The 115,343-nt window shown below is 50.7% G+C and carries 93 protein-coding genes, 1 pseudogene and 3 riboswitches (2 of these 97 running past the window's edge); of the genes and pseudogenes, 34 read left to right on the top strand and 60 right to left on the bottom strand.

What is annotated here, in order from left to right:
• A protein-coding gene (locus ACTJJJ_RS17525; RefSeq protein ID WP_440702518.1) for a beta-galactosidase crosses the window boundary here: on the bottom strand, window positions 1-716 show its beginning. The gene continues 1,588 nt to the left of window position 1, outside the view; only the first 716 of its 2,304 coding nucleotides appear in the window; its start codon is at window positions 714-716; its stop codon lies off the left edge, out of view.
• 215 nt (window positions 717-931) lie between these two features.
• Here ACTJJJ_RS17525 and ACTJJJ_RS17520 point away from each other — a divergent pair, with 215 nt between their 5' ends.
• The 5 genes from ACTJJJ_RS17520 (at window position 932) to ACTJJJ_RS17500 (ending at window position 10,416) form a co-directional block, all read left to right on the top strand.
• The gene (locus ACTJJJ_RS17520) at window positions 932-1,600 is read left to right on the top strand and encodes an RNA polymerase sigma-70 factor (protein WP_440702517.1); all 669 of its coding nucleotides are present in this window, start codon (window positions 932-934) and stop codon (window positions 1,598-1,600) included.
• A 45-nt stretch (window positions 1,601-1,645) separates the two neighbouring features.
• Window positions 1,646-2,644 carry a FecR family protein gene (locus ACTJJJ_RS17515; protein WP_440702516.1) on the top strand — a complete coding sequence of 333 codons (999 nt, stop codon included), beginning with the start codon at window positions 1,646-1,648 and terminating at the stop codon, window positions 2,642-2,644.
• Between the two features lie 47 nt (window positions 2,645-2,691).
• Window positions 2,692-6,207 carry a SusC/RagA family TonB-linked outer membrane protein gene (locus tag ACTJJJ_RS17510; RefSeq protein WP_440702515.1) on the top strand — a complete coding sequence of 1,172 codons (3,516 nt, stop codon included), beginning with the start codon at window positions 2,692-2,694 and terminating at the stop codon, window positions 6,205-6,207.
• Between the two features lie 21 nt (window positions 6,208-6,228).
• On the top strand, window positions 6,229-8,034 hold the full coding sequence (locus ACTJJJ_RS17505; RefSeq protein ID WP_440702514.1) for a RagB/SusD family nutrient uptake outer membrane protein: 1,806 nt from the start codon (window positions 6,229-6,231) through the stop codon (window positions 8,032-8,034).
• A 105-nt stretch (window positions 8,035-8,139) separates the two neighbouring features.
• Window positions 8,140-10,416, top strand: a complete 2,277-nt coding sequence (locus ACTJJJ_RS17500; RefSeq protein WP_440702513.1) for a hypothetical protein — start codon at window positions 8,140-8,142, stop codon at window positions 10,414-10,416.
• A gap of 120 nt (window positions 10,417-10,536) precedes the next feature.
• Here the strand turns inward: ACTJJJ_RS17500 and ACTJJJ_RS17495 are convergent, their stop codons facing one another.
• Complete coding sequence (locus ACTJJJ_RS17495; RefSeq protein WP_426293485.1) at window positions 10,537-11,268, bottom strand: GntR family transcriptional regulator; 732 nt, start codon at window positions 11,266-11,268, stop codon at window positions 10,537-10,539.
• A 288-nt stretch (window positions 11,269-11,556) separates the two neighbouring features.
• On the opposite strand from ACTJJJ_RS17495, the gene ACTJJJ_RS17490 reads away from it, so the two are divergent.
• Complete coding sequence (locus tag ACTJJJ_RS17490; protein ID WP_440702512.1) at window positions 11,557-13,911, top strand: ABC transporter permease; 2,355 nt, start codon at window positions 11,557-11,559, stop codon at window positions 13,909-13,911.
• A gap of 28 nt (window positions 13,912-13,939) precedes the next feature.
• Here ACTJJJ_RS17490 and ACTJJJ_RS17485 read toward each other — a convergent pair whose 3' ends face one another.
• Window positions 13,940-14,269, bottom strand: coding sequence for a helix-turn-helix domain-containing protein (locus ACTJJJ_RS17485; RefSeq protein WP_440702511.1), 330 nt, complete (start codon window positions 14,267-14,269; stop codon window positions 13,940-13,942).
• Between the two features lie 232 nt (window positions 14,270-14,501).
• Here ACTJJJ_RS17485 and ACTJJJ_RS17480 point away from each other — a divergent pair, with 232 nt between their 5' ends.
• The 5 genes from ACTJJJ_RS17480 to ACTJJJ_RS17460 all read left to right on the top strand — a co-directional run bounded on the left by ACTJJJ_RS17480 (window position 14,502) and on the right by ACTJJJ_RS17460 (window position 20,148).
• Window positions 14,502-17,714 carry a M4 family metallopeptidase gene (locus tag ACTJJJ_RS17480; RefSeq protein ID WP_440702510.1) on the top strand — a complete coding sequence of 1,071 codons (3,213 nt, stop codon included), beginning with the start codon at window positions 14,502-14,504 and terminating at the stop codon, window positions 17,712-17,714.
• 19 nt (window positions 17,715-17,733) lie between these two features.
• The gene (locus ACTJJJ_RS17475) at window positions 17,734-17,865 is read left to right on the top strand and encodes a hypothetical protein (RefSeq protein ID WP_440702509.1); all 132 of its coding nucleotides are present in this window, start codon (window positions 17,734-17,736) and stop codon (window positions 17,863-17,865) included.
• Window positions 17,862-19,031, top strand: a complete 1,170-nt coding sequence (locus tag ACTJJJ_RS17470) for a hypothetical protein (protein WP_440702508.1) — start codon at window positions 17,862-17,864, stop codon at window positions 19,029-19,031. The genes ACTJJJ_RS17475 and ACTJJJ_RS17470 overlap by 4 nt, the downstream gene beginning before the upstream one ends.
• A 26-nt stretch (window positions 19,032-19,057) precedes the next feature.
• Window positions 19,058-19,534, top strand: coding sequence for a T9SS type A sorting domain-containing protein (locus ACTJJJ_RS17465; protein ID WP_440702507.1), 477 nt, complete (start codon window positions 19,058-19,060; stop codon window positions 19,532-19,534).
• Between the two features lie 113 nt (window positions 19,535-19,647).
• The gene (locus ACTJJJ_RS17460) at window positions 19,648-20,148 is read left to right on the top strand and encodes a PH domain-containing protein (RefSeq protein WP_188932934.1); all 501 of its coding nucleotides are present in this window, start codon (window positions 19,648-19,650) and stop codon (window positions 20,146-20,148) included.
• Between the two features lie 18 nt (window positions 20,149-20,166).
• On the opposite strand, the gene ACTJJJ_RS17455 is transcribed toward ACTJJJ_RS17460, so the two are convergent.
• Together ACTJJJ_RS17455 and ACTJJJ_RS17450 are read right to left on the bottom strand one after the other, a co-directional pair.
• A complete protein-coding gene (locus ACTJJJ_RS17455; RefSeq protein ID WP_440702506.1) occupies window positions 20,167-21,207 on the bottom strand; it encodes an alpha/beta hydrolase in 1,041 nt (346 codons plus the stop codon).
• A gap of 70 nt (window positions 21,208-21,277) precedes the next feature.
• Window positions 21,278-22,159 carry a pirin family protein gene (locus ACTJJJ_RS17450; protein WP_440702505.1) on the bottom strand — a complete coding sequence of 294 codons (882 nt, stop codon included), beginning with the start codon at window positions 22,157-22,159 and terminating at the stop codon, window positions 21,278-21,280.
• A 298-nt stretch (window positions 22,160-22,457) separates the two neighbouring features.
• On the opposite strand from ACTJJJ_RS17450, the gene ACTJJJ_RS17445 reads away from it, so the two are divergent.
• Complete coding sequence (locus tag ACTJJJ_RS17445) at window positions 22,458-22,952, top strand: GNAT family N-acetyltransferase (protein WP_440702504.1); 495 nt, start codon at window positions 22,458-22,460, stop codon at window positions 22,950-22,952.
• 303 nt (window positions 22,953-23,255) lie between these two features.
• Window positions 23,256-24,161 carry an NmrA family NAD(P)-binding protein gene (locus ACTJJJ_RS17440; protein WP_440702503.1) on the top strand — a complete coding sequence of 302 codons (906 nt, stop codon included), beginning with the start codon at window positions 23,256-23,258 and terminating at the stop codon, window positions 24,159-24,161.
• Here the strand turns inward: ACTJJJ_RS17440 and ACTJJJ_RS17435 are convergent, their stop codons facing one another.
• The 3 genes from ACTJJJ_RS17435 to ACTJJJ_RS17425 form a co-directional block, all read right to left on the bottom strand.
• The gene (locus tag ACTJJJ_RS17435; RefSeq protein WP_440702502.1) at window positions 24,162-24,947 is read right to left on the bottom strand and encodes an alpha/beta fold hydrolase; all 786 of its coding nucleotides are present in this window, start codon (window positions 24,945-24,947) and stop codon (window positions 24,162-24,164) included.
• Between the two features lie 65 nt (window positions 24,948-25,012).
• Window positions 25,013-25,483: an SRPBCC domain-containing protein gene (locus ACTJJJ_RS17430; RefSeq protein ID WP_188932952.1), complete on the bottom strand. Its 471-nt coding sequence runs from the start codon at window positions 25,481-25,483 to the stop codon at window positions 25,013-25,015.
• The gene (locus tag ACTJJJ_RS17425) at window positions 25,473-25,805 is read right to left on the bottom strand and encodes an ArsR/SmtB family transcription factor (protein ID WP_188932954.1); all 333 of its coding nucleotides are present in this window, start codon (window positions 25,803-25,805) and stop codon (window positions 25,473-25,475) included. The genes ACTJJJ_RS17430 and ACTJJJ_RS17425 overlap by 11 nt, the downstream gene beginning before the upstream one ends.
• A 218-nt stretch (window positions 25,806-26,023) precedes the next feature.
• On the opposite strand from ACTJJJ_RS17425, the gene ACTJJJ_RS17420 reads away from it, so the two are divergent.
• Window positions 26,024-26,452 carry a VOC family protein gene (locus ACTJJJ_RS17420; RefSeq protein WP_426293475.1) on the top strand — a complete coding sequence of 143 codons (429 nt, stop codon included), beginning with the start codon at window positions 26,024-26,026 and terminating at the stop codon, window positions 26,450-26,452.
• 71 nt (window positions 26,453-26,523) lie between these two features.
• Here the strand turns inward: ACTJJJ_RS17420 and ACTJJJ_RS17415 are convergent, their stop codons facing one another.
• Complete coding sequence (locus ACTJJJ_RS17415; protein WP_440702501.1) at window positions 26,524-27,627, bottom strand: S41 family peptidase; 1,104 nt, start codon at window positions 27,625-27,627, stop codon at window positions 26,524-26,526.
• A 109-nt stretch (window positions 27,628-27,736) separates the two neighbouring features.
• On the opposite strand from ACTJJJ_RS17415, the gene ACTJJJ_RS17410 reads away from it, so the two are divergent.
• A complete protein-coding gene (locus tag ACTJJJ_RS17410) occupies window positions 27,737-28,501 on the top strand; it encodes a LytR/AlgR family response regulator transcription factor (protein ID WP_440702500.1) in 765 nt (254 codons plus the stop codon).
• A gap of 208 nt (window positions 28,502-28,709) precedes the next feature.
• Window positions 28,710-29,867 (top strand): sensor histidine kinase, encoded by a 1,158-nt coding sequence (locus ACTJJJ_RS17405; RefSeq protein WP_188932958.1) that lies wholly within the window; start codon window positions 28,710-28,712, stop codon window positions 29,865-29,867.
• Between the two features lie 5 nt (window positions 29,868-29,872).
• Here ACTJJJ_RS17405 and ACTJJJ_RS17400 read toward each other — a convergent pair whose 3' ends face one another.
• Entirely contained in the window at window positions 29,873-31,285 is a 1,413-nt protein-coding gene (locus tag ACTJJJ_RS17400; RefSeq protein WP_440702499.1) for a dienelactone hydrolase family protein, read from the bottom strand.
• 231 nt (window positions 31,286-31,516) lie between these two features.
• Here ACTJJJ_RS17400 and ACTJJJ_RS17395 point away from each other — a divergent pair, with 231 nt between their 5' ends.
• Window positions 31,517-32,944: a TlpA family protein disulfide reductase gene (locus tag ACTJJJ_RS17395; RefSeq protein WP_440702498.1), complete on the top strand. Its 1,428-nt coding sequence runs from the start codon at window positions 31,517-31,519 to the stop codon at window positions 32,942-32,944.
• A gap of 13 nt (window positions 32,945-32,957) precedes the next feature.
• Here the strand turns inward: ACTJJJ_RS17395 and ACTJJJ_RS17390 are convergent, their stop codons facing one another.
• The 4 genes from ACTJJJ_RS17390 to ACTJJJ_RS17375 form a co-directional block, all read right to left on the bottom strand.
• Window positions 32,958-35,786, bottom strand: a complete 2,829-nt coding sequence (locus ACTJJJ_RS17390) for a vWA domain-containing protein (RefSeq protein WP_440702497.1) — start codon at window positions 35,784-35,786, stop codon at window positions 32,958-32,960.
• Between the two features lie 110 nt (window positions 35,787-35,896).
• Entirely contained in the window at window positions 35,897-36,637 is a 741-nt protein-coding gene (locus tag ACTJJJ_RS17385) for a hypothetical protein (RefSeq protein ID WP_426293468.1), read from the bottom strand.
• A 164-nt stretch (window positions 36,638-36,801) separates the two neighbouring features.
• Window positions 36,802-37,551, bottom strand: coding sequence for a LytR/AlgR family response regulator transcription factor (locus ACTJJJ_RS17380; RefSeq protein ID WP_426293467.1), 750 nt, complete (start codon window positions 37,549-37,551; stop codon window positions 36,802-36,804).
• Window positions 37,548-38,636 carry a sensor histidine kinase gene (locus tag ACTJJJ_RS17375; protein ID WP_188932968.1) on the bottom strand — a complete coding sequence of 363 codons (1,089 nt, stop codon included), beginning with the start codon at window positions 38,634-38,636 and terminating at the stop codon, window positions 37,548-37,550. The genes ACTJJJ_RS17380 and ACTJJJ_RS17375 overlap by 4 nt, the downstream gene beginning before the upstream one ends.
• 103 nt (window positions 38,637-38,739) lie before the next feature.
• Here ACTJJJ_RS17375 and ACTJJJ_RS17370 point away from each other — a divergent pair, with 103 nt between their 5' ends.
• Entirely contained in the window at window positions 38,740-39,462 is a 723-nt protein-coding gene (locus tag ACTJJJ_RS17370) for a 3-keto-disaccharide hydrolase (RefSeq protein ID WP_440702496.1), read from the top strand.
• 121 nt (window positions 39,463-39,583) lie between these two features.
• Entirely contained in the window at window positions 39,584-39,991 is a 408-nt protein-coding gene (locus tag ACTJJJ_RS17365; RefSeq protein WP_440702495.1) for a VOC family protein, read from the top strand.
• Window positions 39,992-40,036: 45 nt separating this feature from the next.
• Here ACTJJJ_RS17365 and ACTJJJ_RS17360 read toward each other — a convergent pair whose 3' ends face one another.
• Window positions 40,037-40,450 carry a hypothetical protein gene (locus tag ACTJJJ_RS17360; protein ID WP_188932974.1) on the bottom strand — a complete coding sequence of 138 codons (414 nt, stop codon included), beginning with the start codon at window positions 40,448-40,450 and terminating at the stop codon, window positions 40,037-40,039.
• A 77-nt stretch (window positions 40,451-40,527) separates the two neighbouring features.
• Window positions 40,528-41,031: a DinB family protein gene (locus ACTJJJ_RS17355; RefSeq protein ID WP_188932976.1), complete on the bottom strand. Its 504-nt coding sequence runs from the start codon at window positions 41,029-41,031 to the stop codon at window positions 40,528-40,530.
• 217 nt (window positions 41,032-41,248) lie between these two features.
• Between ACTJJJ_RS17355 and ACTJJJ_RS17350 the strand changes: the two genes are divergently transcribed.
• A complete protein-coding gene (locus tag ACTJJJ_RS17350) occupies window positions 41,249-42,010 on the top strand; it encodes an ImuA family protein (RefSeq protein ID WP_188932978.1) in 762 nt (253 codons plus the stop codon).
• A 7-nt stretch (window positions 42,011-42,017) separates the two neighbouring features.
• Window positions 42,018-43,856: pseudogene (locus ACTJJJ_RS17345) on the top strand (serine hydrolase domain-containing protein).
• A gap of 14 nt (window positions 43,857-43,870) precedes the next feature.
• Here ACTJJJ_RS17345 and ACTJJJ_RS17340 read toward each other — a convergent pair.
• The 6 genes from ACTJJJ_RS17340 to dinD form a co-directional block, all read right to left on the bottom strand.
• On the bottom strand, window positions 43,871-44,743 hold the full coding sequence (locus tag ACTJJJ_RS17340; RefSeq protein ID WP_440702494.1) for an alpha/beta hydrolase family esterase: 873 nt from the start codon (window positions 44,741-44,743) through the stop codon (window positions 43,871-43,873).
• Between the two features lie 97 nt (window positions 44,744-44,840).
• Window positions 44,841-45,233: a VOC family protein gene (locus ACTJJJ_RS17335; protein ID WP_440702493.1), complete on the bottom strand. Its 393-nt coding sequence runs from the start codon at window positions 45,231-45,233 to the stop codon at window positions 44,841-44,843.
• Window positions 45,234-45,424: 191 nt separating this feature from the next.
• Complete coding sequence (locus ACTJJJ_RS17330; RefSeq protein ID WP_440702492.1) at window positions 45,425-46,033, bottom strand: hypothetical protein; 609 nt, start codon at window positions 46,031-46,033, stop codon at window positions 45,425-45,427.
• A gap of 170 nt (window positions 46,034-46,203) precedes the next feature.
• The gene (locus tag ACTJJJ_RS17325) at window positions 46,204-46,713 is read right to left on the bottom strand and encodes an SRPBCC family protein (protein ID WP_440702491.1); all 510 of its coding nucleotides are present in this window, start codon (window positions 46,711-46,713) and stop codon (window positions 46,204-46,206) included.
• Between the two features lie 2 nt (window positions 46,714-46,715).
• Entirely contained in the window at window positions 46,716-47,057 is a 342-nt protein-coding gene (locus ACTJJJ_RS17320) for an ArsR/SmtB family transcription factor (protein WP_188932992.1), read from the bottom strand.
• A 102-nt stretch (window positions 47,058-47,159) separates the two neighbouring features.
• The gene (gene dinD / locus ACTJJJ_RS17315; protein ID WP_426293460.1) at window positions 47,160-47,984 is read right to left on the bottom strand and encodes a DNA damage-inducible protein D; all 825 of its coding nucleotides are present in this window, start codon (window positions 47,982-47,984) and stop codon (window positions 47,160-47,162) included.
• A gap of 147 nt (window positions 47,985-48,131) precedes the next feature.
• Between dinD and ACTJJJ_RS17310 the strand changes: the two genes are divergently transcribed.
• Window positions 48,132-49,643: a Y-family DNA polymerase gene (locus tag ACTJJJ_RS17310; protein WP_440702490.1), complete on the top strand. Its 1,512-nt coding sequence runs from the start codon at window positions 48,132-48,134 to the stop codon at window positions 49,641-49,643.
• A 29-nt stretch (window positions 49,644-49,672) separates the two neighbouring features.
• Entirely contained in the window at window positions 49,673-52,897 is a 3,225-nt protein-coding gene (locus tag ACTJJJ_RS17305) for an error-prone DNA polymerase (RefSeq protein WP_440702489.1), read from the top strand.
• Here ACTJJJ_RS17305 and ACTJJJ_RS17300 read toward each other — a convergent pair whose 3' ends face one another.
• The 4 genes from ACTJJJ_RS17300 to ACTJJJ_RS17285 all read right to left on the bottom strand — a co-directional run bounded on the left by ACTJJJ_RS17300 (window position 52,898) and on the right by ACTJJJ_RS17285 (window position 56,295).
• Window positions 52,898-53,662: an oxygenase MpaB family protein gene (locus ACTJJJ_RS17300; RefSeq protein WP_440702488.1), complete on the bottom strand. Its 765-nt coding sequence runs from the start codon at window positions 53,660-53,662 to the stop codon at window positions 52,898-52,900.
• Window positions 53,659-54,024, bottom strand: a complete 366-nt coding sequence (locus ACTJJJ_RS17295; protein ID WP_426293456.1) for a DUF2809 domain-containing protein — start codon at window positions 54,022-54,024, stop codon at window positions 53,659-53,661. Before ACTJJJ_RS17295 ends, ACTJJJ_RS17300 begins: the two co-directional genes overlap by 4 nt.
• A gap of 10 nt (window positions 54,025-54,034) precedes the next feature.
• Window positions 54,035-55,462, bottom strand: coding sequence for a B12-binding domain-containing radical SAM protein (locus ACTJJJ_RS17290; RefSeq protein ID WP_440702487.1), 1,428 nt, complete (start codon window positions 55,460-55,462; stop codon window positions 54,035-54,037).
• Between the two features lie 122 nt (window positions 55,463-55,584).
• Window positions 55,585-56,295: a hypothetical protein gene (locus ACTJJJ_RS17285; protein WP_440702486.1), complete on the bottom strand. Its 711-nt coding sequence runs from the start codon at window positions 56,293-56,295 to the stop codon at window positions 55,585-55,587.
• Window positions 56,296-56,471: 176 nt separating this feature from the next.
• Between ACTJJJ_RS17285 and ACTJJJ_RS17280 the strand changes: the two genes are divergently transcribed.
• Entirely contained in the window at window positions 56,472-56,765 is a 294-nt protein-coding gene (locus tag ACTJJJ_RS17280; protein WP_440702485.1) for a DUF1330 domain-containing protein, read from the top strand.
• A 9-nt stretch (window positions 56,766-56,774) separates the two neighbouring features.
• Here the strand turns inward: ACTJJJ_RS17280 and ACTJJJ_RS17275 are convergent, their stop codons facing one another.
• The 4 genes from ACTJJJ_RS17275 to ACTJJJ_RS17260 form a co-directional block, all read right to left on the bottom strand.
• The gene (locus ACTJJJ_RS17275; protein ID WP_426293452.1) at window positions 56,775-57,389 is read right to left on the bottom strand and encodes a c-type cytochrome; all 615 of its coding nucleotides are present in this window, start codon (window positions 57,387-57,389) and stop codon (window positions 56,775-56,777) included.
• A gap of 29 nt (window positions 57,390-57,418) precedes the next feature.
• Window positions 57,419-58,258 (bottom strand): DUF6597 domain-containing transcriptional factor, encoded by an 840-nt coding sequence (locus tag ACTJJJ_RS17270; RefSeq protein WP_440702484.1) that lies wholly within the window; start codon window positions 58,256-58,258, stop codon window positions 57,419-57,421.
• Window positions 58,259-58,502: 244 nt separating this feature from the next.
• The gene (locus ACTJJJ_RS17265) at window positions 58,503-59,237 is read right to left on the bottom strand and encodes a metallophosphoesterase family protein (protein ID WP_440702483.1); all 735 of its coding nucleotides are present in this window, start codon (window positions 59,235-59,237) and stop codon (window positions 58,503-58,505) included.
• Window positions 59,238-59,332: 95 nt separating this feature from the next.
• The gene (locus tag ACTJJJ_RS17260) at window positions 59,333-59,701 is read right to left on the bottom strand and encodes a hypothetical protein (protein WP_440702482.1); all 369 of its coding nucleotides are present in this window, start codon (window positions 59,699-59,701) and stop codon (window positions 59,333-59,335) included.
• Window positions 59,702-59,759: 58 nt separating this feature from the next.
• Between ACTJJJ_RS17260 and ACTJJJ_RS17255 the strand changes: the two genes are divergently transcribed.
• Window positions 59,760-60,728 carry a 3-keto-disaccharide hydrolase gene (locus tag ACTJJJ_RS17255; RefSeq protein ID WP_440702481.1) on the top strand — a complete coding sequence of 323 codons (969 nt, stop codon included), beginning with the start codon at window positions 59,760-59,762 and terminating at the stop codon, window positions 60,726-60,728.
• A 26-nt stretch (window positions 60,729-60,754) separates the two neighbouring features.
• Here ACTJJJ_RS17255 and ACTJJJ_RS17250 read toward each other — a convergent pair whose 3' ends face one another.
• Window positions 60,755-61,516 (bottom strand): DNA alkylation repair protein, encoded by a 762-nt coding sequence (locus ACTJJJ_RS17250; RefSeq protein WP_188933017.1) that lies wholly within the window; start codon window positions 61,514-61,516, stop codon window positions 60,755-60,757.
• Between the two features lie 124 nt (window positions 61,517-61,640).
• On the opposite strand from ACTJJJ_RS17250, the gene ACTJJJ_RS17245 reads away from it, so the two are divergent.
• Window positions 61,641-64,148 (top strand): phosphocholine-specific phospholipase C, encoded by a 2,508-nt coding sequence (locus ACTJJJ_RS17245; protein WP_440702480.1) that lies wholly within the window; start codon window positions 61,641-61,643, stop codon window positions 64,146-64,148.
• Between the two features lie 59 nt (window positions 64,149-64,207).
• Here ACTJJJ_RS17245 and ACTJJJ_RS17240 read toward each other — a convergent pair whose 3' ends face one another.
• The gene (locus tag ACTJJJ_RS17240; protein ID WP_188933020.1) at window positions 64,208-64,612 is read right to left on the bottom strand and encodes a DoxX family protein; all 405 of its coding nucleotides are present in this window, start codon (window positions 64,610-64,612) and stop codon (window positions 64,208-64,210) included.
• A 242-nt stretch (window positions 64,613-64,854) separates the two neighbouring features.
• Here ACTJJJ_RS17240 and ACTJJJ_RS17235 point away from each other — a divergent pair, with 242 nt between their 5' ends.
• Both ACTJJJ_RS17235 and ACTJJJ_RS17230 read left to right on the top strand, forming a co-directional pair.
• Window positions 64,855-65,157, top strand: coding sequence for an RNA polymerase sigma factor (locus ACTJJJ_RS17235; protein ID WP_188933022.1), 303 nt, complete (start codon window positions 64,855-64,857; stop codon window positions 65,155-65,157).
• 23 nt (window positions 65,158-65,180) lie between these two features.
• Window positions 65,181-65,525, top strand: coding sequence for a hypothetical protein (locus ACTJJJ_RS17230; RefSeq protein ID WP_440702479.1), 345 nt, complete (start codon window positions 65,181-65,183; stop codon window positions 65,523-65,525).
• A 12-nt stretch (window positions 65,526-65,537) separates the two neighbouring features.
• On the opposite strand, the gene ACTJJJ_RS17225 is transcribed toward ACTJJJ_RS17230, so the two are convergent.
• The 13 genes from ACTJJJ_RS17225 to ACTJJJ_RS17165 form a co-directional block, all read right to left on the bottom strand.
• Window positions 65,538-66,101: a DUF1572 domain-containing protein gene (locus tag ACTJJJ_RS17225; RefSeq protein WP_440702478.1), complete on the bottom strand. Its 564-nt coding sequence runs from the start codon at window positions 66,099-66,101 to the stop codon at window positions 65,538-65,540.
• A 38-nt stretch (window positions 66,102-66,139) separates the two neighbouring features.
• Window positions 66,140-66,676: a histidine phosphatase family protein gene (locus ACTJJJ_RS17220; protein ID WP_440702477.1), complete on the bottom strand. Its 537-nt coding sequence runs from the start codon at window positions 66,674-66,676 to the stop codon at window positions 66,140-66,142.
• Complete coding sequence (locus ACTJJJ_RS17215; RefSeq protein WP_440702476.1) at window positions 66,661-67,446, bottom strand: adenosylcobinamide-GDP ribazoletransferase; 786 nt, start codon at window positions 67,444-67,446, stop codon at window positions 66,661-66,663. The genes ACTJJJ_RS17220 and ACTJJJ_RS17215 overlap by 16 nt, the downstream gene beginning before the upstream one ends.
• 11 nt (window positions 67,447-67,457) lie before the next feature.
• Window positions 67,458-68,486, bottom strand: coding sequence for a nicotinate-nucleotide--dimethylbenzimidazole phosphoribosyltransferase (cobT, locus tag ACTJJJ_RS17210; RefSeq protein WP_440702475.1), 1,029 nt, complete (start codon window positions 68,484-68,486; stop codon window positions 67,458-67,460).
• A gap of 4 nt (window positions 68,487-68,490) precedes the next feature.
• A complete protein-coding gene (locus ACTJJJ_RS17205) occupies window positions 68,491-69,003 on the bottom strand; it encodes a bifunctional adenosylcobinamide kinase/adenosylcobinamide-phosphate guanylyltransferase (protein WP_440702474.1) in 513 nt (170 codons plus the stop codon).
• A complete protein-coding gene (locus ACTJJJ_RS17200; protein ID WP_188933036.1) occupies window positions 69,000-69,584 on the bottom strand; it encodes a cob(I)yrinic acid a,c-diamide adenosyltransferase in 585 nt (194 codons plus the stop codon). Before ACTJJJ_RS17200 ends, ACTJJJ_RS17205 begins: the two co-directional genes overlap by 4 nt.
• Complete coding sequence (locus tag ACTJJJ_RS17195) at window positions 69,585-70,757, bottom strand: ABC transporter substrate-binding protein (RefSeq protein ID WP_440702473.1); 1,173 nt, start codon at window positions 70,755-70,757, stop codon at window positions 69,585-69,587.
• A gap of 28 nt (window positions 70,758-70,785) precedes the next feature.
• Window positions 70,786-70,967: riboswitch (cobalamin riboswitch) on the bottom strand.
• 137 nt (window positions 70,968-71,104) lie between these two features.
• Entirely contained in the window at window positions 71,105-72,049 is a 945-nt protein-coding gene (gene cbiB / locus ACTJJJ_RS17190; protein WP_440702472.1) for an adenosylcobinamide-phosphate synthase CbiB, read from the bottom strand.
• A complete protein-coding gene (locus tag ACTJJJ_RS17185) occupies window positions 72,028-73,050 on the bottom strand; it encodes a pyridoxal phosphate-dependent aminotransferase (protein ID WP_440702471.1) in 1,023 nt (340 codons plus the stop codon). The genes cbiB and ACTJJJ_RS17185 overlap by 22 nt, the downstream gene beginning before the upstream one ends.
• Window positions 73,051-73,053: 3 nt before the next feature.
• The gene (locus tag ACTJJJ_RS17180) at window positions 73,054-74,529 is read right to left on the bottom strand and encodes a cobyric acid synthase (protein WP_440702470.1); all 1,476 of its coding nucleotides are present in this window, start codon (window positions 74,527-74,529) and stop codon (window positions 73,054-73,056) included.
• A 5-nt stretch (window positions 74,530-74,534) separates the two neighbouring features.
• Window positions 74,535-76,379: a magnesium chelatase subunit D family protein gene (locus ACTJJJ_RS17175; protein WP_440702469.1), complete on the bottom strand. Its 1,845-nt coding sequence runs from the start codon at window positions 76,377-76,379 to the stop codon at window positions 74,535-74,537.
• A 23-nt stretch (window positions 76,380-76,402) separates the two neighbouring features.
• Window positions 76,403-80,683 carry a cobaltochelatase subunit CobN gene (gene cobN / locus ACTJJJ_RS17170; RefSeq protein WP_440702468.1) on the bottom strand — a complete coding sequence of 1,427 codons (4,281 nt, stop codon included), beginning with the start codon at window positions 80,681-80,683 and terminating at the stop codon, window positions 76,403-76,405.
• Entirely contained in the window at window positions 80,680-82,068 is a 1,389-nt protein-coding gene (locus tag ACTJJJ_RS17165; RefSeq protein WP_440702467.1) for a cobyrinate a,c-diamide synthase, read from the bottom strand. Before ACTJJJ_RS17165 ends, cobN begins: the two co-directional genes overlap by 4 nt.
• Before the next feature lie 156 nt (window positions 82,069-82,224).
• A riboswitch (cobalamin riboswitch) is annotated at window positions 82,225-82,367 on the bottom strand.
• A gap of 75 nt (window positions 82,368-82,442) precedes the next feature.
• A riboswitch (cobalamin riboswitch) is annotated at window positions 82,443-82,627 on the top strand.
• A gap of 103 nt (window positions 82,628-82,730) precedes the next feature.
• Here ACTJJJ_RS17165 and ACTJJJ_RS17160 point away from each other — a divergent pair.
• Together ACTJJJ_RS17160 and ACTJJJ_RS17155 are read left to right on the top strand one after the other, a co-directional pair.
• Window positions 82,731-83,390, top strand: coding sequence for a hypothetical protein (locus ACTJJJ_RS17160; RefSeq protein ID WP_440702466.1), 660 nt, complete (start codon window positions 82,731-82,733; stop codon window positions 83,388-83,390).
• 51 nt (window positions 83,391-83,441) lie between these two features.
• Window positions 83,442-85,583, top strand: coding sequence for a TonB-dependent receptor plug domain-containing protein (locus tag ACTJJJ_RS17155; RefSeq protein ID WP_440702465.1), 2,142 nt, complete (start codon window positions 83,442-83,444; stop codon window positions 85,581-85,583).
• A 37-nt stretch (window positions 85,584-85,620) separates the two neighbouring features.
• Here the strand turns inward: ACTJJJ_RS17155 and ACTJJJ_RS17150 are convergent, their stop codons facing one another.
• The 4 genes from ACTJJJ_RS17150 to ACTJJJ_RS17135 all read right to left on the bottom strand — a co-directional run bounded on the left by ACTJJJ_RS17150 (window position 85,621) and on the right by ACTJJJ_RS17135 (window position 92,475).
• Window positions 85,621-87,105 carry a SusD/RagB family nutrient-binding outer membrane lipoprotein gene (locus tag ACTJJJ_RS17150; protein WP_440702464.1) on the bottom strand — a complete coding sequence of 495 codons (1,485 nt, stop codon included), beginning with the start codon at window positions 87,103-87,105 and terminating at the stop codon, window positions 85,621-85,623.
• 12 nt (window positions 87,106-87,117) lie between these two features.
• The gene (locus ACTJJJ_RS17145) at window positions 87,118-90,333 is read right to left on the bottom strand and encodes a SusC/RagA family TonB-linked outer membrane protein (protein WP_440702463.1); all 3,216 of its coding nucleotides are present in this window, start codon (window positions 90,331-90,333) and stop codon (window positions 87,118-87,120) included.
• Between the two features lie 135 nt (window positions 90,334-90,468).
• The gene (locus ACTJJJ_RS17140) at window positions 90,469-91,392 is read right to left on the bottom strand and encodes a nuclear transport factor 2 family protein (protein WP_440702462.1); all 924 of its coding nucleotides are present in this window, start codon (window positions 91,390-91,392) and stop codon (window positions 90,469-90,471) included.
• 234 nt (window positions 91,393-91,626) lie between these two features.
• Window positions 91,627-92,475: a CHRD domain-containing protein gene (locus tag ACTJJJ_RS17135; RefSeq protein WP_440702461.1), complete on the bottom strand. Its 849-nt coding sequence runs from the start codon at window positions 92,473-92,475 to the stop codon at window positions 91,627-91,629.
• A gap of 216 nt (window positions 92,476-92,691) precedes the next feature.
• Between ACTJJJ_RS17135 and ACTJJJ_RS17130 the strand changes: the two genes are divergently transcribed.
• From ACTJJJ_RS17130 to ACTJJJ_RS17115, 4 genes are read left to right on the top strand one after another with little or no spacing between them, the layout of a single operon-like run.
• A complete protein-coding gene (locus ACTJJJ_RS17130; RefSeq protein ID WP_440702460.1) occupies window positions 92,692-93,780 on the top strand; it encodes a sensor histidine kinase in 1,089 nt (362 codons plus the stop codon).
• A gap of 12 nt (window positions 93,781-93,792) precedes the next feature.
• Window positions 93,793-94,284, top strand: a complete 492-nt coding sequence (locus ACTJJJ_RS17125) for a hypothetical protein (RefSeq protein ID WP_440702459.1) — start codon at window positions 93,793-93,795, stop codon at window positions 94,282-94,284.
• 16 nt (window positions 94,285-94,300) lie between these two features.
• Window positions 94,301-94,813 (top strand): hypothetical protein, encoded by a 513-nt coding sequence (locus ACTJJJ_RS17120; RefSeq protein WP_440702458.1) that lies wholly within the window; start codon window positions 94,301-94,303, stop codon window positions 94,811-94,813.
• A gap of 26 nt (window positions 94,814-94,839) precedes the next feature.
• Window positions 94,840-95,547, top strand: a complete 708-nt coding sequence (locus ACTJJJ_RS17115) for a LytR/AlgR family response regulator transcription factor (protein WP_440702457.1) — start codon at window positions 94,840-94,842, stop codon at window positions 95,545-95,547.
• A 157-nt stretch (window positions 95,548-95,704) separates the two neighbouring features.
• Here ACTJJJ_RS17115 and ACTJJJ_RS17110 read toward each other — a convergent pair whose 3' ends face one another.
• The 11 genes from ACTJJJ_RS17110 to ACTJJJ_RS17060 form a co-directional block, all read right to left on the bottom strand.
• Window positions 95,705-97,660, bottom strand: coding sequence for a hypothetical protein (locus tag ACTJJJ_RS17110; protein WP_440702456.1), 1,956 nt, complete (start codon window positions 97,658-97,660; stop codon window positions 95,705-95,707).
• Between the two features lie 664 nt (window positions 97,661-98,324).
• Complete coding sequence (locus ACTJJJ_RS17105) at window positions 98,325-99,857, bottom strand: RagB/SusD family nutrient uptake outer membrane protein (RefSeq protein WP_440702455.1); 1,533 nt, start codon at window positions 99,855-99,857, stop codon at window positions 98,325-98,327.
• A gap of 27 nt (window positions 99,858-99,884) precedes the next feature.
• Window positions 99,885-103,298, bottom strand: a complete 3,414-nt coding sequence (locus tag ACTJJJ_RS17100; protein WP_440702454.1) for a SusC/RagA family TonB-linked outer membrane protein — start codon at window positions 103,296-103,298, stop codon at window positions 99,885-99,887.
• Window positions 103,299-103,335: 37 nt separating this feature from the next.
• The gene (locus tag ACTJJJ_RS17095) at window positions 103,336-104,346 is read right to left on the bottom strand and encodes a FecR family protein (RefSeq protein WP_440702453.1); all 1,011 of its coding nucleotides are present in this window, start codon (window positions 104,344-104,346) and stop codon (window positions 103,336-103,338) included.
• 172 nt (window positions 104,347-104,518) lie between these two features.
• Window positions 104,519-105,049 carry an RNA polymerase sigma factor gene (locus ACTJJJ_RS17090; RefSeq protein ID WP_426293424.1) on the bottom strand — a complete coding sequence of 177 codons (531 nt, stop codon included), beginning with the start codon at window positions 105,047-105,049 and terminating at the stop codon, window positions 104,519-104,521.
• 212 nt (window positions 105,050-105,261) lie between these two features.
• Window positions 105,262-106,626 carry an enolase C-terminal domain-like protein gene (locus tag ACTJJJ_RS17085; RefSeq protein ID WP_426293423.1) on the bottom strand — a complete coding sequence of 455 codons (1,365 nt, stop codon included), beginning with the start codon at window positions 106,624-106,626 and terminating at the stop codon, window positions 105,262-105,264.
• A 17-nt stretch (window positions 106,627-106,643) separates the two neighbouring features.
• Window positions 106,644-108,827, bottom strand: a complete 2,184-nt coding sequence (locus ACTJJJ_RS17080; RefSeq protein WP_440702452.1) for an outer membrane protein assembly factor BamB family protein — start codon at window positions 108,825-108,827, stop codon at window positions 106,644-106,646.
• Between the two features lie 30 nt (window positions 108,828-108,857).
• Window positions 108,858-111,089 carry a DUF7133 domain-containing protein gene (locus tag ACTJJJ_RS17075; RefSeq protein ID WP_440702451.1) on the bottom strand — a complete coding sequence of 744 codons (2,232 nt, stop codon included), beginning with the start codon at window positions 111,087-111,089 and terminating at the stop codon, window positions 108,858-108,860.
• Between the two features lie 26 nt (window positions 111,090-111,115).
• Complete coding sequence (locus ACTJJJ_RS17070) at window positions 111,116-113,623, bottom strand: glycoside hydrolase family 95 protein (RefSeq protein WP_440702450.1); 2,508 nt, start codon at window positions 113,621-113,623, stop codon at window positions 111,116-111,118.
• 274 nt (window positions 113,624-113,897) lie between these two features.
• Complete coding sequence (locus tag ACTJJJ_RS17065) at window positions 113,898-115,133, bottom strand: RNA polymerase sigma factor (protein WP_440702449.1); 1,236 nt, start codon at window positions 115,131-115,133, stop codon at window positions 113,898-113,900.
• A gap of 60 nt (window positions 115,134-115,193) precedes the next feature.
• Window positions 115,194-115,343, bottom strand: partial view of a YciI family protein gene (locus tag ACTJJJ_RS17060; RefSeq protein ID WP_188933088.1) — the end only. Its footprint extends 192 nt past the window's final position; the window shows 150 of its 342 coding nt (coding positions 193-342); its start codon lies beyond the right edge, outside the window; its stop codon occupies window positions 115,194-115,196.

Below are 115,343 nucleotides of genomic sequence, written 5' to 3'. Positions count from 1 at the left end.
TCCCGTAGGTTCAGTGGCTGGTCAAAATGGTATTTATCTGTTCCGGCCTCGAATTCCGCCTCACCCTGACGTGAATAGATGAGGTCCATATAGAGTAGTTCGTTTGTATCCTGAAGGTGACCATAACGCTGCAATACTTTTTGAGTAAAATCGACTATTCTGTTACGGGTTGACTGAGCGGCCAGGGAGGTCATCACAAATTGCACGTGAACGCCATTGATCCTGCCGCCGTATTTCTGGAAAACAGCCTCCGTTCCGTCGTACCCCACGTTTAATATTCGCTCTTCTTTGAGCCACCCGTCGCCTGTATTGATGCCGTACCGATCCGAATAACTGTGGGTGACGTCATCACCCGTACTGACAGCAACATTGATCCCGACTTTCATTCCCAGCGAGCGGGCTTTCGCTATCTGGTCGTCGTACATCTGCCATACATTGTAATCCTGCCCATATTGTTGCTTCATCGACCGGGAAATGTATCCTTCGATTGCCCCCCACTGGATACTCAGAAAAACCGCATTACAACCCACAGCATGCGCATCCTCAATGAGTTTCAAATTGCTCCAGTTCCCTTCGTTTACCAGGCTGAGTCCCAGGTAACGTTGCTGGGCAAATGCGATCGGGCCAAGACTAACAACGTTGAGAAGACTAAATGCCAAAACAAACTTTCTGAATAGCGCGGAACTGCTTCTGTTGGCCCGAAGAGTTAGCAACATTTTTTGCATAGAAACATTTTTTTGTGGTGTTACCGGTTCTGGCCAAAGTGCCAAAACCAATACGAAATTATTCTTTAAGTGGTCGCTCAATACTAATTTTATAAAAAAATTAAAAAAAATTCTACTTATCATCTAAGTGTTTCTATGGCCGAAAACGACCTTATGGTAATAGGCCTGATAAACCGGCCTTTTGTCGGCACTTTAACCCGCTAATAATGGATAGTATGGAATTGCCCGATCATCACGAGGATGATCACAGCCAGCCCGCTCCCCCTGGCGGCGGCCCGGAGCGTCTTTCACATCGGCCTGCGTTTCCCGCCGAATCGGAGATGTTGCTGAAAAAGGCATTCGAATCGGATACGAATACCGGGATCGAACTGCTATTCCGTTGGTACTACCGCCCGTTGTGCAGCCATGTGGTCCGGTATGTTTCATCAAAAGAAATTGCCGAAGACATTGTATCCGAGGTTTTCTACAAATTTCACAAAGACGGGGTTTTTGCAACCGTCGAAACGTCATTCCGGAACTACCTGTTTTCGGCCGTGCGGTATAGTGCATTCGATTATGCCCGGCGCGAGATGAAGCGGAACACCTCGCTGGAATACGCCGAATATGTGACACTGCAACCAGAGCATCAACCCGACCATATTACCCAGTATGAAGACCTGTACAATGACGTACAGAACGCCATCAACACGCTCCCGCAAAAGCAACGCCGTGTGTACCTCATGCATCGGTATGAGGGGAAGAAATACAGCGAAATCGCGGCCGAGCTGGGCATATCTTACCGCACGGTGGAATCGCAAATGTACAGTGCGATGCAGGAACTGAGGAGGATCATCAAAGCCAAATGGCTGTTCACCTTACTCGCCCTATTCCATTAGCGCTTTACCTCAGTGGTACGACACAGTATTTGCAAAAAATTAACCATGAAAAACGCAATAAACAAAGAGCTGATTTTCAATTACTTTTCAGGTAATGCGACTGCTCTTGAAAAGGATTTGATCGAACAGTGGAGCGCAGATGCCTCGGCCAGGGAGCAACTATTCATTTGGTTGCTCGAATGGGAAAATCAGAACATCCAGTACAGCGCCGATGTTGACCGCGCTATTACACGCCATTTCTCCCGCCTCGACGAACTTCCTGCCGAAACCGAAAGCACTGCGATGCGGCCGATGCTGGCCTTCGCGGTAAAGGGAAAGTCATGGCTTGTTGCGGCAGCTGTGACATTAATGCTGCTATCGGGCGGTTGGCTGGCGCGCGAACATGTGCGCTACGAAATCTACACGACCAGTTTCGGCCAGATCCAACGCCTGGTATTACCCGACGGAAGCAAAGTAGTGCTCAATGCCAACTCCACGCTCCGGGTCCCGCGCTTTGGCTTCGGAAAAACCACGCGGGAAGTGTACATGACCGGAGAGGCGGATTTCTCCATTACACATACGACAACCCATCAAAAATTCATCGTTCACACCGAAAAGAATTTCGACGTTGAGGTGCTGGGCACCGAATTTAACGTGTATGCACGACCTCGGCGCTCCCGTGTAGTATTGAATAAGGGTAAAGTGAAACTGCATTACCTGAAGGGTTCCGAAACCGACCAGATCGTGATGAGACCCGGAGACCTCGTGACGTTCGATGCGCCCGGGCATGCTTCCGTAAAGCAAACGGCAAACCCGGCCAATTATTCGGCTTGGAAAGCCCATCGCTTTGTCTTTGAAAACGAGAGCCTGCGAGAGATATGTAATCTTTTTGAAGACAATTTCGGTATGGAAATTCGCATCCCCGATTCGACCCTTGCCGCGCAGACCATCTCGGGCTCCTTTACCGCGCTTAATGCCGAGGAGCTTTTTGAAATACTGGCCGACGACTCCGGGCTTTCGTACTCCCGCTCGGAAGACGGAAAGGTCATCACCCTGGATTATTAAACCCCTTTGCCCCTAACCTTTTCTTACCTGCTTAAAAACCCATTTCTATGAAAAAACCGTTACGATCCCTTCTATTCGTGCTGGCTGCCGCTAGTGCCGGTTCTCCCGGCCAGGCGCAGTTGCTCGCGGCCATCGGGCAGCGGCAACATCCGTTCGTAGCCGAGCAGTCCACCAGGAGCCTCAAATCAGTATTGCAGGATTTCAAAACCCATTACAAAGTCGATATCCTGTATTTTGACAGTGTAGTACAAGGCTACGAAGTTCCCGTAAGTGCCGTTGATTTTCAACCCAATGCAGAAAAATCTCTTTCCAGGATACTGAAACCCCTCGGCCTGCAATACAGGAGATCCAAAACAGGGGGTTATGTCGTGATCAAACCGGTAAAGGGAGATAAGAAGTCACAACAGGCTCCTGTATCGAGCACCACTGACCAACCGGCCGACAGTCCGCTCCGGCAGTTCGCTCTCACCGCGTCGTCCGCCAGCGGGCAAGCCACCGATCCGACAGTAGAAATCGGCTTGAACGGAAAAGTTTCGGACGAGAAAGGCCAGGGACTGCCTGGCGTGAGCGTGGTGGTAAAAGGCTCCCAGCGCGGGACGATCACCGACGAACATGGCGAATTCAAGGTCGAGGTGGCCGACAAGAATGCAATACTGGTGTTTTCGTTCGTGGGATTTTTGTCACAGGAAGTGAATGCAGGAAACAGGACCCGCATCGACGTTACACTTGCATCCGACACCAAAGCCCTCGAAGAGCTCGTAGTCACGGGTTACAGTTCACAGAAAAGGTCGCTGATGACCGGTTCTGTGGCTACAATGAATGTCACGGAAGAAATGCAGAATATCCCGACAACATCCACGGGGAACCTGCTCTCGGGTAAACTTGCGGGTGTTTACATCGGCACCCCCAACGGTATACCGGGCACCAACCCGCAAATCAGCATCAGAACAGGCTCTTCCCTCAACGCCCAGCCTATTACATTCGTGATCGACGGGATCATCCGGACGGCCGATGATTTCAACAACCTTAGCCCCAACGAGGTAGAGACCATTTCGGTATTGAAAGACGCCGCTTCGGCAGCTGTCTACGGGTCGCGTTCTGCCGGCGGTGTGATCCTGATCACTACTAAAAGAGGGAAATCGGGTAAACCGACTTTCAACTATTCCTTCAACACGGGCTTCGATACCCGGACCAAAAACGCACCGCTCACGAGCGCGGTGCAGGCCGGCGAGCTGTATAACCGCATCAACGGTAATAGCGATCCCGCGGGCTGGGCCTGGTCGCAGGAAGAGATTGACCATTATAAAACCATTAACAACGGCTGGGGCTACGATCAGCTGGAATCGGTCTGGCGTAACCCGTCCACGTCGCAGCACAATCTGAACGTCGCGGGCGGCACCGAGAAAGTAAAATACTTCGCAGGTGCCTCGTACGTGAAGCAGAACGGCTTTCTGAAACCGCTGACTTATGACAAATACAACATCCGTCTGAATACGACGGTCGATGCCACCAAAGACCTGCAATTTTTCGTCGGACTAGGCCTAAGCAACAACCTTCAGGGCAATGTCACTTGGGAAGGATCGCAATCGCTGTACCGTAAATTGCTCGTATGGCAGCCCGATCAGCCGGTTTACACCGATGGCGGAAAACTGCTCGACTACGGCTGGATCGCCAACGTCGGCGGGACGGTGAATGGGAATGGCGGCTACGATAAAATCAATTTCCTGAAACCACAGGTCGTGCTGAATGCGACGTACAATATCCCGGTCATCAAAGGGCTTAGCGCGAAGGCTGTATTCAGCAAAAATTTTGGATATAGCCGCCGGAAAGTCTTCCAGAAAAGCTATCTGATGAATATCATGAAGCGTGAGGGTGCCAACAAGCACATTATCCATACCGACGACGCCAGCATTATCGGTACGAAGGCCTCGACCAATATTTCGAAGGACTACCTGCGCACCGATGTGTCATGGGGCCAGGATTACCAGCTCGATCTCCAACTGAATTACGAAAACACTTTCAACAACGTGCATCACGTGCAGGGTATCCTCGTATATGAAAAAGCAGAAACCAGCGGAAGCGGCATTTTTGCAGGCCGGGAAACATTCCCTGTGTACACTACCGACCAGTGGTGGGCCGCAAGTGGTGCCCGTGCCGACGATTATGCGGGAGGAAGCAGCGATTACATCAACGGCCGCGCCTCATACATCGGGCAGTTCAACTACGACTACGATGGTAAGTATCTCGCAACGTTCTCTTTCCGGAAAGATGGTTCGATGAACTTCGCACCCGAGAAAAGATGGGGGCTTTTTCCTGCGGGAGCACTTGGATGGGTTGTATCCAAAGAATCTTTCTTCCCGGCTGCTTCGGGGATCGATCAGCTGAAACTGCGCGTATCGGCCGGGCTTACCGGAAACGACGCAATAGGCTGGCTGAACGGGAGCCCGGTACTGACCAGTTTTTTATGGCAGGAATCCTATAAACAAAATGTTCCGGCATTCTTTGGCACCGAACCTAAAACCGCTGCCGGTGTTACGTACGGATCGGTCGTGAACCGGAACCTCACCTGGGAAAAAGCACTGACTTATAATGCAGGCGCAGATATCTCTTTCCTCAAAAACTGGACGGCGACCGCCGAATACTGGAACCGGAAATCGTACGATATCCTTGGACCGAGATCGCTCTCTACACCGCCTACGTTCAGCCTTAGTCTGCCAGCGGAAAATTATGGAGTGATCAAGGCACAGGGATTCGATTTGAGCCTGGGTTTTGAGAATAAAAAGAAAGCATTTACCTATTATGGCAACCTCACCGCCTCGTATGGCTGGAACAAGGTCGTCACGCAGGATTACGCCCAGAATGCACAGGCAATAGACATCACGATGGGCAGATCCATGACCGTCATCCGCGGATTGCAGTTCGACCGGATCATCCGCTCCCAATCCGACCTTGACCAGTTTAACGGCGAACATCCCAACTACTCTTACAGCGGCCTTAAACCCGAACTCGGGATGATGACCTACAAAGACATGAGCGGCCCGCAAGGTACTCCCGACGGGATCATCGACACGTACGACCGGGTGGTGATCAAAGCGAGCAACTTTCCGATCGTGTACGGGCTCAACCTCGGCGGAAGCTGGAAAGGGTTCAGTGTGGACCTGATGTTCAACGGGAACCTCAAATACAAGAAATCGTTCCGCGACCTGTCGGGTGGTGTAGAATGGAACCGGATGTACTCCGCGTGGTATAACGACAGCTGGACGCCCGAGAACCCTAATGCGACCCTGCCCAAACGAATCTCGGCAAGCCAGTCCAACACTTATGGAGCTGAGTCGACCTACTGGTACCGCAATGCCGGCTTTGTCCGCCTAAAATACCTTACCGTGGGGTACACCGTGCCTCCCCGGTTGTACAACAAGGCACTGCAAAGTGTGAAGTTCTATTTCTCGGGAACCAACCTGTTCAACCTTACCGGTTTCAAGTACTACGATCCCGAAATCCAGGACGGTACGGCATATCCCATTATGCGGAATTTCAACTTCGGTGTAAACGTCACATTCTGATCAATCTAAAAGGATTTAATAATGCGTAAACATTTAAAAAACCTTCCGTTCTCCCTGCTCTGCCTGGCAGTGATGCTGCTGCCACAGGCTTGTGAGCCCAACCTCGACTATGTCAATACGAATGCGATCAATCCGGACAACGTATGGAACGACGAAAAGCTGATCAGCGCGTTTTTGACCGACATCCATGGCAATTCGATCCCTTCCTGGCCGGTGAATGGCAACAGCAGCGACGAAGCCATGAATGCCCCGGGCTCGATGGGCACTTACCTGAGAGGCATCATCAGCGTAGCTTCCGACGGGCAGAGCCTGAGTTATAACAATATCGACAAGATCAACTTTTTCCTGGCCCGGCTAGCGGATGTCTCGCCAGCCGTACTTTCCGATGAGAAAAGGAAACAGATGACCGGGCAGGCGCTTTTCTGGCGTGGATGGGATTATTTTTCCAAGGTCGCAACATTCGGCGGGGTGCCGCTGATATTGAAGCCGCAGGACCCAGCCAATAAGGAAAGTCTTTTCGTTGCCCGGAGCAAAACATCCGAATGCATAACGCAGATCCTCTCCGACCTGGATGCGGCCATTGCATCCCTGCCCGACCAATGGGATAATGCCAACTACGGGCGTATCGACAAGGGAACCGCTATGGCTTTCAAAGGCAGGGTATTGCTTTGGTACGCGAGCCCTTTATTCAACCCGTCGAACGACCAGGCGAGATGGCAAAAAGCCTACGAAGCCAACAAAGCGGCTGTGGATTACCTGAAAGCCCAAGGAAAAGGCCTCCTCGGCGCGTATGGGCAGCTCTGGAAGCAGGAACGCAACAAGGAAGTGATCATGGTGAACCAGTTTACCTACCCTGATCACCCTTTCAACCAGGCAGGCATCCGCCCGCAGCCACTGACCCAGGGCGACGCGAACAGAAACCAGCCGTTACTTCCGCTGCTGAATGCCTATCCGAAAAAGGACGGTTCGCCGATGCAGTTCGACGCGGCAAAACTGGCGACCGACCCGGCTTATAACGAGCAGTACATGACCGATTTCGTCACCAATCGCGACGACCGGTTCTACGCAACGATATTTACCGGCGGAACGCCCTACCCCACCCCTGACCTTCCGACCGGCACGCGGTACTGGAGCGCATGGCGGAAAATAGCAGATGCCGGCTCTCCCGGCGGCTTCAAGTATGTTTCGCTGGCCAGCGACCAGAAGTCGGTCACGATCGGCGCGGGTGTTTCCGGCTTCTTTGAAATCAAAGGGCTCGATAATACGCTCACCAGCACGCTGATCGGCAATGCGGCAACCGACTGGGTGGAAATACGCTTCGCGGAAGTACTCATGAACTATGGCGAAGCCGCCAATGAGGCCGGTAAGCCGGAGGAAGCGTTGCAGGTGTTGAAGGACATCCGTGCGCGAGCGGGCATTACGCCGGGCGCGGCCGGCAAGTATGGCATTACGGCCACGACCCAGGCGGGCATCCGCGAGGCATATATGGGTGAGCGTTTTGTAGAATTTGCGTTCGAGAACAAGCGCTGGGGCGATCTGCGGAGATGGAAGCGTTTTGATATCGTGAATAAGACAGCGTTTCGCCAGGGGATCTATTTTGTGTTGAAGGATGGTGCGAAAATCGAATGGACCGATGATATTTCTGACGCGGCGGTCCGCAAGAAATTCACGGCTGTGTTCATCGAAAACCTCGACGGCGATCCCCAATATAAATTCAACCTCGATCAGAACCACTGGTTTTATCCGATCAGCCAGGGAAACCTGGAAGCCAGCTCCGTGTTGAAGCAAAATGCAGAATGGGGCGGTACTTTCAATCCGCTGGATTAAAATAAAGTAGGTATGAAGGGCGATGATGCTTACTCTGAAAGAATAGGCATCATCGCTTTTTATGAAGATTACCACTGGTCAGCGTTTCAATAAATTAAATCAAATATGCGATTTCGGATTCTCCCAATACTTCTCATAAACCTCATTGCCGTTTTTCTGGCACCGTATGCGCGTGCCCAGCACGATTTCAGTACCAATTATTTTAAAATCCACATCAACAATAAGGGCTGGATCACGAGCATGAAAAATAGCACGGCTAATCACCGTGAGTTCAGCCCGACCGACAAGCCCTCCCCGTTGCTATCCTTGTTCGACAGTAAGAAACAACATTATTATCAACCGGTTAAGGCTATTTTTAACAAAACCAAACAGGCATACACATTGCATTATGCCAATGGCTCGGTGGCAACGGTTTCGCTGGCTGTTTATCCCAAATATTTCAAAATGAAGCTATTGTCGCTGCATCCGCGCAAGGGCATCGACAACGTCCAATGGGGGGCCTATCACACCAATATTACCAACCTTTTTGGCGAGATCATCGGTGTGGCGCGCGATACGAGCGAGGCAGTCAACTACGCTATCGGAATGCTGGCACTCAACGACAACACGCTCGGGGGAACATCCGAAACAGTTGCCGATGCGGCGCCATTCCAGTACATCATCCACAGCCCGGACAAAAAACGCTTCCCGCTTCCTGTCAACCTGCATGAAGGTCAGGTTTTCCCCATCGGGGGCGACGGTATCAGCGATGTGGCATTTTACGCGCACAAGGAGCCCTATTACAGGATTTTATATGGTAATGCGGCCCAGATCGACACCCAGGGCAGGATCTCTATTGCGTACAATTCGAGAGACAGGGCTCCGAAGCGGACGGTATTCTTTTCGTTGATACCCAACATGACCGCCAACATCCCCAACCACCTGGACGTACAGCCGCTGCCGGGTATCGACTACCTGGGCTCTTCGGTAGCCCTCTGGGGAAGCCCCGACAGCACAGCATTGCTGGATGTGGTCCAGAATATCGTGCGGTCCGAAGGCCTTCCCTATCCTACTTTCAACGGTAAATGGGTTAAAGATCCTGCCGCTTACGTGCCCGACGTGCTTACGAGCGGGGGCGTGTACGACAGCATTGTGCCTTACACGCATCAACTGGGTTTCAAGGCTATCAGCCTCTACGACCAGGGGTTCATCCGTCCCGATCGCGGTAACGGGGGCTATATCGACGGCAGGAATTTTGAGAAGAAACCGTTGAAAATGGCCTCTGGAGACAAGTCGCACAAGGAATTTTCTGAAATCGCGGCACGGCTCGGCATTATCATCGGCCGGACGCCCATAACCACCGCACTCGCGCCAGGCACCAAGGATGCCAGTCCTGTTCCGGGTGATAGCCTTTGCTACCAGCAAAAACGCATTCTGACCAAAAGTATCGCGGCTAACGATACGCTGATATTCGTCAACGACCCACAATACCTGGATGAAATAGCAAGCTGGGAGGGCCATTGCAAGAACCTGAATATGATCAAGATCGGGAAGGAGCTTATTCATTACCTGGGTGTTTCCAAAGAAGCGCCATACCGCCTCCTGAACGTCAAACGCGGCTATTGGAACACGACAACCGCGAGCCATACGGCAGGAGATACCATTTACAAGCTTCAAGTGACCATCAACTACGGTTACGACGGGCTGATCCCCAATATGCAGTTACAGGACCAGATCGCTCAGTATTATGCGTCGGTTGCCAAGGTCAATGGGCTGGCGTATTATGACTTCGATGGGCAGGAGTTTTTGTTCAACAATGGCCATGGGTACTATTCGGTCAAACGCTTCTTCCGCAACATGTTTGAAAAAGGCAAAGAGCTTGGCGTTCCCTACATCCGTTTCACCGGGTCGACACTATCGGAAGGCTCATGGCATTATCAGAGTATCTGGAACGTCGGTGGCGGCAAAAACCTGTACGACGTCGAGCGACGGGAATGGGGCAGCGCTACGAGCCAGGGAAAAGACCTCCGGGACGTAACCTACGCGAATTTCTTCCCCTCCGGAATGGGTGGCAATTTCCCGGTTAAAGCAGGCTCGACCGTGGCGCAATATGAGCACATTCAGGCTGTTTCAGTCGGCATAGGTTCTACGTACAGCCTGCAAATCAACCAGAAAGACGTGGAGGCCTGTACCGAGAAATATGCCATTTTTAAAGCCATCAGAACATGGGAAAACGCCCGTGCCGCCAACGCATTTCCAAGGTGGGTCAAGAAGCAATTGGCCGACCCGGCCAACCAGTTTCACCTCGAAGAACTGGATCAGAATACATGGAAACTCTACAAAACCGACCTGGACGGCAGAAATGCCAAGCCGTTTTGTGTGCTTGCACGACCGGTTCAATAACCAGTAAGACCTGGCAATAGCTGTCGGGGTCATTTTCGGTATGCAAAAGCCCGCGAATCTATGGTTCGCGGGCTTTTGCATATACCGCTAATTTAACGGTGCTCAATAAACGCAAACAGGCTATTCCCTCACACTTTCGACGGTGTAGATAAAGCTGTCGGCGCGATAGTAGCCCAGATTATACTCGATTGGCCGTTCGCCCTGATCAAACACAAAACGTTTTCGGAACAAAATCGGACTTCCCGGTTCGACTTCCAGTTTCGCCGCGGTAAATTTATCGGCAGATATCGCACTGATTTCCTCCTTGGACAACGTGGCGATCACCAGATGGTCCCTTTCGAGGATGTCGTACAAGGGCCGTTTGAAATCTTCCTCGCCCGTGAGGCCTACCCTGGGATGGAAGTAGGAAATGAAATAGACAAACGGCCCTTCGGCCTTGCCCCTGAGCCGCTCCAATTTGAGCACTTTTTTATCTGTGCCTATTTCAAAAAAGTTGGCAATTTTCTCATCGGGGGTAACCCAGGTTACATGCAGCTCGAAATTCTTGACGATGATTCCCCGCGCATTCATCTCCTGCGTAAAACTCAGCCAATTCTTTGATTTAGAGCTAATTACTGGCTCCGCAACCTTTGTACCGACCCCTTTTTTCCGGATAAGCAACCCTTCATAAACCAGCTTGTTGAGCGCCTGGCGCAACGTCGACCGGGAAATGGCCAGCCGCTTTGCAAGTTCAACTTCATTGGGCAAGAACTTGCCATCCAAGTGCTCCGGGGAGCTGATCATGCTACGCAATAGGTTCTCGGCCTGAATATGCAACGGAACAGGGCTTTTATGATCTATACTAAATTTCATATGGACGGATTGCAGTAGAGAAAAGCAAAAATAGTAAAAACGTGTTGAGCTACAACTTACCGAAATATTACGATCCTTTGAAACGGTTATCCGGGCAGCAGGCGTACTAAATTTAAACGGTACCGGTGGCTTTGATGCTCCCTGACCGTCCCCGGGCGAACGGCGCTGTTCGTTACCGGACAATTATTCCGTCCAAACGATCTACCAAAATATTGGTTATCAATTAATTAATTATTTGGCAGGCTATTTGAGTCAATAATTTCAGACTTACGAGGAAGAACATAGAAAATGCTAAAAAACTATCTCAAAATTGCATTCAGGAACCTGCTCCGGAACAAGGCTTTTTCGGCGATCAATATCCTGGGCTTGTCCGTGGGCATGGCAAGCGCGTTGCTCATCCTTTTTTGGATGCACAATGAACTAAGCTACGACCGCTTCCATAAGAACAAGGACTATTTGTACGAAGCCTGGAACCGTGGAACGTTCGATGGCAAACTGCAATGCTGGAATTCGACGCCACAGGTGCTCGGACCTGCCCTGAAAGCGGAATATCCAGAGGTAAGCAACATTGCACGCAACTATGGGCGGTGGTTTGTGGCACGCGTCGGTGATAAGAAAATTTCAAGCGAGGCCATCATCACGGACGCGGCGTTCCTCAGCATGTTCGACTTCCCGCTCATACAGGGGAATCCGAAAACAGCGCTTAACTCGGTCAGCTCGATGGTCGTTACCCAGAAAATGGCCATCAAAATGTTCGGTACCGAGGATGTGCTGGGCAAAGTTATAGCGATAGACAAGGACAATTTCACGATCACCGGCGTAATGCGGAACCTACCACCCAACACCGCATTCAGATTCGAATACATTCTTCCCTTTGCATACCTGAAAAGGATAGGCTCGGTGGACGATACCTGGACTTTCAATACCGTAAACACCTATGTGCAACTCAAACCGGGCACCAATCCCGAGCGGTTTGCCGAAAAGATCAAGGACATCACGATCCGGCATTCCAATAAAACCGAAGAACACGAGGTATTCCTCCACCCTATCGCCCTGTGGCATTTGTACTCCAATTTTGAGAATGGCAAAGTCGTAGGCGGGCGGATCGCCATTGTGCGGATGTTTGGCATTATCGCGGCATTCATTCTGCTGATCGCTTGTATTAATTTTATGAACCTCAGCACCGCGCGGAGCGAAAAACGCGCCAAGGAAGTGGGGATCCGCAAAACGGCCGGAGCAAACAAGGGGCTTCTGGTCGGTCAGTTCATCGGCGAATCGATCCTGATCTCGATGATTGCCGGTATTATCGCGCTACTGGCCGTTTACCTTGCCTTGCCGGCATTCAATACGCTCATCGGTAAGGAATTGGAAGTACCGGTACAAAATCCTCGGTTCTGGGCTGCCGCACTCGCATTCATTCTTTTTACCGGCATTATTGCCGGAAGCTACCCCGCATTCTACTTGTCGTCGTTCAAGCCGATCAGTGTGCTGAAAGGTGCATTTAAAAGAACGCAATCCACATTCAGTCCACGAAAAGTGCTGGTTGTGGTACAGTTCAGCTTCGCCATTGTGCTGATCATTTCCACGCTCATCGTCGTAGAGCAAATCCGTCATGCACAGAACCGCGATCCTGGTTACGACCGTGGACAGGTTGCCTATCACTGGATTACAGGCGATTTGGGCAAGCATTATGCGCAGATTAAACGTGCATTGCTTGCTACGGGCATTGCTACCTCCGTTACCAAAACCTCATCCCCGCTGAGCAGCGTTGCCAGCGATACCTGGGGCATCGAATGGCACGGCAAAAACATGGCCGAAAAAATCGATTTCGACATTTTCACCGAAGACGAGGGCCTTGTAAAAACTGCCGGCCTGCAACTGATCCAGGGCCGCGATATGGATCTCACCAAATTCCCGTCCGACTCAGCGGCAGTGCTGCTCAATGAATCCGCGGCCAAAATCATGGGTTTTAAGGAGCCGGTCGGCCAGACGATCAAGGACAATGGCGCTACCTACCACGTCGTGGGTGTTGTGAAGGACTTTGTGATCCGGTCGCCCTATGATCGCCAGAGCCCGCTGATTATCGAAGGGGCACAGAGCTATTTCAATGTAATCCATTTCAAACTGAATGCGGAGAGGCCGGCTGCCGACCTCATACCCGCGGTGGAGGCCATTTTCCGCCGCTACAACCCCGAATATCCCTTCGAATATCACTTTGTGGATGAGGACTATGCCCTGAAATTTGAAGACACGCGCCGGGTCGCGAAGCTGACCGGTATTTTCGCGGGTCTCACTATCTTCATATCATGTCTCGGGCTGTTCGGCCTCGCCGCCTACATGGCCGAAAACCGCGTGAAAGAAATCGGGGTGCGTAAAGTCCTCGGCGCGTCGGTCATGAGCATTGCCGCGTTGCTTTCCGGGGAATTCATGGCGTTGGTTATCATTTCGATTGTTATAGCTGTACCGGTAGCCTGGTACGTCATGGATCTATGGCTTCACGATTTTGAATACCGGATCGGCATCCAGTGGTGGGTATTCGCGGTATCAGGCATTCTTGCGATCGTGGTATCGTTGGCGACGGTGAGCTATCAGGCAATACGCGCGGCGCTGCTCAATCCAGTAAAAAGTCTTCGCAGCGAGTAAAAAGAGTACAGAAAGCTCACGAAACGCATTACTCAGGGCTGCTCTTCCCCTTCAGGGCGATGATCAGCTCTTGTTGTGTCTGGATCAGCTGATGCAGTACCTGACTATCCCCCTGCTGAAATCCGGCCTTCGAAAACTTCACTTTATGGAGGCATATGAGCGTCTCGATATCCGTTTCGAGAATAAAAGCGATCTCCGAAAGACGGCCCATTGTAATGGAATCCTGCTCCTCGTTTTCCAGCTGCCGATAGCGCTGCTTTGAAATCCCCAACCTCCCGGCTACATATTCCTGCGAATAGCCCAGCCGGTTACGTACCAAACGTATATTTTCTCCGATAGGGATTTTGTCTTCTTTCATAGGGTGCCACTGACATGTGTTTTCAGGACAAAGCCGTTTGCTACCTAAGATTCCTATTTCCACTTTTCAATCGGCAACCGATTGATTAGCCTGCGCATTCTGCTATTCCTACTGTCTTACCCGACTAGTTAAAAGTACCGCCAGACTGGTTCTTAACCACTTGAAAAATGAGCGCAATGCAGCCTTTTTCAGGCTATTTGCAATTGTATTTAGTACAAAAACTACACGCATTATGAAGAGAAGACTACTATTGGCTTTGGGCTGTCTTGCTTGCTTTTTGAACCCGTCGACCGCCACAAACGCTCAGCAGATCTACAACAAGACGAATGTTACGCAAAATCTTCTAACCGATTACTACGATGACTCGCAGCCCGTGCGTGTGATGGAGTACACGACGGATCAGGCTGGGACTATGATTGAACGACGATTGGAAGTGTTGCCTGAAAATGATCTGCCGTCAATGCGGGTCAGGGTGGTTAATGAAAGTTTTGAGGAAATTCCGTTTGTCAACCAACCGCCATTCGACGCTTTCTTCGACAATGGGTTTCCGGACATTAAACTCGTTGTGAGCGCCGCTAGCTTACTGCACGGAACCGAAGTTGCATTGAAGGTAATCAAGGACAAATTCGGCTGGATAGGCATCGATAACGATGCCGTCAATGGCAAGCCCATTATCTGGAATATAGTGAAGCCTGAAAAGTCATTGTTTATCGCGTCACCAAAGTATGGTGTAGTCACCAAAGAATTTTTCCTACCTATGGATGGAAGTGAGCCCGAAAAATTAACCAAAATCGATGCGGTTTGTCACGAAATGATCCATGCGATTGTGCATTTCAAAATTGGTAGCGCAACTGGTTCCGGAGTAGATCCTTGCAGTGAAAGAAAGGTACTGGAAGAAGCGCTGGGAGATATTATTGGTTTATACGTATTGAATGAATATGAGCAAAACTCTCCCGCACTTTACCAGTGGACCTGGTCGCAAGGATTGATTTACCCGGGCAGACCTTTTGACAACCCCAACACCCTCCAACTACCGGATACCTACTTCGGAAACTTTTATGCTAACGCTTGCCCCGCAGATGGCAGCTACCTCGTCCACCAGAATGCAACGGTAATAGATCACTGGTATTACCTTTTGGCGGCCGGCACAACAGGAACAGAAATAAATGACCTGGGATACTCCTATAAACTCAATGGCATCGGTGTTAACAAGGCTGTTCAGATCGTATGGAAATGTATTGACTTCATTACCCTGAAATCCGATTTTAAAGATCTAAAAGATGCCACGCTTAAAGCGGCCGAACAGCTCTACGGCCTTCACTCAACCGAATACCTTGCCGTTATGGATGCCTGGTGTGCGGTGGGTATTTGTGAAAACAATCTTGGCCCGTTTTCAATGTCGCCTGCTCACGGTACGACCGGTGTCGAGCCCTGGCCTGGGGTGAACGTAAATGTTACCTGGGAAGGCTTGCCCGTTGATGAATGGGAAGCTCAAATGGCAACCAATGCCGCTTTCACGGAGAACGTACAGAATGTTCTGATCAAAAACTTTAACGTTGTAATCAAACCGGGAGGTGGAAGCGCTTACTCGGGCTTTGCAACAGGCTATTACCGCCCCGGCGAGCGCGTATATGCCCGTGTACGCATTACGAAGGCTGGTGCAAATTTTTGTAAGGGGTATAATCCGCTTTGCGTACTCTACCAGCAATATGGCCCGGCTCATTCTTTTATACTTGATGATAAACAAGCCAAATTCTGGCATGCCGTGCCCGGTAATAGCTGGACAGTCAACCCCTGGAACGATCCTTCCGTTGAATGGAAAACGGTCAACAATGCCCATCAATATACCTACGAGGTTGCCGAAGACGACGCATTTACAAAAATTACCTACTCAGGAGTTACTCCCTTTACCGGGAATTTTTCTGAATCGGGCACTATCAACACGATTCTGGACGCAGGTAAAACTTACTACACCCGCGCAAGAGCTGAAAGGTCCAATTCTCCCAACCTGACAGATAATTTCGGGACATGGTCCGATACTGAGGCTATTCAGGTGATGATCCCACAAACTTCCGTCACACAGGGATTAAACCAGAAACCGGGTGATCCGGCAAGCACAGTCAGTAGTCTCGGCTGTTGGGTTACCTGGTATCCCTATCCCGGCACAAGCCATTACATTATTCAGATAGCGGGCGATGCAGCATTCGCTAACATTATGCGATCGCAAACCGTGGCGGGCAACCTAAACACATTAGAGGTAGAACTACCCGCGGTTCCTGACCAAACAAACTTGTTCATACGCGTATTGCCTCAGAAAGGCGGTGTATTTGGTATCTGCAACAATGTCTGGCGGGTAAAAACACACAAAAACGCTACAATCCCGGCTATGAAAAGCCCTGCCGACAATTCTGTTTTCCCGTTCAAGGCATTCCTGGGCACTTTCGAATGGAAGGGAGGGACCCTCAGCCTGAACCTGGTCGACCACTTTGAAGTGCATATCACGGAAAAATCCTCCAACCTCACCTCGATTTTCTCAACCCAGGGGAAAGTCTTTGATTTCCTGGTGAAGGACCCGCTGCTGTTCGATGACAAACAGGGCTTCAAAGTGCAGGTCCTGGGTGTAAACTCATTGGGTGCCAAATCGGCCTTGTCACTGCCATTCAATTATACCGTATGCCCCGACCACCCGGGTGTTTCATTCCCCGGAGACCTGGGCAAAGTTGATCCCACCAAAGACTTCAATATCGAATGGTATCCCAGCGCCTGGTTGGATGCAGGCAGCCAATATCTGGTAACGATTATGGACGGGGCAAATCCATTGCCCGGGTTTAACAACAAGCCCACAACGAACAACTTCATGCTGGTCCCGGCAGGAACACTCGTCAATGGCAAAAGCTACACTGTTACGGTGAAGAATTCCGCGTCCTGCCCCGGTATCACCCTGCCCAGCACCTTTTTCAATGCCGTCGATGCAGGCGGTTCAAACCAACCCCAGCCTCCCAAACTGGTCAATTTCAACATCGAACTGAAAGGCTTCCGCAACGATCCCGATGGAACAAAGTTCCCGCCCGAATATGGCACTTCCAATTACGTCCTCGGCATTGAGCTTATCGACCCCGACGGCAAGCTGTTGCCACTGGTCGACCCGGCCGACCCTAATGGAAATCCGGTAACGCAACTGGATGTGGATTCCGAAAATTCAGGCGTCGTCATGGTGGGTAGCAACAAACCGGAAGGTAAATACAAGCTCAGACTTAAAATGCTCAATATTTTCGACCCGCTCCTCTATTACCCCTTCGACCAGCCGCGGTTTTCAGTCTTGCTCAACGGGCAGACGGTCGTCAATAACCATGTCATCACAGCTGATTTTATTAACCCGGCCTCCCCTTTTAATGAATGGCAAAATGGATTTCAATTCGCTGATATTCTTCTGGATATTAAATAATTTCAAACACACTTTACTTATGAAACAAAGGGTATTCGCTTTACTGTTTGGCTTGCTATCCTGCCACCTGGCGATTTCACAGAACGAATACAATAAAAAGAATGTGGACCGGACCGCCATGAGCCAGGCAACCAAACCAACGCGCTGGTGACCCTGCCCGCACTTGCTGATCAGACAAACCTGTTCGTCAGGGTATTACCTCAAAAAGGGGTTAGCTATGCCACATGCACCAACGTGTGGCGGATCAAGACGGACCAAAATGAAACATTGCTCGCGATGACGGGACCCGACCCCAAAATACCCATACCTTATAAAACTTATTTTGGTAAGATATTTAAATGGAACGCGGGAACGGTGAACCTGGCCCTGGTCGACCATTTTAAAGTCCGTGTCGAAGAAAAGGAATCCGGTCAGGTCGCCTTTTTCAACACGCCGGGGAAAGCCCTCGAAAAGGAAATCGTTGACCAGCTTATATACGACGATCATCTTGGTATAGAAGTAAGCGTGCTGGCCGTAGGCCCACAGGGTGCAGAAACAGGATTATCATCCGTTTTTAGCTACACAATATGTCAGGATCAGCCGATTCCCAAGTTCCCGAACGATAATGACAAAATAGACCCTGCACTGCCCGTAACGATCACATGGGAACCGAGCCTCTGGCAGGAGCCAGGTGAGCAATATCTGGTAACCATATTAAGTAATGGAATTCCTGTAAACGGTTTTAACAATAACCCCACCATGTCGACTTCGATGTTGCTGCCGGCAGGTACGCTTGGCAATGGGAAAAATTACACGCTGATCATCAAAAATTCCGGAAGCTGCGTCGGGCTCGATCCCTGGACTGTGTTATTCTCAACCATCGCTGGTGCAAATAATAACCCACCAGCCACGCCTAAGAAAGATTTAAGTATTCAGCTCAATGCTTTTAGAAATGAATTGGATCCCGCCGATCCATTCTCGTTTGAAAATGCCGACTACACATTGGGATTTGAAGTTTTGGATCCAGACGGCAACAAAGTCGAGGTGGTGGACGGGAATGGAATTACGGTGTCCGAGCTTCTGGTCGATTCTGAAAATGCTGTTCTGGGGATGTTTGCCAAAGATCAACCGGTCGGTAAATACACCCTGAAATTAAAAATGCTGGCCATTTCTGATCCTCCCGTCTATTACCCCTTTGATCAGCCACGGTTTTCAGTAATCCTGAACGGGCAGACCGTGATAAATGAACATATCATCACAATTAATCCCTTTGACCCCATTTACGACGAATGGAAGGTGAATTTTCAGTTCACAGACATTACACTGGACCACAAGTAATCACATCACACTTAATTAATTAAATCATGAAACAAAATATCAAACTTTTGATTTTCGCACTGGCAGCTTCAACTGTTGGTATGGCAAATGCGCAGGAACTGCAACACTCACAACTCGATTTCGTCAGAAACGGCTCCTTGCTCACCGTCCGGAGCGCGTCTGGCAAAGACATTGGTACTGTCGATCTCGAGAAACCGGCTGTAAAGGGGAAAGTAATCGCATTTACTTACTCGGCTAAAAAGAAGCAGAAGATTGAAAGTGTTGCAAGTTCAATTAATATCTTCCCTAACCCTGCCTCCAAAGAGGTAAACCTGCAATTTAAAGGCTCGTGGAAATACCCGGTCGACGTTCAGATATTCGACAAAAGTGGCAACACGCTGCAAGCCACCCAGCTGAAATCCGCCGAACAGCCATTAAATGTGGAGTCGCTCGCGCAGGGGTTTTATATTCTGAAAGCACAATCAGGTAATGCCAGCGCGATGGAAAAGCTGGTTGTGCAATAACAAGGAAGGGAGCATGAAAAACACCCATGCTCCCTTCCTTTTGGAATAGGTGTAGTGACTGATTTAAGGCAAAAATTTCCTATTTTTAGTCGTTATCAATTCGCCACGACACCATGAGGTACACCGCTTCCATCGACAAACCCACCAAAATTATTACTATCGGATTGACGGCCCTATTCGTCGCCATCAGCGTTTTTGAGTTTTTGACCTTTTCGGCTGACGCGAAAATCGGGGCATTTGTTTCAACCGCGATTTTGATAGCCGTCTACGCTGCCGGTTACATCTACCGGCCGTTAGCCTACACGCTGACAGAAGACGGACTGACCGTACATCGCCCCATCAACGATGTCACTTATTCCCTTCAAGCACTTGATTCCGTACGAATCGTCACGAAGGAACAACTCAAATTCACGATTCGTACATTCGGCGTTGGCGGCTTTTGGGGCTATTTTGGCAAGTTTTACAACTCGGTTTACGGCAAAATGACCTGGTATGTCACTCGCCGCGATCAGATGGTGCTTATTAAAACCGACAACAAGACAATCCTGCTCTCGCCAGACGATATCGACTCCTTTACCGGCGAGTTAAATTCCTTCGCACCCATCAAGAGTTGATCACTAAATCGCCGGATGCTATTTCGTTGCCAGATTTTTCGAAAAGAAAGGCAGCATTTTCGTCTCGATCCGCTCGCCTATCTTATTGATATGGTCGCCCTGATATTCTTCGTAAGTATGCTCGATCTTGTAATTATCGAGGACCTGGTGCAGGATCTTTATATTGGAAGCAATAGGCTGGTCGCGATCACCTGCGTCAAAACCAATGCCCTTCATTTGTTTTAAATTAGTAATGTACTGATCGATATTGGAAAGCGGCATATTGGCATTCCACTTGATTTCAGAGGCGGGATTTAGCTTCCCATTTTCAACGATCGGATCGGTGTAGAAAGGTGGACGAGCGGGATTCGGCGACCACGCAGCGGCATAAGCCAGGGCAGCTTTGGTCATAAAATCCGCCTTCGCAATGTCGTCAGGCGTTTTCACCGCCTCTATTTTAGCGAGAGCATCGGCAGATCGCGGATTGCCCGGTGCCAGGCAACATGGGCTCAGAAGATAAATGCTCGAAAATATTTCGGGATGCCTTTCGCCGATACGGATGGTGCCGTAGCCACCCATCGAATGGCCCGCCAGGCCGCGGCTTACGGCCTTAGAAATGGTCCTGTAATGCTGGTCGATATACGCGACGAGTTCCCTGGACACAAAATCCTCCCAGTTCCCCGCAGTGATCGAATTGGAATAATAACTGCCGCCACTGCGCGTAAAAGCATTCGGCGTTACGATGATCATCTCCTGAGCCTGACCGGATTCGAATACTTTGTCAACAATCACAGGCAGGTTGATCCAGTGTTTGACAAACCCATACCATTGCGCGTCGGTATCCGTAAAGCCGTGCAGCAAATACACCACCGGATAGCGGCGCTTCGACTCCTTTTTATAGCTCGGCGGCAGGTACACCGATACATCCGGATCAGCAGGGTTACCTTCCAGATTGCCTTCCAGCGATTTGCCATGTACTTTGATACGCTCTACCGATCCCTTCAACGGCGATTGCCCAAATGCAAAAACAGGTGCGAGCAGGATCACGAACAAAAGGGCGGCTAATCTTTCTCTTTTCATTACAGGTCAGGTTTGAATGTGCCCCAAATTAAGAAAGATTAGCCACCCGTTAAAGCGCATTGGATACGGATCAGTAACTAAACCGTTGTCCTTCCGGCAAAGTCGACACGTGCCTCATTTTCCCATGGCGGAAATCACTGTAAAGCTCCTTGATTTCCTCCTGATGGTCTGAAATGAAAGGGCCGTGCGAGACAATCTCGTCGTGCTGCGGCTCGCCCGCGTACAACACCACGCGTGCACCTTCCGCGCCCGCCGCGAGGGTCAGCTCGCTTGCCTCTCTCGCCGAACCCCTGCTTAACCAACCTATCTGATTGGCTGTCAATACCTTCCCTTCATCACCAACCATCACATCGCCCTCAATCACATATAAAAACGCATTGTACGATGCTGGCAACGATTCGGTAAGCTTTGCGCCTGGCTGCAACCGGATGTCGGCAACGATGAGCGGCACATGGTTTTTGACGGGCGAATGCAGGCCTGCAAACGCGCCGCTGTACAAAACCGTTTTCACACCTTTCTTTTCGGATACCGGCGCATTTTCAAATGACAGATCCTGCACCCTCGGTGCCGTCCAGCGATCCGCTTTCGGCAGGTTCAACCACATTTGCAGCAGCCGCATTCTTGACCGCCCTTCAATCGTCTCCGTATGTACGATGCCGCTACCGGCGGTCATTATTTGAAAATCCCCCTGCTTCATCATATGCGTTTCGTCCCCGATTTCGCCTTCAAGCAACAGCGAAACGGTTTCAAAGCCGGCGTGCGGATGCGGCCCTCCTACCGGCTCGTCGTCCTTTTTATCCAAAAAATCGTCCATCAGCAGAATGAACGGGTCACTATGTTCGAATTCGTGGTAAATCACCGCCCGGGCCGTGTGGTCAGGACCCAGAAATCCTGGTTGTGCAGGCGGTGTTTTGATGCAGACTATATTTCTGATAAGGCCTTGATTTTCCATGATCTGTTTTTGCTTTCCATTTGACGAGACCATTTGCGGTCCCATTTAGTAAACAATAACAGTCCGTCTACCATCCATTTTATCCCGCTATACATTTGGTTAGTGGTACAGCAGAATGGCAAATTGTTACTCCGTCACAGACGAATAAATTGGCAAAAACTTGTCCACAAACGCAAAAATCTGGCAAACGGCCAAATTCTTTCTGTCAACTTTTTGTTAAAATGAGTGACAGGGCTGTAAAATCCGGCTGCACAGCCCCAGGCCATGTATCCGATTAAGAATCCAATTACACTTCACAATGCAATTTTATTCAGAACGTTTACGATACGAAAAATTCACTCCCGACCATTTTGAAGACTATTTCCGGCTGGTATCGCAGCAGGATGTGATGGTGCACATCAGCGGCACCGGGCTGGACATGGAAGGTGCCCGCAAAAGATTTGAAAGGTCCCTCCGCGCCGACGGGCAGCAGAGCGAGATGGGTTTTGTGGCGGTTTATGAAAAGGCCAGCGATTCATATGTAGGTTTGGGCAAAATCGTGCCTTTCGAGGATGGTTTTACCGAAATCGGCTATGCATTATTGCCCGACTTCTGGGGGAAAGGCTACGCCTCGGAAATCACCCGCAGGCTCGTCGCTTACGCTCGTGAATGTGGCAGTGTCGAATCGCTCGTGGCGCTGGTTGCGCCCGAAAACCAGGCTTCCATCAACGTCCTCACCAAGCAACAATTCCGCTTTTTCAGAGAAGTACCCGAGGGCGACGTGGTGCGCCATGATTACATCCTGGATTTGTAGCGATACAAATAGCCGTGCGCTATTTTCTCGTTTTTTGCTTCTTGCTCGTATTAGTATATACGTTCATACCGCCCGTTTGGTAAGTCCCGGCAGGTAGTTTGTTCAAAAAAGCAAGGAAAGAAGTCGCTAGTTCGAGCTTGACCACACGACAACGCGGCAGATGCCGGTTGAAAAGTCATGCCAGACGGTCGAACGACCACGGAAAGGCCAATACCTCTCCTTTTCTATTTCGGTTGGCATAATTGTTTCTGCATACCTAATCAATTTCCAACCATCATACACATGCACAGAAATTGACATCAAATGACTGTTCAACAACACATTACACACCAAACCATCGTAGTTGCCGGGGCGACGGGGCACTTGGGAACGTTAATCATAAAAGAACTCCTCTCACGGCATGCGCATGTGAAGGCGCTCGTGCGAAGGGACACACCTTTTTCGAAAACGGCGCCGCTGGAAAAAGCGGGGGCGGTCATTATTCCAGTCGATTATCAGAACACCGTCACCCTCACCGAGGCACTCCGGGACGCGCAATGCGTCGTTTCGGCCTTGTCGGGTTTGCGCGATGTGATCGTGGGAGCCCAATCCGATCTGCTGATAGCCGCCCTGAATGCAGGCGTACCACGGTTTATCCCCTCTGATTATTGCATTGATTATTTCAAACTTCCCGATGGCTGCAACCGTAACCTCGACCTGCGCCGAGAGTTCGCTTTGATGCTCGACAACACGCCAATCCACGCTACGTCCATTCTGAACGGCATGTTTACCGACCTGCTGAAAAACCAGGCCCCGCTGATCCTCCCCAAGTTGAACCGCGTGATTTACTGGGGTAATGCCGACCAGCCCATGGATTTTACAACAATGGCCAACACAGCAGCATTCACCGCCGCTGCTGCGCTCGACTCGCAGGCGCCGCGCTTTTTGCGCATTGCGGGCGAAGTAGCGACGATTCGCAACTTGCAGCGAGCCGCCAGCCAGGCTTATGGGAAAGAGTTTCGTTTATGGAGGCTCGGCGGATTGGGGATGCTGGCGACGATGATTGGCATCATCCGCACCATAGCACCTGCCAGGGACGAAGTGTTTCCGCCCTGGCAGGGTATGCAGTACCTTCACAACATGCTCAGCGGCTTGCCGAAGTTGGAACCATTGGATAACGCGCGCTATCCGGAAATTAAATGGACAAGGGTTCGGGAGGTGTTGGGGTAATTAGTTTCCTTCCAAGAATTCCTTTACGAGCGTCGCCGTGATTTCCGGCTGCTTGCTACCGGCTTTCACAGTGCAGATTTCACCCAGCAATGCGCCGTGCACGCCGGGAAGGACCACCAGTTCCGCGTTCGGGATCAGCCTGGATATTTCGACAATATGCTCGGTTTTGATCACATCTTTGTCGCCCGTCATGATGAGCGCGGGGGCTTGTATGCGCGTGAGGTCGCTTTGAGGCCAGTCGGCGAAGGTGCGCCGGCGTTCACGATCTTTGTTGAACATCGTTTGCAGGCCCTTCGGATCAGGATTTACTTTGAGATAATGCTCCTTCAACGGTGCAGGCATATTGTCGAGCGAAGCATTATCCATCATTTCAAAAAAGCCTTCGATCATCCCTGAGCGGGTGTAGTTGGAGGCTACGACGATAATCTTGTTGATCAGTTCCGGATGGCGCCCGGCCAGCTGCATTGTCGTGCAACCACCGTCGCTGAAACCGAGGACATTGGCTTTTTTTACTTTCAAATGCGTGAGCAATGCTGCCACGTCGTCCGCATCCTGCTGAAACGATTCGGGCGCGTCACGGTCGCTCGTGCGCCCGTGAGCCTGCAATTCGACGGCGATGATCTTGCTGAATGCCGCGAGTTGGGGCAGGATATTACCAAACGACGTCTCGATCGTCGAGCCACCGCCGTGAATGAGCACCAGCGGAAGATCGCCGCTTCCGTAAATCTCATAATACATTTTCAGTCCATTCACGGGCACATACCCGGTTGTTTTTAGCTGCTCCATTTTCGTTTGTTGTGCTTGAACGGATAAATTCAGCATTGCAAAGAGCAACGCGGCAACCAGCGCCCTCACGACTGCCGGGCCGTTTTCCGGCCTTCCAGGTATACCGACAGCTTTTCGACATTTTGTTTCAAGCCTTCGGATGCATTGTTCGATTTAACGATCCGGATCATCTGTTCCGCCGATTCGAACAGCATATGCCATCTCAAAAACGTCTCCTCGCCCTGCGCTTCAAACTCAACAGTAGTCAAGAAGCTGGGCGCAAAATGCTGATATACAATCTTCTTTAAGGGAACAACCTCCTTAAATATACTTCTGTTCTGATAATCTTTACCGTCGGGGCCGTGCATAACAAGCTCCCAAACGCCATCCGGCACGAGGTCCATCGTGGTGATCGTGTTGGTGAAACCATTGGGTCCCCACCATTTGGCAATATGTTCCGGCTGGGTCCACACTTCCCACACCAGCTCCACGGGTGCGTTCAGTTTACGGGTAATGATCAGTTCACGGTCGTGCGTGCTGCTTTTTTCATTTTCCATATCGCTCTTTTTTTAGTTGTTCCAAATAGGTTTCCAATGAATCCAGTTTGCTTTCCCAATGCTTTTTGTATTGTTCCACCCACACTGACACCTCGTTGAGGCTATCCAACCGGGCTTCGCAAATGTGGTCCCGACCTTCTCTCCGGATAAAAATCAGCCCGCAGTCGCTCAGGATTTTGACGTGTAGGGAAATGGCCTGCCGTGTAACATCAAATTGCTCGGCAATCGCATTTACATTCTGGGGCTGCTCAGCCAGCATACCGATGATCGCCCGGCGGGTAGGATCGGCAATGGCCTGATATACATCTCTTCGTGCTTTCATAACATGCAAGTATTTGCTTGCAAATATATATGCAAGTATTTACTTGCGCAATATTTATTTGTTAATTTTGAAGTCTGGAAAAAAGCGTTTCAATTTGTCGCACCAGCCCCCTATGAATGTCCTTTTTAGGGAGCATACATCATGCCGCAACGGTATACATTTGCATCAGTCAACAAATCTAAAAATCAAGTCCAATCACCTTTTTAAATCTTTTAGCTATGCCTAAAATCAATCCTTACCTCAACTTCGACGGAACTGCCGAAGAGGCCTTCACTTTCTACAAATCCATTTTTGGCGGTGAATTTCGCGGCGTTCACAAAATGGACGGCACACCAGGCTCAGAAAATTTGCCCGAAAACGAAAGAAACCGGATTATGCACATCGCTTTGCCCGTCGGCGACGAATTGCTGATGGCCTCGGACATTATGCCTTCCATGGGCCATACCCTCGCCGTAGGCAACAACAATTATATTTCCATTTTCACCGACAGCCGCGAGCAGGCCGACGAGTATTTTAACGGCCTCTCGGCAGGCGGCGCTATCGAAATGCCGATGGAAGACCAGTTCTGGGGCGACTACTTCGGTGCTTTTAAAGATAAATTCGGTGTAAACTGGATGATCAACTTCCCGGCGCAACAAGGCGCATAATGTACAGTTGTAATGACGAAAGGCCGGTTTCCGAAGCTGCGGACCGGCCTTTTTCTATTTAAATCTCTCATTTACTTTACTGCATTGTCCCTTTTGGCGTAGTAGCGCTGTACAAAACTTACCCAATCCTTCTCGCTCGCGGGAATGCGCACATCGGGCGCAAAGCCCACATGATCGATGCGAAACTCCCTTACCCAGCCATTGCGGCCCCAAGGCACAGCCAGGTTGAACGTCCCGTCGCAGAGATCGAAATTCTGATCCGAGCCGTAATCCATCACACCATGCGAGTTGGTCCCGAAAAGGGTTACTTTTTTGCTTTGTTTACCTTCATAAATAAAAAACTCCGTAGCGCTGCCGCAGCCTTTGTCGATCAGGAAAGCGATGTGCTGTGGATAGGCATTTGGATCGATATCGTATGGGCGCTGAAAATCCTCACCGGCGCTCACCAACTTACCCGGGTTCTTTTTTACTTCCTCCAAAAGCCGCTTTCCTCGCACATAGCTTATGCTGGTCGTGTCTTTTTGCGACTTAAAGTACTTTTCCATGCTCGCGATGTATTCTTCGCTCGACCGGTAATCCCACGACGGGTAAATAAATGTTTTGGTATAAATCAACTTGGCCATTTCGTCGGACGTGCTTGTATTACCGCCTCCATTACCGCGCAGGTCGAAGATCAAATGCGGTGTTTTAGCGAGCAATGCCTTATTGGCAATCAGGATACTATCGATTTTACCCACCTCCCGCTCGTCGAACGCGGCGAGTTTCAGGTACAAAAAATCCTTATTCAATTGTTTGAATTCGACCAGATCTGTACGCCCGGCATTCGCTTGCATTGCGCTAACGCCCTTTTTTCTCCATCCCTGCCAGATGATGAAAACGTGGCTGTCCTTGAAGAATGCCGTATAGTCTTGCAAGATTTTGAGGCATTCGCCTTCCGTTTTGGCCCTCGGTGCACGGGCACGGACGTCTTTCAATAGCTTATCATATGCAGGGCGGTTTCTGGTGGTAACCTTGTCCTCGAAGCCGGCGTAGATGCGGGTTACCTTGTCGATAGCCTGTTCGACCGCTCCCTGGCAGTCGCATTCGGTGTTCAGCGGCTTCTGTTCCCCGTTCTCACTTTGCGAGAAGGCCGTTTGGCACAGCAGGACGAGGATGCAAATTTTGATGAGATGCATAGATTTCATAGCGTTCTAATGATGTAACTGTTTTTGATTAAAAAGAAAAGGTTTGCTACTTTCATGCGGTTACTATCGGCCGTGATCGGTAACAAAACCTGATTTCAACATGCCTAACACGCTTCGCTGCGCCATTATCGAGGATGAACCACTGGCGCAGGAACTGCTCGAAAAGTATGTCCGCCGCATTTCGTTCCTGGAATTGGCCGGAACGTTCGACGACGCCGTTACCGCATTCACGGAGCTGCCCGCTTTGGCCCCGCAGATTGTTTTTCTGGATATCAACATGCCCGAAATGAACGGCATCGAGTTCCTGAAAGCATTGCCCGCTCCGCATCCGGTGGTGGTGATGACCACCGCCAATCCCAACCACGCCCTCGATGGCTTCGACCTCGGCGTGGCCGATTACTTGATGAAACCCATTACTTTCGACCGGTTCCTGAAAGCGATCGGCCGCATTCGTGAACGATTTCCCGTGTCCGTCGATGCGCCGGCTCCGGCCGCTGTTGCGGCGACTCTTCCGCAGCGGGAGGCTCTCATGGCAGAACCTGGCTTTGCCTACTTCAAAACCGACAAGCGCACGGAGCAGGTACTTTACGCGGACATTGAATACGTGGAAGCATTGGGAGACTACCTGCGCATTTTTCTGCCCGGCCGCAACATTGTGACCCACCTGACGATCAAGAAACTGCTCGAAATCCTTCCCGCGGAACATTTTATTCGCACCCATCGATCGCATATCGTCCAAATCCGGCATATCCGTAGTACCGAGGGCAACATGCTGTTTCTTTCTTCCGGCAAAGAACTTCTCATCGGCCCCAGTTACCGCGACGAGGTCCGGAATGTGATGCGAAAGTGGCTGGCGAATGGCTGACATCGTTGCGTGCTGTTTGTATCGATTGAATACAGCAGCGAAAATAGGCGACCGTCATGCGGCCGCTAAATTTATTCGGTGAAGTCACACAGGTTTTCGGTAAACATGTGTTTTGCATTTTCATCGAAAATCGTGCAGTGTTTGTCGAAACAAAGCAACGGATCGTTTCAAAACCGGGTATTTTAGTTTGGCATTCAAAAATTCACTCATGGTACAACGCCTGCTGGCCATTCTTACCGACGAAAAACGTTACCGGGGTTTCACCCGCCTGGCATTCCACGGCCTACTGATCGTCGGGATATTCCTGCTGATATTTTCCGCTTATATTCCCTGGTTCCTTTATCCGGCCGCCCCGCTGAATTTCGAATTCATGACCTATGCGGGTCCGATCCTACGGGATTCGCTTTGCGTGATCGTGCAGTATTATATGCTCGTGTACCTCGTGAAGCATTACGCGCCCAGGCCGCTTGTGCTCGTACCGGGGCTGGCGGTCTATTACTTCGTGCTTTTCACATGCTACTATTATGCATCGTATGCTGTAAAGCACTATTTCGGCCTGCCCGACGATTATACGGGTTCCCTTAACCATTTCGAAAGGATGCCATTCTGGAAAGCGCTGTCCCATCCGGCTACCTTTTTCCATTTGATGTTTATCATTGAAAGAGCATTTTACCCGCTCGCGGCACGGCTACTCATTGAAATCTACCGCAGGCAAGTCCGAAACCTTCGTTTGGAAAAACAATACACGCGCCTTGAACTCGATTTCCTGAAAAGCCAGATCAACCCGCATTTCCTTTTTAATGTACTGAACAGCGTTTACGCGCTCACAGAGGAGGATAACCCACGTGCGGCGCGCATTGTGGAGCAGCTGTCGGGTATGATGCGCTATTCATTATACGAAACCTCAGGCACGCTCGTGCAGCTTGACAAGGAGTTGACGTTCATCCGGGATTACATCGGGCTGGAACAGCTGCGGACCGCCAAACGGCTCCAACTGGAAGCAGTTTTCCCCGAACAGGTTGATGACCGCCTGCAAATTGCACCGTTCATTCTCATCACTTTTGTAGAAAACGCTTTCAAACACGGCGTGCATAATACGACACGAAAATCGTGGGTAAAACTGGATTTGACCTTGACTAACGATTCATTAACGATGATCATCAGCAACCAGAAAACAGAGAATGCACCGGAACAAACTGGCGGAATTGGCCTCGTGAATGTGAGAAAACGCCTTGGAGCATTGTACCCCGGCCACGAACTCACCGTTCGCGAGGAGGCTGGGGCCTATCATATTTATTTAAAAATCAGACTTACAAAAACCGTCCGGGCAAGTGACACACAGCGACACCCGCATGCGGTCGCCTGACAATGCTATTCCTTATGCTGGGCGAACATCCATTCCATGATGTCCTCCCGCTTGACATTATCCCATATTCCATGCCCGGCATACTCATACTCGGTGTATTTGGGATGGCCGCCAGCTTTGCGGATCGCAGCGATCATATCGCGTGAATGCGCGACGGGTGCCAGCTTATCGCGCGCGCCGTGGAAAGCCCATATCGGCACATTAACAAGTCTCGGCCCGTATTGGGGATCGCCTCCGCCACAAATGGGGATCGCCGCGGCGAACATTTCGGGATGCGCGCTGATAAAATGCCAGGAACCATAACCACCCCCCGAAATGCCCATGACATATATACGTTTATGGTCGATCGGCAGGCGGCCCTGCAACTGCCGGATCGTCCTAAAAACGAGCGAATCCACACTGGCGTTACCATATGCGCCACTGAAACCCATCCCCTTCGGGCATTGCGGCATGAATACAAATGCAGGATACTTCGTCCTGGTGGGCAACTCCATCAGAAACGGCGCAGGATCGGCCGATAGCTGCTGCATATTATCCTTCCCATGCGCACCCCCGTGATGCAGGCACACGATCAGCGGATATTGTTTGGTGGAATCGTAATCGAGCGGGTTGAGCAGACGGTAATGCAGCGAATCACCACTTTTATCTACAAAATGATAGGACTCCATGGCCTTCGAGCGACGTAAGTCGGTTATCGACGGCTTAAAAGGCATACTGTACCGAAACGCTTCCACCGAAAAGTTGAACCCCAAAAACAGCAGCCCAACGAATGCCGCCAGCTTAACAAGCGCGGGAATGGTTTGGGCCGGCACATTATCGGTAACTGTGAGCCGTTTGTTTTCAAGCCGAAAATGAATGACAAAACAAACCGGCGCGAGGCTTCCAAGGAGTGAAATCCACCTGCTAACCTTGTCGATCAACAGTTTTGTGCTGCCTTCGCTTGTCTGAAAATAGAGAACGAACGTTGCGGCCAACAAAACCTCGATGGATACCGTAACGATACCACTTAGCCGCAACCATCGCTTCTCCCCAGCTTTTGTGCACACGAGGCTCAACCCCCAAAGCATAGCCGTCCCAAAAAGGAAAAAAGCTACCGCATGATAATGCTCCTGATAGAATACCCGCAACTCACGGTTCAGGATCAACGCATAGTGGAAAAACACAGCCAGGGTCGAAACCACACACGCGACCGCCGCCAGCCGGTAACTGTTGTGCCAAAGGTAACGGACCAACGCCGCATTGGTAACCGCGATCACGAACAGAACCAGCCACATCCACGAATTAAACGATTCCAGACCCATCATCTGAGATCCGATAATCACCAGCGCCCCGGACTGAATGAGCGCCATGATGCATGAGATGGATAGGAAGAAAATCATGAAGGAATAAAATTCCCTACTCAGTGGCTTGGTATTCATGAGCGCAGGCGTTTCGTGAAGGATCAATTATCCGTATCCCAATAAAGAAAACTTCTCCGCCGATTCGCTGGTCTCTTACACAACCGGCCGCTTCCATGTTTGGATGGCAATTGGTTTATTAACAATAAATCACCATTTAATAATGCAACTGCAACGGTTTTGCCATTTAATTACGTAATTGATTTTATATACATTCCCAACAATCGTTCACCTTAAAACATATTGACAGCTATGAAAAATACCGGTCTAAAAATATTTCAATTGATTTTAATAGCTGTTGGTTTTCTACCGGCAAAGTCGTTGGCCCAAACATCTTTTACCGATACGCCGGCTGATTGCTATAACCGTTTTACCAATTCTACCCAGGGAGATCTGAACGAAGCCTCTGCATTATTCTGTATCCGGAAACTCGCTGCGGATAAGAAGGCCATCCAGTTACTGGAAGATCTCATACACAATAGTTATACACAGGCGGTGATCAACAGTCCTTTTCCTTCCGGGACGGACAGTGCGGCAAGCAGGCAACAACGGAGGGTACACGACTTTAACAAGAGCCTTTTGATCAAGATCATAGCCGACACGAACAAAGTCCTTACACATACAATCCAGCCACTTTTTCTCTATTCAAATATCGAAAGTGCGGCCGGCGACAACGCCAAACTTGCCAGCTTGACTGAGCGATTTATCGCGGAAGAATTGTCGGCCCAGGACATCTATTCAAACCGCGCCGGGCGATATGGCTTAATGATTTATGGAAAGATCAGTTCAATTCCCGAGTTAAAACCACTATCCGAAAAGCTTTTGCAGGTTTTATATAATCACCTCGAAAAAGGACAGATTGCGGATCTGGAAGCGCCCGATCTCTACAAAGCGGAAAAGCGTGCCTGGTTCAGGTATCTTTATGCGTATGCAAATTATGTTCGATCAGAAAACGAAAGTGATTTCAATAAAAAGAAGGCGTACCTTAAAAAAGCATTTGAGTATAGCCCCGATTTGGCAGACAACAATCACAAATCAGCTTATTTCTATGATATGCATTTTGTTTTAAATGAAAATAAAGAATCGTTCCGTGAAGACTACCTTGAATTCCTAACCAACCATACTTCCGATCAGAACGATGTACTTTCTACTTTGCTACAAATCACATTACAACAGCCGGAATATAAAGAAAAGCTCAAAACGGCTTACGGCAAAGCAAAAGGTAATGATGAAGGTTTTGCGAAATACTGGATAGAAAATGTGAATCAATATGGAAAAACGGCGCCTCCAATTTCCCTATCTATGCTCGACAAATCGAAATTTTTGAGCAAAGCAGGAACCGGGAAATGGCTTTTGGTCGATTTTTGGGGAACCTGGTGTGGCCCGTGCCGTTCCGAGCACCCGGCTTTGCAGAAATTCTATGACTCCATTATCAAAACCAATCCCGATAAAATTACGCTGCTGACCATCGCATGCCGTGATACGGAAGCAGAAGTGAACAGTTACATAAATGAGAAGAAATTTTCGTTCCCGGTTGCGATGTCCGACAATCAGATCGAAAAAACTTATAAAGTGCCCGGCTACCCTACGAAGCTGCTCGTGACCCCGGAGGGGAAATACATTTCTGTTCCTTTCGGCTCGGATTGGATCAGTTTCGTGAAGCATTACACCGATCTCTGACGCATTTCGGGCATTACTTGCCGACTAGTTTCTTCGCCTGGGCTTCCAGGATCAGTTGCAGGTCCGCGCTTGAATCCGTTACGTGTGCGTAGGAGCCCATGCCAAGTTCGCTCAGTTTTTTCAGCTTTTGCCCGGTATGCTCATTGCGCCCGAAGGTGAAGACACTGAGGTAAACATCCTGACGCGCATTCTGGCGGATCATGTCCACCACCTCATCGTTTACGGGAAACTCCCCGTCGGTAGCGAGCACGATGCGGTTGTTACCAGCGCGGATATATTGTTTGTTGGCGGTTTTGTAGGCGAGTTTAATGCCCTCGTTGCCGTCCGTATCGCCATCAGATTGCAGCAGATCGATCATTCTGGAAATTTCCGATGCTTTCGCGCCCGAAGTTGGTTTGAGTACCACCCTGGCCTTGCCGGAATAGAGCACGATCGAAATCATGTCCTCAGGCCGAACCAGCGTCAGCAGCGACTTAATAGAGCGTTTTAGCAGCGGCAGTTTATAAGGCGAGTTCATCGACGACGACACATCGAGCAGCAGCACCATATTGTTCGGTGCGAAACCGTCGAGCGAGCGGGTAACGTTCTGCAACTGCGTATTACGGTCGACGTACACCGTATCCACGCGCACGCGCTCTACGTATACAGTGTCACGCGCCGCTTGTGCAACGGGGGCGCCTGTGGGTACAGGCCCGGGGGCGCCTTCGTTCGTGAGCGGGCGCACATCCTCACGCGCGGGAGGCTGGGGCACGGCTGCCACCTCAGCATTGTTTGTTTGAATTTGCGCCGTGTTTTCGACCGGCTTCTCCACCTTCGGTTTTTCGACTTTCGGCTCTTCCACTTTCGTCGGCGACGCGGCAGGTTTCTGGATCGTCGTGCGCCGGAACGCGAAGACATCGGGTTGGTTAATGGTTTTCAAAAGCCCGGCCTTCGATAGCTCTATAAAATTGTTGTATTCGTAAACCAGCTCATTGTTATAGAAGTAGTAAAACGATTCGTAGGGATGCGCCGCATAACCCGAAGTTTCCGGCTTGTATTGCTGTATTTTCTCCGCAAACCTCCCCGCATTGGCACCCAGATCTTCATAAGGCGTGTACGGACAAAGCCCGTTGTTCCGGCCATAGCGTTGGAGCCCCTTCATATTTTTGTACTCGTCGGCGATCAATTGACGGCTGTGGGCTTCCAGCTCACCCGTTTCGGGGAGTTTGGATGCTTCGCCTTTCAGGAAGTCGCGCATGCCGAACATTGCATCGTGGCCATTGTCCATGGTTTTCAGCATGGCATTTCCGGCAATGTACCAGGAACTGGCCGGTGTTGCATTGGGGTAGCTTTCGTGGATGCGGCGAATGTCGTTATAGAGTTGCTCTTTCTTTTGATCGAGTATATCAAAAAGCACGAGGTAACGGTCGAGAATGGCGTCGGAGCGTTTGAGCTGGTCTTGCAGGTATTGCTTTTCGGAGGTATAACGGATCAGCTCGATGCTAAGACCGTCCATTTCCTGTAAAATATTCATCAAAACCTCCGTCTGACCGGTTACCGACTTGCGGTAAGGCTCCGGAATGGTCGTACTGGCGCTCAGCAGCAAGGTATACTCGGAAGTAGGAAGTTTAAATTCCTCGTGCGAATAGCTGAGATTGGCCCGCTTTTGCGCCTTCGCGGGATCGCGGTAGTACTCCGCCGAGCCCTGGTAATTCCGAACGATCATTTGCAGCAAATGCATTTGCCGAAGCGATTGGTTGATCCAGTCTACATATTGATTTAAGGTCCTGATCAATGCCGCATTTGCTGGTGCCGATGCCTTTTTCACATTCAGCGGCTGAAAAGATTTGTCCTGAAAAGGCGGCGTTGTTTTGGGAGAAACAGCCACATCATCGCGGCGCACAGCCTTCATGACCGGGCTGAAAAACGGATAATTCAGCAGCAAATGTCCCGGCTTGCTATACCCGACAAATGCCTTGTAGAATTCCAGCATATCATGGTTAAACTGCTCCACCAGCGACAAATACACCGCGTTGCCATGCGCTGCCGACTGCTGCGCGGCAAAATTATGATCGTCCAGCGCGCGCCGTTTGATGTCCTGCATCGAAGCCAGCGCCGATTTGAATGTGCCCACCATATCCGAAGCCGGATATTGCAGCTGCGAAGCCGTATTGCCAATCGTTGCCAATGCTTTTTCGTCGTCGAGCATACTTTGGCGAACCAGGGCTACCGGCCATTCCGTTTTTGTCTCTTCATTCAAATAGTATGGCAATGCGTCCAGCAAACGCTGCTGGGCAGCGATTACCTCGCCCATCGCTTTTTCAGTTATTAAGTATGGATCGGTCGCCGGGCGATTTTGAACGCCCGTATAAACCTGCCTGACTTGCGTATACAATGCATTTTTATCCTGTGCATAGCGTTCAAAAAGCGACTGCATTTCCGCAACGAGCGCCTCCGATTTTTTCAGGTCATCGCGTTCGTAATCCTTCAAACGCACGTAAGTTTCGAGTGCTTTGCAGGTTTCATCGAGCTTATTGAGCACTTGCCAGACGTTTTCCAGGCCGGTATTCAATTGCTTCCGCTTCCCCGCCTCCACGCCGAGACCGCCGAGCGCCTTTTTGTAATAATATTCCTCCAATGGCCCCGACGACGGCAAACGCAATCCATAATCCGCTTTTTTACGGTAGCGGGTCACGTCTTCCTGATAGGCAGCGAGCATTTTGAAGCGGTGGATCACCATCTCCGACGACTCGCTCAGAAATTCGATGTAATGGTTCAGTGAAGTCTGCGGCGCCTCCTGCTGGGCGGCAACCGGACTGATAATGAATGCGAAAAGGATGATCAGGATGGAGAATCGCCTCATACGTATCTTCTTGGAAGTATGTGTATTACCAGCTGCGAAGGTCGGGATTTTACCCGAAAATTGACAGCACACATACTTCCGTAAAATAAGTCATGGCGTGGAGCGACGTTTTAAATAGACAAGTAGCTGGTAATTTCCGAAATATCGACTTTCAGCATCCGGCTTTTGAAAAGATCGGCCTTGTATTTAAAAATGAAGTTCCGAAGTGACATGCCGGTGATATTGAGCACGCAAAGGTTGGCCACATCTTCCGAAATATTGAAACGCATCAGCAGCTCCGGTACGCGGATGCTTTTGTTCTGATGCAGCTCGTCCCGTAAATAACCGATAATCGCCTCGGCCAGGTTCTGGCGACTGGCCTTTTCGTCCACCTTCTTGCATTCAAAATTGTTCCTTGCCAGGATCGTGACGATCAGATCGATACTGCCGCGAATGAGCTTGTTATGCGACGTCGGCTGCTGGGTTACTTCAAAGAGTATCTGATTAATTAAATAGCTAATGGTCTGCGCGTCGCGCTCATTTTGCACGGGTTTACCCTGGGTAAGGCGCACGCTGCTGCAGAGGTGTTCCGCTTGTTTATAAATGTCGGCAAAATCGGGACTGAACTCTTTTTTCTGCAAGAAATCGTCGGAAAGCCAGGTATCGAATGCGAGGATGAAAATTTCGGCACTGACGTCCTCCTGAAAGATCGGATGATGGCCGGGCCCCAGCAGGATAATGCCTTGCTCGGCATATTCATAGAGTTTCCCATCCAGACTGAAATGCCCCTCCCCGTTGCGGATGAATATAATGCGGTAATGCGGGGTCAGATCATTGTGGGTTTCCCAAACGCGCGTCTTACTTTGAAGCACATGGTACTTTTTGTGGGCATTAAATTGAATTACAGACATAACACAAACCTCCTCCTGTTTGACCCCAATTTGAGCAAGGAGCATTTGGAATGAAAATGCAAATCGCGGAACGCCCGTTTTCGGGGGCTGAAACGGCAATTTTAAATGCAGAAGTAAACCAGGGGTTATTTGCCCAACCAGCTTTTAAACTCCGTCATGCGTTCGGAGCTCACATAAATTTCCTGCGCGGCGGGAGGATTAACATCGATTTTGAGCCTCCCGGCTGAGATCGCATGCATTTCACGAATGGCGTGGACCGACAAAAGCATATTTCGATTAATACGGAAGAAACCGTCGGGATCGAGCATTTGTGAGAGCTTTTCGAGGCTGTACTCCACCGCGAAGTGCCGCCCATCGAACAACCGCAGAAAAGTAGCGCGCTCTTCGATGACAAAATAGGCTATTTCAGAGGTTTTAAAAGTAAATATCCGCGACCCGGCAGTTACCAGGAAGCGGTCTTTGTATTTCTCCACCGCCGAATGGGCGGTTGCCTCCGCCTGCTGCTCGCCATAAACCCTGAGTTTCCTGAATTTATTCAAAGAAGCCTGCAATTCGAGCGGATTAATGGGTTTAAGAAGATAGTCGATGGAGTGCACTTTGAATGCGCGGAGCAGGTAATCGTCGTATGCAGTCGTAAAGATGACCGGGATCAAAAACTCCTGGCTTTCGATGATTTTGAAACCGTTGTCGTCTTCGAGATGAATGTCGAGAAAGATAAGGTCGGGCTGTGTATTGGCCTTATTTTGCAACCAGGCAATGGTTTCAAAAACGGACGGGATAATGCCGAGTACATGAATGGAGGGGTCGATATTACGGATCAGGTTTTGTAATCGCTCTGCACTCAGCTCCTCGTCCTCGACAATCAGTACATTCATGATAGCAATGGTATTTTCACTGTAAAATGGGTAGCCGTCTTCTCGATCACCACATCCTTATCCTGCAATAGTTTATAACGGCTGATAATGTTTTTTAACCCGAGACGCGTAGTAGGCTGGTCTTGTTGCCTCAGTTGCAAAGGATTGTTCACAACAAGCATCTGATCGATAATTTCAATGCTGATGATCAATGGGTTTGCCAAAGACATCGTATTATGCTTCACCGCATTCTCGACCAATAGTTGCAATGTAAGCGGAATAACGGAATACCGCTCCTCATCCGCCGCGGAAAGCGCCGAATCGAGCACGACCTTTTCTTTGAAACGCGTCCGCAGCAGGTACATATAAGTATCCAGAAACTTCATCTCCTCCTTCAAACTGATCTTGTCCAGCTCCGATTGTTCCAGAATGTAACGGTAAGCCAGCGACAGCTCCTGTATAAATTCTCCTGATTGCTCCGGCCGCGACTCTACCAGCGACGACAGCACGCTGAGGTTATTAAACAAAAAATGCGGGCTGACCTGGTTTTTCAATGCCAGGAAACGTGCGTGTATGTTCTCCTTTTCCAGCCTTTCGGAATTGACAAGCAGTTTTTTCATCTTTTCCTGCACCTGATTGCTCACACAGAGGTAATAGGCGGCAATGAGTGCGAGGATCGTGAGTGCCTGCCCTGCCCGCCACCGCGTATGCATGAGGTCGCGCGTGCGGAAATCGCCGAGCATAGGCCTGGGGAACGGGTTCCACCATTGGCTCATAAGCCCCCAGGTACGCACCAGAATCATATTGAACAAAACAGCCAGCAGAACGGCGGGTATTAAAGCAATGAGCTGATCGCGGATGCTGAATGCAGGCGATTTGTCGGCGCCGGTGAGTGCTGCCTGTTTTCTTAAAAACCAATCCATCAGATAGATCCACGCCGTGTAAAAAACGGTGCTGATCACGATTTCCAGCCCAAACAGCGGCAGGTTGCGTGGAATCGTGTACCAATATTGTTGAGGGACGTTTATGTACGTTCGGAGCGGAATGTAAACCAGTGCAAGGGCGAAACCCAGCAGCCATTTTTGCCCGAAAAGATAAGGCCGCATAGTTAAGAGGTCAGTTAGGATACCCAAAAATAAGGTAATTTCATGAAAATTTATCAGTATTTTGCAGGACTTAAACCAAGCGAAAACACTTAAATCTGCCACTATGACCCGTTTTTTCGTTACCGCACTCGCCGCATTGATTTCCCTGAATGCCTACTCGCAGGCACTCAATACCCTCACCGCCGCAGAGAAGAAAGAAGGTTGGAAATTGTTGTTCGACGGTAAAGACCTGAAAGGCTGGCACGCCTACAACGGCAAAGCTCCCGGTTCGGCCTGGCTGATCGAGGACGGCGCCATTAAATTAAATGTGCCTGAAAGGGCCGGTAACAAAGCTAAAAACGGCGGCGACATCGTGATCGACGATGTCGTGAATGGCGATTTTGAATTTAAAGCCGAATGGAAAGTGAGCAAATATGCCAACAGCGGCATTTTCTTTTTTGTACAGGAATCTCCGAGCAACAAAAACATGCACGACACCGGGCTGGAATTGCAGGTGATCGACGATAAAATCTATGAGGGCGCCAAAGAAAATACGCACCGCGCGAGCGACTTTTTCGGTGTCGCGAACGCCCGCCTGCGCGAAGGCAACCCGCAGGGAGAATGGAACAAGATCCATTTTATTGTCAAAAAAGGCAAACTCACGGTGTATCAGAACGAGTTCATGGTGCAGGAGCACGACCTCAACGGTCCCGACTGGAAACAGCGCATCGCCAACAGTGGCTTAAAAGCCGCACCTATCTCCAAAAGCAACTACAACGGACGCATCGGTTTGCAGGATTGGGGCAGCACGGTTTGGTACCGTAATATCAAGTTGAGGAAACTTTAAAAATCGGGCGCTGTCGCGTTGTCCCCCTTTGGTTGTCCCGTTAGCACCCGCGGCGATACTTTGCGCACGGTTACCTTTGTGTTGTTACACTATTCAACCACCATATTATATCGAAAACACAATGGAAAAAGCCGTATTGCACCCGTATCTGATGTTCGAAGGCAATTGCCGCGAAGCGATGGAATTTTACAAAGGCATTTTTGGCGGCGAGCTGAACATGATGACCTTCGGGCAAGTGGATAACAGCTGCCCGGCCGCCATACGCGACCATATCATGCACGCGTCGCTGATGGGTGGAGAGATTGAATTCATGGGCTGCGACACCCCGCAACCCGGGCCGTTGGCTGGCGACAAAATCCAGCTTTCGCTCAGCGGTTTCGACGAGGCCGGTCTCCGCAAAAAATTCACGCAGCTCAGCGAAGGCGGTACCATTACCGTACCGATGGATAAGCAGGTTTGGGGCGACATTTTCGGCGCATTCAAAGACCAATACGGGATCGACTGGATGATTGACGTACGAGCGCAGTAATCAATGCAATAACATTTCGAAAGCCGGGGCCACGCTCCGGCTTTTTTAGTCGCCTTTCAAAAAGCGCTCCTGCAAATACCAGCGGGCGCACGAATCGCCGCCCATTCTGCGGACGAAGCTGAAATACATATCGGAAGGACATCCATAAGCACCCACAAACATGACCCCTATTTTCGGGTATTTCCGCACGATGCTATCCGGTACCACGAGTTGATTTGAAGTCGTGGTCGCGTAGTAGGGCACGTATGTCTGCGCGCCCGAAGTATCCTTCAACGGGGCAATTACCCAGTCGAGGGCAATGGAAGAAGGCGAATCCGCCGTAAGCAAAAGCCCGCCGGAGCCCTTGTAGCAATCCGTCGAAACCGCCACCTGCTCCACCGGCACGCAATCGTCACGTTTATCGACTTTCTTTTCGGAACAGGCCAATGCAATAGCGGCCAGGGCAAGGAATTTCTTCATGAGGATAGCAGTTTAAACGCATGACACTGTTTCCCATGCGATGGTTGCTATCCCTAAAAGCCACTACCCCATCGCCCTTACCTATTCAGGATCGCCCGGATCTGTTGCAGATGATTAATGTCATGCCCTGCATAGTACAATGCAATATCACGGATGCTTTCCTTGCCCCGCTCAGCATGGATACCAAAATAATCCCATTGCTCGGGTTCCAGCAGATGAAATAATTGCAGATTTGTGTGGCGCAGCCTCGTGAACAACGCCAGCGAATCTTCAATCGGAATTTGTTCATATTTTCCCCGCACTGCCCATTCGGCCTGATCGAATGCCTGAATATCTGTTCCTGGCACACTTAAAATCATACGGATACGATAAGCACCAACCAGCTCATCATCAGCCATGTGTGCTACTATTTCATTAATTGACCACTTGCCTGATGCAGTCCGAAACTGCAATTGGCTCGGCGAAGCTTCTCTCACCAACGCCTCCAGAATGCCAGGCATTTTTCCCAGCAGCGTCATTGGCTCCTGCGATTCCACATAGCCGACTATCCGTTTTTTGTATGCTTCAAAAGATTCAGTCATGGTATTCAAGCTTGATCATCGCTTCAAGTTCGTGCTTTCGGTCGACAAAAAGTGGTTGGGTCGACATAATGCAGTGTACAGGAGACAAACAAACAGCCGGCTGCATAGCGCTGCATTTAAACCTGGCCATTTTATTGCACGAAATGCAATAAAATGCTATTTTTGAAATCCAAATATTGATATTTAAAATATCAATAACTACTCAAAAACGTTCCTTATGGCTCTCCCGCTCCTGAAAAACGGCATGTTCGACAGGCTGCAAGAAGATATTCTTGCATTGCAGGGGTTTCGAACGCCCGTGGGAGCCCGAAAGATCGATTTCGGCTTGGGAGAAATGAATGCCTCTTTTCCGAACCGCACCTTTCCGACCGGTGCTGTGCATGAATTTATTAGTAACGACCCCGAAAGCGCTGCTGCTACGACGGGATTTATGGCGGGGTTATTAGGGAAATTAATGGGGGAACATGGCATATGCCTATGGATTGGCATTCGGCCCATTGTGTTCGCTACGGCGCTTAAAGCATTCGGCGTTGAGCCGCACCGGGTAATTTTTATTGATCTGGTCAAAGAAAAAGACGTGATCTGGGCTGTGGAAGAGGCTTTGAAGTGCGAATCACTGGCAGCAGTGGTCGGAGAACTTCGTGAAATTACTTTTACGGAATCGCGGCGGCTGCAACTGGCGGTGGAGCAGAGCCGCGTTACCGGTTTTCTGCACCGTACCAATCCACGTGCAGTGAATACCCTTGCCTGTGTGTCGCGCTGGCAGGTAACCCCTATGGCCAGCCAATTGGAAGAAGGCATGCCGGGCGTCGGTCATCCGTGCTGGCGGGTGCAGCTGCAAAAAATAAGGAATGGCGAGCCGGGGGAATGGGAAATGCAATGGGCGGCCGGGCGGTTTGCATATCTGCAAAAAGAAATTGCCGATCAGACCACAGATATTTTAAAGGGCTCTTCGGTGTATATCGCACAAAGAGCTTAAACATTACATGAGCATTACCACTTATCATTTTATCACGGCCTTCATCCAGAACGATTCGCATTCCTTTGTCCACAGTCTTATATTAGGACACATTCGATCGCTAATCATTAATAATCACCGTATGAAAGCATCATTACGCCTCCTGATCCCCGCTTTGCTATTTGCTGTGAGCCTTCAATCCGCGAAATGCCAGACTCCCCGCATAGCAGCCAAAGTGGATTCACTATTTGCTGAATGGAACAAACCCGGAATGCCCGGCGCGGCCGTAGGTGTTGTGCATGGTGGCAAGCTTGTGTATGCCAAGGGATTCGGCGAGGCAGATGTGGAAACGGGTGCTAAAATAGGCTCCGGAACGATTTTTCATGTGGCCTCGGTGTCCAAATAGTTCACGGCGTACGCCATCGTACTCCTCGCTGAGCAAGGCAAGCTCTCTCTCGACGACGATATCCGCAAACACATTCCGGAAGTTCCCGATTTTGGCAAAACCATTACCATCCGGCACCTCCTCAACCACACCAGCGGCCTACGCGACCAGTGGAATTTGCTGGCAATGGCAGGTTGGCAACTCGACGACGTGATCACCAAACAGCACGTGATGAACCTCGTCACCCGCCAAAAAGAGCTGAATTTCGAACCCGGAAGTGCCTTTGCCTATTGCAATACGGGCTACACTTTACTGGCCGAAGCCGCCAGCCGGGTGACGAAGCAACCTTTTGCCTATTGGATGGAGCGTAATGTATTCAAGCCGTTGGGCATGAAAAACACACAGTTTTTTGATAATCAGGAAGGTGTAGTAAAGGGTCGCGCCTACTCGTTTCACCGTACACCCGGTGCTATTGGGCCGGCCATGTTCAGCAAGAGCATATTGAGCTATGGCAACGTCGGCGCTACGAGCCTTTTTACAACCGTCGACGACCTGGCACTCTGGATCAACAATTTCCGCAACCCGCAAGTAGGCAGCCCAGCGATCATGAAGCAAATGCTGGAACGCGGCCGGCTCACCAAAGGCGACACGCTTCCCTATGCATCGGGGCTCATTCACGGAAAATACAAGAGCCTCGCCTATTACGGCCACGACGGTGCCGACGCAGGTTTCCGCTCTTCGCTGTTATATTTTCCGAAGGAAGATTACGGCTTCATCGTACTGAGCAATCAGGCCGAATTCAACCCACCTAAAAAGAACCTCGAGATGGCTGATTTGTATTTATCCTCTTTTATAAAAGAAGATAAACCTGCCTCTGAAACTCCAAAACCGGCCACATCCGGCAACTACGCATTCGACTCGACCCTCTTCCGCGCCTATGCCGGCTCCTACTCATTGGATGAGGCACCGGGCTTTGTATTAAAATTCTGGCGCGATGGTGCCAACTATTATACCCAGGCCACAGGCCAGCCATCGGCAGCCATATTCCCGTCGTCAGACTCGACCTTTTTCCTCAAAGTCGTGGAGGCGTCTGTTGTGTTTCACAAGGCCAAAGATGGCAAGGTTAGCCGCATTACTTTGAAACAAAACGGAGACCACCCAGGTACGAGGGTCGATACACAGGATTCTGTGGTAATTGATCCTGCCCAGCTCGCTGGCCAATATTACAGCCCCGAACTTGAAACCATCTACACCATTTCCAAAAAGGGTGATGCGTTGAAGCTCATCCATGTACACCACGGCGAGGTTGATCTGAAAACTGTGGGTAAAGACAAGCTTAATGCACCCTGGTGGTTTGTTCAGAATATCGACGTTGTCCGCAATCCCTCCGGTACCATCACCGGCATCAAAATGTCGAATGGCCGGGTGGTGAACTTATGGTTTAAAAAGCTACCGGACGACTTTGCTGCAAACGGCAGGTAATGTGCAAGGGGTTGCTATTTACCTATTTGTCTTTTAAAGAAGTTCCACGATTCCTCGAACATATCGAAATCAGTCACAAACTCATGCTTGCCATTGACTACTTTTAACAGCGTCACTTCCGGCTTGCCTTTTCTTCGATAGGTATATTTTTCAACCGTGATATTGTTGGAAGTATCGCCATCCGGCATGACAGACATTGCAGGTTCTCCGGTATAGCCATCCAGTTTCGCCCAATATTGGAACGACTGGTCCGTGGACCGTACTGTTCCCAATGTAACGCCAGGCGTTTTCACCTCGCCGCCATTGTAGGGATTGGTCTGATCGGCCGTCCCGTTCGTGATCATGACCGGAATCGGCATATTCATCGGCGAACAATCCATATTATCATCGGTTGGCAGGTTCGCTACCACCGCCGAAACCGCACGGATTTTCCCAGGCATCGTGAGTGCAAGCTTGTACGACATATGTCCACCGCCCGAAAAGCCTGTTGCAAAAACCTGTTTCTTATTGATTTTATATTTGGAAACAAAAAAGCTGATCAGCGCTTCAAAAAATGCTTCTTCATTTAGGTTCTGGACATTAGCTACGGCCGTGGAAGCCTTACGGCACTCATTCCAATACCTCTTATATCCACCGGGGTACACTACTACCACATTATCCGACTCCGAATGCGATTCCAGTTTCGCTCCCCTACGCACCAACCCCAGCGGCTCCCCACCCGAGCCATGCATCACAAACACCAGACTAGCGCCAGGCTTTACTTTAACAGTCGGGTTATAGGCATACACACGGTAATGGCCTTCGATCAACAACGAATCGAGGACGTGTTGCGCATCGGCTGCTAATGCGGAAAGGATAAATAATGCGGAAAGAAACTGCTTGAACATGGATCGTAAAATTGGATTTTGTTCTTGCAAGTTACATTGTGTGCGGGAGATTCAGGATTAAAAATGGTTGTAAAATACTTTCCCGAATGCAAGCCCGTCAAATCCGGCTTTCAAACATCCACACATGCCCGAACGGATCCTCCACATCACCTTGCCGGTAGCCGTAATCATAGTCCTGGGCCGGTGAAATAACTTTTGCCCCTGCCGCAACAGCGCTTGTCATATACGCATCGACATTCTGGACAAACAACCCGATCGTCACAGTAGAGCCCCGATGGCGCAGCGGGCTGAATGACGTTCGGCTACGCGTCTCTTCGTGCAAATGGAAAATAGCGCCGTTGATGGAAAGCTCCGAAACGTGGATCGTTCCATCATCATTGCTATAACGACGAAGTTCCACGGCGCCAAGCCCGTGGATATAAAAATCGACATCCCTAATGCCATTGGGAATATAAAGTTGTGGTGCAAAAGTTGGAGTAGCTGTTTCCATAGCCTGAATTTTACTTATACAATATGCCGTATTTTTCCTTCATGCCTTATAATTCGGGATACTCACCTCAATCGGCGCGCTGCTTTTGCGCATTTCGGACACTCCACCCAAAACTCCTTCGCATACGCGTAGCGCGTTGTCGGTGGGCTACGTAACGATCCGGTTCGCTTTCCATGTCGCTCGTTCAGGTTTCACTTTTTAACGGTAATCTCAGGTATCGCTGCCTTTGCCACATCCGCGACAAGCGTCTTGCGTTCTGCTTTCAGCCGTGCCAAAAATGGCTGGATATCTTTGCCATATGCACGATTACTGAGTGCATAAAGCACGACTCCCTTTTGCCCCGACTTGGCTGTAACTGCTTTAAAACGATACAAATCGTGCTCATAAATACTTTTTGCATCATCGGCAGCTGTCTGCCCGAGCAGGCAATCGATGATCTTTTCGCCGGTGGCGGCGTTGGCTATCACTTCGTAGTTGACGTCCAGCGTCTTTTTCAACTGTTCCAATTCACGAAGCTTAGTCCGAACGGCGTCATCAACGCTTGCCGCCGCGATCACAAAATCAATGGTAATCATTGATTTGTAATTGGGAAAACCATCGCCGGCCACCAGGTATTCCTGTTTATAAAGCGAAGCATCGGGATGAGAGGCCCAGATTAGCTGGTAACTTTTCTTTTGGAACGCGATAGGTCCCGGAATGCCCAGATAATTGACCACCGGCTTATTATTTTGCCCAAAACCCTGAACAGAAGCCAGCAGAGACGCTACTACCAGCGGAATCAATCGAATCATTGTTTTCATGCGTGTATGGATGGATGTACCAATGAAGAATGTGAAGTCGGCCCGTCCCGCGTGAACCGGCTCGCAAACTTATCATGTCCTTTGCCCAAACACAAAGCCCCAAAGTCTACAATGGCCTGCTAACCTCCCTGAACCACAATATTTTGAGTTAACGGCACATTCAAAGTACACTACCCCTGAACCTTGGCCAGGAAAGTATCCAGCTGTCTCCATGTACCTTCATAACCCTGGTTCATGCTTGCATTAAGTTCTGCAAAGGTTTTCTCCTGTTCGGTCGTTGCATTTACGGGCTCGGCATACAGCGTCAAGGTGGTAATGCCATCAGCTTCGCTCAAAGTGATGTGGTTATACACTTCCAGGGGAAAATCGAACGGGAATGGCGACGAAGTGATATTACCCTCGGGATCCGTAAAAGAGCTCAGAAATTCAATAGAATCCGGTTGTTGGATTTTCTGGTAACGGAAAAGCGCCCACATAAGCATACCGCCACTGTCGAGCTTGTAGTGGGTTCTTCCGCCTTCACGGAAATCAAAACTTAGAAGCGTGAGCGCCGACCCTGCCGGCCCCCACCACTCCGCAAACGCCTCCTTGGAAGCGTAGGCATCGAATACAAGTGATTTCGGCGCTTTAAACTGGCGCACGATTTTAAGTTCTGCTTTTTTTGATACCTGGTTTTCCATTTTTACTGATCGGATTGATTGTTGTTTTGAATTCGGTTCAGATAATGATCAAGCGAGTCGAACTGCGTATTCCAGAACTGCCGGTACTGATCGACCCAATTAGAAACCTCTTTTAAGGTATCCAGCTTGGCCTCACAATACCGCTCCCGCCCTTCCTGCCGTACCAGTACTATCCCGCACTCCATTAAGATTTTAATGTGCTGGGAAACAGCCGGCCTGCTAATCGAAAAGTTTTCGGCGATGGCATTCAGGTTCATGGATTGATAGGCGATCAAATTGATAATCTGCCGGCGGGTAGGATCTGCAATCGCCTGAAAAACATCTCTTCTTGCTTCAACGGACATATATGTAAGTATTTGCTTACGCAATATTATATGTAAGCAAATACTTACGCAAATTTTTGAAGCGGAATTTTTCCAAAACTTTTACAATCAATGGAAACCGGGCTATTTGAGCCGTTTTTTGCCTCTGTCCAGCTTCTTGATATTCTCTACAATCAGAAGGTGCTCGGGCATTGTACCGCCAAGCTCTTGAATAGTCTGCCGTACCTTGGCACCAACCTCGAAATGTGTTTGATTCGCTTTGTCTTTGCCGACGATATTTTCACGCCTCAACTTATCGTCAGTCTGCGTGGCGCGAAAAACATTGGCAGCCAATTCGGAACTACCCATGTGGTCAGGCAGGTTCTGGCTCTTTTTCAAGCCCTTCTTCTCCCGAATCGATTTCGCATCGAGCCCTCCATACAAGCCCATGTAGCCATGGTTCTGGAATATCGCATAGTCGATCGGTTCAATAACGCCGGCCGTTTTAGCAGCTTCTGCCAGAAGGAGATTATTCCTGGTTAGCTCACCTCGAAGAAAAATGCGCTTTTCGTACTCGGTATTCAACTGATTGTACTCCTCCATTTGCCTGATTTCCTGCAAACGGGTTTGTACCGCGAAATACGTTTGCCCCAATGCAACTACTTCTTTCGCCGGATCTGCATTCTGGACGATGAGGTAACAGGCATAACGGGATAGTTTCGCACTTTCCAGTTCGCGGTTTGCTCCTGAACCAATGACAACCATTTCGTGCAAATGCACGAAATGGTTGTCGACTAGTTGACCACTTTGTTGACAGGCCTCTTTCGCCTTCTTAATAACTGGTTTAAAATTCCGGTACTCCGTGTATTCCAGCACTTTTGCCAAATCTCTGGCACTCCAGAACTCGTTACCGTTGTCGTCTGATTTTCTGATTTGCTCGAAGAGCGAGGGACCTTGTTGTGAAGTCATAACATTCAATTTTTAAGTGTGTAAAATGATTTCAACAAAGCAAAAAAATTGCTGGCACTTTTCAAATAATTTTGATATTATTGTTACCCATTTTAAGATATTCATAATATCAATAATTCACAACAACTTCATCCACAATACCTATAAATGCCTGCGCGATTCATTTCCATATGGTTCCCAAACCTTGCTACGGATCACCAGATCCGCGTCAGGCCGGAGCTGTACGGTCTCGAATTTGCCCTTTCGGTGCCCGAACGTGGCCGCATGCTGGTAAGGGCGGTGAGTGCCGAGGCCGGGGCATTGGGTATCGAAACGGGTATGGTTGTAGCGGATGCCCGGGCCATTTTACCTTCTCTTATTGTGCTGGACCATGAAGCGGAAGTTACCCGGCTAGCATTGCAGGCCCTGGCCGAATGGTGCCTGCGCTACACGCCGACCGTCGCATTGCATGCGCCCGATGGGCTGGTCCTGGATGTGACAGGTTGCGCATATCTTTGGGGTGGCGAGCACGCATATATGCATGACCTCACCGCCAGGCTTACCCAAGCCGGATACACAATACGTGCCGCAATGGCGGATACGATCGGGCTGGCGTGGGCTCACGCACATTTCGGGCGTCCCAGGGCCATTGTTCCAAGTGGTGAGCAGCATAATGCACTGCTAAAACTTCCTCCCGCAGCTCTGCGCCTTGCACCCGAAACGCTGGAAAAAATGCAAAAGCTGGGTTTTTATCATATCAACAATTTCATCGGAATACCCCCCAGAATGCTTCGCCGGCGTTTTGGGGATGACATGCTGGATAAGCTGAACAAGGCGCTGGGATACTCCCAGGAATTTATCGAACCGATCCGTCAGGCTGTCCCTTACCAGGAACGGCTTCCCTGCCTGGAACCCATCGTGACGGCCACAGGTATTGAAATAGCACTGCAAAAACTGTTGGAAACGCTTTGTGGCCGTCTCATGAAAGAGGGCAAGGGGCTTCGCAAGAGCATTTTGAGCTGCTTTCGTGTGGATGGAAAAATGCAGCAGATCGACATTGTGACTAACCGGGCCTCGCATCACGTCAAACACCTTTTCAGGCTTTTTGAACTCAAAATCAAGACCATTGCCCCGGGTTTTGGTATCGAGTTGTTCCTGCTCGAAGCACCTGAGGTAGAGGATATGACCGCTACGCAGGAAACGATGTGGGACACCGCCGGTGGTTTTGAAAATGCCGCCATTACCGAATTACTCGATGCCGTAGCCGGGCGTGCGGGTACCGAAACCATTCAGCGGTATTTGCCCGACGAACACCACTGGCCGGAAAGGTCTGTAAAAGTGGTTGCCTCCCTACGTCAGAAGCCGGAAACCAGCTGGCGTACCGACCGGCAAAGGCCCGTTTTCCTGCTTCCGAAACCCGAAATCATAGAAGTGACCGCCCCGGTTCCCGATTACCCTCCAACCGGTTTCCGGTACAAGGGGAAAGTGCATTATATCAAAAAGTCGGAAGGCCCCGAGCGCATCGAGCAGGAATGGTGGCTGCAACAAGGCCTCCATCGCGACTATTATACCTTGGAAAATCAGGAAGGGCAACGTTACTGGGTTTTCAGGCTGGGTCCCTATTCGGAAGAAAAGGAAGAAGACCTTCCCAAATGGTTTATACATGGCTTCTTTGCCTGAATATCTGTTAGGCCAGATTACACTTCATCATGAATTATACTGAATTACAAGTCACCACCAATTTCAGCTTCCTCCGCGGCGGGTCGCACCCCGAGGAGCTGGTGGAGCATGCGATGGAACTGGGCTACAAATCCATCGCCATCACCGATCGCAACACGCTCGCGGGCATCGTACGCGCGCATGCGGCCGCGAAAGGCAAGGATTTCCGTATTATCCCGGCCTGCCGCCTCGATTTGCTCGACGGCCCCAGCCTGCTCGCCTACCCTACTGACCGGGAGGCATACAGCCGCCTATCCGCATTGCTTACAGAAGGGAACCTCCGCACGGAAAAAGGCAAATGCGATCTCTACAAGGCCGATATTTACCGCCATGCAAAAGGTATCAAATTCATAGCAGTACCGCCATCCGCTTTAAATGAATTCTTCGATTTCGACCCTTCCTTTGCTCAAAACCTGAGAGAATACCGCGAGGAGCTCGGTACCAATCTATACCTCGGCGCCATACGTTCCTACCAGGGCGATGATATGAAAAAACTCTACCGCCTCGACCAGCTTTCACAGCGCTTTCATATCCCGCTGGTGGCGACCAACGATGTACATTACCACAACCTGCAAAGACGTGAATTGCAGGACGTGCTCACGTGCGTCCGCGAGAAATGCACCATTTACAACGCTGGTTTCCGCTTGCACGAAAATGCCGAAAGGTATCTGAAACCGGCTGCCGAAATGCAGCGGCTCTTCATGAAATTCCCGGAAGCAATCGAACGCACGCAGGAAATCGTGGATGCCTGTCAGTTTTCGCTGAGTAGTTTGAAATATGTGTATCCGGAGGAGTTGACTACCGAAGGGAGGACGCCAATGGAGGAACTAAAACATTTGACATGGATCGGAGCGAAAAAGAGATTTCCAAATGGTATTCGTTCCGACATACATGCGAAGATTTTGCACGAGTTTAAATTTATTGAGGAAATGAATTACGCCGCCTATTTTTTAACGGTGTACGATATTGTCCGCTTCGCCAACGAACAAAAAATACTTTGTCAGGGACGCGGCTCCGCTGCTAACTCAGTGATTTGCTATTGCCTTGGCATTACCTCCGTCGATCCTGTTGAAATTGATCTGCTTTTCGAACGCTTCATTTCTTCCTCCCGAAATGAGCCGCCTGATATCGATGTAGATTTCGAGCATGAGCGCCGGGAAGAGGTTATGCAATACATTTATAACAAATATGGTCGTGATCGGGCGGGCATTGTCGCTACTGTTACGCAGGTGCATCAAAAAGGTGCCGTGCGGGATGTTGCAAAAGCGATGGGAATGTCTATGGACGCTATCAATAGACTTTCCAGCTCACTATGGGAATTTACAGATGAATGGTTCGACGGCAAGCTTATTACTGAGCACGGTTTCAATCCCAATGACCCGCACCTGATCAAAATTCTTGACTTAACAAAGCAATACATGGGCTTCCCTCGCCAATTAGGCCAGCATACGGGTGGTTTTGTCATTACGCAGGGCAAGCTTTCCGACCTCTGCCCTATCCTTAATGCAAGGATGGAAGATCGCACGTGCATTGAATGGAACAAGGATGATATTGATACATTGGGTTTTCTGAAAATAGATGTGCTCGCGCTTGGAATGCTTACATGTATACGCAAGGCGTTCGATTTGCTACACCGGCATTATGGTATTGTTCATGATCTCGCAAGTATCCCACCCGATGATAAAAAGGTGTACGAGATGATTTGCAAAGCCGACACGATCGGTGTTTTTCAAATAGAAAGCAGGGCTCAGCAATCGATGCTTCCAAGACTTAAACCAATATGCTTTTATGATCTTGTGATTGAGGTCGCCATTGTCCGGCCCGGGCCGATTCAAGGTGATATGGTGCACCCTTATTTACGCCGAAGAAACAATGAGGAGAAAGTAGAATATCCAAAAAAAGAATTGGAGGATATCCTTCGAAAAACACTAGGAGTCCCTCTTTTCCAGGAACATGCGATGAAAATCGCTATCGTCGCAGCGGGTTTTTCGCCCACGGAAGCCGACGAATTGAGAAGGAGCATGGCCACTTTCAAATCCAAGGGCATTGTTTCCAAACTTCGTGAAAAGCTCATCACCGGTATGGTCAAAAATGGTTACGAAAAGGACTTCGCCGAGCGGATTTTCAAACAACTCGAAGGCTTCGGAAGCTACGGCTTCCCCGAAAGCCATGCCGCCAGTTTCGCGTTGCTGGTGTATGTTTCTTCGTGGATCAAATGCCACCATCCAGATGTGTTTGCGGCGGCACTGCTCAACAGTCAGCCCATGGGTTTTTACCGCCCGGCACAGATCGTGATCGATGCACAGAACCATCAAGTGGAAGTAAGGCCAATCGATATTAATCATTCTTTTTGGGATAATACCCTTGAAAATATTCCTGATAAGCCATGCGCATTAAGGCTTGGTTTCAGACAGGTGAAAGGATTGAAAGAGACAGAAATGCAGATTCTGACCAACGCCCGCACCCGGCCGTTTACGCATATTCATCAACTCCTCGAAGCCGGCATTTCCCATACCGCATTGGAAAAACTGGCAGAAGCCGATGCATTCCGGTCCATCGGCTTCGATCGTCGGCAGGCATTTTGGGAGGCTTCGGCTATGGCCGACCGGCCGATCGGGCTTTTCGAAGGACAAGGTCCTGCCAGCGAGGCGAATGTGGTGTTGCCAGAAATGACGCTGTCGGAGCACGTCATTCATGATTATGCGGCGACGTCGCTTTCGTTGAAACAACATCCGGTGAGTTTTGTGCGCGAACAGTTGAATGCGCTTGGTGCAGTGTCCAGCAAAGAACTGGAACATATTAACGACGGTAAAATAGTGAAAGTGGCCGGTTTGGTACTTGTACGGCAAAGGCCCGGAACCGCTAGCGGCATTTGTTTTATCACCGTTGAAGACGAAACCGGTACGGCAAACCTGGTCGTTTTTCAAAACCTTTTTGATACCTATCGCAAAGAAGTGCTCCGCTCCAAATTGCTGATGGTTGAGGGCAAGGTGCAAAAGGAAGGCAGCGTGATACACGTGGTGGTGAGCAAATGCATGAATGCCTCCGGCTTATTGCGGAAACTAGGCCCCACCGAGAATCAGGAACCGGACCTGCTGACGTTGTCGCGGGCCGATGAAAAAGATGAGTACGAGTCCCAGGCCAAAGTCCGGAAGTTGCAGCCCCGCAAAAACGTACAAGCTGAGATTTTCCCGGCCTCCCGGGATTTCCGGTGATTAATGCAGGGTCATATCGAGGTCAATAACCTGCATTTTGTAGTTTTCAGGCAGGAGCATGTTGCGTAGAAATGCGCCCACGCCCATTCGGCGGCTTATTTTATAAACAGGAAGTATCAAATCGAGAAACCAGCCTTGTCCCAGCCCAAGCAATTCATTTACACGGTCGGGCACAATCCGCATCTGGACACTACGCAGCAAATGATACCGGTACCAGCCTAGATGCTTCCTGTATTGTTTGTACAAATCAATTGTAAAGTCACTCTCGATCAGGTTCTCTTGCAAATGCTCCGCACGCATACGCTCCCACGCACGCAGGTTCGCGGGTAGGCCAGGTACGCCCATACCCTCTCCCACCGCACGGAAGACGGTGAATAGCTCTTCCTTTTCTGCGGTTGTGAGCTTTCTTTCGAGCAATTCGAATGACCGAGCTGAATAATCAATGAGCATGAAAAGCACATCGCGGTAGGCGCTGTCGGGAATGCGGGCATTGCGGCTGCGCTCCACGCCTTGGTGGATCGAGGCGATCTGATGAATGGCCCGCATGGCATCGTCATGTTCAGAGAACACAATTTGCCTCGCATAACCGACTGTCGAAAAAAGCCTTCCCAGTGGGTCAGCAGGCAGTTTTCCGGTAAAGTAAAGCCAGTCGACCGATTTATTCAATGCAAATTCAGCCGACGCTCCCGCAAAAATAAACAGGATCGTATCAGCCTTCCCCCAGATCTCACGCACTATTGAACCTTCATTCACAAACCATTTCATAATGCATGCCTTTTACCTATCACTATTTCAACTCCCACGACAAACACGATGCCCAATGTGTAAGCAACGATATCCAACCACGAAAAGGTCGTCCCGATGATCGTTCGGGCAACCGCATTGGCTTCCAAACCGAGTATTCTGACGATTTGCAGGTATTGCAACGCCTCTATAAACCAGGAAAACACGAGAACCAACAACGCCGCCGAAAGTATATCCAACCTGGTAACACTCCGCACAATGCAATACAGTAACACAACCACCAGCACATCGCCTCCCCAGGGTCTTACGAAATCGTCATGAACATACACCGCTATCAATACTTCTATAATGAAAATCAGCAGAGCGGCTATCAAATAATACATTCTACGCATTTCAGTTCAGGATCAGCGGTTCAGACTTGGTTACTTCGGGATAGTTTGGTTCTCTTTCCCCGCTATTAAACGTTTTGACCTTCGATAAGATAGATTCCAACAACGGTAGCATAGCATTTAATCCCCCTGTTTTAATGATAAAATTCCAAAGCGGTTCAAATTTTTTCCAGCCACCCGAGTATAAAAAATGTTTGGCAATATGCTTCACCGAGTCGTGGTGCAAGCTTGATTTGACGATATTCCTCCAACTGTAAAATGCATCATAGGCCCACCAGTAGCCTTCCTCCAATGCCCCGGCGCTAAGCCCCATTGTTTTATATACTACATGCCGGGTATCGTACCGATCCCAGTCGCGGGTCAGTATCCGGCCGCCTGCCTCCATGTTTTTGTACAATTCCGTACCCGGATACGGTGTCAATATGTGATAAGTCGAAGTAGTAATGCCGTGCTTCACGCCCCAGTCAACCGTTCGTTTGAACACGTCGTTATCGTCTTCGTCCAAACCAAAGACAAAGCTGCCGTTGATCATAATCCCCAGTGAATGCAATCGGTTCACAGCCTTCGCATAATCCTTTTCCAGATTTTGTTTTTTGTTGCTTTGCTTCAAATTTTCGGGCGAGAAAGTTTCAAAACCTACAAAAAGACTCCTCAAACCCGCATCCGCCGCCTTTTCGATCAAATTACCTCTTAATATGGCATCCACCGTCGAGGCTCCCTGAAACACGCGGTTCATTCCCCGCATTCCCTCAAAAAGCGATTCCGCGAACTTCGCATTGCCCAGCAAATGATCGTCCAGAAAATACAAATGCCTCCCCGGCAGACGGTCGATCTCCGCGAGGGCGTCATCAACCAGCTGCGTGTAAAAAGTTTTTCCTCCTTCGAAAAACGCGTCTTTGTAACAAAAACTGCAATGATGCGGGCAACCCCTAGTTACAACAATGGAATTGGGTACCAGGTAAAGATGGCGCTTGATCAGGTCTCTGCGAATGGGCGGTATGCCCGCCAAAGTACGAATCGTGGAAGTATAGATTTTCTGAGGCATGCGGTTTTTAAAATCAGCCAGAAAGCGCGGAAACGTATCCTCGCCCGGGCCAATAAAAATACTGTCGGCGTGCGGCATCGCCTCGTACGGAAGCGAGGTTACATGCAAGCCTCCCAAAATAACATAGCAGCCCTTCCGCCTGTATTGATCGGCTATGTCGTATGCCCGAAACGCATTGGTAATGTAAACCTGTATCACCACCAAATCGGGCACGTCGTCGACCAGCAACGTCTCCACGTGCTGGTCTTGCAGGTCGATTTCATCCTCCGGCGACAGGTAAGCGGCCAGCGTAGCAAGCCCCAGCGGCGGAAATAAGGAGTACTTGATTGGCCTCCACAACGGGCTCTCAGCTTCGGTTAATGCCGGCAGGATCATCTTGACTTTCATACCTACTTCTTAATTTTAAAAGTACTTTGTATTGCAAAGTAAAATGAAAATTTTGAATCAAACAAAAAAATGGCCCCGGAAAAACCGAAGGCCATTTACTATTCACAAACCTGACTAAAACATCATTTCAAATCTTCCAGCCGATAACCGAGGTAATCATCGATGATGAGTTTATAATTCAATTTCTTTCTCGGACTGTTGATATGCACGCTATAAGAGCCCTGCCCAAGCTTCGACATGTCGAACCAACGCCCGTAAGCCATGTCCTTGACCTGCTCGTGATAAATTGTGCGTAATTCGCTGTCGACAATGCGGATATCGTAGTTTTCCTGTGCAGGGTTTTTAAGAATCACCTTCATTTTTCCTTTTTGCACAACATACACATTCGACATGGCCGTTTTCAAGTTTACGCTCGGCGCCGCGCCCGGCGCCAAGCATTCCGGCTCTGACGAGCCTCGGTAATCTGTCCGGCTATCGGCTACGATATCGTACGCCTTCACTTTTTCAGACAACAATTCGCGAGCCATCAATTTCGCCAGCAGGTTGTCAAAAAGCCGTACATTCCGCTTCGTCAGCTTAACATACTTTCGCGCCATCGATTCCTGGTACAACAAATTGTTATCGCCGTCGAAGAATTGTACCACGGTGTTGCGGGAATTCGGGTCGGTGTGAACCTGCCAGTAACCTTTATCGGATTCTACGTAAGCTTGCACGTCTGCGGACTGCGCGTCGGCGGACTGCGCGTCGGCGGACTGCGCGTCGGCGGACACAAAGCTGGCGAGCCAGAGGGCGGGTGCCAGCAAAATAGCAAAATGGATTCTTTTCGTTTTCATGGCTATCAAGGGGTGGAATATTTTTTGAAAAAACACAAAAAGCACTCAATGGGAAGAGCTATCCCATTCCTTATATTGATGGCCATCAATTTGTTTCAAAGAGGATGCTTTAAGTAGTAAAGTTGCAGCGAATGTAAATTCTTTTCGAGATTGGGGCACAAAACAAACCGACAACCATGGTAACGATCACACAATTTGTTTATGTCAAAGAAGGTAAGGCGGAAATCTTTCAGCAATTTGAGTCGCTGGTACTGCCACTGATACCTCAATATAACGGAAAACTGCTCCTGAGGCTGCGTACAGGCCCGGAGCAGTTGATCGAAGGCGAACTCGAGGCGCCTTATGAAGTGCATTTGGTCAGTTTCGAATCGGAGGCGGATCTGGCCGCATACATGACCGACCAGACCCGCGAGCAGTATCTCTATCTGAAAGAAGATTCAGTCCTGAAAGTAATGACCGTAAAACAGTAGCAACGCAGTTCAGGGAGCCGGCGGAATGTACGATGGTACCACATTTGAAACCGGTTTGATGGATTTCAGATAGGCAAAAATGGCCCGCATATCGTCGTCGGCCATATTTACGTAGTTGAACCACGGCATCGGTGGCATGAGCGGACGGCTGTTTTCGAGTCCTTTGAACTTCCCTTTGCGCATAGCGGTGTTGAACTGCTCGAACGACCAGTTGCCAATTCCCGTTTCATCGGGCGTCAGATTGGCAGCAAACGACATACCCCATGGCCCTGCAAATGCAGTGCTCTGCCCGTTGAAAACCACCCATTCTCCCGTTTTGAGGATGCTTTTATCAAACGTGCCCAGCGGCTGGGTGCTGTTGTGCCCCGATAGAAAACGGTCCATATCCGGCGCAGGGCCTTTCGGTGTCATTTTTTTGGGCGCGTGGCAATCCGCACAACCCATAATCGTAACAAGGTACTCTCCCCTTTTCACGGCGTCGTCTTTCGACGCGACAACGACGCTTTCGTGCTTGGTGCTGGTTTCCGACGAGGTAAACGTAACGCCTTTGGGCGCTTCGGATTGCTTTGTAAAGGCACAAATAGACCATACGGCGGCCGAAGCAGCCAGGTAAACAAGTTTCATGGTGAATAGATTTAAAGTTTAAAACCGGATCAGGCGAACCTCACTTGCTTTTCGGGTAACCTGAAATATTGATATTGATCCAGGAATATGCTGGTCGGCACTTCCCGGGTAAATTCCTTGAAATCGCGGATAAAATGTGCCTGGTCGGAATAGCCGAATTTATACGAAACGTCGGCCCAATTCGGCGTGGAAGACATGCCGCGAAATGATTCGTAGGCGTTCCTGAACCGGATAATGCGCTGATACATTTTGGGCGTGGTGCCGTAATGGCCTTTAAAAATCCTTTCCAGCTGCCTTTTGCCGATGTACAAATTTTCACTCAAAGCATCGATCGACAACCGGCCCTGCGTTTGACGGATCAGCCGCGTGGCTTCTGAAATGTGGAGTTGTTTTGAATGCGCATTTTTCAAAAGCCCGAGCAGGAACGCTTCCGTAATGCGCACAACCTCACCTATGTCCCGTAGCCCATATACGTTGTCGACAAGCCGGTTTATTTCTTTTCCGAAATAGCTTTCGACGTCGGTGAACTGGTTAAACAGCGGTGCTATCGGCACATTGAACAGTTCCATCGCGCTTTCCGGCCGCAACCGTATCCCGAATTTCCTGCACGAGCCTACTGTTTTCCATTGCACGGCGTCGCGATACAATCCTACGAGAAACGCAGGCGGCAACTTTTCCCATTGTCCGTTAAAAAACGCATCGCAACGATTATCATCCAGATGAAGAATAAGCTCCAACGTCCCAAACGGCATGCAGCGCTGCACCGGCGACTCATGCTCGCCCACCGTTTCGAAGCGGTGCAACCAGTAGCACTCCACATATTGCTGTAATTCGGCAGATGGTTTAAATTCCTGATAACCTGAGTTCATCGTTCGCGAAAAGGGCTTTTTGTATTGACGCTACAAAACTAGGGTTATTCTGAAAGCGTGTATTGTAAAAAAGCGACATCTAAAACTTAATTACTTAAAAATGAGGATATTACTGGGTATTTGAGTTAGTAAGCGGCGATAAAAATGCCCTACGAGCGCCAATCATCGCTCGCGAAGGCATGTGAGAGCAACGCAGCTATGGGTGAATGGAAAGGCCAGGATTTCAGGATCGGGGTCTTTTGCCTCAATCGACCACGTCAAACCCTTTCCCGTGGTTCAGCACCACGTGCGTACTGACTTTCCTGCCTTCGAGCTCTATAATGCGGTAGCCGTAATACCGGCTGTGAATTACAATCTCCAACGGATTCTTCTCCATTTGTACCGACGCCGCGGGGCTTACGTATTGCGTAATATTTTCTTCTTTGGTAAAATCATCGGTATGATAATGCCCGCTGAAAACTGTGATCTCGCGCCCGCTGCGTACGAGGACATTTTTCACCGCCTCACGATTGAGTAATGGATATTTAAAATCAACTGCCGTGAGAACCTGCAACACAGGGTGGTGAATAAAAAGCAGCACATGCTTAGTGGTAACCAGTTCATTTTCCAGCCATTGCAGTTGCATTTCACTGATTGAATCCGACGAAGAATCGAGGAAAATGTATTTGAAACGTTCATCCTCGGTAGCATGGAACATTTCACTTTTTGTTTTCAGGTATTCCGGAAGATAATGCAGCCGGATATCGGCAAACTGGTCGTGGTTACCGGGTATGACTGTAAAGTCAAAATCTTTAAGCAATGCAAAAAAGCGCTGATACGCGTCGGAATGACCGATATCGCCGGTAAAAATCACTTCCCTGATCCCGCGCGCGCCTACGTCCTGCAAGATCAGTTTCAGGTTGGTGTCGGTATCCGAGCCATGTTTCGCCGACCACTCTTCCATTAAATGAATATCCGTTATCTGCGCAATCCGTTTCATAGCCGCTAGTTTGTTTCTTTTCAAATTACGCAGAAAATCGCTGCAATAACTGATCCAATTGGGCGATTCGGACGGTGCCAATATTGTGGTGCCCTCTAATCGCACCAGTAATAGCGCCTATCCTCGCGATTTGTAGCGAAACTCGCGTAAGCGCCTTTTACGAAAGGACTCGATCGCGCCTCCAACATGCGGACACCCTTCCATACATAATGGCAAAACAGCCCCACAAGCGACGAGGCTGCGATCCCAGCACACGTCGGTGCGTTCCTACCCCTTTCGTACGATCCCGGAAATCCATAAGCAACCAAAGCAGCCCCCTCCGGCGCTAATACCACCCCAAAAAATGCCGCAGACTGCGCCAGTGCCGACAGTCCGACAACCAGCCGGTTCGGTGGGCCGGGCAAAAACGAGGACACAATCAGTAAAACCAGTAAAATATTTTCGAATGATTGCTTTGCGTTCACGCGAGCAACAATTGATTTTTATCTCTAACTTTCACACCCTTTAATACCTAAAAAATTTATGAAGAAATTATTCCAAACCAACCTGTACCGGACTTCCCGGAACTTAATGCTTTCGGCGGGTGCCCTGCTGATGGCAACCTTTTCTACAAAAGCCGACACCGCTCCCCTCGCTTCCTCTCTCGAAGGCCGCTGGGACATTAGCGTGGATGCAAACGGCAAGACGCTGCCATCCTGGCTGGAAGTGCGCCATTCGGGTACCAAAACGCTCGTAGGCCAGTTTACCGGCTTCTCGGGCAGTGCCCGCCCTATTTCCGTGGTACATTTTAACGAAGGCAAATTCGATTTCGCAATCCCGCCACAATGGGAACGCGGCGAGAGCGATCTCAAAGTAGAAGGCACGGTGTCCGGGGATGCCATTACCGGATCATTGACCACGCCCGACGGCAAAACTTACAGCTACAAAGGCGTGCGCGCCCCGGCATTGCGCGGGAAAGCCACACCTGCATGGGGGGCGCCAATCAAACTGACAGCTGGGAATGAGATTAAAGGATGGCACGCGACCGGCGAAAACCAGTGGATCGCAGAAAATGGTATCCTCCGCAGCCCTAAGTCCGGTGTTAACCTGGTTACAGACCAGAAATTCGGCGATTTCAAACTGCATATCGAGTTCCGGATTCCGAAAGGCAGCAACAGCGGCGTGTACCTGCGCGGCCGTTACGAAGTGCAGATCACCGACGGCAAAGGCATGGAACCCGCGCTCGACCAGATGGGCGCAATCTACGGTTTCATTACCCCGAGCGAAATGGTAGCCAAAGAAGCCGGCGAATGGAACACATTCGACATTACGTTGGTGGGCAGAATGCTTACACTCGTCGCGAACGGCAAAACGGTGATCAGCAACCAGGAGATCCCAGGCATTACCGGCGGCGCATTGGACAGCAACGAAGGCGAAGCCGGCCCGCTCTACATCCAGGGCGACCACGGCCCGGTGGAATACCGCAACATCGTGATCACACCCGCGAAATAACCGATTAGCAATCGCTTAAAAGGCCGCTACCCTGCCCTTTTCAACCCCATATAATGGCTGCGCAAAGGTTTATCGAAATGCTCAATCGAGTACCGCAGCAAGGTCCGGGGCATGGTAGCGGCATATTTATCCAGAAATTTCTGCAACTGCGGCCGGTTGATCTGCCCGGCGCTGCGCAGCATCCAGCCGGTGGCTTTGTGAATGAGGTCTTCCTTATTATCTAAAAGCAGCTCGGCGATCCGGAAAGTATCTTCAATATCCCCTTTTCGGATGAAATACCCGGTAGCAACAATCGCCGTCCGGCGTTCCCAGATGCTGTCGGAAGCGGCCAATTCAAAAAGCACATCCCGCGGCTTGCCTGAAATGTACAAATACCCGCCTACCACATGCGGCGCACAGATATCGACCAGATCCCAATTGTTGATCCTGTGCGTATTTCGCAAATAGAACTCATAAAGCAGTTTCCGCTGATCAAGCGTCGTCTTTTTATTTCTGGCCTGCTTATCGATAATACTCAGCGCCCCTGTTCGGATCTCATGGATGGGGCTTTGCAGCAACAGTTCCAGCTCTTCCAGGGGCATATCAATGTAAGCTTTCGCCATTTCGAAAATCTGCCCCATGCGCACACCCATAAACACATCACCCTCCCCATATTGCCCTTCCCCGGTTTTGAAGTAGCGCATGAGTTTCATCGCTTCGACCGGTGAGCGGAATTTTTCGATGTGCTCCACAAATTGCCGGGCCGTCGGATTCAGTGGCTTTTCCTTAATTAATTCAATGGCTGCCATAGAACTGTTGTAATAAGTGCTTTTTCCAAATATAGTGATATAAAAATGATCAAATGATAACCCACGGGTAACAGCCGGTAAAGCCCCCCGCGATAATTTTGACGTCCTAAACTCACCAGCATTCATGGATTCAAGAAGAGATTTCCTTAGAAAAGCTGCCCTGCTCGCGGGTACGGGCGCCATGGCAAATACACTCCCGCCCGTGATACAAAAGGCCCTGGCCATCGACCCTGCACCAGGCAGTACATTTTACGATGCCGAGCATATCGTATTCCTCATGCAGGAAAACCGCTCGTTCGATCACCAGCTGGGCATGTTGCAGGGCGTACGAGGCTTCAACGACCCGCGCGCGATCGAGCTCCCCGATAAAAACAAGGTTTGGTTCCAAACCAACAAGGCCGGTGAAACCTACGGCCCTTTCCGCCTCAATGTAAAAGACACGAAGGTCGCCTGGATGGGCTCCATTCCCCACGGCTGGACCGACCAAACCGACGCCATGAACAATGGCAAATACGACCGCTGGCTCGACGTAAAAGCACCTCGCAACAAGCAGTATGCGCACATCCCGCTCACAATGGGCTATTGCGACCGTAACGATTTCCCGTTCTACTACTCCCTTGCCGACGCATTCACCGTCTGCGATCATAACTTCTGTTCGAGCATTACCGGCACGCATCCCAACCGCTATTATTGGATGACCGGCACCGTCCGCGAGAAAAACGAGCCTTCCGGCATTGCGCATTTGTGGAATATCAGCAATTACGAGTATCCCGAACTCACCTGGAAAACATACCCGGAACGTCTGGAAGAAAACGGCGTCAGCTGGAAGGTTTACCAGAATGAGCTCACAATGGGTTACGGTCTCAAAGGCGAGGAAAGCGAGTGGCTGAGCAACTTTGGTACCAATGTTCTGGAATATTTCAAAGCTTACAACGTGCGGTTCCACGAAGGCGGGATCGCCAATCTCGAAAATAAAAGGCAGACCGTCGTGCAGACAATTTCCGATCTTGAAAAGGAATCGGCAACCGACCCGCGGGCAGCGACAAGAGCCGAAGCTGCAAAAAGGCTATTGAAAAACATCGAAACAGCGCAAACGAAGTTCAATAAGGATACGCTGGCAAACCTTTCGGGCAAAGACAAAAAACTGAATGACAAGGCCTTTACAACCAACATCAGCGACCCGCACTTCCATGAACTGACGGCTATGCAGTACTCCGATAATGGCACGGACCGGACTCTGAATGTTCCCAAAGGCGATATTTTCCATCAGTTCCGCGAGGATGTTAAAAACGGCACATTACCGACGGTTTCGTGGCTGATGTCGCCCGCACGCTTCTCGGATCACCCCGGCGAGCCCTGGTTTGGCCCCTGGTATGTGAGCGAGGCGATGGAGATTTTGCTACAAAATCCCGAGGTTTGGAAAAAGACGATTTTCATTGTGACTTATGATGAGAATGACGGGTATTTCGATCATTTGCCCCCATTTACAGTTCCAAATCCTTATAAAGAGAACACAGGAAAAGTATCCGCAGGCATCGACCCGAAAATGGATTTCGCATTGGCCGACCAGCAAACGAATCCTTCCGCCAATCCCGCTAGTATCCGTGAAGGTTCAATCGGCCTGGGCTACCGCGTACCGATGATCATAGCTTCGCCCTGGTCAAGAGGTGGTTATGTCAATTCAGAGGTGTTTGACCATACTTCTTCGCTGCAATTCCTGGAAAATTTCCTTCAAAAGAAATTTAACAAAAACGTGTATGAAGAGAATATTACGCAATGGCGCCGGACGATTTGCGGCGACCTGACCTCGGTCTTCCGGCCCTATAATGGCGAAAAAATCGAGAAGCCGGTTTTCCTGCAGCAAAAACCATTTATCGAAAGCATTCACCAGGCCCAGTTCAAGCAAGCTCCGGAAAATTTCAAAAAGCTCGGGACTACGGAACTTGCGGATCTTAACAAGGACCGCACAAACTCGCCGCTATTCCCAACTCAGGAAAAAGGCGTGCGCCCGGCCTGTGCATTGCCTTATGAGCCATTTGTGAATGCACAAACAGGCAAATCCGGCAATACGCTTCAATTGTCTTTCAAGGCAGGCAACCAGCTTTTCGGAGCCAAATCGAGCGGTATCCCCTTCCGCGTATATGCCATGCGGCCCTACCGCAACGAAACACTCCGCTCCTGGGATTACAGCGTAGCGGCCGGCGATACACTTACGGACGAATTCCAACTCACCGATTTTGAAAACAACACCTACCATATGCGCGTATACGGGCCTAACGGCTTTTACCGCGAATTCATCGGAGGGGCCTCCAATCCGAAACTGAAAGTAAGTTGCGAACATGAGGTAAAATCTTCGAAACCAACGGGTAATGTGCTCGTGAGGATCGAAAACCTGGATTCGAAGCCGCATAGCGTAGTCATCGAAGACAACAGCTATAAAACCGCTGCCAAGAACAAGACATTCGCTGTTGGCGGCAAGGCTTCGCTTGTGATGGATTTGGGCAAATCATTCCAATGGTACGATTTCAGCGTGAAAGTGAAAGGGCATGAGGGTTATGAAGAGCGGTTTGCAGGACATGTCGAAACCGGTGCCGTTACGAAAACCGATCCGTTGATGGGAGGCGTTGTGTAAGGCCGGGAACGATCCTGTTCCCGGCCTGCCAATGCGGTTGATGAAATGTAATCTGACTGTTATTTGGTGAATGGAATTAACGCACGCACCTTCTCATTACGCAAATACAATCCCGCCCACACCAGCACACCAAACACCGAGGCGAAATACAACGGCTGCCCGGCACGTACCATGACCGCAATCGCTCCCCCGAGGTAACCGGTAATCAGAATAGCTCCCAGAATGGATGTGCGCGGGATAATGTAAAGGATCGTCGAAATGAGCAATGCGATCCCGATGCTTTGTACCTGGTCCACAGGCCAGCCCAGTGCGGCCGAACCTTCGACATGATGTGATTCCTTGATCACTTTCCCAACGGCATCAAATAGCAGGAACAGAATGCACAATGCGCTGATGATTTTACCAACGAGAGCGGCTTTGTCGGTACGAGATTTTGCGCCTGGGGTAACAAATGTAGCTTCCATGATTTCTTTTGGTTTATATAGTTTTTGTGACTGATTGGTTGATACAAAACTAATGGGTACCAAAAGGATGGGCGCTGTGTAAATACGGCATTGTTGGGGGGCGTTTGCGCCACCAGCAAAATGTTCTACGCTCTATCAGGCGCAATTGAAGCGTTTGTATTGCGTTTTAGGTTACAAAAAGTAGAAATTATTAGTAACTTGCTTATAACTCAAATTCAAACGTAGCCCGCAGAAACTGAAATATGAAAGAACCGATCATGCAGGATCACATCCTTGCAGCAAGTATCCGCAATGGCGACATCCCCTCATTTACAAGGGTGTACGAAACATATCACGCCTATTTGTTCCGCTTTGCACTACGGTTTTTGAAATCCACAGAACATGCCGAAGAAGCCGTACACGATGTGTTCCTGAAATTGTGGGAAAACCGCGATGGACTGAATAATGAATCTTCCCTGAAATGTTACCTGCTCAAAATCTGCAAAAGCCACATTTTACATACGCTCACACGCGCAAGTAAAAGTCAGGCTATGTTGCAATTGTGATCAATCCGAACCGGGCCAGATAAATGGATAAAGAAATTCATATCAGGAACCTCGTTTACAAATACATCTCGAACCAATGCGATGGTCACGAGCAGGATGAGCTGCTCAGACACCTGCAAACCCCAGCCGGGAAATGGGTTTTTGATGAAGTAATGACTTCGGAAGCCGGTAAAATCTTTACAAAAAGCGAAGAAATAGAACCGGCCGTTTCCAGTCGGCTGCTCGGACGTTTGCACCGGAGCATGTTACCGGAAGAAACCGCCAACGAACATCCGCTGCCATTTTATCGAAAAAGCGGTTTCATGCTAATAAGCGCCGTCGTACTGGTATTGCTGGTTGCGTTGGCCGTCTACTGGTTTACAGTGTGAGCGAAACCTCCCTTATTTTTTAATATACTCGTCCGTAAAGTGCTTTCTGGTCTTGGGCTGCGCGAATTTTTCGTCGTTATAATTCTGCGATTTGCCTCTGGGAATGGATAGCGATGACCATTTTTCATCCAGTGCCATTTTGCCGATAAATACGATTTGCCCCACATGGTAGGGGTAATGCGCCAACTGCCGGTTAACGGATTCTATCACCGAGTGCCCTTGGTTTCGGATGTAAACAATTGTATTCCAATTAGATTCGCTCAGTGTATCGAGCGCATTGAAAAGGCAACTCCAACCTTCGTTCCATTTCGCAAGAAGATCGTCCCGGCCATTGATATCGTTTTCGAATTCAGCGTCGCGGTTACGCCACTCCTTTTCCCCGTCGGTCGTCAGAAAATCGGTCCAGCGGGAGAGCATATTGCCCCACAAGTGCTTCACAATGCTGGCAATGCTGTTGCTTTCGTCATTGTATTTCCAGAAAAGCTGCTCGTCGCTCAGCTGCGCGAGCGTCTTTTCACCCAGCATTTTGTAATATTCAAATTGCTTCCTGACGCTGTCGATGTATTCCTGGCTCATAGCTTTATGATTTGGGATTGATTGTCTGATTATCCAAATTACAAATTGCTGCCCGTAAAATGAACCCGGATCACCTCCCCGTATGCTATTTTAATATCAAAAACGCTGGTCAGTGCTATTTCGTTGACAATCGACAGGATCAAGCGGATCACGCCGGCATGGGTCACAATAGCCACCTTCCCGTATCCCGTTTGCCCGATTTCCTCCCAAAACTCACGCACGCGTGCATACATCTGCACCATGCTCTCGCCCCCGGGCGTGCACACGTTCACGTAGTCGTCCATCCACAACTGTAATGCCTGCTGGTCGACCGTATCCCAGGTTTTACCCTCCCATTCCCCGAAATCCAACTCCTGCAAGCGATGATCTATCGAAAATGCGGGCGAAATCGCGCGGGCCAGTTCGGTACAACGCAGTGCGGGGCTGGAAAAGATTACATCAAAATCGTCATCCAATTGGGAACACACCGCATCCCGTTCCGACGGAAAATCAGCATGCAGCAGAAGCTCCTTTCGCCCGTAAATCAGACCCGCCTCGAAAACAGGCGTCGTGTGGCGGATCAGACAAATTTCCATAACACGACTACGAAAAAGTAAAATGCGACCTCACATACCTGCTGAATCGCACCCAGGCAATCGCCGGTATAGCCTCCGATCCATTTTTTAAAATAGTTCGCCAGCAGCAGCGTGACCAGCCCCAATAGTGGAATCCCCGCCAATACCAATGGCTGTCGCACATATACGGCCATTCCAAACAGCGGCAATACACCGAAAACGATAGCCGTTACCAGCACCCAAAAAGGTGGCTTCCCGGCGACCGGCTTCGCTTTACTGTCGGTATCGCGCGCGTATGGGAGCATGTAAATGACGAAAACCGGCATGAGCCTGCTTAATGCATGGCCGCTAACCAATATCCCGAATATCCCGCTCTCCCACCCCGCGATAGATTGCAAAAGCGCGAATTTCAACGCAAGAATCAATATCAAACCTACGGAGGCATAGGTACCGACCCGGCTATCCTTCATGATTTCCAGGATCTTTTCGCGCGTCCATCCGCCTCCGAAACCATCGCAAACATCGGCAAAACCGTCTTCATGGAAAGCACCGGTCAATAGTATGGAAATGATCATGGAGCACAAAACAGCTATCGAAGGGTTTGTGAGATAGGCTGCCCCAAGCCACGCACCACCCGCGACGCCCCCCACAATCCAGCCCACAAACGGCAAATAGCCCGTCGCCAAACTGAGGTTTTCAGGTCGGTAAACTACCCATTTAGGTGCCGGTAAGCGCGTGTAAAACTGTAATGCCGTAAAAACCAGGGTGAGATGGTGACGTATTGGGAGCATCTGCCTTCGGTTTAGTTCTCTGCTTTCTGACTTACCCCAGCACTTTCAAAACTTGCCATTTCGTTCAGGAATGCGACGGCGCTTTGCAGGAGCGGGTACGCGAGCGCGCAGCCTGTGCCCTCGCCCAGGCGCATATCGAGCTTCAACAACGCTTCCGATTCCAGTGATTCGAGTAGCAAGCGATGGCCTTTTTCGTTGGATTGATGGCAGAAAACCGCATTTCGCTGAACGCCCGGGTCCATTTTTAATGCAACTAAATAGCTAACGGAAGCGATGAAGCCGTCGACCAGCACCAGCATACCCAGCCGCGCGGCTTCGCGCATGGCGCCGCACATCATCGCGATTTCAAATCCGCCAAATGTCGCCAGAACCGATTCGGGATCATTACCTGTATTTTGATGGTATTCCAATGCCTGGGTTAATACCGCTATTTTTTTGGCAAGCTGGTCGTCGTCGAGGCCTGTTCCCTTGCCTGCGCATTCAGATATCGGCCTGTCGAGTAACCGGCTCATAATCACCGATGCCGAAGAAGTGTTACCAATACCCATCTCGCCAAAACCGATCACGTTACAGCCGGTCTCTTGCACCTGCCGGACTAATTCGGCACCCTTTTCCAGGGATTGCCTGCACTCGGCGCCCGTCATAGCAGGCTGCTGCAAAAAGCTTTTAGTCCCAAAGCCCACCTTCGCGTCGACCAATTTTTCATTTTTACCAAAATCATAGTCTACACCGGCATCCACCAGCAAGAGACCAATGCCGTGCTGCCGCGTAAAAACGTTGATCGCTGCACCTCCACCGATGAAGTTAAGCACCATTTGCGGCGTAACTTCCGATGGATAGGCGCTTACGCCTTCCGAAGCAATCCCATGGCTGGCTGCAAAAACGATGATATGCGGGCTCACAAGTTGCGGCGACAAGGTGTCCTGCACCGACGCAATTTGAAATGCCAGCTTTTCAAGCGCTCCCAAAGCACCCAAAGGCTTCGTTTTCAGATCAATTTTCGCCTGAATTTCCTGTTTGGTAATAGTGGCAGTATACATAAAGTTATTGAAGAGATTTTAATACCAATGGAAGTCCCGAAACGATCAAAATCGCCTCTTGTGCCGCAGCGGCCACATATTGGTTGGCCCAGCCCTGCAAATCGGCAAATTTCCGGCCCGCTTCCGTTTCAGCATGAACGCCCATGCCTATTTCATTGGATATGATAATTAATGTAGCGTCGATATTCGCCAGCATGTCGAGTTCGGCTTTAAATGCGGCCAGCGACTTTTCGACATCATATTCAAAAGCAACAAACAAATTTGTAAGCCACAATGTAACGCAATCGATCACCGCCACCTTTCCTGCGAGCGGCAGCAAATGAATATTCCGCTCACTTTCCAGCAATGTCCATTCCGGCCCGCGCTCTTCCTGATGCCGTTTTACACGCCTGGCAAAATCCTCGTCCCAAACCCTCGACGTAGCCACATATACCGGATTGGCACTTTTTTGCAATGCCAGATCCATCGCAAACCTGCTTTTTCCGCTGCGGACACCGCCCGTAACGTAAATGATCATGACGGCTCCGCACTTTTAAAGCGTTTATACAAAAAGAGCTGCCATTTTTCCTCCGCAACGCCTGCCTTGTCCATTTCGGCTCGTGCGAGGGTAAAAAACAGGTCCGACAGCCGGTTGACATAAGCCGGGATAGCCTCATTTACCTCGTCGGTTTTGATCAGCGACACCAACCTCCGCTCGCCCCTGCGCATTTGCGTCCGCGCAACATGGCATAGCGCCGACACCTCGTTCCCGCCCGGTAGCAAAAAGTAATCGGACGGCGAGGTCATAGCAGCTTCAAGCGCATCGATCCACTCCTCACAAAAAGCCGCTCCATCGACCGGCATCGGGTTTTTGTTCTCTTTTTTTGCGTCCGAAGGGCGAGCCAGGTGGGACATCATGTCCATCAGATCCTTTTGTATTTTGTGCAGATTAGCCTGCCATTCATGCCCCGTGCCCAACTTTACGCGCAGCAATCCGATCGTCGAATTGGCTTCATCAAGCGTGCCGATGCATTCAATGCGGACGTCGTCCTTGCTTACCCGGCTTCCGCCAAACAACCCGGTGGTACCCTTATCGCCCTTTTTGGTGTATATTTTCATTTAATTGATTGATTTATAGTATATCAACTCGTGCTGTGGCAACAGCTCCGGGTGAAGAATGCGGATCAGGTCGGCCAGCACCAGATGCGGGTTCACCGCACCGGATTCCCAGTAATCGTTCGCACCCTGCGCATTCATGCGGTTGTTGTAGCTGTAAATACGGTTGGTTTTGAATGATTTGAAGTCGGCATAACGGATGTCGCGCGCCAGAACATCTTTCCTGGTTTGTACATTTCCAATGCTCACATTCAGCCAAAAGTCGGCCTGCAGCGCAACCGGATAAACCGTTTCAAAGCTTAGTGGCAAACTTCCCGTCGCTTTTGTGTTCGCCCAATGGTACGAGGCTCCCGCGTCCCGGAAAAAGCAGCTCACGTAGCTATCGCCATTCGGAACATTCCAGGCGTCTTTCGAATTCATCCCCGTAATCAGGCTGGGGCGTAAGGCAACTTTGGCTGTCAGTTTCACCAACTGTTTATATTCCTCCTCCACACGCGCGAACTTTTTGTTCACTTCTCCTTCCTTATTGATCAATGCAGCGAGCAGTTTCACCCATTCCGCCCGTCCCAGCGGTGTGGTTTCCACCCACTCCGAATTGACCATCACCGGAATCCCCGCCTGATGTAACGACTCATACCGGCTCACCTTCGAAACCGGACTGCCCGTAGCCATAATCAGATCGGGATGCATGCTCACCAACAATTCTTCATTAAGCCCCTGATCTTTGCCTACTTCCACAATCCGGCCGGATTTGATCCGGTCCAGCACTTTGGCGGAAGAAACATATTTGAGATTTCCCATACCTGTGAGAATATCCTCGCAGCCCAGGAACCCGATCAAGCCGATGTGCAGCGACGACATCGCGACCATGCTCCTAACGGGGATCTCGATCACCTGGCTGTCGTTGTACCCGATCGGGCGTGGCGTACCGCGTTGTACCAGCACATACGTGAGCGTATCCGTCGCTTTCTCGAACGGGCTCATGATCCTGACGACCTTATAGTACTTGTGATAGCTGATTTTGAAGCCCTTGGCATAAACCACTTTGGCCTTTTCGGGGAAGAGGTCACGACCAGCGTAATGAGAATCGCCTTTTTCGTAAAGCGATGAAGAAGTGCTGCAACCGGCCAGCAAGCCGCACAGCAGTATGGCTGCAAGTATTTTTCTAATAGTCATGAGTCACCGGCCTTTCTTCCGAAAGCCATATTAACAGCGTTTGCAGGCAGGTCTTCTGACTCGTTCAACCCTTGTGCCTTCCCGGGGTAACCCCAGTGACATCATACAAGAGCCTCGTTGTGAACTCACAGCAGCGGAGACTGTTCCGGACTTTCACCGGATTCCCTTTTAATCACGCGAAATGCGTGTACCTGGATGGCCGCAAAACTAGCGATATTTTATTGCTTATCATTGTAAAGATTCATTTGCACACTCCCAACATGAAACGAGACGACATCCTACGGAAATCGATCCTGGAAGATATTTCCGAAGATTGGTCGGCACTTCGCCAGCGTTGGTTCAGAAAATCACGGAAGACAGAGACTTGAACTAATCAACAGAAGAATCATCAATACCATCAACACGCAAGTCCGGTGATTAACATTTGCCGCGCTTGTAATTTCGCCCGGCTTGATGACCCGGTCGTTCTCGCCGATAAAAGGCTTCTCAACCAACTTTCCCTGATACACATTCGGCCCTCCGAAGCGGCAATCCAAAATTCCCGCCAGGGCTGCCTCGGGGTAACCGGCATTCGGGCTTTTGTGCTTCCCACCAAATTTGAAGATAAATAGTAACCCTCGTTTGCTCCCGGTCACCAAAACCATCAGCAACGCTGTCAAACGCGCCGGGATAAAGTTGGCCACGTCGTCCAGCCGCGCGGCAAATTTCCCAAACCATTCATAGCGTTCATTCCTGTACCCCAGCATCGAATCCATCGTGTTGACCATTTTATAAGCCATCATGCCCGGTACCCCTGCTATCGCATAGTAGAAAAGGGGCGCTACGACTCCGTCGCTCAGGTTTTCGGACATTGTTTCCAACACCGCGATGCGTATCTGCTGCGCATTCAGCTTTGAAGTATCCCTGCCAACAATTCTCGAAAGCTGTTGCCTACCTGCGTCCAGCCCTTCATTTTCCAACACACTGAACACCTTTTTACCTTCCGCAATGAGGGAATGGTTGGCCAGGCCGTAATAAACCCAAATAGTATTGACCAACACCAGCAAAACAGGAAGCTGCATCAGTATTACATTGGTCCAATAAAAAAATGCAAACACTGAAACCACCAGGAGTACGCTTAGTACCGTCCCCTTCAAAAACCGGAACCGGCCATGGTTCAAGAGTTTTTCACCCTTCGCAATGGCATTACCGAACACCCGGACCGGATGTGGCCAGCTGTCGGGATCGCCCAGCCATAAATCCAGCAAATACCCCGCAGCCAGCGGAAGGATTAATAATAGAGCGTCTGCCATTCTTTCAATGCATCGAGCATTTTCTGATTATCATTCGGCCGTTGCGTGGCAAGGCGCAAATGTTGCCGTGACAGGCCACGGAAGTTGCCGGCGTCGCGGATAAGCAGGCCGTGTTTGTCGACCAGGAATTCTTTGAGTTGAGCCGCATTGCGCACCAAAGTTCTTGCTAAAAAGAAATGCGTATCACTTTCCAGCACTTCCAGACATTCCAGTTTTTGCAATTCTTGAACGAACGTTCTTTTATCCTCCAAAAGCTGTGAAACTGGTGGCTGAATATCCTTGAAATGATCAAAGATGTAATGTCCGGCCGTCATGGCTATGCTATTAACAGTCCAGGGCTGTTTGATATTCATCAGCGAATCAATCAATTCCTCGCGTGCGAGCAGATAACCCAACCGCAATCCGGGAATAGCGTAAGTTTTTGTCAACGAACGCATGATCAGCAAATTCGGGAACTTCGACATCAACGAAATAACTGACCCGGCTCCCTCTGTGAAATCGATAAACGCCTCATCGACTACGAACAAGCACTGCGGGTTTAGTTTAAGCCAGTATTGCAAATCTCTAAAAATCAACCCAGTTGGATTGTTCGGACTACAAATAAATGCCAAATCACTCCTCAACCTCGGCAATTCCAGTGCATCGTGCCAGGTCAAACCAGCAATCTCATGATCGAATAACAGGCAGGCATCCTCATATTCAGCAAATGAAGGAATCACGACCGTTGTGCGCTTTCCGGAGAACAATTGAGCAACCAGGTAGATGCTTTCGGTAGTTCCGCTACATACGAGCACCTGCCCTGCCTGCACCTGATGGTGCCTGGCTACCTTTTCGCGCAAACTCTCGGCAAGTACCTCCGGGTAACGGTTTATTTCATTCCATTTTGCAAAAACATGCTCCTTCAAACCCGCTGGTTCGCCTCCGTACCAGACATTCGTGCTGAAATCTGCGATGATCCTGCTGCCATACCTGTAACCATCGTCGCCGTGCCCGTGTAACATAATCTATTCAGCTATACTCTTATAAATCAATTCCATATCAATGTGTGTGCGCAGCAAATCCGCCAGCTTGTCATATTGCTGTTCTCTAAATTCATGATAATCATATTGCACGCCTTCTTCATTTGTGTACGGCGCTAAAATGGCATCGATTACAATCTGATTATCCAGAATGCCGTGCAGATAAGTCCCCCATGTGTACACGTCCCGATAATATCCGTCCTTACGCCCATTTGAAAATGTGGCAACTGACTCTCCGGGTTCCAATGCAGCGGTTTCACCCATATGAATCTCGTAACCGGAGCATTCATCCGCAGCTTCCCTAAACCGAAATGTGCATTGCAATGTCGTCTTTTCAGGCTGCAAAACCGTCCTTACCGGCAAAAGCCCCAATCCCGGTAATTCCTCTATTTCTCCTTCGATATGTTGCGGATCCAGAATGCTTTCACCCAGCATCTGATACCCGCCACAAATCCCGATCACCGTCTTCCCGGCTTTATGCGCGTCGTAAATTGCCTTCGCTACACCACTGTTTTTGATCGCCAGCATATCCCCGATCGTGTTTTTACTCCCGGGAATAATCACGATCGAAGCTTTGGCAATTTCGGATGGCTCGTTGGTATAATACAAATTAACACGTGGATCCTTTTCCAGTCGGTCGAAGTCAGTAAAGTTGGAAAGCCTTTTCAGAAGTATCACCGCCACATTTACCTTGCCTTCCACAGCCGAGCGGTATTTGAGTTCCAGCGAGACCGAATCTTCCTGTTCGATGTGAATGTCACGAAAATAAGGCAAAATACCCACTACCGGCAATCCGGTGAGTTCTTCCAGCATTCTTTTGCCCTCTTCAAACAACCGCCCATCACCCCGGAATTTGTTGACAATAATCCCTTTCATACACGCACGTTCCTCTGGCGTAAGCAAAGCAATAGTACCATAAACACTGCCAAACACCCCTCCTTTATCGATATCGGCGATCAGGTAAGTAGCCGCACCGGCATGTGCCGCCATTCTTAGATTAGTAATATCCCGGTGTTTCAGGTTCAGCTCTGAAATACTGCCTGCTCCTTCCATTACAATAGGCGAATACCTGGCTGCGAGGCGGTCGAATGCATCCTTTACAGCCGAGAACAATTCGCGCCGGTCGTTGGCCATAAAATATTCGTAGGCAGACTGGTTTCCTACCGGTTTCCCGTTCAACACCACCTGAGAAGTTCTATCATTGGTAGGTTTCAGCAGGACCGGGTTCATGTCCGATTCGCATGGTATTTGAGCGGCTTCGGCCTGAACAGCTTGTGCGCGCCCTAGTTCAAGCCCGTCGGTCGTCACAAAACTATTGAGCGACATATTCTGGGCTTTGAATGGCGCCGGCTGGTAGCCATCCTGTTTGAATATCCTGCAAAAACCGGCTGTGATCGCACTTTTGCCCACATCCGAGCCCGTCCCGACAAACATAATCGGACGCAATTTTTTAGTATTCATTTCATTTAAATATCAATCCGCTCCGAAATCGTCTCTGTGATTTCATTAGCCGAAAGTTCGTGTAACGACAAATACTCCGCACCAAGCGCCGCGGCCAGCTCCCTTGCCTTTCCATAGCGCACATATCCGCTCTCCGTATCCAATACCAGCGCCGGATATTTCAGGTTTTCAGCCAATTGCAGCGACTGCCGCCATGCATCTCCGCCTGCACCTGGCAAAGGCACATTTGCTTTTCCATCGCTCAATAGCACGAGAAATGGCTGCGCATGATCACCTTTTACGAAAGAGGCCAGCATTTTTTCCGCCAATTGCAATGCATGCGGCAACGGGGTTCGTCCGCCTGTCGGCAGCGTTTCCAGCGCCTGTTCGGCCTGTTCAGTACTCCGGGTTGGTTCTAGCAAAACGGATGCTTCTACCCCACGGAAGGCAATCACAGCCACCATATTACGCTTTTGATAGGCATCTTGAAGCAAATTCAGCACGCTGCCCTTTACGGCTTCCATTCGCTTGCCCGCCGCCATCGACCCCGATGCATCCACAATGAACATGATAAGGTGACCCGCTTTCCCATTTCTGACCTTTTCGTGCAGGTCCCGTCTCCCTACGCTCAACTGATCCGGATCCCGTGCCAATGCATGCAGCACAGTTTCTGTCAATGCAATGTCGGTAGCAGTCTCACTTTTGACAGTCCTCACCTGAAAGCCTTTCTCTGTCTGTCTCGCTTTTACCCCGCGCTCGTTCAACGAATTCGGCAAAACAACGGGCTTGTTTTCAGCTAATTCTGGAATGTTTATTCTAAAATCCATTCCAGAAACGTTTTCATCCGCCTCTGTATCGCAATTTCCTTCGCCACATTCTCCTTCACCTCGCTCGTCTCCCGTCGTTTGCCCGATGGCGGGAGGCTGCATACCATTCTGTGCAGCATTATCCTGGCCAGCATTATCCTGATCATCCTTCAACGACTGACCTGCCTGTGGCGGCGTTACCTTTTTACCCTTCCTGTGTGTCAACACCAACACGGCCCCCTCGCGTATATCTTCCGGGGTTACCATCGTGCGCCCGTTCAATGCCGCGATGGTGATCGCTGTTTTGTATAACACAATATCAGCGCGAAGACTGCCCACGCCCCATTCAATGCAAAGCCGGCTGATCATGTTGAGCAATCCGTCCGGCATTTGAACCAGCGGAAGCAATTCTTTTGCCCTGGCGATTTGCCCCCTGACCATTTCCTGACTACTAATCCAACGGTTTTTAAAGGTCGCCGGATCACTTTCAAATCCAATCCTCCTCCGCACCACCTCGGTCCTCGTCTGCACATCGGTTTGAGCTTCCACTTCCACCATTAACCCAAAACGGTCGAGAAACTGCGGGCGCAGGTTTCCTTCCTCCGGGTTCATCGTACCGATCAGCACAAAACGCGCCGGATGGCTCGCTGACAACCCTTCCCGCTGGACTGTATTGATGCCCGACGCTGCCACATCCAGTAAAACATCCACCAGATGATCGGCCAAAAGGTTCACTTCATCGATATACAAAACCCCCTCGTGCGCGCTCGCGAGCAGGCCAGGCAGCAGCTTTTTAGTTTTACTGGAAAGAATGGCCTCGATATCCAGGCTTCCTAGCACGCGGTCTTCCGAAGCACCCAGCGGCAAGTCAACAAACGGGACCGGCTCCCCGGTGTGCATCGCGGGAGGCATCACCTCCGCCAATCCGCGTACCGCAGTACTCTTTGCAGTACCTTTTTCGCCTTTAATAAGCACCCCGCCAATGCCGGGATTGACCGCACACAACAACAGCGCCTTTTTCAGTTCATCTTGTCCGACGATCGCGGAAAACGGGTATAAAGTCATTTCAATATTCATTTCAGCACGCCCTAATCGGTTCTCGATTCCAGCAGGGTTTCACTTTTGAGATACAGATTTTTCAAGCCTTCCAATGTCTCTTCCGAAGGCTTTTCCCAAAGCCCCCGCTGTGCAGCTTCTAGCAGGCGCTCGGCAATTGCATGAAGTGCCCAGGGGCTGTTTTCTTCAAAAAACTGCTGCATAGCGACGTCCAGTGCATAAGTTTCAGCCACTTTCTCGTACATCCAGTCGTCGACGACATGCGCGGTCGCGTCATAGCCAAACAGGTAATCCACCGTGGCCGTCAGTTCCAGAGCCCCTTTGTAACCATGCTTTTTAATGCTCTCGATCCATTTCGGATTCACGACCCGCGAGCGGAAAACGCGCAGGGTTTCTTCTTTCAAATCCCTCACCACCGGCCGGGACGGATCCTGTGAATCTCCGAAATAATGCTTCGGTTGCTGACCCGTCAGATTCCGGATTGTGGCGATCATACCGCCATGAAATTGCAGGTAATCGTCGCTGTCGAACAAGTCGTGCTCCCGGTTGTCCTGGTTGTGCAATGCCACTTCCACGCTGGCAAGCCGCTGGGTAAATTCCTTGCGGGCGTCGACACCCTGCGCATTACGCGAATACGCATAGCCGCCCCAATTGACATAAGCCTGTGCAAAATCACCGTCGGTTTGCCAGTTCTTCTCATTGATCAAGGGTAAAATACCTGCCCCGTAACTCCCGGGCGCTGCGCCGAATATCCGGTAAGCAGCACGCTCCTCCGCGTCTTCAATGGATAATGCATCATCTTTTTGCAGTTCGGCCAGGTCTTTCAGGTAATGTTTTCTAACAAAATTCTCCTCAAAAGGCTCATCCGCGGTGATTACCATTTGCACAGCCTCGTCCATGAGTTCGATCAGGTGTGGAAACGCGTCCCTGAAAAACCCGCTGATTCGCGTTGTTACGTCGATACGGGGCCGGGCGAGCTCGGCTAACGAAATGATTTCCAACCCATTGATCCGCCGGCTCTCCGCTTGCCATATCGGTCTTACGCCCAGCAATGCCAACACTTCGGCCACGTCGTCGCCATGCGTACGCATGGCGCTGGTACCCCAAATGCTTATCCCTACACTTTCGGGATAACGGCCGGTTTCTTTCCAATGGCGATCAAGCACCTCTTTGGCAAGTTGCTGCCCTACCTCCCAGGCCGCTTTGGAAGGCAATACCCTCGGGTCGACGGCGTAGAAATTCCTTCCCGTGGGCAGGATATGCGCCATCCCGCGCGTAGGCGCGCCGCTCGGTCCCGCAGGCACGTACCCGCCCGAGAGCCCATGCAGCAGATTGGTGATTTCGTCGCCGGTGCGGGCGAGGTTAGGTACGAGGTTTTCCGATATGAAAGTCAATATACTGCGCAAACCCGCTAGTTCAGGCAAGCCGGGATTCCGATCGATCGATTCAAATATGACCTCGTCAATGGCGGTTCTATCGAATCTGTAATGTTCGAAAAGCCTCACGACGTGCGCCGCCATTTCGCCCAGGGCTTCCAGCACATCCGCTGCAGTTACGAGCGTCCGACCTGCCCAGGTTGACAGATTCTCCGCCGGCGCGGGCAGTTTTTGTCCTTTTTGTTGATGGAGTGTTTCAATATCAAAACCATATAAATATGCCAAAACAGCCTGCATTCCTGGCACTGGCCCGTTAGGGAGCCGCGTGAGCGATTGCAGCATATCCATCAATGCCTCTCCTTCCGGCATTTCGCCCAACGTATGCAAACCGTTACGGATCTGCGCGGCGCCGAGTTCGCACAAATAGCCGTCGATATCCTCGATCAAATGCGCAATATCTTTCCCGTCCATTTCCGTGAGGCTTACAGGCACACCTTCGGGCGTCATATCCTCATCCCAGTCATGTTTGTGGTCGCCATGGTCGCGGTTTAGCATAGCCGAAAGGTCGGCATCGAGATTGGTCTGTTTAATCAAATCCCATATTTGCCTTTGAAGCAATGGTAACTTGGACGGATCGAGGCTTTCTACCTGATAATATTCGTCGACCAGTTGTGTAAGCTGAGCCAATTCGCCATAAGTGTCGGCTGAGGTCATCGGAGGCGTCAAATGGTCGACGACCACGGCGTGCGCGCGGCGTTTGGCTTGCGAACCCTCTCCGGGATCGTTGATAATAAATGGGTAAAATAATGGCAAATCGGCGAGAAAAGCATCGGGAAAGCAGTTTTCCGATAGCCCTATGTCTTTCCCAGGCAACCATTCCAGGGTGCCGTGCTTGCCCACGTGCACGATGGCATCGGCGCCCCAGCCGTCGCGCAGCCATCGGTACAATGCATAGTAATGATGCGTAGGAGGCAGATCGGGCTGGTGATAGATTGCATCGGGGTCCATGCCATACCCCCGGGGCGGCTGCAATGCCACAAATGCGTTGCCAAGATCGAGCCCGGCCAGTGCGATATGACCGTCGTGCACATAAGTTTGCCCTGGTGCCGGCCCCCATTGTTTCAGCATCTTTTGCCGGGCAGCTTCGGGTAATTCGTCAAACCAGCCCGCATATTGCGCGGCAGAAACCCGCGCCGCAGCCTGCGCAAGCTGGCCGGGCGTCAGGAAGTCTTCATCATAGGCGCAACGGTCTATCAAGGAATGGATCAGCTCCGTGCCGTTTGCGGGCAAATTGTTTATCCGGTATCCCTCGGCCTGCATTGCCCACAGGATATTCATCAGCGAAGCCGGCGAGTCAAGCCCCACGGCGTTCCCTATCTGAGACGCTTTCGTATTGGAATTGGTAAAAATGAAAGCAATCTTCTTATCTGCATTTTTCAAATGTCTCAGACGTGCAAACCGGATGGCTAAACCAGCAACACGATCTATCCGGTTATCCAGCGGCTCATACCCCCGCGTATCTTTTCCTTTCTCCTTGAAAGAAACCGGTACCGTGATAATGCGCCCGTCAAACTCGGGAATAGCCACATTCATGGCCGTATCCAGCGGATTGAGCCCTCGCGAAGACGATTCCCACGGCCCGCGGCCCATACCGCTTGTGATAGCCTGCAAAACCGGCACATTCAAATCCAGCAACGCTTCGGAAGGCGCACTGCTCTGCCCCGACGGCTGAATATCGCTCATCGCGAATGATATTGTATTCACCAGCACATCAATTCCCATTCCCACTTCCGTATCGAAATAACTGAATGCTTCCGGCTTGCCGGTCTCCGCATGCACGGATTTGAGTGAGGAAGTAAATACCGGCAGCACATTTACGCCACGGTCTTCGAGGGAGCGGATCATCGCATCCACGAAATTGGTATTCCCGCTCAGCCAATGCGCCCGGTAAAATGTAATGCCTACCGTCGCCAGCGCGGGATTACGGTATTTCAGCCAGTCGGCTTTGTCGGCAAATTCGGGCAAATCGGGATGGTAAATGCCGTGTTCGGGTAAATGAACGGGTGCTTCGGCACCGAACCCGGTCATCAGTAAATGATCGGAAAGGTAGCTCAGCAGCGAAATCAGGTTGCTGTAACCACCGGCCTGTAAATAGGCCAGCGTTTCGTGCAAAATGGCAGGTGAAACCGTCGATACCGCCGCAAATTCAGGGTTCAACTCCCCGGTGCCGCTGATCACTACCAAATGCTGACCCCGTTGCCCCGCCAGTTTTACAAGCTCATTAAATCCCGGAATGCCACTTAGCCTGCCGTGAATACGGACCATGATAATCTTTGCCTCTGCAATTTCCCTTTGCAAAAGCTGCTGCATTTGCTCTTCGCTTTTGATCGCCATCAGGCTGATGCCCGTTGTTTTGGGAAAATCCTCCGGCAGGAGTTGCATCGCTCGGTCGAGCGTGAGCAAGTCCGTGTCCGCATGCGTGAGGAACACGATACCGTCGGTCGGAATAGCCGTTTGACCGAGCTCCGTCGATTTCTCAGACCCTTTCCAGGTATAAAATTGAAATACATATTCGGCCAGGTCCGAAGGCGGGACAAGGTACCTGTCGGCCTTGACCATACTTTCGATATAGTCAAAAATCGCGATGATCTGCCAGTCGTAATTGATGGAATGGAACCACACCGAATGGCCGTCGAAGAGCAGGGTAACCACATTCGCCAGCGTACAGGGCCCCAGGCAGCCGCCTTTGGTCATATGCACGACATTCCGTAGCTTCCGCCGCAGCCACTCACTCTTATATAACTCTACTGGAATGGGTGCATAACCGCGGTCGATGCGTCCGCAGCAGCAGGCGTTGTAGCAATACGAAAGGTGCCCCCGCCGCTGCACGAGGTTAATGGCTTTTCCGTCGGATCGGGTGATGCGCTGGCGTTTCATGGTAGGCTATCGGCTTTCGGCACTTGGCTTTCGGCGTTTTTTGTGGTTTTGTTGATGAGGTGTTGAATGAATTCGGGTTTGTCGGCCCAGTAGAAATGAGTATAGCCAGCAAACGTATTTTGCACTCTAAAAAACTGTGTATCAACCGGCACACCTCTTGCATTGGTCATTTGTGCCAGCGGTACTTGCGCAAATTGTTCCTTCAATGCGGAATAATGGAATTCATGGCCTTTGATTTCCAGCCCGTCCCAACGCATTACCCGGTAGCCAAGCGTCATTTTCGAACGTTGCAGCGTCGTTTCGCAATCGAGTACTCCGGCCATCGGGAAGGAATTGCCTTTGCCGTCGGTGATCGCCTTACCGAGGTACATCAGCCCGCCGCATTCCGCGTACGCCAGTCCTCCGTTCCCGCAATAATTACGAATGCTTTCCAGCATCGGCAGGTTGCCGGACAACTCCTTCGCAAACAGTTCGGGATAGCCGCCGGGCAGGTAAAGCAGGTCGGTTTCCGGCAAAGTGGCGTCTTTTAAAGGGCTAAACCACTGCACCTCGCCGAATGCACGCAGGCATTCAATATTCTGGTGGTACAAAAAGGAAAATGCCTCATCGTAGGCAACCGTTATGCGCAGGTTTGGAGGTTTTCTATCTGCTTTAACTAAATGATTTTGCTGACTCAAAATCTCCGCATTTTCGTCGGGATAGCTCACAGAAGTAATTTCCAGCAACCGGTCAAGATTCACCGTTTGCGGGATAATCTCGGCCAGCCTCTGGATAATCTCTTCATAATCTGTTTCAACCGAAATGTGCAATCCCAAATGCCGGGAAGGGATGTGCAGCGCTTCATTTTTAGGCAAATAGCCCAAAGCCTCCACGCCGGCGTCGACACAGGCATCTTGCAAAAACCGGTAGTGCGATTCGGTGTTCACAAAATTAAATATCGCCCCCACCACGCGGATTCCGGGATAGAAATTTTTCAAACCATAAATCAGCGGGGCCGCCGAATACGCCATTGACTGGGCATTGATCACCAGTAGGACCGGCATATCCAGCAATGCCGCTATCTCTGCGCTGCTACCTTTCATTTTATCGGCCCCATCAAACAAACCCATCACACCCTCGGCCACGCTCACATCCGCACGCGAGGCGTAATGCGCGTACACGGCCCGCATGTGTGCCTCCGAAGCCATAAAAGTATCCAGGTTCAGGCCCGGTCTTCCTGCCGCAGTGGTGTGGTGGATCGTATCAATGTAATCCGGCCCGCATTTGAAAGGCTGCACTCCTAACCCCCTCTCCCGGAGCGCGCGCAGCAATGCCAGGGTCACGGTAGTCTTGCCCGAATTACTCGACGGCGCTGCGATCAGGAAACTGGATTTTGGAAGAGACATCTTTAAGCCATCGATAATTTGAAAGTCATGAAAACTTCAAATGCATTCGACAGCAGAAAACAGAAAGGCATTCCCAGGCAGCGACGCCACCGGGCAATCGAAACGGGCGAAAACCCGACGAATATCCAAACCAGACCCTGCTTCATACCGCGAAAGCATTGTCAACAAGGAAAGGTCAGGTGCTCTGGCTTGGGTTAATTTTGAATGATTGACCCTTCACAGTTGCGCGACAGCTCGTGATTCTCACACGATTCCCCTGGAATGCGTTGATACGCAATCCCTTTTCCTGTTGGAGAAGTAAGTTAAAGAACTTTTTGTGATGTAAAGTTAGCGGTATTCGGCTATTAATCTGGTTTATCTCCCACAAAAACACATAGCTTTGCATATTCATTGGTTTGCGCCTCCGGGCGCGATTAAAAGGGAATCCGGTTTAAATCCGGAGCAGTACCCGCTGCTGTAAGTTCACTAACGATGTTCTTGGAAGATGTCACTGGGGTTACCCCGGGAAGGCGCAAGAACTTGAACGAGCCAGAAGACCTGCCATTGAATCATCCGGTTTTGCTTTCGGGAAGAAAGGCAAGAGGAAACGGCAGGCTGCATTGCGGTTGAGCCACTCCCTGCATTCTCCCATAAGTTAATTTCTAATTTATGCGGAAATCCAAATGATTCATTATCTGCTTATTGACTCCCTGCTCCTCGGCGTGCAGCACTCCTTCGAGCCCGACCATATGGCTGCCGTTTCGGTGTTAGCCACGGAGGAAAAGAAAAATTATGATCCACGGGGCGCGGCCCACCGGGGCCCGGCCGACCGTTGGAAGCTCATCTGGCGGTCGTCGCATTGGGCGCTAGGGCACTCGCTTACTTTGATTTTATTCGCGGTACTGGTGCTCCTACTTAAATCAACGATGTCACTTCACATCGCGGACAGGGTCGAGCTGCTTGTCGGCCCGTTGATGATCTGGCTGGGAATACTGGCGATCCGGCGGAATTTTAGCAAAAAAAAACCTGAGGTCGCCCCTGCTGACCGCAAAGTTAGTCGCTCGTTCTGGGTCGGAATGGTGCATGGCCTCGCAGGTACGGGCGGTGCATGCGCCGTGGCGCTTACGCTAGCCGCCAGCGATGCTATGACGGCGGTTTGGATCATCGTTCTACAAAGTCTGGGCATTATCCTTTCGATGTCGGCCTACGGCTATTTTTTCGCCTTCTCTATCGGGCGCTTTGCCGAAAAACGCGAGCGCTTTCTGACAATCGTCAACTATCTCGTTGGGACATTCTCAATCCTGATCGGCGCGACTACACTCTATGAATCATTTCAATTTTAACCAATGCATACCCACTTTTACCAAACCGCCCGCACTTTCATCAGCGGATCAATGCTCTCAATATTAGCCATTTCGGGTGCATCAGCACAAGAAAGCAGTGCAGATACTTCGGCCCGGCAGCTCCTCGACCCGATAGTCGTGACAGCTACCCGTTTTGAAACCAAAAAAGAAAAGATCGCTCAAAAGCTGGACATTATTTCCAAAGAGGATATTCAAATGACGCCGTCCAGCGACCTGACAGACATTGTCAGGAAAACAGCGTCCGTGGATGTGATTCAGTATCCCAATTTATCTTCCGGCATCGGGATTCGCGGGTTTCGTCCACAATTCTCGGGGTTAAACCAAAGGACGTTACTGCTTATCGATGGCCGCCCTGCCGGTGCCACCAACCTGTCGCAAATCAATTTAAATGGTATTGAAAGAATTGAAGTTTTAAAAGGACCGGCATCCTCTTTGTATGGCTCACAGGCGATGGGCGGTGTGATCAATGTCATCACGCAACGCTCCAAGGGTACGCCAGGGGGCAATGCTTTTCTGGAATATGGTAGCTTTAAAACATTGCAGGCGGGGCTTAACACAGGTGGAAATATCACATCAAAACTAGACTACGATCTATCTTTCAGCTACTTAGAAAGATCCAAAGATTACAAAATTGGAGAAGACAATTGGCTCCGTAATGCATTCGGCTACAAACACGCGAAGAAAAATTATACCGACCGTCCTGCCGTCCAAACCGACGAAACGACCGGCGATGGTACCCGGCGGCCTTTTACAAAATTGCATTATTTCACCGGTGCATTGAGGCTGGGCTATCAGATCAGCGAGCGTTGGCGTGTGGATATACGCGGGGAGCAATTCCAGGCAAGAGATGTGGAATCGCCGGGTGAACTGTCGTCAGGGAGTACGGAGGCGAGTACCAAAGATGTAGATAGGCAGGCACTTGATATTTCCCTAACGGGGCAGATCGGGCAGCACAGCCCGAGTGTGAAAGTGTATGCTTCGGAAGAAAACACGAGGAATTATACCCAAAATGTATCCGGTAAGGCCGTAATACCTTTCCGCTCCGCGCAGGGACATAATGCGTGGAAAGGAATCCAGGTAAAAGACGTCTGGAAGCTCGGCCGGCATTCGGTGATATTGGGCTACGATTACCTCAATGCCTCCACCAACAGCCGCCGCTGGACCAACGACACCACTGAGCGTGCCCCGACACAACCCGAATACGCATTGATTTCCAGCGCATTTTTCGGACAAGCATTGCTGAATTTCGGTCAGCTCACGCTGCAACCGGGTATCCGCCTGGACCACATTACCTTCGACGTCCGCCAAACGCCATTGTTGCCCACCTACAAGGCTGGCAGGAAAACGACGCCATTCACCAGCCCCAGCCTCGGCATTACTTATGCATTGCTGCCATCGCTCCGCGTAAAAGCCAACATCGGCCGCGCATTCGTCACTACCGACGCTTATAGTGTTGCCGGATACAACGAAATCCGCGACTCGAAAGGCCGCATTGCCGTCACAGCCGGCAACCCAGACCTAAAAAACGAAAGCAGCGTGAGCTGGGATTTGGGTCTGGATTTCAACAAACCGCAGTCAGGGTTCGCTGCCAATGCAACTTTTTATAGTACGAAAGTTGAAAACCGCATCGCGAAGATCATCAAAGTCGTGAACGAACCTTTGGACAATGGGGATGTGATTACCTCACGGGCCACGTTTGTCAATGCCGCCGACGCCGAAATTACCGGTCTGGAAACCGAGCTGTCGTATGATTTTGGAGCAAAAACCGATTACCGATATTCATTGAAAGCATTTTGGAACGGCAATTCCATAATTAAGGCCAGAGAACTTATCGTTGGCACCGATGCGTCCGAAATGCGCCGCGATATTCAGAATGTCGCCCGCAATACATTCAATTTTGGCTTGGCTTATGATAATTTAAAATGGCTACAACTGCGGCTATCCGGCAGGTCAGTCGGAACGAGAAAGGATATTGATTACACCGACCCCATCAATCCTGAAATCGAATATCCGAAATACATGGTGCTGGATTTCGTCGCACAATTCAAAATCTCAGGAGGCCACACAATCGCTTTGAAAATAAACAACATAACCGACGAAAATTACTACGAAAAACGCGGTTATAACCTACCTGGAAGGGCATTGTCGGTGCGGTATTTGAAGAGTTTTTAGGATGGACGGCCAGGTGTTAAAACCTGGCCGTTCTGCATTAGTATTTATCCCACCAATTCTTCACCGCCTTACTATTTCTACCTCCCAGCTTCTCCACTGCCGTTCGGTAATGCGTGCCGTTGAGAGAGGCTTCTACGAGCGGGTAGCTCATGCGTTTTGAAATGTCGGTGACGTCCGGATCCAGCGAGCCATCGGCAGGAAGGGCGAAAATAGCCTTGCCGGTGATCGGGTCCTTAAAATCGAGGCGGAGGCGTTCGAGCCAGCCCTGAATGCCCTGGGTGTACATCGCGATCCATTTCTGGGAACCGATGCTATCTTTCCATTTGGCGGCATTGTAAGGCACTTTTTTGAGGTATGCGTTGATGTTCTCTTCCCGCACACCCGCGAAGCGCATAGATGCGGCGATGCCTTCCTGATAATATTGCGCGGCGGTTCCGGTAAGCCCCACTTTCAGCTCGCGGGCCTGGATTTCGGCGAGCATGAATTTCACTTCGGCCAGGTCGAGCCAGATCGTCGGTGCGGTGGCTCCTACGGCATAGTCGGCAGGCAGGCTCACGAGTGTAGGGTCGCCGTTGGAGCTGGCATTGCTGTTTTCCCGGCCATACACTTCCCCCACATAATTGTTGGTATTAAGCAACGGCTGAGCGAAAACAGGCAGCCGCGGGTCAGCATATTGTTTGAGGTAATCGATAAACGGCTTCGACATCGAGAAATCTACACGCACCTTGAACGACTGGTTCATCGGGTTGTTGTTCGGAGGCGAAGGCAGCCAGCGGAACAACGCGCTATGCTCCTGGGTGCTGATAATGCCGCCATTGGCCGGATCGAGGGCTTTCCTGATGGCCTCGGTAGCTTCGGCAGGTTTCACGTCGATCATCCGCAAAGCAATGCGAAGGCGCAGCGAGTTGGCGAAGCGCTTCCAGGCATTCACATTACCTCCATACAAAACATCACCCGTGGCGTAGCTCGGTGCGGCTGCGTCCAGGCTCTTAACCTGCTCGTCGAGCGTGGCCAGCAGCCCGGCATAGACTTCCTCGCCCGTATTGTATACAGGCGTGACGTCATCCGCATTCAATGCTTCCGCATACGGGATCGGGCCACCGTAAATGTCTGTCAGGAAATGATAGGTATACGCCTTCATGATTTCCGAAATCGCAAGCCGGTTTTGATGGCCAGGCCATTGCGAGTCCTTTTCTATCTTCTGCGCTTCGTGGAGCTCATTCAGCACATCGGTGTAAAATGTGTTCCACATGATTTGGTTGGTATTCTCGCGGATCTGGTAGCGGCTCTCGTCGGAATAGTAGGTCGACGACCAGTACTGGGCATAATACATCCCAAAACGGCCGTTGTTCCATTCGTCGGTAATATTGGTGGAGAAATTGTATTGCGCATTGGTAAGCAGCTGCGCCGATGTGGCCTGGTCGGCACGGTTAGGGTCAGTATTTATTTCCTCAAAACCGTTGGTGCAAGCCAAACTCGACGCAAGCAGCATTGCTGTGGTTATTTTCCTGATATTTTTCATCGCTGTTTTCATTTAAAATCCGAAAGAGACATTCACACCCATCGAGCGGACGGACGGCAATGCGCCGCCTTCCAGCCCCTGCCAGTTAGAGATGGAGTTAGTAACTGCGGTGGGGTCGACATGTTTGGAGTTTGATTTGATCAACCACAGGTTCCGGCCTGTGAGCGAAACGCGTACTTTGCTGAAAGGCGTTTTGGAAACCCATCCAGCCGGAAAACTGTAACCCAGACTGATTTCACGCAGATAAATGTAGCCCGCGTCGATCACATCGATCGAATTGATATTATAGCCGCCATTTCCATTGCTGCTGTAATGGGTGCGTGCCGGAATAACCACATCGTTGGGCGTACCGTCCTCTTTCACGCCCTCGGCAATCAGGCCATCCTCGCGGATGCTTCCGGTTGCGGTTTCTTCCAGGATTCCCGTCTCACGGCCAAACATTTGAGTGGTGGAAAAGAAGCTGCCGCCTTTCTGGAAGTCGATCAGTGCCGAGAGGTTGAAGCCTTTGTACCGGAATGCGTTGGTAAGCCCGCCGGTAAACGACGGCAGCACCGAGCCGAGTACCTTCTGATCGTCGGAGCGCAGGTAGACGCCCTGTTCGTTCACGACCTTCTGGCCTTTTTCATTATATACAAAATCATACCCTACAATGGAGCCGAACGATTCGCCTTCACGCGCTTCCAGCTGCACCGCGAAAGACGCATTGGCCAATACCATGGTTTTCTGGTCGGTGGTCAGGCTTACGATCTTGTTGTTGTTCTTCGCCCAGTTGAACGTGACGTCCCATTTGAAATGCTCCGTCGAAACCGGCGATGCATTCAGGCTGATTTCGATGCCTTTGTTTTCGAGCAAGCCAGCATTCACGTATTTGTAAGTGGCGCCCGTTGCTGCGGACCGGCTCAGCGGGATGATCTGGTTCCGCGTGCGGCGGTTGTAATACGACAAGTTCAGTCCCAACCGGTTGCTGAACAACTTCATTTCAGTACCAAATTCATATTCCGAAGTGATTTCCGGTTTCAAATCCGGGTTAGGTAATGTATTGGGTACCGAAACACGCGAATCCGTCCCAAACGGCTGGTAAAGCAGGTATGCGAGCATCACATTATAAGGGTCTGTGTCGTTACCCACTTGCGCGAGCGCCGCGCGGAGTTTCAGGAAATTCAACCAATTAACATCGATCAGACTCGACGCGATCCATGACACGGAACCCGAAGGATAGAAATACGAATTGTTCTTCAAAGGCAATGTCGACGACCAGTCATTCCGCGCACCCAGATCGAGGAAGAGCATATCCTTATATCCCAGGGACGAGCTTGCGAACACCGAATTAATGCGCTTTTTGGTCTTCAGATCCGTAATATCCGGACGACCCATCGATGCTTCGAGGCTGAATACATCGGAACTCAGCCCGTCGACCGTCTTCGAAATGAGTGTCGTGCCGGTACGGGTCATACGGTTCACGCCGAGGTTTGCATTCCATGAAAAGTCTTTCGTAAAAAACCTGTTATAGGATAGCAGCCCCTGGAAATTGTTTTCGAGATGGCCGTACTTGCTGAGCCAGTATTGCGAAGTGTACTGCGAGCCGTTGGCAACCCTTTCCTCCTGCGTCTCAAAATAGGTATCGGTCATGTATTTCAGTTCCGCGGTGAGCCCGTCGGTCAGCTTGTAGCTTGCGCCAAGGTTGCCAAAAACACGCGTGCGGCCGTCGGTTTCGTAGTTTTTATGCCTTACCCAATAAGGGTTATTGGAGTACCGTGGCGTAGGGTTGAACCATGAGCTGCGGTTCCAGGTGAGCTGTGTGCCGTCGGGGAGTTCATACTCCTTCATTTTGGTAAAATCCACCTGTCGCTGGCCCCATTGGGTAAACTGCACCATCACATTGCCGCCGTCGTCGCCATAGCCGGTGCCCGGCCTGCCTTTGGCCGAGTGCGTCACAAAGTTCGCAGAGCCCGAGATCGTCAGGTTTTTAATCGCCTCGTAGCTCGCATTAATGCCCGCATTATGACGCACGAGTTTGGAATTGGGGAGGATAAACTTCTGGTCGAAGTTCGAATAGGAAATGCGGTAGGAACCTTTGTCGGTAGCACCATCAAGCGAGACGTTATGGTTAAATGTGCCTCCGGTTTCGAAAAAGCTTCTGATATTGTTCGGCTGCGCCTGCCAGGGCACTACTTTCCCAAAATCGGGGTTACCACTGTCCTTGTCCCAGCTCCAATAAGGCCTGTAAAGCTGCCCTTCGAACTTCGGCCCCCACGATTCGTCGGTGGCATATTCAGGAAGCAGGTCGTACGACCCCAGGCCGTCGTTATCGTCGTAGCTGCCCTTTCTGTCGGCCGGGAATGCCTCGGGGTTTTCATTGTAATAGAGCTTTTCAAAATCATAACCTCCGCCATATTTGTTTTGATAACGCGGCAGCTTGTACACTTTATCGATATTGTATCCGAATGTGTAGCTCAGGTTGGGTTTCCGGGATTTGCCGCCCTTTTTGGTGGTGATCACGATTACCCCGTTCGAGCCGCGACTTCCGTACAACGCTGTTGCCGCAGCACCTTTGAGCACGGTCACATTTTCGACGTCGTTCGGGTTCAGATCCTGGATGGAATTTCCGAAATCATAACCGCCCGCGCCCCGCTGCTGTTCGAGCGAATTCGTGTTCCGGTTTTCCATAGGCATTCCATCCACGACAAAAAGCGGATTATTGTTACCGTAAATCGAGTTGATGCCCCGGATATTGATCTTCGCAGAGCCGCCCATCGAACCGGTGTTACCTGCCACTTGCACACCCGCGAGCTTACCCGAAAGGGAATGGACCAGGTTGGCTTCCCGCACATTGCTCAGCTCTCCCCCATCCAGCTTCTGCGCCCCGAAACCGATCGATTTTTCCTCGCGACGGATGCCCAATGCGGTTACCACCACTTCGCCCAGCTGCCGGGTGTCCTCCGTAAGCGCAACGTCAAGCTGTGACCGATTGCCCACTTTAATTTCCTGTGTTTCAAAACCGATGTAACTAAAAACCAGAACGGTCGTATCGCTTCCCACCCTGATCGAATACGCCCCGCTCCCGTCGGTCTGCGTGCCCACATTCGCGTGCTTAATCTTGACATTGACACCCGCCAGCGCGGTACCGTCATCTCTGGTGGTGATCGAGCCCGTCACCGCCCTGTCCTGCGCGATCGCATGCATTGCCGGCAGCAAAAGCATGCACCCTATTGAATAGATATTTTTCATGGTATATATGGATTGGTAAAAAATACGCATGTGCTGCCAGCGGGAGGGACGCGGCAAGTGGGTGAAGCGATGCAGTGGGCACAATGCTTCCATTCACCGGCTATACGGCCGGCGTGACAAGGAATGCGTTAATTTTTAACGAAACAGGCTAACCTGCTCGGCAACGATCTTCCAGCCTTCGGGCCGGTGTTGCCAGACGCGGGTAAAGAATCCCTCCACAGTTTTACCGTCTGTTACGGCCTTTGCTTTGCCGAAACAATACGCAAGATCGCCTGCTTTGGAAATACCTTGTCCTGACCTGATAAATTGGTATGATTGAATTTGCTGCTGAGCTAATGTACCAAGCGCATCCGCCTTGGTTTTGCCGAATGGCCGGTCGCTTCTCAGCAACACGACTTCATCGGCCAAGTACTGCTTGTAGGCCTGATCGGCATCCTTTCCGGCAACTGCCGAAAATGCGTCTTCGGCTTTCCAGGGCTGCGGATCGCCGTCATTTATTTTGGGTATCGGTAAAATATAGTCATACGCAGTGTTGCTTTGCGGTTCGGGATCGCGCCTGAATGCCTCTGTTGCGTTCTGTGAGTGGATCACCCCACCATCCAGCATTACCTTGAACTGCCCCGCCGCATTCTTTTTCCAGACCGAAAAGAAATAGCCCGAGCCTACCGCCGCCTGTGTTCTATCGGCAAAAAACTGAAACGGACCGGAGGTAAACCCCATATCGCCACCCTGGGAAACATGGCCGATCAGCGGGTACCATTTCAAAAGATCTTTCCCATCTTTCGGCGCCTGGCTGTATTGCAAAATACCGTTCACTGCGCCTTCACCATTAAATATTACCCCCGCACTGTCCAGATAAGCCAAAAACGCCGTTGGTACGTCTGTTTCGACGGCCTTTGCTGCAAATGCCTGCTCTTCGCGGATCAACAATGCCAGATCGGGGTTAATCTGCTGTGACCACCCACTATATACGCAACCCAGGCACAATGCAATGCAAAGCATCCCGCTTTTGTAAAAATGCAGGGCAGTATCACGCAGGATATGTACAATTCGGGACATGCGGAACGATTTAGTTAGGAGTTAGTACACAATAATACAGGATCTTACAGAATTGTAAAAGCGTGCGTACCGGCTCGTCGACGAACGACCGCTGGTATCGGCCAAATGCATTCGTAGAATAAAACCGTCGTGTAAATGTTGTGCTATGCCGTTTGTCTGCAATATTCTTCCTTCCAAAAAAACAATCCCGCCCCCAGGCAAGGCGGGCGGGATTGTTTTAATATATTGAATGGGTCAGAATTCGATCTGCCCGCGGATTTCTCCGGCCGGATGGAGAATGTTATGGATGTTGAAATAGTAGAGCCCGTTGAGCAGTTCCGTTTCCTTAATCTTCACACCATCCACCATCACCGAGTTGGAATATTCACCCGATAAGGTTTTGGGGAAATTGGTAAAAAAGTCGTGCTGAATACCTGCATTGGCGCCGCGGGCGGCGGTTCCGTGAATATGCGAGCCGGTGGGCGTGGCTTCCAGGTCTTTCCATTTGATAAAATAGCTCAGCAACTTCGTCGATTTGTTGTACATCACATCCACTGTTCCCGTAGCGGCGGAAACGACAGGCGGCATCTGTTGCGATCCTTCGAGCAGCAACCCTTTTGCAACAACAATATGCGGCTGGTTGTAAAACTCGATCTGCCCACGGATCTCACCGCCCGGGTTTGCCGGTGTGTGAATGTTGAAATAGTACAGCCCATTCAACAAATCGCTTTCATTGATACTTGTTCCGTCCACAAGTACCGACGACGAGAAAGTGCCGGTCTGGGTTTTCGGGATCAACGCAAAAAAATCGAATTTGATACCCGCATTGGTACCACGCGCCGCAGTCCCGTGTATGTGCGCGCCCGTAGGAATACCCGTGAGGTTGGCCCAGTTGAGGGTAAATGTGAGCATATGCGTGGTTTTGTTATACGAAACATCGGCCCAGCCGGTTGCCTGCGTCTGTTTTGCCGGTAACTCCTGCGAACCGCTCAATGGTAAACCATTTTGCATGACAACATCCTGCGGGGTATCGTGGTCGGCGCATCCCGCAAACAGCGCGACGAGCAACCATACCGCTCCAAACTTGCATAGAACTTTCATCATTTCGTTTATGGGGTTGAGTTGAAAGATTTGTATAAGGTATTCTACTAAAATTACAATTAATTAAGCATACTTCCTGAAAATCTAGATCAATAAAAAGTTAAGAAATCGAGATTTACGGATTCTGGCCTTTCCTCTACTTTTTCGCGCGTTGGTCGATATAATTTCATCGGCAGCGATCTTTTCCATTCATTTACTACATCATTTCAAAACGCGCCTATGGAAACGCCCTTTCTGGAAAGACAAATCCGGTTTCCGCTCTTAAACCGCACCGTTACAGTCAAATATGCACTGGTGCATGCCTGCTATTGGCTGCTGGTCACGGGGTTCTTCCTTTACGAAAAGCGCTACCTGATTTACAAGGCCAGTCTCAATTATTTCACGATCTGTGTGATTGCCCGGGTGGCGCTGCTGATCGTCATCGCCTATCTGAACCTGCATTATTTCTTACCCAAATACCTTTTAAGAAAGAGATATGGGCGGTACTTCGGGCTGGTCCTGCTATCGATCCTGGGCTATCTGCTCGTCCAATGCCTTTTCGACTATTATTTATATGGCTACGTGATCGGCCCGTTGCGGAACAGCAATCTGATAGAGGCAATTTCTTACAATTTTTTCAGCACACTCTGGTACCTGGCACTAATGGTGGCGCTCAAACTGAGCATCGACTGGTATGAGCAGCAGCGTATCCTGCAAAAGATAGTCGTCGAGAAGCTCAATGCAGAGGTCAATTTCCTCCGTTCGCAGGTGAACCCGCATTTTCTCTTCAACATCCTGAATAACCTGTATGCGCTGACTTTGAAGAAATCGGACCTGGCACCGGAAGTGGTGCTGAAATTGTCCGAGATGATGGAATACATGCTCTACGACAGCGACGACAGCACGGTTTCGCTCGACAAGGAAATCAGCTACTTAAACAACTATATCGAGCTCGAAAGAATCCGTTACGACAACAATCCGGATATTTCGCTGGAAGTTGCCGGCAACCCCGACGGTAAAGAAATCGCTCCGCTGCTGCTGCTACCACTGCTCGAAAACGCATTCAAACACGGCGTAAGCCGAAAGTCGGACAAAGGCTGGCTGCATGGGAAGATACATGTGGGGCCTTCGGCGCTGGAAGTGACGATCGAAAATAGCAAATCCAATACCGCGTGGAGTGCCGCGGCGAAGGATGGCAAAGGCGGTATTGGTCTTGTCAACCTCAGGAAGCGCCTGGAATTGTTGTACCCATCGCGCCATAGCCTGCGGATCGATGATCAACAGGAGCGTTTCAGTGTTTTTATGGAAATTAATTTAGCCAATGCATAATCAGAATTTGTCATGAAAAAATCCGTCTGGCTTCCGCTTTTACTCCTTGCAGGGTGGACCGCGCCCGATCTCGTATCGCCTGAACCTGAAATATTTGTTGCCGCCACACCTTGCGATGCCGTACCGAAGCAGCTGCTTGCCATTTCCGCCAACGTTGATTGTGAAATGATCAAATGGCGCCTCACACTCCGCCGCGACCCGCGCAACCTCGGTCGCGACGACTTCAAACTGCAATACACCTACGGCATGACCAAGCCCGGCACGCAGGGATTTATGAATGATGGTTTCAGCAAGGAGATTTCAGGTAAATGGGTTATTTCAAAAAACACCGGCAAGACTCCTGGCAAACATATTTTCACGTTACAATCAACTTCCTCCCAAAGTGCCATCAATCTCCTGCAAATGAATGACCGCATGCTGCATTTACTGGACACACAAGGAAATTTAATGATCGGCAATGCGGGTTTTAGTTACACTTTCAACAAACAGAACGCTAATCTGTAACAACCATCTGTTAGCCATGAAAACACTATTGTTCATTACTGCTTGTTTCATTGTGCTGCAAAACGCGGTGGCGCAATCGGCTTCACCGGCTAATATCCCTTCCAAAACGACCACCCGCCAGCCCATTGCAGAAGGTGCGAATGTGTGGGGCGTGTTTCACGGGCGCGTACCGTGCCAGACGATGGCGGAGGTCATGCACATTTCCGTCCACGCCAATTGCGAAAAACTGAAATGGGGCTTTACATTCTTTCAGGACCCGCAAACCCAAAAACCGACGACCTACGCATGGGACGGCTCACTTTTCCGTGACAAACCACGGACGGGCAAATGGACGCTCGCTAAAGGTACCGCCGAAAATCCCGAAGCCACCGTCATCCAGCTCGACCCCGACCAACCCGAAAAGTCGATCTATTTGTTGAAGGGCGATGAAAATGTGTTATTTATACTCGACGGTTCGAAAAAACTCATGGTGGGCGGCGACTATCTGAGCTATACTTTAAACCGGGTTTCCAACCGGGTAACAAACTAATTTTCGCGGGACTAAAATAACGACGTATGTTGCAGTGCGTGATTGTCGACGATGAACCTCTTGCGAGAGAGATACTGGAAGAATACCTGCAAAAATCGGGCATTACGGGCGCCGCTCAGTTCAGTAACGCACGCGAGGCGCTCGCCTACCTGCAAGCGCACGAACCCGACGTCCTGTTTCTCGACATTGAAATGCCGGAAATCAACGGCATCGACTTCCTGAAATCACTCACACAACCACCTGTAACTGTCTTCACCACCGCCTATCGCGATTATGCATTTGAAGGTTACGAGCTCGGCGTCATTGATTTTCTGCTGAAACCCATTTCCTACCCCCGTTTCCAGCACGCGCTCGAAAAAGTACGCGACTTCCTGCAACTCAAGGAACAGAACGCTAATCTCGAACAGAATCTATCAGAAGAAAAGCTCGACTTCATATTTGTCAAAAGCGGCGTCCAGCGCGTGCGCCTCGCCTTTGACGATATTTCGCACATCCAGGGCCTGAAAGACTATGCCATCATCCACACTGCCGCCGGCAAAGTCGTCATCAAAGGCTCTGTGAAGGCCATGTTGGATATCTTCCCGCCTGCCCGTTTCTTGCGTGTACATAAGTCGTTTATCGTGGCCATTGATAAAATCCGTCGCATTGAGCGGAACCGGATTATCTGGGGGAGTTACCATATTCCAATCGGACGGAGTTATCGGGAGGAGGTGATGCGGGTGATTGAGCGTTAACTCTATTCGCCGGCCAAATGTAAGATCTGCTCGAAATTTTTTTGGGAATACCTGAAATTCGTCAACTGAATTTTACCAAGCAGAGGTTTAACTGAGCTGATGGTATTGGCAAGCATTGTCATATTGCACGCTACACTTCTTGTATCTAGGCATTACCTCACTGAGGCTGCCCAAGCACGCTTAACAATTGCAGCGCAGCCTCATTACGCGCGTTCAGCCTCAGCACCTTCCTCGCATACCGCAACGCCCCATCCCGATTGTCCATCCGGTAATAGGTCGAAGCAATGCGGTTCAACACCGAAACATCCGACGAATCGGCCGGCAAACGTGCCCGGAGCGCTACTACTTCCTGCACCAGCGCACGCATAGGTGTTAGATTGAAGCCGGACGCATTGTTCTGAATCGCATAGTCGAGGTATGGAATAGCCTTTTCAGGCTCATCCATTTTTAAAAACAGCACAAATAAGTACCGTGCAGTTTCAAATGACGGTGCGATACCGAATGCCTTTTGAAAACTGAACAAAGCACGTCGCTCATCGCCGAGTTGGCCGCTGAGCATGGCCGATTTGGAATACAACGCATTGTCGAAGGGCTTTTCCAAAATGAGTGCCTCCACAATCTCCCGGGCTTCGAGATAGCTTTTACTTTCAATATAACGGCTATAAGCCTGATCCATCGCATTTTCCCACGAAATACGCCGGTAAGCCAGGTCAAATGCGACGCGTTCTTCGAAGGTCTCCGTTTTCACCGAATCCTGGGCCAGCGCCGCATTGAAAGGCCAGCTTCTTTTCAGGTTCGCGACTTTATACGCGCCGGCAAGTGAATCGATGATTGGAATTGGCATATCCTTTTTTAACATAGCGAGAGACATTTCCATTGCTGGTTCCGGGCGGATAAATTTTGCTTTTTTCAATTCCTCGTAAAACGCATCGGACATTAATGCATAGCCTTCCAGATTCGGATGGACATGTTCAAGAATAAGCTCATTGCCGATAATTCCTCCCGGCGAATGTGCTTCAAAAACGCCCTGCAAGTCTACGAGATGCGTATTCGCGTGATCGGCAGCCAGTTGGTTGAGAATCGTATTAAACTCCCCCGGCGCCCGGAAACGCAGGCCATCCAGATCCCGTGCCTTGGAAAAATACTTACGTGAGGCATTTGCATGGGCGAGGGCAAACTCCTGCATCCCAAGGTTATAGTTCGAAAGTGCATTACCCTCGTAATCTTCGGGGTAGCGGGTATTATTTTCAGAAAAACTAACAAACGGTTTCAAATCACGCTCGTTGCTGACGAGGTTACTGATAAAAACCGGCACATTGTGCTCCGTAAAAATATCCAGCACCTCACCTATATTGGCTTTGAACTGCTCCACACCACGTTGGTACAGCTCCGATTGATAAGGAATCTGCTGCTCGGCCACCATCCGCTGCATGCGCGTGCCGTCATTTTCAGCTTTGCCGGAAGTTACTGATGCCAAAGCCTTGTGATACAAATCAGTGGCCAGCTGCAAGGTTTTCAAAGCCCTCAACCTCAATATACCATTTACCAACGCCGGGCTACCGCCAAGCTTCTCCGTCGAACCCACGCCCATTGCGCCGTAATACTCATTATGCCCGGTGTAGATCAAAACGGCATCGGGCTGAAAATCGACCACTTCGCGCGCGAAGCCCAGCACGGTGTAGGAATTCACGGCGGTCAGGGCGATGTTGATGATCTCAAAATGCTGGTCAGGGAAAGTGTGTGCGAGCCGGTATTGCAGCCAGCGGTGGAAGGAGCCATTATGAAAATAGGGATAACCGATCGTGGTAGATTCTCCCAAAACGAAAATCCGACGGGTGCCGGGAGCCTTCTCTTTGCGAAAAGGCTCCACGTTACCGGTCGTCGCATTCTTCTGGTCGATGAAATACCGTTTGGAAGCGTCAGGGTTTAGGAACAGGTAATTTTTGTCCGGAGGGTATTCGATGAAAAGGTCCAGGTCGTAACCATAATGAAACAGCCGCAGGCCGCATTCAAGCAGTAACATCGACAATAATGGCAATGCCATGCTGATCAGTCGGAACAGCCAAACTCGCTTCCTGCTCCCGGTTACCGCCGACGGTACATATACCTGCATATCTCTCATAAGGTCACACACACAACCCAAGGCTTCGCCTTGGGACTCCGTATTCCGTCCGTACCGGCCTTAGACAATCCGGCATCCTATCTCTCGGCCCTGCTATGGCTAAAGCCGGAGGATCGTACGGCGCCTGGGCCCGAGGCTGAAGCCTCGGGTTGGAGCTGTCCATACATCTCACTAGCTCACCCAAACCCAAGGCTTAAGCCTTGGGTTATCACATCTGCCTCGCACCGGCTTTAGCCACAGTCTGGCGTCGCATCTGGCGACTACGCTATGGCCAGTGCCGGGGGGCACAGGCACTCGACCCCTGGCTGAAGCCCCGGGTTGGAGCCAGCCGTACATCTCACTAGCTCACTCAACCCAAGGCTTAAGCCTTGGGTTATCACATCTGCCTCGCACCGGCTTTAGCCACAGTCTGGCGTCGCATCTTGCGACTACGCTATGGCCAGTGCCGGGGAGCACAGGCACTCGACCCCTGGCTGAAGCCCCGGGTTGGAGCCAGCCATACATCTCACTAGCTCACTCAACCCAAGGCTTAAGCCTTGGGTTATCACATCTGCCTCGCACCGGCTTTAGCCACAGTCAGGCGTCGCATCTGGCGACTACGCTGTGGCCAGTGCCAGGGAGCCAGGCGCCCGGCACCCGAGGCTGAAGCCTCGGGTTAGTACCCCTCATTCTGCTTCCATTTCGGGTTCCGGGCCATCTCGTTGACGGGTATTGGCGCGAGGTATTTTTGTGCAAAATTGGTATTGGCCGGAATCGGGTTTTCTTCGGCGCTGCGCTCGGCTACGATCTTCGGCAGAAGTTGCAAACGGACGATATCGAACCAGCGAACCCCGAATTCTCCCGCAAACTCATATGCACGCTCGTACACGACCGAATCGCGGAAAGCATTCGCCGAGAGCCCGGGCGTGAGGTTGAGCAATCCGGCACGCTTCCGTACCTCGTTGATAGCTGCATAACTGGCTGCGGTTGGCCCGGCTCCTGACATGGCCGATGCTTCGGCATAAGCCAGCAATACAAGCGGGTAACGGATAATGTCGTACACCTTGTTGGTACTCGGGTTGATCGAATTAATCGTCGTCTCCGTTTCCGAAACCCCGTCGCCGTTCAAGCCGGCGCGGAATTTCTTGTAATAGGGATGGCGCGCATGTGTTTCGGGGGAATCCCAGGATACCAGTTTGAACGTCTTGCCGTCGGGCTGGCGGAGTTTCAAAGTAGTGTAGAAGGTGTCGTCGGTACGTTTGCATTTCGGGGCCTTCTTGTAAAAATTGATTTCGGGATAATAATCATCCCAGCCACTCGAACCGTTCGTCGCCACTTCGTCCAGAGGTACGCTTGAAGAGCCCGCGCTGCGTAGCGGCAGGCCGCCATTGACATTGTATTGCAGTCCAAAAATCGATTCAGGGCCATTGTTAGTGGTAAATACCTGTGCATAAGGCGTATTCAGATTGAACTGTCCCGATTTGATCACCGCATCGGCTTCGGATGCCGCCTGGGCATAGTTACTGGCCTGGTTCAATGGCCAGCCCGTCATCGTAAGATACACGTCGGCCAATAGCGAGCGGGCAGCCATTTGATCCGCCTTTCCCGGCGCATTGTCGAATTTGACAGGCAACAATTCTTTTGCTTTCTGCAAATCGGCGATAATGGCCTCGTACACCTTCTCGATCGGATCGCGGTCGGGACGATCGTCGACATCGATCGGCGTGAGGATTACCGGCACGGGACCGAATGTGCGCACGAGGTAATAGTAGCCCAATGCACGCAGGAAATAGGCCTGCCCGGCCGATTGGTTTTTCTGCTCTTCCGTCGAATTTACTTTGGTATAATTCGCAATCACATTGTTCGCCTGGTAAATCCCCTGCCACGGCCCCTGCCATTGCGCTACCATGCTCCCGTTGCCGCTACCGCCGCTGAGCCGGTCGAACAGGCGGAAATCTTCTTTATTCAAACCCGGATCGGTCGTAAAGTCATCGGAACCGAAATAGGACGTGCTCCGGTTGGTGAAGCCCCAGGCACCGTCGCGGGCAAACTGAATGTAAATTGCTGACACGGCGCCATCCAGATCCGATTGCGTTTTGAAATACGTGCCGGGCGTCAGGTTCGCCTTGGGGTCCTCTGTCAGGTTCTGGCAACCCGGGAATACCGCCGCGGCCATCAGAATAGATAGTATTGAATATTTGATTTTCATAATGCTCTTTTTAATGTCGTGAAACCATTACAAGCCTAGCCGCAGACCCACCGTGTAAGTCTTCGCGTTGGGGATCACTCCCATTTCCAATCCCTGTGTAATAGCATTGAAACCATTCGAAACCTCCGGATCGTAGCCCGGGTACTTGGTAATCATAAACAGGTTCTGGCTGCTCAGGTACACTTCCAGGTTGCGGGTTTTGATTTTATTCAAAACCACGGCCGGCAATTTGTACGTCAGCGACACATTTTTCAGCTTGATATAGCTCGCATTGTAAACATAGCGGCTGCTGTTGTTGAAGTTCTTGCTGGTGTTGCTGAATGCCGGATTGTCCGTTTCATTTTGCGGTGTCCAGATGTTGAGCGCATCCTGCGTGGTGGCATTACGCTGGTCACCCAGCCCGCCCCAAAGGTAAGCGAGGGTTTGCGAGTAGATCTGATTCCCGTGCGTGCCCTGGAACATAAAGCTTAATGTGAAATCACCATAGCTCACATCATTGATAAAACCGAAGGAATATTTCGGCGTTCCGTTTCCGATCGGCATGCGGTCGGCAGCGGTGTAGGCGTGGTCGCCGTTCACGTCGGTGTATTTGGCGTCGCCGGGTTTCATACCGAATTTGGTCGCTTCTTCGGCTTCATTGGTTTTCCAGGTTCCAAGGAACTGATAACCGTAAAACTCGCCCAAAGGCCTTCCTACGCGCAGGATCGACGCGCTGTTACCGGCCGAACCAATCCCGTTCACGATCACATTATCCAGGCCGCCCAGGTCGGTCACCTTGTTACGGTTGAATGAAATGTTGAAATTGGTCGTCCAGCGTAGTTTACCCGAACTAACCGGCGTTCCGCCCACCGAGAACTCGATCCCGCGGTTCTCCACGCTACCGATATTGCGCAGGTAGTCGCCGCCGCCCATGTAAAATGGCGCCTGGTAATTATAAAGCAGGTCGGAAATGTTCTTTTTGTAGGCATCGGCTGTGAATGTCAACCGGCCGCGCAGAAAGGAGGCATCCAAACCGACGTCAAACTGCTCGGTACGCTCCCATTTGAGGTTTTTGGAAACCGGCGCGCCCAGTGGCGTAGCTACGCTCGGCGTGGAGCCATCGTAGTAATAAGCTGGTTGCGGACCGCCCGTGGAGATCTGCGCAATAGTAGCGTAAGCTCCCACGGCCTGGTTGCCGGTTTGCCCGTAGCTTGCACGCACTTTCAGGTCGGAAAACACGCGGGAATCCTTCATAAAATTCTCGTTGGCCACATTCCAACCCAATGCCAGCGAAGGAAAAGTGCTGTATTTCTGGGTCAAATGGGAGGAACCGTCTGTACGGACCGCGGCAGTAAGCAGGTATTTCTCTTTATAAGAATAATTTACCCGCCCCATGTACGACTGCAACGCATCCTGCGAATAGCCCGAACTGGTCTGCTGGGTAGCGCCGAGGCTCAGGTTATAATATCCCAACGCATAGGACGACAGGTTGTTGGCACGCGCATTCAGCGATGTGTTATTGCCATTCTGCTGCTCGTACAAGGCCGTAACCGTAACCGAGTGGTCGCCGAAAGTGTTTTTGTAGGTCAAAAAATTGCTATTTTGGAAAAACCCGCCGCGTGACGCATTGCCTTCCGCGTACAAAACCCCATTGCTGGTACCCGGCCCAAACAGGTTTTGTGTGAAGCCCGTGCGTATCTCGTAGGTATTAATGGTCGTAAACGAAAGTCCTTTCAGAATGCGGTAAGTCAGAATAGCCGTTCCGGTAACATTCGCCTGGCGGTTATCAAACTGCTGGTTGGTAGCTCTTGAAATAGGATTGTATTGAATAGAACCATAAGGTGCCGTGTAAATGAACTGCCCGGTAGCCGGATCGCGCACGGGCGAGGTCGGGTCCCATTCAGTGGCCTGGGTGAACGGATCGACCAGGTCACCCGAATAGCCATTGTTACGGCTCTTTGGCAGCATTGCCGCCACGTTGAATTTCAAATCGATTTTGTCGTTCAGCTTCGCATCGATATTCGCGCGCAGCGTCGTCCTTTTATAATATTGGTTTAAAATCAAACCCGGCTGATCGAGATAATTGGCCGAAAACAAATAGCGGACATTGGAAGAACCGCCCGACACATCGAGCTGGTAATTCTGGATCCACGGCTCTTGGTGCAGCTCGTCCTGCCAGTCGGTACCGCCATTCGCCTTCAGCTCCGCCAAACGCTGATCCGAAAATGCAGCCGCATTGCCGGTTGATGCAAACTGCGCATTCACGGTTCTTGCAAAGTCATAGGCATTCATCAAATCCAACTTCCTGGGAATGCTCGCCTTGCTGAACCACGTGCTGAAATTGACGCGTGCCTTACCTTCTTTGCCCGTTTTAGTCGTGATCAAAACCACGCCGTTCGATCCCCTCGAACCATAAATAGCAGCCGACGAAGCATCTTTGAGAATTTCCAGCGACTCGATATCGTTCGGGTTGATGGATTCGATATTACCGCCCACAAACCCATCGATTACGTATAATGGCTCGTTGGAACCGGTAATCGAATTGGCCCCGCGGATGCGGACATTCAACCCCCTGCCCGGCTGCCCGCTCGAACTGGAAACCGTCACGCCCGAAGTGGTGCCTTGCAATGCCTGCTCCACGCGCACCAGCGGGCGCTTCGCAATTTCTTTTGCCGAAACGCTGCTCGATGCCCCGGTAACGTCGCTTTTACGCTGTTCGCCATACCCTACGACGACGATCTCGTCCAGCCCGCGCTCACTTACCTGCATCCCCACATCAATGCTCGTGCGCCCGCCTACGACCACCTCCTGGCTCGCATACCCCACAAAACTGTATACCAGCACCGCGCCGGACGCCGACTCATCGGGGATTTCCAGCTCATACCGGCCTTCCGCATTCGTGGTAGTACCGCGTTGGGTTCCTTTGAGCACAATGCTCACACCAGGTAATGCGTCGTTCTTTTCGTCGGTCACCTTGCCTCGAATGTTGATCACCTTCGGAGCATTTTCCGGGCTGATCGTGCTGGCGCCCGGCTGGTTGTCCAACGATGATTCCGCGCCGGCCGGCACGCTGCTGGCCGGTGGCAGCTGGGTGTGCCGCAGGCTTTGTTTCAACTCGCGCACCGAATTTGCGTCGGCGTCTTTCGGGAAAATGGCGTAGATCTTGCCATGTTTTTTGTATTCCAAACCATTGGTTTTCAGGATGCGGTCGAGGGTTTCCTCGATGCTTTCGCCATTCCGCCCCTGATACTGCACCTGCAACGACTTGATCTTGTCATTGTGATACATAAAATATACGGAATGCCGCTTTTCGAGGTCGTGCAGAACCTGGTCGAGGGTTCGATAGGACGGCTGCTCGCTGCGTTGGAGTTGCGGGACCTGCCCGCGGGCGAACGTCTGGGCATTGGCCACAGAACCGCCAACACATAGCAATCCCATCATGAGTAAGTTGATCTTTTTCATGTGCATTGGTTGAAGGTTTCGATAAAAATTTTAGCTGCTAGTTAGGGCGGCCCCGGATCGTCACCCGGTGCTCGTGTTGTGAAATGGTAATGGGAAGAATGCTTTCAAGCGCACTCAGAAGATCGTCCATATTATCGGTCGGGACGATTCCGTTCACCGTTTGGCTTTTCAAAGAATCATTTTCAATACTAACGGTCACTCCATACGTTTCCTGGATCAGCACGGCTATTTCCGCCAGCGACGCGTCGTTCAAAGTCCAGCGGTTGTTCTTCCAGGAATACATCGGACTCGCGTCGGGCAGGTGACGGATGAGCAACCGCTGTTTACTCCGCGAAAAATCGACCAGGTCGCCGGGTTTCATCCGAATTTCCTTTTCCGAAGGGTCATTGAGCCGCAAATGCACCAGGCCTTCGCTCAGTACTACCTGCGTCTGGTACTGCCGGGTATTAACATTGAATTCCGTCCCACGCACTTCCACATTCAAGTCGCGGGTATGAACTGTGAATTTGACCGCCTGACCCCCTTTTTTCAATTTGCTTACACTAAAAAAGGCCTCCCCTTCCAGCCAAACCTCACGCTCGGTGCGCCTGCCCCATCGGTCAGCAACGCGCAAACTCGAATTTGCATTGAGCGTCACCAGGGTCCCGTCGGGCAGCAGCACCCGCCGCGATTCGCCGAACGCCGTGTGGTAGGTATGCTTCTGACCCGTCCGGTAGAAATAGCCTCCAAATGCGACCAGCAGCAGTACCACCGCGGCCGCGGCTTTCAACCATATCATCCGGTTTCTGAAAACGATAACCTCCCCGCTTTTACCTTCCTCGATTCCCTGCCAGATCCGGTCGACGGTTTCAGAGCTTGGTGCCGTGCCCTCATCGGACGAAGCGAGCAACACCATTTGCCGTGCCAGTTCAATGTCGCGGGCCTTGGAAGGATTGTTGCGCAGCCAGTCGAGCCAGAAGCGTTCCGTTTCGGGAGTAGGATGAAGCACCCAGCTGCAAAAAAATGCATCGGTCGCAAAATCCTCCGGCTCAAATGACAAATAATTCATGGAAAAATCTGGTTTTTCATCCTTCAAAAACAAATGGAGAAAAGGTTGGTAGATTACCCCCGGAAAAAGAGAATTATTTTAAAAAAATCCGATGCGCCCTCCCGCCATTTAAAAATGACGAAAATATATCTATGACCGTCGTTTTTAAACGACGGAAACGAGCGGGCAGGGGTTAGTGAAAAATCAGGAGAATCAATGCAGTTAAAATGATTTCAGAATAGCCTGATAGCAACTCGCGGAGCCCCTTCATCGACTTTTGCAGCGTATTATGTACTGATTGCAGCGAGATATTCATGATCTCGGCGATCTGCTGGTGGTTGAACTCGTGATAGTAGCGAAGATTCACCACCTCCTGCTGGCGTGGAGGCAGTTGCGTGAGCGCACGGCCAAGTGCGCGCGAGCGGCCCTGTTTGCTCTCGGTATCGATGAGTTCACTTTCGGTCGAAACGGAAAAAAACCGGTGCTCGAAAGCGGAAATCTCCGCCCCGGCACCGGCTACGTTTCGGTTTAGCGGGTGCTGCGTGATCTTGCGGCGCAACACCCGGAAAAGGTAATATTTAATGCTATCGGTGTTTGAAAGCCTTTTGCGGCTGTTCCAAAGCTCGATGAACATGTCCTGGATCGAGTCTTCGACCAACTGCGTATCGGCAGTCAGTTTATGGCCATACCGGTAAAGGACGTCGATATGGGATTTGTAAAGCATTGAAAAGGCCGTTTCATCCCCGCTTCGGAAACTTCTCCACAAGTCTGAATCATTCATAGGAAATGGTGCCGGAAAATGGATCGATAAGTCCGGCAAACCTAAAATCCCACCCTTAAAAAAAGCTTAACAAAGCATTAACAAGTCCCGTTTTCGGTCATTTTTTTAAACAATTTCAATAAAAAATAGGTCATTAACATTTCAAATACTGATTATCAGGGTTTTAAAAGCGTTCCGTCGCTCTTCCGTACCGTCCACCGCGACTTGGTTCCGATCGGATATTTGGCGGCTTCCTTTTCGTTAATGTCAATGCCGAGGCCTGGGGTTTCGTTCACATAATAGTAACCGTTTTTGATGGTCGGGCAACCTGGGAAAACTTCCTGAACCTTCTCGCTGAACCGCTGGGATTCCTGGATACCGAAGTTCCACACGGCAATATCAATATTGTTGTTGGCCGAATGCCCTACCGGCGAAGTGTCGCCCGGCCCATGCCATGCAGTCTTCACATTGAACCATTCGCCGAGTCGCGCCACTTTCATGGCGGGCGTAATACCGCCGATCTGCGAAATATGGCAGCGGATGTAGTCGAACAGCTGGTTTGCCATCGGGTCACGGAACTCGTTGATATTGTTAAAAAGCTCTCCCATCGCGATCGGCACGGTCGTACTCTGGCGCAGCTGTTTGAACCAACCCATATTCTCGGGAGAAAACGGATCTTCGATGAAATACGGGCGATATTCTTCCAAACCTTTGATCATATTGATGGCATCCATAGGCTCCACGAGCTCGTGCATATCGTGCAGCAGCTCAATGTCCTCGCCGCATCTTTTACGCACCATTTCGAACATTTTCGGAACGCGTTTCAGGTAGGTGCGCTGGTCGCTGAAATCGTCGGTAGCCCGGCCGAAACCCGCAGCTTTAAAATCGGGCTTGATCTCTTCCATGGCCCCTACCCCTCCGTAACCGCCCTGCTGGATGCGGATGTGACGGAAACCTTCGGACATATATTGCTGTACTTTATCGGCGATGGCCTCTGGCGTAGGCCCGCTCGCGTGTGTGTAAGTATCCACCGCAATGCGCGCCTTCCCGCCAAGCAACTGATGTACAGGCACATTGGCGCGTTTCCCTTTAATATCCCAAAGAGCTTGATCCAGGCCCGATAATGCATTGTTCAGCACGGCGTCGTTGCGCCAGTACGAACTCACATAGGCCGACTGCCACATATCCTCGATATTATCGACGTCCTTTCCCACACAAAACTCATCCAGGTAAATATCCACCGCCGGTATCACCACCTTCGCGCGTTGTGTGAACGTGGCGCAACCGAGGCCGTAAAGTCCTGGTTCGGAGGTTTCAACTTTCACTATCACGAGGTTGGAGCCGCCCGGCGCGGTAGTGATGGCTCGCACTTTTTTGATCGTCACAGGCGCCGCGCCTTTGGCATATTGCGGCGTTACGTAGCGCTCGGCACGGGCTCTGGGGCTGTCGAAAAGCGATAGCAGACCGGCCGCAGAACCTGTCGCGAGCATTCTCATCGCGTTTCGGCGGCTGGTTTCGGTGGAGTTTTCTTTCTTGTTCATGCTGTACAGGTTTAGTGTTATTTCAATGCAAAAGCGATGTAATTCCCGCCGATCCTCTGTCCGCGGCCACCACCGGCTGCGATCACAATGTATTGCTTCCCGTCGATCTGGTAGCTGATCGGCGTTGCGAACCCTCCGGCTGGCAGCTGGTATTCCCAGACGGTTTTACCCGTTTTCTTATCGAATGCGCGGATTTTCTCGTCTTTGGTACCGGCTATAAATACTAATCCGCCGGCCGTTACAAGCGGGCCGCCGTAGCTATCGGTGCCAGTGATCGGGATGCCTTTTTTAGTCAGCTCCGGGTATTCGCCGAGCGGCACGCGCCAGAGGTATTCTCCGGTATTCAAATCGATCGCATTCAATGTGCCCCATGGTGGTTTTACACCGGGATAACCGTTCTGATCGGTGAAGCGCTGCCAGGTTTTGCTCACATAGGCGGGCATGTACGGGAAGCCGTCCTTATTAGCGGGCCTATTAGTCGCGTTAGCCGTTTTCAAGGGCAGTGAACTTGCTTTTTCACGGTTCAAAAGAAAGTCAATCAATGCATCGTGCTCCTTGTCCGACAAATGCCCGAACGACGGCATTCGGCCGCTACCGGTTTTGAGAACGCCTTTGATCTGCGCGGGACTTAGTTTTTTACCAATATCTGCCAATGCAGGCAGTTCCGGTCCGCTGCCTTTCCGGTCCTGACCATGGCAGGCGGCGCAGTTTGCCAGATACAGCGAGTTACCCAATGTCCGTGGCGCCTCCGATTTCTTTTGTGCCGCATCCACCATAATCAGTTCCCAGGGCTCTTCATTTACATTCTGGTAAAAAACGCCATCGGAATCGACCGCATTACCGCCCCATTCGGCGCCGCCGCTATAACCGAACAGCAATGTGCCCGTCGTGCTGGGGGGAGCGAATTTGTGGTCTGTTTTGATTTTGGAATAACGCTCCTTCACGTAGGCATGCGCCTCCGGGGAAATATCTGTAATATCCGCTTCGGTAAACACCTGCCGGGAAAGCGGCGCGGGTTTTAACGGAAATTTTTGCGTCGGGTAAGGATGCTCGCCGGGGAGACCATTAACCGGTACTTTGCGCTCTTCCACAGGGAAAATAGAGATGCCTTTATCGCGGTCGAGCACGTAAACGAGGCCGTCTTTCGTGCTTTGAACTACCACATCTACCTTTTTGCCATTGTGCGAGATAGTGGTCAAATTCGGCGGGCTTGGGTGGTCGCGGTCCCAAAGGTCGTGGTGGATGGTTTGGTAATGCCATTTCCGTTTGCCGGTTTCGGCGTCGAGGGCCATAATACAGTTGGCAAACAGGTTGCTACCCTTGCGGGCGCCGCCGTAGAAGTCGGAGGCCGGGGATCCTGTACCAAAATACACCACACCCCGCTTTTCATCGAGGCTCATGCCGCTCCAATTGTTGGTAGCGCCGATCTTTTTGTAAGCGTCCCTGGGCCAGGTCTCGTAGCCATATTCACCGGGCTGAGGTATCGTATGAAAAACCCATTTCAATTTCCCCGTTACCACGTCAAATGCACGAACGTGCCCCGGCGCGGCGTCGCCGGATTCGGAAACCGCCGAGCCAAGGATCAATGTATTTTTAAAAACAATTCCCGGGCTTGTCGCATTCACCGAGAGTTTGCTCACATCGTGGTCCAGGCCTGTTTGCAAACCGGCATGAATATCCGTTCTGCCTTCTTTTCCGAAACGCTTGACGATCTCGCCTGTAACCGCATTCACCGCGTACAGGCTCGATCCGACCGTATAGAGTATACGTTTATCGTTCCCATTTTCCCAATAAACCACGCCCCTGTTGGAATTGAGGCGGTCATCCTTCAATGGCTCGAATTTCCAGATCTGCTTACCGGTACCGGCTTTCAATGCAAACAGTTTCAACTCCGGCGTCGTACCGTACAAAATGCCATTCACAACGATCGGCTGACATTGAATGGCGCGGTTGCGCTGGCGGCCGGGGTTCGCGAGATCCGGCTTCTCGGAAGCGTCGTACATCCAGGCTACCTGCAAGTTCTGAACGTTACCAACATTGATCTGGTCTAGCGGCGAGTAGCGGTTACCTGCCTTGTTACCGCCATAATTCGGCCAGTCGGAATCCGGAGCCCCCAGCATCGTGGCTACACACAATGCACCCACCGACAAGCCAATGCCCTTTTTCCAAAGCACCGACCACAAAAACTGCTCGCTTCCCATTAATTTCAGTGTTTCGGTTTAAAGTTTCAGTTACTGAATCGACAGCTCGTTCAGCGTATATGCCTTGTCGCGCGATACCGTTTGTTCACGGATCGTTTTCACGTCCGCAGGACGCACGGGCGGTGAATTGGTGAACTCATGGCGCACATAGCTGAGCACCGAAGCGATCCATTCGTCATCGTTATCCTTCATGGAAGGCATTTCCGTTGGATAACTATTGCCTTCGATCGGCCCCGACAAGCCGTGAAGCAGGATACGCACCGAGGCATTGGTATTGTTTCTGTTCAGCCTTCGCGAACCGGTCAGCGGCGGGGCGGTTTTGCTCATCAGCCCCTTTCCGTCGGCCCCGTGGCAAGTCGCGCAAAGCGATTTATAGATCACCGAGCCGTTCACCACAAGCGCCCTGTCGGGGGCATCCAGCCGTCCCAGCTTCATGCCGAATTTCTTGGCATCTTCATTCTTTTCGACGCTCCGTTGCGCCCGCGCCAGCACCTCCGCGCCGTTTGCATTCCTTACAATATCACCAGCTAATGCTTTCGCTTTGGGCGACTCGCTGTATGCCAGTGAGAATATCAGCTGCATGCGCACATCGGCCACAGGATCGGACTTTAATGCCGCCAGCGTTTCGATCATCGCGTCGTTCTTTTTCAAATAGGGCTCCGTCATGCGAACAGCGGCTTTTCTGATCTCGAAGTCGCTATCTTTCAACGCACGGCTAATGCTCGTTTGATCCAATGCATTCAACCCTTCGAGCGTCCATAATGCGTGCAATCGCGCGAGCGCCGAAGGTGACGGGATCGCCTCGTTACCTTCACCCGCCGCAATGGCTTTGAGCAGCGAAACCACCGATTGGTCATTGCGCACAATCAGTTCCTTCTGCGCATTGTCACGCCACCAACCGTTGGCATGCCCCAGATAGCTCACCAGTTTTTTGGAATTTTCGTCCAGCATTTTGGGCCTGGGGCCTGGTGCCATTCCATCGTATACAAGTCGGTAAATGCGTCCATGCTGGATGTTTTTATCGAGGCCCAGTCGCTTGATCTGCGGGCGCAGGTAGCTTTTCGGTCCCGTCCAGTTGCCTTCCTGAATGATCCCCCGGTTCATATCGACGATGTACAGGCAGCCATCCGGTCCGGTGTACATATTCACCGCGCGGAAGTTCATGTCGGTAGAAGCAATGAATTCTTCGTTCTGATAGGCATTTTCCAACGTGATTTTACCGTTTCTGTTGGTAACTTTCGCACGCCGGATAAGCCTTCCTACCGGCTCGCTGATCAGCAAGTCGCCTTGCAAATCGGCGGGAAGCCGGTCACCGCGGAATACCACCTGCCCGCAACTGGCTGTAAAATGGTTCAGCGTCGTATCGGGCCTAAGGCGCTTCAAGCCGCCTTCTACGTCAGGGGTTTTGATGATCGGCCAAACTTCATTGAATTCTTCTTTGTACTGGTCATTAAACTCCATCCGGCCATAGATTGGGTTGATCTGAAAGCCTAAGGCAGGTGTTTCGCCTCCTGCCGACGAGAAATACAAACGGCCATAATTGTCGTGGGTAAGCCCCCATTGCCCGCTGGAACCGCTGGGAATGGAGTCGGGTTTTAAAATCCCGTTGGCATACCGGAAACGCACCGCATCGACGGCCATGTAAATCCAGTTATCTACGTTCCAGTCGAGACCGCTGCGCTGGTGTTCCAGGTTTCCAGGTGCTTTCTTGTCGGGAGTGTAAACCGGGCGCCTCTCGTCGGCAATGCCATCTCTGTTGGTGTCTTTATAACTATAAACATTGTAGGTATCCGTCTCGTTGACCAGCAATTCATTGCCTACACACAGCAACATTCTAGGGAGAAGCATTTTATCGATAAACACCGAACTCTTGTCCATTTTGCCATCATTATCGGTGTCTTCGAGCAGCATTACCCGGCTTGTGGGGGCGTGCTCGTCGGTGCCCTCCACGTCCTGCATATACGTATTGAGCTCGGCCACGTACATGCGCGCATTGCCATCCCACGCAATCGCCACCGGTTCGTGGATCATCGGCTCGCTTGCCACCAGTTCGAGATGGTAGCCTTTGGGCAATTTGAATGTTTTGATACTCTGCTCGGGTGTGAGGTGCGCGGGTGAAGGGTTGTCGGTAAATGCCGGAATCGCGCCAACCGATGCGTCGGTTGTGCGCAGCATTTCGTTTTTGGAACCGTTTTGCTTCGATACCTGGCAGGTAACCAGTGTAGCGGCGAGCAATCCGGCGATCCATATCTTCTTGTTCATGATGAGAGGTTTAATAAGGGTTAGGATTAGCGGGTAAATGTGTAAGTTTTCCCTTTTTCAGTCTTGAAATCATACAAAGCCGTTTCTGGTAGCTTTGTAGGAGCCATTTTCGCATCCGGAGAGACTATTGGCTTTGGAATATCAAGAATTTGATAAAATGGATTGCTGTTTGTGCTCCCGTCAGTGGCGAGCGCCAGGGCATTGCCTTTCAGCACATTCGGGAGCCTTAACCGGCAATTTCCGCCGAGGTTTGACTTGATCACCAGTTTTGAAACTTTTCCTTCCTTCCATTCCAATGACACGATTTCAAAACCGCCGCGTGCACGCAAGCCGCTGATCGACCCGTTTTTCCAGCTATCGGGAATCGCGGGGAGCAAATGAATGGCACCATCATGGCTTTGCAGGAGCATTTCGGCAATACCGGCCGTGCAACCGAAGTTACCGTCGATCTGGAACGGCGGGTGGGCATCGAAAAGGTTGGTATAGGTTCCGCCACCGCCTTTTTTCCCGGGGGCATTTACAGGTGACAGCTGATCGGTAATGAGCTTATAGGCACGGTTGCCGTCGAGGAGGCGGGCCCACCAGTTCACTTTCCAGCCCATCGACCAACCGGTAGAAACATCGCCGCGGTGTTCCAGGGAGGTCCTGGCGGCACTGAAAAGCTCCGGCGTACGGTATGCCGAAAGCTGGTGCGAGGGATACAATCCATATAAATGCGAAATATGGCGGTGCTTATCCTCGGGGCTATCGAGGTCTTCGAGCCACTCCTGCAACTGCCCGAACTTCCCAACCTGCATCGGCGGCAGCTGGGAACGTTTGGCTTTCAATGTATTTACAAAATCGGCATCCGTTCCCAATGCTTCCGCGGCGCGGATGGTGGCTGTGAAAATATCATACACGATCTGGTTATCCATGGTATTCCCCGCCCCGATCGTCGTTTTCGGGCGGCTCGCCGGGGCATTCTCCGGCGACATACCAGGCACCACCACCAACCACTGATGTGTGGGCTCGGGAACCAGGAAATCGACAAAGAATTGCGCTGATCCCTTCAAAGCCGGATACACCAATTTGAGGTATTCCTTATCACCCGAATAGCAATATTTTTCCCACAAATGCGTGCTCAACCACGCTCCGCCCATCGGCCACATGGCGTAGAAAATCGGGTCTACCGGGCCCGTAATGCGCCACAAATCGGTATTATGGTGTGCCAGCCAGCCCTTCGCTCCGTACATGACACGTGCCGTCTCCTGCCCGGTAACAGACAACTCCTTCACCATTTTTACCAATGGTTCGTGCAGCTCCGTCAGGTTGGTGACCTCGGCGGGCCAGTAATTCATTTCAGTGTTGATATTGATGGTATACTTGCTGCCCCACGGCGGGTTCATTTGCTGGTTCCAGATACCCTGCAAATTGGCCGGTTGCCCAACAGGCATTCCGTTTCCGCCCGGCTGCGATGAAGAGATCAGCAAATACCGGCCGAACTGGAAGTATAACGCCACCAGCTGCGGATCGTGCCCGGCTGAAAACTTTTCAACGCGCTCGTCCGTTGGCAGCTGCATCGCCTCGGAGCTCCCGAAATCGAGCTTTACGCGGTTGAAATAGTGCTGATAGGCGGCAATATGGCTTTTGAGGATTGTGGCAAAAGGCTTCGCCGCCGCTTTGTTCAGATACTGGTCCGCTTTGATCTGCGGATCAGCCGTGAGCGTTTTATAATCGACAAAATTGGTCGCAATGGAAATGTAAATCGTAGCTGCATTGGCCTTGCTGACCGTCAGCGAAGTATCTCCTGCGCTCAATTGCCCGCCCTCGTGCGCTACATGCACGTGCGCACGAAACGCGACCTGCCCTTTGACGCCTTCCTTATCTCCGCTAACCCCCGCAAAAATCATCCTTCCTCCTTTCTCCATCTTCCTTTCTCCCTTCTGCGGACTGTTCAGAAATGAGGTAAATGTCAGTTTCCCAGGCTTATCCGCCGTGAGACGGATCGCGATGATCTGGTCGGGCACCGAGGCAATGACTTGCCGGGTGAACTTTACACCGTCGACGGTGTAGGAAGTGGTGGTAACGGCCTTCTCGATATCCAGTTCACGATAGTAATCCGCGAACTTGTCGTGGCCGGGGAAATCGATATTCAAATTACCTACGGGCTGGTACATCATCCCGTTCGTGGTTTTCGACTCGATTTTCTCTGCGGCGAGATTGGCGGCCTCATTGTGTTTCCCTTCGAAAATCAGTTTTCGTACCTCTGGCAATGCAGCGAGGGCGTTGGGGTTGTCGTTGCGGTTGGGGCCACCTGCCCATACCGTCGATTCGTTGAGTTTGACGACCTCGTTTTCAGGGTTACCGTACACCATTGCACCCAGCCGGCCATTCCCGACAGGCAACGCGTCGGTCCAGGTCTTGCCGGCTGGTTTTTTATACCAGAGTTTCAAGGTACCCGGCGTGGCGACGCCCGGCGAGGCGACGCCCGGCGTTTGTGCAAAAGTTTGATTGGTGAAAACAAAAAGGGTCAGGCTTAGGAATAGGCGTTTCATGAAAAATTTGTTCGTGTCCATTGCGTTAAGAGGACAGAAACGAGGATTTTTAATGCTTTGGGTTGTTAAAGTTTGGTTAATCGGTGATGCCGCTGCACCAATTCAGCTCCCGTCCCGGGAGCAGCAGGGCGGCTGATTTGGCATAACGATGAGCAAATTAGGCAGGCAGGATTAACAGGGGCATTAATAAAAGCTTAATGCCGCGAGGAATTTTTGAAAAAGGTTGATCTAATCCGGGATTTTGCTGGTTACGTCCGGGCCGGCACTCCGATGTTCAAGCCTCAGCAATCCTCCGCATCTTCTCCATCAACAACTGCTTGTCCGCACGCGACTTTGCCAGCCCGAGCGATGCATTAAAACATTCCAGCGCCTTCCTATCATCAATACCCAAATACAACTCCCCGAGCAGCGAGTGGTACAGATGGTTACCGGCCAGGTTAAGCTTCTCGGCTTCGCAGATGGCTTCGCGTTTGGAGCGGGCTTTGGCAAGGGCGTAGGTACGGTTCAGAGCCGCGATGGGTGAATATTCGAGGATGAGCAGCTGGTTGTAATATTGAAGAATATGCTCCCATTTTTCGGGCGTATCGGCTTTGATGGTGTGCCAGTACCCGATTGCGGCTTCGAGGTGATAGCGGGAGAGCTGCTGGCCGACGGAGGCGCGGTTGAGATAATTTTCGCCGCGACAGATCAGCGTGGCGTCCCAAAGGCTCTCGTCCTGGTCCTGGTACAGTACGGTTTCGCCTTGCGGATTGGTGCGCGCCTCGAAACGCGACGCGTGAAAACACATCAATGCAAGCAATGCGTTTACGGGCGGGCTGTCGGTACCAGCGTTTTCTGTCAGCATTTTCGTAAGCCACATTGCTTCGATACAAACGTCTTTGCGCAGCGTAATATCCTTTCCAGCCGAATAGAAACCTTCGTTAAAAAGCAGGTATAAGGTCTTCAAAACTGCCTCCAACCGGGATTCAATGTCGCTTTCGGCAGGGAACTCCATTTTCACCTCCTCGGTCCGCAGCTTTTCCCGGGCGCGGTAAAGCCGTTTGTTGATCGTCTCCTTGCTGGTCAGGAATGCACTGGCAATCTCGCTGATCCCGAACCCGCACAGTACATTGAGCGCCAGGCCGATCTGCGACTCGACCGGAAGGGACGGATGACAAATGGCAAACATCATCTGCAACTGGCTGTCGGTGATATTCCGGGCTGATAAGTCGATGTCGATTTCTTCCCCCGGCGGACTGCTCCTCACCACCTGACCTGTCACTTTTTCCTTAAACAGCTTGTCGCGCCGCAGGTAATCCAGCGTTTTGTTGCGTGCGACGGTATAAAGCCAGGCCACCGGGTTGTCGGGAACACCCTTGATCCCCCACATTTCGGATGCCTGCAAAAAAGTATCGCTGGCGATGTCCTGGGCGATTTCAATGTGTTCGAGGCCAAAAGTTTTGCTTAGGACGGCGGTAATCTTCCGGTATTCGGTCCTGAACAAATGCGGTATCAATTCCTGGTTTTCCATGGCATTAAAGTAAATAAGCCTTTGCTGGTTACAAAGGCTTATCGGCGTTTGGGCAAAAAACTACATCCGGATAATGGGTCTGACTTCGACATTACCGCCTGCAAACAGGATCGGACAGCCTTTTGCCATTTCGGTTGCTTCATCCAGCGACCCGGCCCTGACCATAATAAAACCGCCTACCGATTCTTTGGTCTCGATGTATGGGCCATC

Origin of the sequence: Dyadobacter sp. 22481 (genome assembly GCF_052044875.1) — a bacterium.
Classification (GTDB): domain Bacteria; phylum Bacteroidota; class Bacteroidia; order Cytophagales; family Spirosomataceae; genus Dyadobacter; species Dyadobacter endophyticus.
This window is presented reverse-complemented; position numbering and strand designations above follow the sequence as displayed.

What these genes read in the sequence shown, in the direction of transcription:
- ACTJJJ_RS17305 (WP_440702489.1), top strand. Translation starts at nt 49,673, where the DNA reads ATGAATTATACTGAATTACAAGTCACCACCAATTTCAGCTTCCTCCGC.
- ACTJJJ_RS17120 (WP_440702458.1), top strand. Translation starts at nt 94,301, where the DNA reads ATGAAAACACTATTGTTCATTACTGCTTGTTTCATTGTGCTGCAAAAC.
- cobT (WP_440702475.1), bottom strand. Translation starts at nt 68,486, where the DNA reads ATGTATACTGCCACTATTACCAAACAGGAAATTCAGGCGAAAATTGAT.
- ACTJJJ_RS17180 (WP_440702470.1), bottom strand. Translation starts at nt 74,529, where the DNA reads ATGAATACTAAAAAATTGCGTCCGATTATGTTTGTCGGGACGGGCTCG.
- ACTJJJ_RS17505 (WP_440702514.1), top strand. Translation starts at nt 6,229, where the DNA reads ATGCGTAAACATTTAAAAAACCTTCCGTTCTCCCTGCTCTGCCTGGCA.
- ACTJJJ_RS17450 (WP_440702505.1), bottom strand. Translation starts at nt 22,159, where the DNA reads ATGGAAAATCAAGGCCTTATCAGAAATATAGTCTGCATCAAAACACCG.
- ACTJJJ_RS17415 (WP_440702501.1), bottom strand. Translation starts at nt 27,627, where the DNA reads ATGCATCTCATCAAAATTTGCATCCTCGTCCTGCTGTGCCAAACGGCC.
- ACTJJJ_RS17255 (WP_440702481.1), top strand. Translation starts at nt 59,760, where the DNA reads ATGAAGAAATTATTCCAAACCAACCTGTACCGGACTTCCCGGAACTTA.
- ACTJJJ_RS17200 (WP_188933036.1), bottom strand. Translation starts at nt 69,584, where the DNA reads ATGAAAATATACACCAAAAAGGGCGATAAGGGTACCACCGGGTTGTTT.
- ACTJJJ_RS17465 (WP_440702507.1), top strand. Translation starts at nt 19,058, where the DNA reads ATGAAACAAAATATCAAACTTTTGATTTTCGCACTGGCAGCTTCAACT.
- ACTJJJ_RS17445 (WP_440702504.1), top strand. Translation starts at nt 22,458, where the DNA reads ATGCAATTTTATTCAGAACGTTTACGATACGAAAAATTCACTCCCGAC.
- ACTJJJ_RS17195 (WP_440702473.1), bottom strand. Translation starts at nt 70,757, where the DNA reads ATGACTATTAGAAAAATACTTGCAGCCATACTGCTGTGCGGCTTGCTG.
- ACTJJJ_RS17280 (WP_440702485.1), top strand. Translation starts at nt 56,472, where the DNA reads ATGGTAACGATCACACAATTTGTTTATGTCAAAGAAGGTAAGGCGGAA.
- ACTJJJ_RS17410 (WP_440702500.1), top strand. Translation starts at nt 27,737, where the DNA reads ATGCCTAACACGCTTCGCTGCGCCATTATCGAGGATGAACCACTGGCG.
- ACTJJJ_RS17250 (WP_188933017.1), bottom strand. Translation starts at nt 61,516, where the DNA reads ATGGCAGCCATTGAATTAATTAAGGAAAAGCCACTGAATCCGACGGCC.
- ACTJJJ_RS17090 (WP_426293424.1), bottom strand. Translation starts at nt 105,049, where the DNA reads ATGCTTTACAAATCCCATATCGACGTCCTTTACCGGTATGGCCATAAA.
- ACTJJJ_RS17395 (WP_440702498.1), top strand. Translation starts at nt 31,517, where the DNA reads ATGAAAAATACCGGTCTAAAAATATTTCAATTGATTTTAATAGCTGTT.
- ACTJJJ_RS17295 (WP_426293456.1), bottom strand. Translation starts at nt 54,024, where the DNA reads ATGTATTATTTGATAGCCGCTCTGCTGATTTTCATTATAGAAGTATTG.
- ACTJJJ_RS17300 (WP_440702488.1), bottom strand. Translation starts at nt 53,662, where the DNA reads ATGAAATGGTTTGTGAATGAAGGTTCAATAGTGCGTGAGATCTGGGGG.
- ACTJJJ_RS17140 (WP_440702462.1), bottom strand. Translation starts at nt 91,392, where the DNA reads ATGTCCCGAATTGTACATATCCTGCGTGATACTGCCCTGCATTTTTAC.
- ACTJJJ_RS17420 (WP_426293475.1), top strand. Translation starts at nt 26,024, where the DNA reads ATGCCTAAAATCAATCCTTACCTCAACTTCGACGGAACTGCCGAAGAG.
- ACTJJJ_RS17430 (WP_188932952.1), bottom strand. Translation starts at nt 25,483, where the DNA reads ATGGAAAATGAAAAAAGCAGCACGCACGACCGTGAACTGATCATTACC.
- ACTJJJ_RS17185 (WP_440702471.1), bottom strand. Translation starts at nt 73,050, where the DNA reads ATGTTACACGGGCACGGCGACGATGGTTACAGGTATGGCAGCAGGATC.
- ACTJJJ_RS17150 (WP_440702464.1), bottom strand. Translation starts at nt 87,105, where the DNA reads ATGAAAAATATCAGGAAAATAACCACAGCAATGCTGCTTGCGTCGAGT.
- cbiB (WP_440702472.1), bottom strand. Translation starts at nt 72,049, where the DNA reads ATGGCAGACGCTCTATTATTAATCCTTCCGCTGGCTGCGGGGTATTTG.
- ACTJJJ_RS17225 (WP_440702478.1), bottom strand. Translation starts at nt 66,101, where the DNA reads ATGAGCCAGGAATACATCGACAGCGTCAGGAAGCAATTTGAATATTAC.
- ACTJJJ_RS17380 (WP_426293467.1), bottom strand. Translation starts at nt 37,551, where the DNA reads ATGAATGTACTGATTGTCGAGGACGAGGAGCTGAGTGCAGAGCGATTA.
- ACTJJJ_RS17390 (WP_440702497.1), bottom strand. Translation starts at nt 35,786, where the DNA reads ATGAGGCGATTCTCCATCCTGATCATCCTTTTCGCATTCATTATCAGT.
- ACTJJJ_RS17155 (WP_440702465.1), top strand. Translation starts at nt 83,442, where the DNA reads ATGCTCTCAATATTAGCCATTTCGGGTGCATCAGCACAAGAAAGCAGT.
- ACTJJJ_RS17160 (WP_440702466.1), top strand. Translation starts at nt 82,731, where the DNA reads ATGATTCATTATCTGCTTATTGACTCCCTGCTCCTCGGCGTGCAGCAC.
- ACTJJJ_RS17480 (WP_440702510.1), top strand. Translation starts at nt 14,502, where the DNA reads ATGAAGAGAAGACTACTATTGGCTTTGGGCTGTCTTGCTTGCTTTTTG.
- ACTJJJ_RS17285 (WP_440702486.1), bottom strand. Translation starts at nt 56,295, where the DNA reads ATGAAAACGAAAAGAATCCATTTTGCTATTTTGCTGGCACCCGCCCTC.
- ACTJJJ_RS17220 (WP_440702477.1), bottom strand. Translation starts at nt 66,676, where the DNA reads ATGGAAATTTGTCTGATCCGCCACACGACGCCTGTTTTCGAGGCGGGT.
- ACTJJJ_RS17310 (WP_440702490.1), top strand. Translation starts at nt 48,132, where the DNA reads ATGCCTGCGCGATTCATTTCCATATGGTTCCCAAACCTTGCTACGGAT.
- ACTJJJ_RS17365 (WP_440702495.1), top strand. Translation starts at nt 39,584, where the DNA reads ATGGAAAAAGCCGTATTGCACCCGTATCTGATGTTCGAAGGCAATTGC.
- ACTJJJ_RS17475 (WP_440702509.1), top strand. Translation starts at nt 17,734, where the DNA reads ATGAAACAAAGGGTATTCGCTTTACTGTTTGGCTTGCTATCCTGCCAC.
- ACTJJJ_RS17135 (WP_440702461.1), bottom strand. Translation starts at nt 92,475, where the DNA reads ATGATGAAAGTTCTATGCAAGTTTGGAGCGGTATGGTTGCTCGTCGCG.
- ACTJJJ_RS17490 (WP_440702512.1), top strand. Translation starts at nt 11,557, where the DNA reads ATGCTAAAAAACTATCTCAAAATTGCATTCAGGAACCTGCTCCGGAAC.
- ACTJJJ_RS17330 (WP_440702492.1), bottom strand. Translation starts at nt 46,033, where the DNA reads ATGAAAACAATGATTCGATTGATTCCGCTGGTAGTAGCGTCTCTGCTG.
- ACTJJJ_RS17075 (WP_440702451.1), bottom strand. Translation starts at nt 111,089, where the DNA reads ATGAACAAGAAGATATGGATCGCCGGATTGCTCGCCGCTACACTGGTT.
- ACTJJJ_RS17400 (WP_440702499.1), bottom strand. Translation starts at nt 31,285, where the DNA reads ATGAATACCAAGCCACTGAGTAGGGAATTTTATTCCTTCATGATTTTC.
- cobN (WP_440702468.1), bottom strand. Translation starts at nt 80,683, where the DNA reads ATGAAACGCCAGCGCATCACCCGATCCGACGGAAAAGCCATTAACCTC.
- ACTJJJ_RS17240 (WP_188933020.1), bottom strand. Translation starts at nt 64,612, where the DNA reads ATGGAAGCTACATTTGTTACCCCAGGCGCAAAATCTCGTACCGACAAA.
- ACTJJJ_RS17460 (WP_188932934.1), top strand. Translation starts at nt 19,648, where the DNA reads ATGAGGTACACCGCTTCCATCGACAAACCCACCAAAATTATTACTATC.
- dinD (WP_426293460.1), bottom strand. Translation starts at nt 47,984, where the DNA reads ATGACTTCACAACAAGGTCCCTCGCTCTTCGAGCAAATCAGAAAATCA.
- ACTJJJ_RS17455 (WP_440702506.1), bottom strand. Translation starts at nt 21,207, where the DNA reads ATGAAAAGAGAAAGATTAGCCGCCCTTTTGTTCGTGATCCTGCTCGCA.
- ACTJJJ_RS17145 (WP_440702463.1), bottom strand. Translation starts at nt 90,333, where the DNA reads ATGAAAAATATCTATTCAATAGGGTGCATGCTTTTGCTGCCGGCAATG.
- ACTJJJ_RS17335 (WP_440702493.1), bottom strand. Translation starts at nt 45,233, where the DNA reads ATGGAAACAGCTACTCCAACTTTTGCACCACAACTTTATATTCCCAAT.
- ACTJJJ_RS17440 (WP_440702503.1), top strand. Translation starts at nt 23,256, where the DNA reads ATGACTGTTCAACAACACATTACACACCAAACCATCGTAGTTGCCGGG.
- ACTJJJ_RS17275 (WP_426293452.1), bottom strand. Translation starts at nt 57,389, where the DNA reads ATGAAACTTGTTTACCTGGCTGCTTCGGCCGCCGTATGGTCTATTTGT.
- ACTJJJ_RS17265 (WP_440702483.1), bottom strand. Translation starts at nt 59,237, where the DNA reads ATGAAACGGATTGCGCAGATAACGGATATTCATTTAATGGAAGAGTGG.
- ACTJJJ_RS17085 (WP_426293423.1), bottom strand. Translation starts at nt 106,626, where the DNA reads ATGAACAAGAAAGAAAACTCCACCGAAACCAGCCGCCGAAACGCGATG.
- ACTJJJ_RS17495 (WP_426293485.1), bottom strand. Translation starts at nt 11,268, where the DNA reads ATGAAATTTAGTATAGATCATAAAAGCCCTGTTCCGTTGCATATTCAG.
- ACTJJJ_RS17360 (WP_188932974.1), bottom strand. Translation starts at nt 40,450, where the DNA reads ATGAAGAAATTCCTTGCCCTGGCCGCTATTGCATTGGCCTGTTCCGAA.
- ACTJJJ_RS17425 (WP_188932954.1), bottom strand. Translation starts at nt 25,805, where the DNA reads ATGAAAGCACGAAGAGATGTATATCAGGCCATTGCCGATCCTACCCGC.
- ACTJJJ_RS17105 (WP_440702455.1), bottom strand. Translation starts at nt 99,857, where the DNA reads ATGAAAATCAAATATTCAATACTATCTATTCTGATGGCCGCGGCGGTA.
- ACTJJJ_RS17230 (WP_440702479.1), top strand. Translation starts at nt 65,181, where the DNA reads ATGGATAAAGAAATTCATATCAGGAACCTCGTTTACAAATACATCTCG.
- ACTJJJ_RS17355 (WP_188932976.1), bottom strand. Translation starts at nt 41,031, where the DNA reads ATGACTGAATCTTTTGAAGCATACAAAAAACGGATAGTCGGCTATGTG.
- ACTJJJ_RS17065 (WP_440702449.1), bottom strand. Translation starts at nt 115,133, where the DNA reads ATGGAAAACCAGGAATTGATACCGCATTTGTTCAGGACCGAATACCGG.
- ACTJJJ_RS17375 (WP_188932968.1), bottom strand. Translation starts at nt 38,636, where the DNA reads ATGCGGCCTTATCTTTTCGGGCAAAAATGGCTGCTGGGTTTCGCCCTT.
- ACTJJJ_RS17290 (WP_440702487.1), bottom strand. Translation starts at nt 55,462, where the DNA reads ATGAAAGTCAAGATGATCCTGCCGGCATTAACCGAAGCTGAGAGCCCG.
- ACTJJJ_RS17095 (WP_440702453.1), bottom strand. Translation starts at nt 104,346, where the DNA reads ATGAATTATTTGTCATTTGAGCCGGAGGATTTTGCGACCGATGCATTT.
- ACTJJJ_RS17175 (WP_440702469.1), bottom strand. Translation starts at nt 76,379, where the DNA reads ATGACTTTATACCCGTTTTCCGCGATCGTCGGACAAGATGAACTGAAA.
- ACTJJJ_RS17370 (WP_440702496.1), top strand. Translation starts at nt 38,740, where the DNA reads ATGACCCGTTTTTTCGTTACCGCACTCGCCGCATTGATTTCCCTGAAT.
- ACTJJJ_RS17070 (WP_440702450.1), bottom strand. Translation starts at nt 113,623, where the DNA reads ATGAAACGCCTATTCCTAAGCCTGACCCTTTTTGTTTTCACCAATCAA.
- ACTJJJ_RS17110 (WP_440702456.1), bottom strand. Translation starts at nt 97,660, where the DNA reads ATGCAGGTATATGTACCGTCGGCGGTAACCGGGAGCAGGAAGCGAGTT.
- ACTJJJ_RS17350 (WP_188932978.1), top strand. Translation starts at nt 41,249, where the DNA reads ATGGCTCTCCCGCTCCTGAAAAACGGCATGTTCGACAGGCTGCAAGAA.
- ACTJJJ_RS17235 (WP_188933022.1), top strand. Translation starts at nt 64,855, where the DNA reads ATGAAAGAACCGATCATGCAGGATCACATCCTTGCAGCAAGTATCCGC.
- ACTJJJ_RS17435 (WP_440702502.1), bottom strand. Translation starts at nt 24,947, where the DNA reads ATGGAGCAGCTAAAAACAACCGGGTATGTGCCCGTGAATGGACTGAAA.
- ACTJJJ_RS17515 (WP_440702516.1), top strand. Translation starts at nt 1,646, where the DNA reads ATGAAAAACGCAATAAACAAAGAGCTGATTTTCAATTACTTTTCAGGT.
- ACTJJJ_RS17245 (WP_440702480.1), top strand. Translation starts at nt 61,641, where the DNA reads ATGGATTCAAGAAGAGATTTCCTTAGAAAAGCTGCCCTGCTCGCGGGT.
- ACTJJJ_RS17320 (WP_188932992.1), bottom strand. Translation starts at nt 47,057, where the DNA reads ATGTCCGTTGAAGCAAGAAGAGATGTTTTTCAGGCGATTGCAGATCCT.
- ACTJJJ_RS17130 (WP_440702460.1), top strand. Translation starts at nt 92,692, where the DNA reads ATGGAAACGCCCTTTCTGGAAAGACAAATCCGGTTTCCGCTCTTAAAC.
- ACTJJJ_RS17115 (WP_440702457.1), top strand. Translation starts at nt 94,840, where the DNA reads ATGTTGCAGTGCGTGATTGTCGACGATGAACCTCTTGCGAGAGAGATA.
- ACTJJJ_RS17340 (WP_440702494.1), bottom strand. Translation starts at nt 44,743, where the DNA reads ATGTTCAAGCAGTTTCTTTCCGCATTATTTATCCTTTCCGCATTAGCA.
- ACTJJJ_RS17510 (WP_440702515.1), top strand. Translation starts at nt 2,692, where the DNA reads ATGAAAAAACCGTTACGATCCCTTCTATTCGTGCTGGCTGCCGCTAGT.
- ACTJJJ_RS17325 (WP_440702491.1), bottom strand. Translation starts at nt 46,713, where the DNA reads ATGGAAAACCAGGTATCAAAAAAAGCAGAACTTAAAATCGTGCGCCAG.
- ACTJJJ_RS17485 (WP_440702511.1), bottom strand. Translation starts at nt 14,269, where the DNA reads ATGAAAGAAGACAAAATCCCTATCGGAGAAAATATACGTTTGGTACGT.
- ACTJJJ_RS17520 (WP_440702517.1), top strand. Translation starts at nt 932, where the DNA reads ATGGATAGTATGGAATTGCCCGATCATCACGAGGATGATCACAGCCAG.
- ACTJJJ_RS17405 (WP_188932958.1), top strand. Translation starts at nt 28,710, where the DNA reads ATGGTACAACGCCTGCTGGCCATTCTTACCGACGAAAAACGTTACCGG.
- ACTJJJ_RS17270 (WP_440702484.1), bottom strand. Translation starts at nt 58,258, where the DNA reads ATGAACTCAGGTTATCAGGAATTTAAACCATCTGCCGAATTACAGCAA.
- ACTJJJ_RS17500 (WP_440702513.1), top strand. Translation starts at nt 8,140, where the DNA reads ATGCGATTTCGGATTCTCCCAATACTTCTCATAAACCTCATTGCCGTT.
- ACTJJJ_RS17080 (WP_440702452.1), bottom strand. Translation starts at nt 108,827, where the DNA reads ATGGGAAGCGAGCAGTTTTTGTGGTCGGTGCTTTGGAAAAAGGGCATT.
- ACTJJJ_RS17215 (WP_440702476.1), bottom strand. Translation starts at nt 67,446, where the DNA reads ATGCTCCCAATACGTCACCATCTCACCCTGGTTTTTACGGCATTACAG.
- ACTJJJ_RS17165 (WP_440702467.1), bottom strand. Translation starts at nt 82,068, where the DNA reads ATGTCTCTTCCAAAATCCAGTTTCCTGATCGCAGCGCCGTCGAGTAAT.
- ACTJJJ_RS17125 (WP_440702459.1), top strand. Translation starts at nt 93,793, where the DNA reads ATGAAAAAATCCGTCTGGCTTCCGCTTTTACTCCTTGCAGGGTGGACC.
- ACTJJJ_RS17100 (WP_440702454.1), bottom strand. Translation starts at nt 103,298, where the DNA reads ATGAAAAAGATCAACTTACTCATGATGGGATTGCTATGTGTTGGCGGT.
- ACTJJJ_RS17205 (WP_440702474.1), bottom strand. Translation starts at nt 69,003, where the DNA reads ATGATCATTTACGTTACGGGCGGTGTCCGCAGCGGAAAAAGCAGGTTT.